The following is a 115343-nucleotide window of genomic DNA, read 5'->3' on the forward strand; positions in this document are numbered from 1 at the left end:
GGTGTTTAATTCAGACCACAATAAGATCATCGAAACTAATGCAATCATCGTTAGAATTGAGCGAACTAAACCAATAGATTGCGCACTGATAGCATCAAGGTCTATTTCTTGCGCTTCAATTTCAAGTCCTACTGTGCTCTCACCACTGCTTCCGACAATCGTATTTTCATCTTCACCTTTTGCACGCTGAGCCAGAATTTCTGCACGTTTTTGTTTAGCACGTTCAAAGGCTAATTTCCGGCGCTGAATAAGCATCCATCGCTGAATAATGTGATAAATAATCAGTAGAGCAAACCAAATGGCGACAGACATTTCTAAACGACCAAGTAATACTATCGATGTAGAAAGATAACCTAACACTGCGGCTAAACCTGCAATAACTGGAGCAAGCAGTAAGAACCACCATAAAATGGTGTTGATCAGGTTATCGCCAGATCCATGCTTATCAAGATAAAGCGGGACGTGAGCTTTTTTAAGGCTAGACGTAATAAAGCTTAGGGCGATACAGAGTAATAAGAAACAGAAGCGACCGACTGTCGGCGCAAATTCTCTATCGCTATAATATTCAAAGGTAATTAATGACATCATTAGTGGAACGATGACAAAGATAGAAAGCTGGTAAAAGCGCATTGCTTTTTTAACACGGCTCTCTTTCCATTTAAATTGAGCTATAAACAGACCGTTATGACGTGCAAAGGTTGCACTGATCATAAATAACCACAGTACTGGTGCCGCGGCTGTTACTCCATATCCAATAGCTCCTGCCATTGGGTAACGCCATTCAACACTTTGTAAGCCATAACCTACGGCAGACCATAACAGAGGTAATGGTAACGCAATTAAAATAGACCAAAAGACTGTGCGTATCGTTAGTGAAAAGTGATCTTGTGTGACTTTACCAATACGGTTACTGACTCTTTCAAGAAATGCGTTGTAGTGTTTTCGAGTACGCAGGCTAAAACCCACAATTGATAAAGTGACAAATAGGAATAGGAACGTATCCTGATTTTTAAGCATGCTAACAGCAGCATGACCTAATTGTGAAAAGGTATCTAGCGAAAGCAGTCGAGTGATATCTTTGACTAATAAAACCGGATAATTAAATTTGATAGGGCTGATATCAGCAACCCAGAACATATAACGATTTGTTGCATCTTTTGTTTCTTTTAAAGCATCCGCTAATTGCGTTGTGGCAACTTTTAGTTTTGTTAATTCAAGAATTTGAGAATCATAACCAGATAGTAACGAATTCAATAATTCATGACGTGCTTGGATAAGAGAATCAAAAATATATTGCTGAGCTTCAGGCAATTTAGAGCCATCGGTAGTTTCTGGTGGCTGGATCTTACTTAAGTTTTCCAGCATATCCTCATAACCTAAACGCTCGACACGCAACTGAATAATATCTCTATCAAGCTCTTGTGAACGAGGCATTTCAGGCAAGCGGGAAAGTTGTGTTCTTAATGCTTCGCCTAATGCAGTAGAGCCACTTAACCACTGTGCTTGTTCTCGAATAGTGGTGAGTGTTTGACGAACTTGTTGTGTCTGCTGTGTGGTAATGCGCTGTTTTTCTGATAGCTCGCTCATTTCCTGAGTTTGTTTATTCAAGATCTGAGAGAGTTCACGGTTAGTTTGGATCTGCTTTGTTAGAAACTCAGGAAGCTCGCCACCTTTCTCCGCTAACATTTCTGTTTTTTCTAATGCGAGATCAGCGACTTCTTGGCGCTTTATATTTAATAAGCTGCGCAATTGTTGTAATTGTACATCAAGACGCTGATAGCGTTTTTTAAACAATTCTAAGCGAAGGCGAGCGATTTCTTGGCGGTTATTAGCTGAAAGCTGTGCCATTTCAAGCTCATTAACCATCGCTTTACGTGCGGTGACTTCTGCTTGTGTGAGCTTATTTTGTGCTTCTGTTAACGGTGTTGTTGATGCACTGGCAGCCGCGAGTCTTGCCGTTGCATCACTGAGTAAACGGCGTGCTTCAGAAAGCTGTTGGGGTAATAAATTTAAAGATTCGCTAATTTCGCGGCTTTTATCTTGTTCTTGTTGTTGAAGCCTTGCTTGTTCCATTAATTGGCTGCTGATTTGAATAATTTTCTGTTCTAAATCAGGAATGCTAATTTTTTCAGGAATAGTGGGAACAGCGTGGCTTTCCTCAAGAAGTTTGGTTCTTAGCTCTTGCGTAATTTGAGGGTAATCATCAATGGTTTTTTGATAGCTGTCTGCGTTTGTTTGCGCCTTTTCACCATCATTAATCCAGTTGATAGTCCCTTGTAGCGCCTGAACTGCCTCAATATCTTGAGGATTGGTGCTTCCTTCAAGTTGTTTAATATCTTGACGTAATTTCTCCACATCCGCTGATATTGCGGATGCGCTTAATGAAAACGTCAAAAAGAGCGAGAAGAAAAGACTGATTATCAGGCGCACAAAGTTACTCCGAATTACGTGTTATTCACTGATGGCATTATTGTCATTACCAGCGACATTGATGATGGAACCCAGTTGTTCCCCCATTAATGTAACGGAGCCATTCATAAGATCTTTATTCAATTGAACAGTATTTGCTGGGAAAAGGTTGATGACTGTTGAGCCTAACTTAAATCTGCCCATTTCTTCACCTTTTTTCAAGAATATCGCTCCTGCTTTATCCGCTTGAGGATATGTCCAACGTTTGATAATACCTTCACGAGGTGGTGTTACCATGCCACACCAAACTGTTTCAATACTACCAACAATCGTTGCACCAACTAGAATTTGTATCATTGGACCAAATTGAGTTTCAAAGAGGCAGATAATACGCTCATTACGTGCAAATAGATTAGGGACATTAGCCGCCGTTAATGGATTAACAGAGAAGAGATCGCCCGGAACATAAATCATCTCTTTTAATAAGCCATCGCAAGGCATATGAACACGGTGGTAATCACGAGGTGAAAGATATGTCGTAATAAACTGACCATTACGGAACTTATCTGCCAACATAAAATTACCAGCCAGTAATGCTTCAAGGGTGTAGTGATGCCCTTTGGCTTGCAAAATTTGGTCATCTTGAATTAGACCAAGTTGGCTTACTGCACCATCAGCAGGTAATGCAAGTGTGTCATCACCTTCAACGATAGGGCGAGCACCGTCTTTTAAAGTACGAATAAAAAAGTCATTGAATGTAGAATAAGCTTGGAATTGGCTGTCTTTCGCTTCATTCATATCAACTTTATAAGCTTTCGCAAAAGTTTTAATAACAAACTGGGTGATGGCACCCGCTTTTTTATTTGCGAACCAACCTGCTAACTGTGTTAGCCATAATTTAGGCAATAAATACTGTAGTTTAATTTTTAGCTTGTCCAAAATGGCAACCTCTGGGATTAAACGATAAAAAATAGACAAAAGGGGTCTATTGTACCCACCCTTAATAGGGTTGTCAGTGAATCAATTATTAAGAGTCTAAATTAATGTTCTTACGAACTTTCACCTGACTCATACTTTCTAAAATTCGATGGTAGTTTTCAAATCGCGTTTCTGCGATTTCGTTGTTTCTCACCGCTTCACTAATTAAGCAACCCGGATCGTCTAAGTGCTTACAATCACGGAATTTACAACCACCAAGGTATGGTCTGAATTCAACAAAACCTTTGGTGACTTGTTCTGGTGTTAAGTGCCATAAACCAAACTCACGCACACCCGGAGAGTCAATCACATCTCCGCCTTGTGGGAAATGGTAAAGCCGTGATGCGGTTGTGGTATGTTGACCTAAACCAGAGTTATCAGAGACCTGATTAACAACAATGCTTTCTTCCATTGGGGGTAACAGCGTGTTAAGTAAACTCGATTTACCAACACCAGATTGTCCAGCAAAAATAGAGATACGACCGATAAGCTCTTGAGTTAGTGCTTCTAACCCTTCTTTGGTATAGCTAGAAACTTCAAGGACGCGATAACCGATATCTTTATAAGTCTGCATCCATTCACTAACTGTCTTACGGCTTTCTTCATCTAACATATCGATTTTATTGAGCACAATGAGAGGCTCAACATTTAAGGTTTCACATGCTACAAGGTAACGATCGATAATATTTAAAGAAAGTTCAGGCAAAATAGCCGAAACGATAATAATTTGATCAATATTAGCGGCAATAGGCTTAATGCCATCATAATAGTCAGGACGAGTAAGCACAGAAGTTCGTTCGTGCACAGCTTCGACAATACCATTTACGCGGACATTTTCTTGTGTTTGTAGCGCAGGACGCCAAACAACTTTATCACCTGTTACCAGTGATGAAATTGTGCGTCGAATATTGCATCGTGTAATAGTGCCGTCAGCAGCTTCGATATCGGCATGTTGACCAAAACGGCTGATCACTAAACCTTCGGTCGCTTCGCCTAATTGCGTATCGTCTAATTCAACGTGGTTTTTTTTCTCTTTGCTCTGCAAACGCTTTTTATGATTTTCTTGTACTCGGCGTTGCTGGCCTTTAGATAATTTACGTTTTGTCACCGATCCTCACTTGTATTATTCGGTTAGATGTTCTTCTGTCGTGCTTATTGAGTAAACGCGCTATGATAAACGCTAAAATATCATGTCTCACACTTAGAAACAGCTAGGATATATTATGTCAAAAAGCGAGAATAATCTGATCTGGATAGATCTGGAAATGACCGGTCTTGATCCTGAATGTGACCGTATCATCGAAATTGCCACTATCGTGACAGATCCTCAACTTAATATTTTAGCCGAAGGCCCAGTAATTGCAGTACATCAATCAGATGAACAATTAAGTTTAATGGATGAATGGAATACACGCACCCACACAGGCAGTGGCTTAGTTGAGCGCGTAAAAGCCAGTTCATATGATGATAATTCAGCACAAAAAGCGACAATTGAATTCCTAGAAAAATGGGTACCAAAAGGTGTATCGCCTATCTGTGGTAATAGTGTGGGGCAAGATAGACGTTTTCTATACCGTTATATGCCAGAGCTAGAGCAATATTTTCACTACCGTTATCTTGATGTGAGCACATTAAAAGAATTAGCACGTCGTTGGAAACCTGAAATTTTAGAAGGTTTTGAGAAAAAGAATACGCATCAGGCATTGGATGATATTCGTGAATCTATTGCGGAGCTTGCTTATTATCGTAAAACCTTTATTAAAGAGTAAAAAGCGTGCATTGATGATTGATATTGCATCATTGTGATGATTTTATCGACATGTAATCAAAAAAACGTATTTTTTTGTTGATAAGGGCTTGCGGTTAAGCATTTTTCTCGTATAATGCGCTTCCCGTACCGATGAAGAATTTTGTTTGTACGGGTGTAAGAAAGACGCGGGAATAGCTCAGTTGGTAGAGCACAACCTTGCCAAGGTTGGGGTCGCGAGTTCGAGTCTCGTTTCCCGCTCCAATCTTTCTTAGACAGTTATAAGTAGTGTTATGCGACGCGGGAATAGCTCAGTTGGTAGAGCACAACCTTGCCAAGGTTGGGGTCGCGAGTTCGAGTCTCGTTTCCCGCTCCAAATCTTTCACTTATAATTGTCAAAACTTACCAAATGCGGGAATAGCTCAGTTGGTAGAGCACAACCTTGCCAAGGTTGGGGTCGCGAGTTCGAGTCTCGTTTCCCGCTCCAAGTTTTTTCTCTTCTGCTTTATCAAATCTCATTTTTTAATCCCCATAAAGAAAATTTTAAATTTTTTCTCTCGCTTTTTTAAATATCGACTACACTGTTTTAGGGTGCAAGTTAAGGGGTTTTACTTAATACGCGCAAAGAGAGTGTGTGGGATTTTTTACTCAAAAAAGAAAATGTCATTACTGCATGTAAGATCAAGCTATTTTTTTGTGATCTATCTTTGATCTTTGCTTGCATTTCTATTTTGACAGCACTAGAATGTGCGCCTTTCCTCATTTAGAGGGGAAACGAGAGGCAAGATCATTTTTTAGGTTTTAGGCCTTTATTCTGTTAAACATGCATTGAATAGTATTTTAGAAAAAGAAAAGGGTTTTTCAGGCTTTTCTTTAAAAAAACGTGATATATATTCTACTATTCTTAAAATCTTCCCAAATCGATTTATCCACAGTGAGATGCTAATAACCACCGCATCTAAGCACTATTTATTTTTTTACTGCACAGAGTTATCCACAAGCACGTATCATTAAGTGATAAGGATATTATTCTCTTCAATAAATTGATTGGATTTTATATCTAATTGATAACTAAGTTTATTTTAATTTTTTTAAATTTTGGGTCTTAGTTCGCTTGAATTTTTTGTTCATGTTGATAGGCAAGGGGTTTTTATTTTATTCACAGAGGAAATTAATGGTTACTCGTAATGCGTTTATTCTGTTAAAAATTAAGCGTCACGAGGTAAGCCTTTAGTTATCGCCCTTACTAAGCGTTTTTGTTGTGAAGTCTGTATTTTTACTTCTTTTTCATTTCTCTTTGCTGTCTGTTGTGCAATCGCCCAGTTTAAATGTTCATCTAAAACATCACTCAATCCAAAGCGTTCTTGCAAGGCAAGTATAATTTTATCTTGATAAGGTGCATTTCCTAACGCCACACTAATATTTCTAAGCCAACGTAAATAGCCAATACGACGGATCGGTGATCCCTCTGTAATACGCAGAAATTTATCTTCATTCCATTGAAAAAGATCGAGTAATTCTGGGGTATGAAGTGCTCTTCTCGGAGAGAAATCTTCTTCGTCAGTCAGTGATGAAAAACGATTCCAAGGGCAGATAAGCTGGCAATCATCACAGCCATAAATGCGATTACCCATTAGAGGGCGAAATTCTTCAGGAATAGCACCATCGAGCTCGATAGTGAGATAAGAAATGCAGCGACGGGCATCAATAGTATAAGGTTCAACAATGGCACCTGTCGGGCAGGTTGTCATACAGGCGACACATTTACCACATTGCTCTTCAACTGGGCTATCCGTAGGTAATGGCAAATCAATCAGAAGTTCACCAAGGAAAAACCAAGAGCCAGCTTGATTATTAATAACAAGTGAGTGTTTACCAACCCAACCAAGTCCTGCCTTAACGGCTAATGGTCTCTCCATAATAGGTGCGGAATCAACGAAAGGACGAAAGTTGACTACCCCTTGATATTCGAATTGCTGACAATATTGTGAAATTCTTTCGCCGAGTTTTTTAAGACGTTGTCTTAATACTTTGTGATAATCCCGACCAAGCGCATAACGGCTGATATAGCCTTGCTCTGGATTATTTAAAGTTCGTGCAAAAGCTGCATCCGTAGGGAGATAATTCATTCTCACACTGATAACACGTAATGTACCCGGAACCAGTTCATGAGGTCTGGCTCGTGTCATTCCATACTTTTCCATCCATGCCATTTCACCGTGATATTGCTTATCTAGCCACGCTTGCAGGCGAGGTTCTTCAAGTGATAAGTCAGTATCACATATTCCTGTTTGTTGAAAACCTAGCTCAGAACCCCATAATTTAATGTTTTGAGCGAGAAGATTAAGATCGAGTGATGACATGAATAAACCGAATCAATAGGTAAGAGGTGAGTCCTAAGAGCGCGCAGTGTATCATAGTGAGGCAGTAGGAAAAATCCTCGTAATAAATAGATTTATGGTATGGTTATTTGATAGTGATTCCGATAACTATTTGCCTTAAGAAAACATATAAAGCTTAGTATTGGATGTTCTCCAACGATCTCTCTTTATTAAGCCGTTATAACTTAACAATAGATTATATTAAATATGAAAGAATGGGTTGTTACATTAGAAGATGAAGCGGCGACAGTTAAACTCGGGCGTACTGTTGCAATGGCGACTAATCATAGCGGATTGATCATTTATTTATATGGCGATCTTGGTGCTGGAAAAACAACCTTTAGCCGAGGCTTTTTGCAAGCGCTTGGTCATCAAGGGCATGTTAAAAGCCCAACATATACATTAGTTGAGCCCTATATGCTTTCGCCAAATCCTGTTTATCATTTTGATCTTTATCGTTTAGCTTCTGCTGAAGAGCTAGAATTTATGGGAATACGCGACTATTTTGAGCAAGACGCGTTATGCCTTATTGAATGGCCATCGCAAGGCGAAGGTTTTTTACCTAACGCGGATTTAGAACTTCATTTAAGCTACGAAGATGAAGGTCGAAAAGCGCGTTTTGTTGCCCTTTCACAAAGAGGGAATACTGTTTTATCCCGTATTCAGTCTGCATAAAGGAATATTGATTATGTCGAGTCTCATCACTATTGTGAGTCAAAGTCAGCGCTATGTTGTTGCCTTTCTGTTGGTTGTTTTGTCTTTATTTTTTGTGCAAATAGCACAAGCCGCTACTGTGACAGAAGTAAAAGCAGAAAACGGTATTTCAGCAACAACTCTCACATTCACTTTTAGTGATGGGAAGCCGAGTTATCGATATTACTCATTAAAAAGTCCTGATCGTTTGGTGATGGATTTTAAACAGAGCACAAAAATCACGGGATTACCGGCAACATTAGGCAATGGACAGTTAGTCCATAAAATTCGATCAACGCAATCAAAAGATAGCCAATACCAAAGTATGGTCGTTGAGCTTGCTCAGCCTGTTGTGGTAACTGAGAGTTTGATGAATGCAAGTGGTGGCTATAAGTTAGTGCTTACTATCAAAGCTATAAATAGTCGACAAAATAGCAATGCTCAATCGACAGTAAGTGTTGTTGCGTTATCACCGGCAGCAACTACGACTACATCAACTGCAAATACAAATTCAAACACAAATAGGGAAATGGCACCTTTAATTACCAAGCCGACACCTGAGGTTGCGCCCGTTATTCCTATTGTAAAACCACGCACCACACCTTCAAAACCACAAGCGGGTTCTCGCCAAATTATAATTGCGATAGACGCGGGTCATGGTGGGCAAGATCCGGGAGCGATTGGTCAGAAAGGTAATCGTGAAAAAGACGTAACGCTAAGTGTGGCAAGGAAGTTGGAAGCACGCTTACGTAATGATCCTATGTTTAAACCTGTTCTGACACGTAGTGGCGATTATTTTATCTCAGTTGCTGGGCGCTCTGAAGTTGCCCGTAAGCAAAGTGCGAATATGTTAGTGTCTATTCATGCAGACTCAGCACCAAATCGTAGTGCTAGAGGCGCGTCTGTGTGGGTGCTTTCTAATCGTCGTGCAAACAGTGAATTAGGTAAGTGGCTTGAACAAAGCGAGAAGCAATCTGAATTACTTGGTGGTGCAGGTGATGCTTTATCTGATGGCGCTGATCCTTATTTAAGTCAAACAGTACTTGATTTGCAGTTTGGCAACTCACAGCGAGTAGGTTATGACGTTGCTGTTGCTGTATTGTCTGAACTAAGAAAAGTGGGTTCACTACATAAGAAAACACCAGAGCATGCGAGTTTAGGTGTTTTACGTTCACCAGATATCCCTTCAATTTTAATTGAAACAGGCTTTATCAGCCACGCGTCAGAAGAGCAATTACTGATTTCTGATGCTTATCAAGAGAAACTTGCGGCATCTATTCACGCGGGTTTAAGAAATTATTTTCTGGCTCATCCTTTACAAAACGCGCCTAATTGATTGAGTAAAATGGAATAAAGGTAATGGCGATAAATTTATTACCTCCTCAGCTTGCAAACCAAATTGCCGCAGGGGAAGTTGTTGAAAGACCAGCCTCTGTCGTTAAAGAGTTGCTGGAAAATAGTTTAGACGCAGGCGCGACCTCAATTGATATTGATATCGATAAAGGTGGTGCCAAGCTTATTCGCATTCGTGATAATGGATGTGGTATCAATCGTGATGATTTGAAGTTAGCACTTGCTCGCCATGCAACTAGCAAAATATCAAGTCTTGACGATCTCGAAGCCATAATGAGTATGGGTTTTCGTGGTGAAGCCTTAGCGAGTATTAGCTCAGTTTCCCGTTTAACACTGACATCGCGTACTCAAGATCAAGAAGAAGCGTGGCAAGCTTACGCCGAAGGTAGAGATATGGCGGTGACTGTTAAACCTGCCGCTCATCCTGTCGGAAGTACAGTTGAAGTACTCGATCTCTTTTATAACACGCCAGCAAGACGTAAATTCTTACGTACTGAAAAAACAGAATTTGCACATATTGATGAAGTGGTACGTCGCATTGCGTTATCACGTTTTGATATCTCTATAAATCTTACCCATAACGGTAAACGAGTTCGACAATATCGTGCAGTGAAAGATGAAAGTCAGCAAAATCGCCGTTTGAGTGCGATTTGTGGTAATAATTTTGTCAATCAATCAATGCATTTATCGTGGGAACATGGTGATTTAGCAATAAAAGGTTGGGTAGAACATCCTTTATCACCAGTGCAAAGTAGTGAACTTCAGTATTGCTATGTGAATGGACGAATGATGCGTGATAGGTTGATTAATCATGCTATTCGCCAAGCTTATGAAGGATATTTGCAAGGAGAGCAGCAACCTTCTTATATCTTGTATTTAAGCGTTGATCCTCACCAAGTCGATGTAAACGTGCATCCTGCGAAACATGAAGTTCGTTTTCATGAATCTCGTTTGGTTCACGATTTTATTTACCAAGGCGTGTTGAGTGTTTTACGACAAGCAACGCAAGAGCCTTTATCATTGACTTCAGATGACGAAGAAGAACACGAAATAGCGTTAAATTTTCCTGAAAATCGTCAAGTTGCAGGTGAAAACGTATTTTCTCAGCCTTATCAAGCACCAATGGCTCAAACTCCGCCAAATACATCATCACACCACTCTAATGAACGAGAGCACAATAATAACTCTCATCAAAAACAGGCCTCTCAATTTGGAGGTAGTCGGCAGTTTGGTGAAAGTTATCAACGGACACAAGGTGCGCTTTATCAAAAAATGATGGAAGAAAGTGTATCTACATCAAAAGATAAAGAAAAAATACCCCTATTTCCTGACCGTGCCCCATTGAATTTAGGTGAAATCGTTCATACAACTAATAATATCGAAGAAGATGTTATTTCGGTGATGCCTCGTTCCGTCAATGCGAAAGATGGGCAAACTGATTATACTTTTGGGCGAGTATTGGCAATTTATCAGCAGAAATATGCGTTAATAGAATCTTCACAAGGTCTTGGGCTGTTATCATTGGAAGAAGCTGATTTTCTGTTAAAATGTGCGCAATTACTGCCTAAAGATGAAACATTGAAGCCACAACCTTTGTTAGTGCCTTTAAAATTGGCATTGAGCAAAGAAGAAATTAGTGTATTTAATCAGTTTCAAACGCTAATCAGTCATTTCGGGATCGTTATCGAAATTTCTCACGGTAAAGCAACAATACATGCGGTGTCGTTACCTTTGCGTCAGCAAAATTTACCTGTGTTACTGACCGCATTATTAGCCTATTTGTCAGCAGAACAATCTTGTACCGAGCAACAACTTGGACAATGGCTTGCAAGACAATTAAGGGCAGAGCCAGCGCAATGGTCGCAAGCTCAAGCAGTAGGATTATTGGCTGATATTGAAAGACTTTGCCCTCAATATGTCAGACAGCCAGCAAAAAACTTATTACAATTAATTGATTTACAACCGGTGGTAGTGGCATTAAATAATGAGCGATGTGAACACGCAAATAAAACCTAAAGCAATTTTTCTAATGGGACCTACAGCGTCAGGTAAAACAGCATTAGCAATTGCACTGAGACAAAAACTGCCTGTAGATATTATTAGCGTGGATTCAGCTCTTATCTATCGTGGTATGGATATCGGTACAGCGAAGCCGGATGCGAATGAGCAATCGCTTGCTCCACATCGATTAATTGATATTCTAGATCCCGCATTTCCCTATTCCGCTGCGGATTTTCGACGTGATGCATTAAATGCAATGGAAGAAATTACTGCGGCTGGGCGAATTCCACTATTAGTGGGTGGGACTATGCTATATTTTAAAGCGTTACTTGAAGGTCTATCGCCTTTACCCAGTGCCAATTCGGATGTTCGTGCTGAAATAGAAAAAAAAGCAGCAGAGCAAGGGTGGGAGGCAATACATAAAGAGTTAGCATTCGTTGATCCCGTTGCAGCACAACGGATCCACCCTAATGATCCTCAACGACTTTCTCGTGCGCTAGAAGTTTACCTGATTTCAGGTAAGACAATGACGGAATTGACAAAAATATCAGGCGAGTCTTTGCCCTATGATGTTTATCAGTTTGCGATTGCTCCGAAAGATAGAAATGTTCTTCACCAACGCATTGAAGCCCGTTTTAAACAGATGTTAACGTGTGGATTTGAAGATGAAGTAAAATCATTATATGAACGGGGCGATCTGCATGAAGATTTACCTTCTGTACGTTGTGTCGGTTATCGCCAGATGTGGTCATATTTATCAGGCGAAATAGATTATGATGAGATGGTTTATCGAGGGATCTGCGCTACCCGGCAATTAGCGAAGCGACAAATCACCTGGTTAAGAGGTTGGAATGACATTCACTGGCTTGATAGTGAAGATCCAAAACAATCTCTTGACACTGTTTTGCAGGTAGTTAGTGCATAGATGGTAGGTTTGTGTAAAATTGATAGTTGCTAAAGCGCAATTTTTGAGTAGTTCATTTTTCGAACCAATTGGGTTCTAATATAAAACAACAAAATAAGGAAAACATAGAATGGCTAAGGGGCAATCTTTGCAAGATCCTTTCCTGAACGCATTACGTCGTGAAAGGGTTCCCGTTTCTATCTATTTGGTAAACGGCATTAAATTGCAGGGTCAGATCGAATCTTTTGACCAATTTGTTATTTTGCTGAAAAACACAGTAAGTCAGATGGTATACAAACATGCTATCTCTACCGTGGTACCTTCGCGTCCTGTTTCTCATCATAGCAACACAGGCACGAACCAAACTGGTACAGGCTACAATGGTGGCGCTGCTCAGCAGGATGATGTTGCAGAATAATAATCCAATATTATTCTTGATATAAGAAAAACATAGGTAGGGAGACTTTACCTATGTTTTTTCCTGTTTTTATAAAGTCCAAGAGGTTTCGCCTTTGTTTGATCGTTATGAAGGTGGCGAATTAGCCGTTTTAGTGCACGTCTTCTTTTCTCAAGAAAAGAACGTTGATGATTTGCAAGAATTTGAATCTTTGGTGACATCTGCGGGTGTTAAACCAGTTCAGATTATTACAGGAAATCGTAAAGCGCCTCATCCTAAATATTATGTGGGTGAAGGTAAGGCAGAAGAAATTGCCGAAGCTGTAAAAGCAAGTGGTGCAGATGTTGTTTTATTTAATCATGCACTGACACCTGCACAAGAACGAAATCTGGAAAGACTTTGTGAATGCCGTGTGGTTGATCGCACGGGAGTTATCCTTGATATTTTTGCTCAAAGAGCGAGAACCCATGAAGGAAAGCTACAGGTAGAACTCGCCCAGTTACGTCACTTATCAACTCGTTTAGTCAGAGGGTGGACTCACCTTGAAAGACAAAAAGGGGGGATCGGGTTACGAGGACCAGGTGAAACTCAGCTAGAAACAGACCGCCGCTTACTCCGAGGTAAAATTAGTCAAATTCTAATGCGATTGGGTAGGGTTGAGCGTCAGCGCGAACAAGGACGGCAAGCGCGGAGTAAAGCTGATATTCCAACATTATCCCTTGTTGGTTACACAAATGCAGGGAAATCGAGTTTATTTAATCATATTACCTGTTCTGATGTGTATGCAGCAGATCAGCTCTTTGCAACATTAGATCCGACATTAAGACGTATTCAAGTCGATGATGTGGGAACCGTTGTATTAGCCGATACTGTTGGATTTATTCGACATTTACCTCATGATCTTGTTGCTGCTTTTAAAGCCACTTTGCAAGAAACACGAGAAGCTACCTTACTTCTTCATGTGATTGATGCAGCAGATAGCCGTTTTGAGGAAAATATTCATGCAGTTGAAAGCGTATTAGAAGAGATTGATGCTCAAGAAATACCAACACTGCATGTCATGAACAAAATTGATCTTCTTGAAGACTTCACTCCAAGAATTGATCGAAATGAAGAAAACTTACCCGTTAGGGTTTGGGTTTCTGCACAAACAGGCGAAGGTATTCCTCTGTTGTATCAGGCGTTGACAGAACGTCTTTCAGGTGAGATCGCACACTTTGAATTACGTTTACCGCCAGAGAATACAGGGCGCTTACGTAGTCGTTTTTATCAATTACAGTCAATAGAACGTGAATGGATTGAAAAAGACGGTAAAGTTGGGCTAATCATACGTATGCCTATGGTAGACTGGCGTCGCCTTTGCAAGCAGGAACCAAATTTATTGGATTACGTGGTCTGATATTCGGCCATAATAATGAACATTAACTGAGAGCTGGCGACGAAATCGGCTCTTAAGCCTGATAAATCTAATCATAATAATGGAGCTAGAACATGGCGTGGAATCAGCCCGGTAACAACGGACAAGACCGCGACCCGTGGGGTAACCGAAACAGCGGCAATAATAATGGCGATGGCAACGGTAACTCCAACGGTAATCAAGGAGGTCGGAATCGTGGAGCATCAGATCTCGATGATATGTTCCGTAAACTGAGTGAAAAACTTGGTGGTTTCGGCGGTAAAAAAGGTGGAAACTCCTCTTCTGGGCAAAATGGCGGTCCTCGTAGTAATGCTGGAAATCTTTTGATTTCTCTTGCATTAGGTGCGGTTGTCGTAGTTTGGGCTGCAAGTGGTTTTTATACCATCAAAGAGGCAGAACAAGGCGTTGTGACTCGTTTTGGTAAATTTTACCAAATCGTTGAACCTGGTCTGAACTGGAAACCGACTTTCATTGATGAAGTTCAGCCTGTTAACGTAAAAACTATCCGTGATTTAACTACGGGTGGCATGATGTTAACGTCAGATGAAAATATGGTTCAAGTCGAGATAAACGTGCAGTATGTTGTCTCTGATCCAGAAACATTCCTATTTAACCTGACAACACCAATTAACAGCTTAGGTCAGGCAACTGACAGTGCAGTGCGTGGCGTTATTGGTCGTTCAGAAATGGAAAAAATTCTGACTTCTAACCGTTCAGAAATTCGTGACCAAACACGTCAAGAATTAGAAGAGACTATCCGTCCTTATAACATGGGTATCTCGATTGTGGACGTCAACTTCCAAGTGGCTCGCCCACCAGAAGCGGTAAAAGCGGCATTCGATGACGTAATTGCTGCACGTGAAGAAGAACAAAAAACAATCCGTCAAGCTGAAGCTTATAAAAACGAAGTGCTACCGTTAGCAAAAGGTAACGCACAACGTATGATTGAAGAAGCAACTGCTTATAAAACCAGTGTGGTGATGAAAGCAGAAGGTGAGGTAGCAAGCTTTGCTAAAATCTTACCTGAATATCGTGCTGCTCCTGAAATTACTCGCGAGCGTCTTTATATTGAAACGATGGAAAAAGTGCTATCAAAAACACGTAAAATCATCGCTAATGATAAAGGTAATAGCATGTTAGTGCTGCCTTTAGAGCAAATGTTACGTCAGCAATCTCAATCTGCACCATCAAATACATTTGAGGCACCTGCTCGTATCAACACACCCGCTCCAACTGTAAATCCAGCACCGGCACAAAAACCAGCAACAACGACTTATGGTAATGGTGGATATGGTAGTAATAATGGCGGTTATGGTCAGCCTTACGGCAATAATCAAGGAGGACAATAATCATGCGTAAAGTTATCGCTGTTGTTGCAGTTATTATTTTAGCGTTGTTGTACTCTTCTGTGTTTGTCGTTCAACAATATGAGCGTGGCATTATTTTACGCTTTGCGAAAGTTGTACGTGATGCTGAAAATAAGCCCGTTGTTTATGAACCAGGTCTTCACTTTAAAATTCCATTTATTGAGAATGTGAAAAAACTGGATGCGCGTATTCAAACTATGAATATCCAGCAAGACCGTTTCTTATCAGGTGAGAATAAAGACTTATTAGTCGATTCTTATCTGAAATGGCGTATCAGTGATTTCAGTACCTACTATCTGGCAACGGGTGGTGGTAACACAACGCAAGCTGAAACTTTACTGCGTCGTAAGTTCAGTGACCGTTTACGCTCTGAGATTGGTCGTATGAGCGTTAACCAAATTATTACGGATTCTCGTGGTCGTTTAACCATTGATGTTCGTAATGCACTGAATGAAGGTACTCCTTCTCGTGATTCAAGCGCTGCTGATGATGCAATTGCTATTGCAGCTAAAAAAGTGGCTGAAGAAACTAAAGGCCAAGCTCCAGCTATCAACATGAACAGTATGGCGGCTTTAGGTATTGAAGTGATTGACGTTCGAATCAAACAAATCAACTTACCTATGGAAGTTTCTGAAGCGATTTACCAGCGTATGCGTGCAGAGCGTGAAGCCGTTGCTCGTCGTCACCGTTCACAAGGTCAAGAGCAAGCGGTGAAAATTCGTGCTGCTGCTGATAAGACTGTAACAGAGACATTGGCTGAATCTGAGCGTGAATCATTACGTCTTCGCGGTGAAGGTGATGCACAAGCAACTAAACTGTTTGCTGATGCATTCAACCAAGATCCAGACTTCTATGCGTTCATTCGTAGCTTACGTGCTTATGAGAAGAGCTTTAACCAAGACGGCAATGACGTCATGGTGTTAAGCCCAGATAGCGACTTCTTACGCTATATGAAAGCACCGACAAAAGCGCGAGCGATTGAAGAGTAATTTCTAAACGCGTTAAACCATTTGAGTAAATAATAAAATCCTCCACCTTAAAAAGTGGGGGATTTTTTTTGATATCAATAAGATAAAGCGAGTAATCAAGCTAAGAAATAAATAATTGTGCATAAAAAGATGAAAATTTACGCTTAATGGTTTCCAAAATGGTTTTAGCTGGGATAGTATAAAGTGAAAATTGCATTTCAAGATAAACCTTCGGCAATTCCGAAGCGTCTTCTTCGCCGTTTTCACTTTTATGTCACTCTGCTTCCTGTTTTTGCGATCAAAACTGTTGATAAAAGTCACAATACGTTTGTGATGCGGATTTTTTGGGCAAAAATATTGACAATGGCAAGATAATCTATTGCTTAAAAGCGGGGATGACATAATTAGATAAAATCTACTGTAACTCTTGAATTGAGATGGTAGAATCCTTTTTTAAGCAACCGAGTGTATTTTGAAATGAGTAATAACGTTGTCGTATTGGGCACCCAGTGGGGTGACGAAGGCAAAGGCAAGATAGTCGATTTGCTGACAGAACGCGCTAAATATGTTGTTCGCTACCAAGGTGGCCATAACGCAGGTCACACTCTAGTCATCGACGGTGAAAAAACCGTTCTTCATTTAATCCCATCAGGCATTCTCCGTGAAAATGTTGTTAGCATCATAGCAAACGGTGTCGTTTTATCACCGGAAGCGCTGATGAAGGAAATGACCCAACTTGAAGATCGTGGTATTCCTGTTCGTTCTCGTTTACTTCTGTCTGAAGCTTGCCCATTAATCCTTCCTTATCACATCGCATTAGACAATGCGCGTGAGAAAGCTCGTGGCGAAAAAGCTATCGGTACAACAGGCCGTGGTATCGGTCCTGCTTACGAAGATAAAGTTGCTCGTCGCGGTTTACGTGTTGGCGATCTGTTTGATAAAAAAGCGTTTGCACAAAAACTCAAAGAAATCATCGAATACCATAACTTCCAACTGGTGAACTACTACAAAGTTGAACCTGTTGATTACCAAAAAACCTTAGACGATATCATGGCAATCGCTGATATTCTGACAGGTATGGTTGTTGATGTTTCTGACTTACTGTACAAAGCAACACAAAACGGTGAGTTAGTGATGTTTGAAGGTGCACAAGGTACTTTATTAGACATCGACCACGGTACTTATCCGTATGTAACCTCTTCAAACACAACCGCTGGTGGTGTGGCAACCGGTTCAGGTTTAGGCCCTCGCTATGTTGGTTACGTATTAGGGATCATCAAAGCTTACTCTACTCGTGTAGGTGCAGGTCCATTCCCAACTGAATTGTTTGATGAAGTGGGTGACTTCTTACGTGAGAAAGGCCAAGAATTTGGTGCAACTACAGGCCGTAGTCGTCGTACTGGCTGGTTAGATATCATCGCTATTCGTCGTGCTGTTCAAATCAACTCACTGTCTGGTTTCTGCATGACTAAACTGGATGTGTTAGATGGTCTGAAAGAAGTGAAACTGTGTGTAGGCTATCGTTTACCAAACGGTGAAGTGATTGATACAACACCTTTAGCTGCTGATGATTGGGAAGGTATCGAGCCTATCTATGAATCAATGCCAGGCTGGAACGAAACGACGTTTGGTGTGAAAGATCACGCTCAACTGCCACAAGCAGCACTGAACTACATCAAGCGCGTAGAAGAGTTAACAGGCGTTCCTGTTGATATCGTTTCTACTGGCCCAGACCGTTCAGAAACCATCATTCTCCGTCATCCATTTGATGCATAATCTGCATTAAATTGGTTTGATGTGAAAATCGTCCCTGAAAATGACAGGGGCGATTTTTTCGTATCTGTTTGTTGGTTAAGTTGAGATGGAAATACGCGTTACACACATAAGATAAGACAGCTTTACACTCGGTTTTGCTTCTGTTTTATCAGTAACGCGTAAAAAACAATAAGACAATGTTATTGTTGTAGAGTCAGAAATAAAGAAAGCGATCTGTTGAAAATCGACAGTATCGCTTTTTCTTTGCCTGTGATGTCGCTATTATTTTGTTAATAGTCAAGTGAGAGACGGAAATAACTCACTTTTGAGCATATCTTTGCTAAATGTCCAAAAATTAAACATAATATTGCTTAATAAAATGATATTCTCATTAATAATTACTTATCCCTTAACGACTTTAATAGGGAAAACCACTTTTCAGAGGTCATTGTGCAATTAACCAGTTTTACAGATTATGGATTGCGGGCATTGATATATATGGCTTCATTGCCAGAAGGCAAAATGACAAGTATCACTGAAGTGACACAAGTCTATGGCGTTTCGCGTAACCATATGGTGAAAATTATTAATCAACTTAGCCATTTAGGTTTTGTTGAGGCTATTCGCGGTAAAAATGGAGGGATCCGTTTAGGCAAGCCTGCAACAAATATCATTGTGGGTGAGGTTGTTCGTGCTTTAGAGCCACTTTCATTAGTAAACTGTAGTGCTGAGTTTTGCCACATTACCCCAGCTTGTCGACTGAAACTGGTGTTGAATCAGGCAATTGAGCAGTTTTTGAAAGAGTTAGACCGTCACACACTCGCAGAGCTAGTTGAAAATAATAGCTCCTTATATAAATTGTTATTAGAAGATGTTTGAGTCTACTATTTCATCAAATCTGATAGCTTGGAGGTCATAATGTCAAAAGATCCTTTTCAGGATAGAGAAGCAGAAAAATACGCCTCTCCAATTGCTAGTCGCGAATATATTTTAGAAGAAATGAAAAAGCGCACGGCACCAATGAGCCGTGAAGATTTAGCACAGGCGTTAAAAATTTCAGGTGAAGAAGACTTAGAAGCGTTACGTCGCCGTTTAAGAGCGATGGAGCGTGATGGTCAATTAGTTTTTACCCGTCGCCAATGCTACGCATTACCTGAACGCCTTGATTTATGGAAAGGCAAGGTAATCGGTCACCGCGATGGATATGGTTTTTTACGTGCAGAAGGTCAAAAAGATGACCTCTATCTTTCACAAGATGAAATGAAAAAAACCATGCATGGCGATGTTATCCTTGCCCAACCTTTAGGTATGGATAGAAAAGGTCGTCGTGAAGGTCGTGTTGTTCGTGTTGTTGAACCAAGAAATAACCAAATTGTAGGTCGCTATTTTATTGAGTCAGGTATGGGATTTGTTGTACCTGATGATAGCCGTTTAAGCTTTGATATTCTTATTCCTAAAGAGGATATCATGGGCGCGCGTATGGGAAATGTGGTGGTGGTTGAGATCACGACAAGACCAACCCGACGCACGCAAGCAGTAGGTCGTATTGTTGAGATCTTAGGTGAAACAATGGGAACAGGTATTGCGGTAGAAATCGCATTACGTACTCATGAAATCCCTTATACATGGCCTGCAAAAGTGACAAAAGAAGTCGCTGATTTAAAAGAAGAAGTGCCTGAGTCTGCTAAAGAAGGACGAGTTGATTTACGTGACTTACCTTTAATTACTATTGACGGTGAAGATGCGCGAGACTTTGATGATGCTGTTTATTGTCAACGTAAAAAAGGTGGCGGCTGGCGTTTATGGGTTGCGATTGCTGATGTTAGCTATTATGTACGCCCACAAACAGCGCTAGATACAGAAGCACGTAGCCGAGGAAACTCTGTTTATTTCCCTTCCCAAGTCGTGCCGATGTTGCCAGAAGTCCTATCTAATGGATTGTGTTCATTAAACCCACAAGTTGACCGTTTATGCCTGGTCTGTGAGATGACTGTTTCTGAGCAAGGGCGTCTTTCTTCTTATCGATTCTATGAAGCGGTGATGAGTTCTCATGCTCGAATGACCTACACCAAAGTGTGGAAAATCATTCAAGGTGATGAAGAACTGCGTGAGCACTATAAGCCTATCGTTAAAGATATTGAGCATCTGTATGAGTTATACCAAGCATTAGATAAAGCGCGCGAACAGCGCGGTGCAATTGGTTTTGAATCAGAAGAAGCGAAGTTTATCTTTAATGCCGAGCGTCGTATTGAGCGTATCGAGCCTGTTGTTCGTAATGATGCACACAAATTGATTGAAGAGTGCATGATCCTGGCTAATATCGCAGCCGCTCGCTTTGTTGAGAAAAACGAAGAACCTGCACTTTACCGTATTCATGATAAACCAAAAGAAGACAGCGTCCTGAATTTACGCTCTGTCTTTAATGAATTAGGTTTAACGTTGCCAGGAGGCTTAACACCAGAGCCAGCAGATTATGCGCGTGTCATGAAAGAGGTTGAAGACAGACCTGATCGTGAAATGCTACAAACCATGATTTTGCGCTCCATGAAACAGGCTATTTACGATCCTGAAAATCGTGGGCACTTTGGTTTAGCATTAAAATCTTACGCACACTTTACCTCACCAATTCGTCGTTATCCTGATTTAGCCTTGCATCGTGCAATTAAATATCAGATTGCGAAGGAAGAAGGTCACGGTTCTCAACGTTGGACACCAACAGGTGGTTACCATAGTGATATGGACACCATGTTGCAATTAGGTGAGCACTGTTCTTTAACCGAGCGCCGCGCTGATGAAGCAACACGAGATGTTGCTGATTGGCTGAAATGTGACTTTATGCTGGATCAAATTGGTCAACAGTTTACCGGTATTATCACCAGCGTAACGGGCTTTGGTTTCTTTGTTCGCTTAAATGATCTGTTTATTGATGGTCTGGTGCATGTTTCTACATTAAATAATGACTACTATCAGTATGATAATGTAGGGCAACGCTTAATTGGTGAGTCTTCAGGACAAGTCTATCGCCTTGGTGACGAAGTAGAAGTAAAAGTTGAAGCAGTTAGTATGGATGAACGTACTATCGACTTCTCTTTAATTTCAACAACACGCACCGCGCGTAATCCGGGTAAAACAGCCCGTGTTCGTGGTTTAAAAGGTGAAAAAGACAAGAAAAACGCAAGTTCTAGTAAGTCTCGCCGTCGTGATTCAAGCAAAGATAAAAACTTTGAGCCAGATAGTGCCTTCAAAAAAGGTAAATCATCAGGTCGAGGCAATGCGAGCAAAGACAAAGCTGTAAAAGACCAAGTTGCGAAAGATAAAGCAAGTAGCAAACGTAAGAAAGCATCATCACAAACCAAAAAGATAGAAGCAAAACTTAAAGCTAAACGTGCAGCCAAACGCGATAACGCATAATCTTTTGTTCTTCTAGTTCTTTTTTAAAAGGCGGAGACCCCGCCTTTTATCTGTTTTGTGCCTTTTATTTTTTAATGAGTAAGCACCGCTATGAGCGAAGAAATTATTTATGGTATTCACGCAGTAACCGCATTACTTGAGCGTGATCCTGCACGTTTTAAAGAAGTTTATGTATTAAAAGGGCGTGAAGATCGCCGTTTAACACCTGTTATTCATGAATTAGAAGCACAAGGCATTCTGGTTCAGGTCGCTAATCGTCAATGGTTAGATAGTCAAACTGAAGGTGCTGTTCACCAAGGTATTATTGCTAAAGTAAAACCAGGTCGTCAGTATCAAGAACAAGATTTACCAGACTTGTTAGCTAAAGTCGGTACACCTTTCTTATTAGTGCTAGATGGCGTGACTGATCCCCACAATTTAGGGGCTTGTTTACGTAGCGCAGATGCAGCCGGTGTACACGCTGTTATCGTTCCGAAAGATCGCTCTGCACAATTAAATGCAACAGCCAAAAAAGTGGCTTGTGGTGCAGCAGAAAGTGTTCCTTTAATTAAAGTGACTAACCTTGCTCGTACACTGCGTTTCCTGCAAGAAGAGAACGTTTGGATTGTTGGCACAGCAGGTGAAGCAGACCACACTTTATATCAAAGCAAACTCACAGGCCCAATGGCATTAGTGATGGGCGCTGAAGGTGAAGGTATGCGTCGTTTAACACGTGAGCATTGTGATGAACTGATTAGTATCCCAATGGCGGGTACAGTCTCATCACTTAACGTCTCTGTGGCAACGGGTGTTTGCTTATTTGAAGCGATGCGCCAGCGTATTAATGTAAAATAATCGCTTAGTTTATTTTATTCTCTATACTCCCTTGAGTTTTATTGACCGCGGGGGTATAGTTACGCGTCAATTTTTTCAGTCACAACTTAAACAAGTTCCTTGCCTCCATGGGTGGTGACTGACCCTGACAGGAGGCTGATAAATCCGTAAGGAGCAATATCAAATGCGTCATTACGAAATCGTTTTTATGGTTCATCCTGACCAGAGCGAACAAGTTCCGGGCATGATCGAGCGTTATAAAACCGCTATCACTAATGCAAATGGTCAGATCCACCGTCTAGAAGACTGGGGTCGTCGTCAATTAGCTTATCCAATCAACAAACTGCACAAAGCACACTACGTTCTGATGAACGTTGAAGCTCCGCAGGAAGTGATTGATGAACTGGAAACTACTTTCCGTTTCAACGATGCCGTTCTCCGCAACATGATTATGCGTACTAAACACGCAGTAACTGAAGCTTCTCCAATGGTTAAAGCAAAAGACGAACGCCGTCGTGATATCGCTGATGACCTAGATGATGAAGATGAAGTTGATGATGTAGCAGAGGATTCTGAAGAGTAATTAGTGCTGTGACGGCTAATAATCATTTGGTGCTAACTGGCACAGTGTGCAAAGCATTAATTCGAAAAGTTAGCCCCGCTGGGGTCCCGCACTGTCAATTTGTTATTGAACATCGTTCAATACAAGAAGAGGCGGGATTAAAAAGACAATCATGGTGCCGAATGCCCATTATTGCTAGCGGGAAAGCGTTACAAGCAGTTACTCACAGTATAACGGTCGGCAGCCAAATCACCGTTTCTGGATTCATTAGTAGCCATCAGGCGCGAAATGGATTGTTTAAATTGGTGCTTCATGCCGAGCAGATTGAATTGATAGATTCTGGAGACTAGCCATATGGCACGTTATTTCCGTCGTCGTAAGTTCTGCCGTTTCACAGCAGAAGGCGTACAAGAGATCGATTATAAAGATATCGCTACGCTGAAAAACTATATCACTGAAAGTGGTAAAATTGTACCAAGTCGTATCACCGGTACTCGTGCAAAATACCAGCGTCAGCTGGCTCGTGCTATCAAGCGCGCACGCTACCTGTCTTTATTACCTTATACTGATCGTCATCAGTAATAGGTATATAGTCCATTAATGACTTGTAGAGGATAAGGTAATGCAAATTATTCTGCTTGATAAAGTAGCGAATCTGGGTAGCCTGGGTGATCAGGTTAACGTAAAATCGGGCTATGCTCGTAACTATTTAATCCCACAGGGTAAAGCTGTTTCTGCGACTAAGAAAAACATTGAGTTTTTCGAAGCGCGTCGTGCTGAGTTAGAAGCTAAATTAGCTGAAACTTTAGCAGCAGCTGAAGCTCGTGCAGCGAAGATCAATGCACTGGGTTCTGTCACTATCAGCTCTAAAGCGGGTGACGAAGGTAAACTGTTTGGTTCAATCGGTACTCGTGACATCGCTGATGCAGTAACTGCAGCTGGCGTTGAAATGTGTAAGAGCGAAGTTCGCCTGCCAAATGGCGTTCTGCGTACTACTGGTGACCACGAAGTTCACTTCCAAGTTCACAGTGACGTATTCGCTGAACTGAATGTTATCATCGTTGCTGAATAATCTCTGATTAAACAGTTAATGTTGATAAAGAAAAACGCCAGCTTAGCTGGCGTTTTTTTTTGGATAAATTAAATTGCTTCTTACTATGGTGTGCGGTAATAGCTTCCATCACTCAAACGCGTGTAAGTGATAACCGTACCTGCGCTATTTGTTACTTCCAGCATACTGATATCACCTTGTGGGTTACGCTGTAAACGAATAGCTTGCCCTGAGCGTAATTGGCTTAATGATTTCTGTTGATCTTCTGATTTCGCCATAGAGAATGCATCATTGACCGGAAGTTGATTGTCTCTAAACAGTTGCGCTAAGGTTTGCCCCTCTTTAATGGTATAAGTTTGCCATGTTTGCGCTGGTGTTGATTGAGTGTCTTGTTGTGGTGTTGTTTGAGTCACATTTCCCGCTGGATCATTTGCCGTTGGAGCCTCTATTGATGGAGAAGTTGCGGGATCTGCATTTAAGCTATCTTGCGCTTGAGGGATCGAGGTTTGATAAGTCGGATCATTTGTTGATACTGATGGTGAAATAGGCACAGGAAGATCATGTGTCGATGATGACGGTTGAGGTGGCTCACCATTATTTTCACTTGTTGGCCAAAAAAATACGACCAATAAAACAACAGCAATAACTAGTATTGCCCGACGATGTAAGCCAGGGAATTTGCCCATATTCACCTCATTATTGATCTGTGAATCAGTATTATGAATTGCTGTAACATCTTTTTTATTCCTTGTAGCCATACTAGCACGAACCATGATCCTAACCTGCTCCCTGAATTCTTTTCAGAATTATCTATTCGCTCTAACCGTTAATGTTCTTTATTCCCTTGATGGCTAACTAAAAATAGTTTCATGCGTTGATACACATTTTTATCCGTTTCTATGGTTAAAGCCTGTGTTAATTCACCATAAAGATCATGAGGCAATAATGTGTCAGACCATGTTGAAAGAACATTCAGCGCCATATTTCTATCACGCAATGTCGGACTACGTAATTGCCTTTTGATAAGTGACCAGCCGATACCGGGAAAACCACCAAGATCTTGCATAATATATTCAACGGCATGATGGGGCTGATATTCAGAGTAGGTAGTTATTAATGGATCATCTGTGCTATCTAATGCTGTTAATTCAATTTGTTGTTCTGCAAGTTTAACTACTCTTTCTATTTTGTGAGAAGCATCAGTTTGCATTAATTGGTACCACCAATCCGCATTGGGATTATCTTTTTGTAGTGAAAAGAGCAATTCCCAGATATCAAGGCGAAGAGATTTAGCGACAAGGCTTGCTTGGTAATTTTTTGAGCGAGATGGATTTTGTAATGCTTCAATAATGAGAGTTGACCATTCAGGTTTTTGGATAATATTTTGTGAAGCAGAGATAATTTGTTGTTGGCAATGATCGTTCCAGCCGAGAGACTCAAGTAATAACCAGTCTTCACCACTGTTTTGCACAAAGTCTGCGATTTCACAGACACAATAAAGGAGCTTTAATTCTTTTGGAGGCAAAGTATCGACTTGTGAAATAAAAGCGTTGCATGCTTGGGCACCTTCTACATAATCGTAAATATCTTTTGCGGGACCGCCATTAAGCAGTGCACGTAAAAGATCACTAGAACCAAGCAATAGCTCGTTATCTAAAGGATGCGTATTTAGCATCTCTAATAGTGCCCCTTTTGTGACACAGTCATAGGCGACATACTCTGTCATTACATTGTTTTTATATCCTTCAGTCAGCAGCCAATAGCGATTATTAACAGATAATGTTGAAGGTAGATGTTCGATAAACTGGATACGTCCCCAGCCCTTAGTTCGTTGACCTAGAGAGTGTAAAAAAGGCTCAAATTCTTCACAAGAAAGGCGCTGTTTTAGCGAACGAATAGCATAAAGTGTAAATTCAGGGTGTAGGGAAAACAATAAAAGTAAACGCTGAGAGGCGCTATCATTAAACGATCCTAATAGTCCTAAAGCTATTTTGATAGGATTCTTGTCAGGACTTAACTTTAAGATCCACAAGATCAATTGAAAATAGATCTCATGATTAATCAGTGCTTCATCTTGTTCTATTTTGTCTATCAGATGCGAAAGATAGGTAATAGGGGCGAGTTTATCTTGGCAGGCAATTGAGTAAAAAGAAGCAACATGCTCTTTATCAGGTAAAAGAACGACATGTTTTATTGCATGATAAAGTGACAGCGAAAATTCTTCACATGCCTTTTGAGAAGGCTGTTGTTCAATTGCTCGACCTATTCGTTGGTGCAAAATAATACCTTCCCGAGCACCGGCTGACCAACTAAAAGGTATCGAATCATCATCAGCTTTTGTTTTTAAGTGAGCGTCTGACAATAGATTTAATTCATCAAGCAAAGGTGTATCACCTATTTCATAAGGTGCTAACAGCGAAAGAATTGAAGGAACAGAAGAAGGATAAACGTTAGGAAAGTCTATTGTGAGGTCGATAGACAGAGGTGACTTACTGAAAAGCTTATCGCGCCAATTAGTCATAATAAATCCTATTTGTTTTGCCGTCTTAGTATAACTTTAGCGGAAAATAGGAAAGCTGGACAAAAAAAGCCAGAAAACCCACCTATATCACTTAAAAGAGACTTACCTCAAACACACTTCCCTTCTTGAGATAGAAAAACAAATCAAAAAAAACTGGTCAATAAAATTAAAAAGCGGTACATTAGCGCAATTCAATATTGTTATATTATAACATTGCAAATAAGGCGGGGTTTATTATGAAACTGGGTATTCATCCTCAATATCGAACAGTGATTTTCCATGACACTAGTGCAGATGCTTATTTTAAAGTGGGTTCGACCATCCAAACGGAAAAAACAATAGAGTATGAAGGGCAAACATATCCTTATGTAACACTAGATGTTTCCTCTCAATCACACCCATTTTATACCGGTAAACAAAAGACACATTCTCAAGAAGGTAATGTGGCACGCTTTAATAAACGTTTTGGTCAATTTATTAAGTAAGGAAGAAAGAATGCAGGTATTAAGTTCGTTGAAAAGCGCTAAACAACGCCATCCAGATTGCAAAGTGGTGCGTCGCCGTGGTCGTCTTTATGTAATTTGTAAGTCAAATCCACGTTTTAAAGCCGTTCAGGGGTAAGATTATGCAAAAACCAGTCCTTTCTTGTGTTTTAATTATGGGGCTATTGGGTAGTGCAATGTCAGTTTTAGCACATGGGCACCATCATGAAAAAGTACAAACACAAGCTCAACGAGATGCCGCTAATGGAATTTTTGAAGGTAAGGATGTTCTTGATCGCCAACTCAGTGATTGGGATGGTGTATGGCAATCTGTAGAGCCTTATCTTCTCAGCGGTGAATTAGATGAGGTGTTGCAAAAGAAAGCGGAAACAAAAAAAGATAAAACGGTTGAAGAGTACCGAGCTTACTATACACAAGGCTATAAAACTGATGTGGATATGATTGGTATTGAAAACAATATCATTGAGTTCCACCGTGGAGAGAAAGTCGATAGCTGTGAATATCACTATGATGGTTATCGTATTCTGTATTATGAGTCGGGTAAAAAAGGGGTACGTTATCTTTTCCGCTGTGATGATGCCAAAAGCCAAGCGCCCAAATTTATTCAATTTAGCGACCACATTATTGCACCAGAGAAAGCAGGGCACTTCCATTTATATATGGGCAATACATCGCAAGATGAATTACTTAAAGAATTAAGTAATTGGCCAACATATTACCCTTATTCGATGAAAGCAGATGATATTGTTCACGAAATGCTTTATCACTGATTTAAGTGGAATAAATAGAAAATAAAATAATAAAAATCTTTAGCAAAGGAGTGCTAGATTTTTTTTAATTAATTATTTGATATAAAAAGAACAATAAAATAATTCATGTGAAAGCCATTTGATTAGTAACTATACTTATGTTTATTTGGTGATAAAATAAATTATATCAAATTAAGTTTCTTCATTTTTATTATCTAATATATGTAATTAATTATTGATTAATTTTTTTAAAAGGAATTTTTATGGCATATCCTATTTATCTAACTTTAAAAGGAAAAGTCCAAGGGTTAATTTCTGTAGGTTGTTCATCTCTTGATTCGATAGGAAACCGTTACCAACTTAATCATGAGGATGAAATTCAAGTTATTAGTTTAAATAATAGTTCTGTTCGTGCACAAAATGCATCTTATCAACCAGTTATATTTACTAAGCCTATAGATAAATCATCACCATTACTTTCAACAGCTTTAGATAATAACGAAGTCTTAGAAGCAATATTCACTTTTTATAGAACAAGCCAACATGGGCAACTTGAAAAATATTATGAAATTAAATTGACTGAAGTTTCTCTAATTGAGGTTTCTGATATTTTTCCTGATTCAATAAATGATAATGAATCAATGCCATATCAACGTATTCAAATGAAATACACCTCAATATCCAGGGTTCATTTGGTTGCTAATACATCAAGTTATAGTATTAACAGTGATATGATTAAATAAGCTTTAGTTCATTATTAAAAGATATGTGCTATTTACACATATCTTTTGATATAACATATTCACTTGGTGCAAAAATTGATTGTTTATAACAAATATAATACCCCTTAGAGACTAAATCATATCTGACATAAAATGAAAAAAAGAAACTGAAAATAATACCTGCTATTGCCATAATTGCGAGGTAACCAGCTATTTTATTATTCATTTTTTGTGTTTTTTTCTTATATGCACAAATAAAAATCAAATAAGAAAAATATATTAATAGGGGAGAACCAAAACACAATAATGCTGTCTGGAAAGAGAATAATATACGTTCTTTCATTGAAAAATATTCAATGTAATATGATATTGAAAAATAAAAACAAAAAATAGATAATAAAAAAACAAATAAAGAAGTTAAAAATAATTTCAGTGGGCTTATTTTATCCACGGCTAAGTCTTCCCCATTGTGTGAAAAACTGATCAGGGTGATAAGGTGTTTCAGGTTTATTTTCTCGATAAGATTTTAGATTTTTAATTATGGTTTCACTGATCTTAAATTCATCATCTAATTTATATAGGGCAACTGCTATCACTAACCCCACAACAAATACACCTAAAGCAACGACTATAACACTTGTTCCTGCCGTTAATGCCGCTGTTACGATACTACCAGTTAGTAAAGTTGTCATTTGCATACTAATAGCCAATTTTGCCATATCCATAGTGATATTTACGAAAAAATTAGTTAGCTTAACAACAAGTGTGCTTTTATTTTTTATTATGTAACACTCTATTTTGATTATTTTTATTATTTACTTTAAGTAGATAGTATCCTTCACTATAAAAGAAGTTATTTTAATATTTTTTGATAATAAGAAAAAATAGTAAGGGAAAAAGCAGTAGCATCCATGCTGACTTACTTTTATAAGTTGGGTTAAAGGTTATTTATAATCCTTGGCAGAGATATTTCATCTCCATATAATCTTCAATACCGTGTTCAGAGCCCTCACGACCTAAACCTGATTGTTTAATACCACCAAATGGTGCAACTTCATTGGAAATTAAACCGGTGTTAATACCCACCATGCCGTATTCTAAATTTTCAGCAACACGCCAAATACGTTGTGGATTTTCACTATAAAAATAAGCGGCTAAGCCATAAATGGTATTATTAGCTAAATGCACCACTTCATCTTCATTTTCAAAAATAACTAAAGGTGCAACAGGGCCAAATATTTCTTCTTCAAGGATATGGCTATCAGCAGGAACATTGCCAACAACGGTAGGTTGGAAGAAGTTCTCACCCGCTTTGTCATTATCTCCGCCACAAAGCAGTGTTGCACCGCGTTTTAATGTATCAGCAAGCAATGATTGTGATTTTTCAACAGCTTTACGGTTAATGAGAGGTCCAATAGTGACACCTTCTTCAAAACCATTCCCCACTTTGAGTTTTTTAACGGCGGCAACAAAGCGTTCGCTAAATTGTTGATAAACATCTTTATGAATATAAAAACGGTTAGCGCAAACACAGGTTTGTCCTGCATTACGGAATTTTGCTCCCATAGCACCTTCAACTGCTTTATCAATATCGGCATCGTTAAACACGATAAATGGTGCATTGCCACCTAATTCCAAAGAGACTTTTTTTACACTATCTGAACACTGGCGCATTAATAAACGTCCAACACCCGTAGAGCCAGTGAAACTTAATTTGCGAACACGGCTATCAGAGGTAAAGACTTCGCCAATTTTAATGGCATCTCCGGTTACAATATTAATAACACCAGCGGGAATGCCTGCTTGAGCCGCTAATTCTGCTAAAGCCAGTGCAGTATAAGGTGTTTCATTGGCAGGTTTAATTACCATAGTACAACCCGCTGCTAATGCAGGAGCCGCTTTGCGGGTGATCATTGCAGCCGGGAAGTTCCAAGGTGTAATAGCAGCACAGACACCAATACCTTGTTTGATCACCATTAAGCGTTTATCAGCAGAAGGGGAGGGAATAATTTCACCGTTGGTTCTCTTACCTTGCTCTGCAAACCACTCAATAAAAGAAGCTGCATAAGTAATTTCACCTTCAGCTTCAGCAACGGGTTTACCTTGCTCAAATGTCATTAACTCAGCAAGTTTTCTTTTATTTTCAGTAATTAATCTAAACCAATTTTGCAATAATGCTCCACGCTGATGTGCTGTGAGTGCACGCCATTTTGGTAAGGCTTTTTGTGCTGCATCAACAGCCATTATTGCTTCTTGTGTTGCCATATTGGGGACTGTACCCAGTAAAGTACCCGTTGCAGGATCGACAACATCAACAGTTTCGTTATTTTTAGCATTACACCAAAGACCATCAATATAGCCTTGTTCGCGGAAATAGGGATTTGTCGTTATCTTCACTTAATACCTCTCTGAACACATATATATTGATATTTATAAGGCTAGGCAGTTTTGTGCCTGTTTATAATTATATGCCTGTGTTGCGATGTTGTGAAAATAAGTATGACAAATACCAATAAAAAACGTCAAAAACACGATAAATAGCGTCAATTACTCCTGTTTTTAATGAATAATTCCCATTACTCAAGACAGAAGGTTTACGCTGTACCTTACCACTGTTATTCTTGGATCTAACTTTCATAAAAAACAGGTATTTTTCATGTCAAAACCATCATTTGATTCTATCGAATCACAGGCAAGTTACGGTATTGGTCTGCAAGTCGGTCAACAACTGACTGAATCAGGTCTTCAAGGATTAGAGCCCGCAGCACTGTTAGCTGGCCTGACCGATGCATTAGAAGGTAATGCACCTTCTGTACCTGTTGAAACATTACACAATGCCTTACGTACTATGCACGAGCGTGCTGAAGCTGTTCGTCAAGAACGCCAAGCGGAGTTAGCTGATGCTGGTAAAATTTTCTTAGAAGAAAATGTGAAAAATGAAGGTGTTCAAGTTACAGAATCAGGCTTACAGTACAAAGTACTGACTGCGGGTGAAGGTGCAATTCCAGCGCGTACTGATCATGTTCGTGTTCACTACACTGGTCGTTTAATTGATGGCACTGTGTTTGATAGCTCAGTTCAACGTGGTCAACCTGCTGAATTCCCAGTAAATGGCGTTATCGCAGGCTGGATTGAAGCATTAACATTAATGCCAGTAGGTTCAAAATGGGAATTATATATTCCTTACCAATTAGCTTATGGCGAACGTGGAGCAGGTGCGGCTATTCCTCCATTCGCTACATTAGTATTTGAAGTAGAATTATTAGAAATTTTATAATTTCTTATTCTGCGGTAAATCAGAGTAAAAAATAGCCGGTTTTTGCCGGCTATTTTTGTCTCTGAACTAAAATAAAGAGACAGTAGGGTAATTAATTTTTATAAGAGAAGTTATCTGCTTATAGAAATAAGAGAGGTGCATTATGTTAGAACAAGTCAGCAAATTAGCTCGCCAAGCAGGTATGGCGATAATGCAAATCTATCAGCAATCAGAGCCTATCCAAGTACAGGAAAAAAGTGATAATTCACCTGTCACAGAAGCTGATTTGGCCGCTCACCAAGTTATCAAACAAGGACTTGCTTCTATTGCCCCAGATATACCTCAATTATCTGAAGAAGATCCCCCTGAATGGGAAGTACGTCGTCATTGGGATCGTTATTGGCTGATTGACCCTCTAGATGGAACTAAAGAATTTATCAGTAAGAATGGTGAGTTTACGGTAAATATTGCCTTAATTGAAAAGGGTATTCCTGTTTTAGGGGTTGTCTATGCGCCGGTTCAAAATGTGTTATATGCAGCGGCAAATAAACAGGCATGGAAAGAAGTGTGTGGACAGCGATTACCTATCCATGCAAGTCGTGCAGAGCCGCCAGTAATTGTGATTAGCCGTTCTCATCAAGATGATGAATTAAAAGAATACCTCTCACAACTTGGCGCACATCAAACCGTTGCTGTTGGTTCATCTTTGAAGTTTTGTTTAGTTGCTGAAGGTAAAGCACAGCTTTATCCTCGCTTTGGACCTACACATACTTGGGATACCGCGGCAGGTCATGCTGTTGCGATTGCTGCGGGCGCACACGTCACAGATTGGAAAGGGGTAACGCTAGATTATTCCCCAAAAGAGTCGCTGATAAATCCAGGATTTAGAGTTTCTATCTTTTAGTGACACTTTATGAAATCGGAGCCCTTTATTTAATAAGGGCTCTGACACAGAAATTATTCTTTAATTAAATCGTTGATAAGATTGATTGCAGTTGTGATTTCTGCACCACTTAATACACCTTCTTTGACGAAACGGACTTTGCCTTGTTTATCTAAAATAACAATAGCTGAACTCTCTTTTTCTAATCCCCAGCCTTTTAATGCTACACCATCAGCATCAACAATAAACTGTGACCAAGGAAACTCTTTTTTACTGTCTTCAACACTGCCGCGAACAAATGGGCCTGTACCAAACACCGCATCATCAGTATTAATAATTGTTGTAGTCTGATAACTGTTATGTGGGAATTTAGCCAGTTTTACGGCATCGATAAACGGTGCATTCATCTCCTTAGCTTTGCTACGTCCTGCTATATGCTGAACAGTACGTACTTTTCCACTAAGCAGACCACTATTCCAATTTTGGTAGCTAAACTTATCTTTGGTTGTGTCATAAAGTAGCTCACCTTTGTCATTGATTGTGACAGCGGGAAGTACTGTATTTTCAGTGATGTTATGTGCAAATGCCCATGTGGATGTGCTGAGTAAAAGTGCAGCTAAGGTTATTTTGTGCATAGCCATGATCCTATTATTGAAATCGACGTTAGATTCTATCTAAGCATAGAAGCTAGTGGAGAATAATACCTCATCGCTGATACATTTATTTAACATTGAGTGGGTAAAATAACGCACACGCTATCTTTATTTATATTCTTTACTGTCAATAAATGTAAAAACAGATAAGAAAATCAAATAAGTTGAACCTAGTACTTATAATTAGGTCTTTAAATTTGATATATAAAGATAAGTCTTTATGACTTATTAAACTCAACAACGAGCATGGGAGACTAACTGAAAGATGAAAATCTTCAATCGCTATAACCCTGAAAAAATTGCTCTCTACGTTAAGACATTATTTCGTGGACGGTTTTACATCAAAGGAATGGGTGCATTTGAATTCGATTACGGTAAAATTTTATTACCTAAAATAAGAGATAAGCTACATTTTAATGTCATGAGTGAAGTGAACCAGCAGGTCATTTTACTGAAAGCAGAAATGGGCTAACTTTTATCTGATAGATAACTGAGTCTTTCTCGTGAATATCTTCGATAAGACTCAGTTATTAATTTCGAATTGTTACTTGTTAGCTTACCGTTTTATTTTCATCTGTCTTGATATCGACTTCTGTTGTTGTCTGTATAACAGGAACATGTTCTTGTAAAATCGGCTTAACAGGTGGAATATCATCAACCTTTGTCACAAGTAATTGATCTATTTTGTAATTATCAATATCGACAACTTCAAATTTGTATCCTGAAAACTTCACATAATCAGTGCGTTTTGGAATTTTACGTAAGCGATACATCATAAAACCTGCGATGGTTTCATAGTTACTTGAATCTGGGAAATCGTCGATATCAAGTACACGCATTACATCATCAATTGGCGTACCGCCTTCAACTAACCATGAGTGCTCATCACGACTCACAATTTGCTCTTCTTGTCCCGGTCCAATTAAATCGCCCATTAAGGTTGTCATCACATCATTTAGTGTAATAACCCCCATCACCATCGCGTATTCATTGAGGATAATGGCAAAGTCTTCACCGGACGTTTTAAAGCTTTCCAACATATCTGAAAGCGTTAATGTATCAGGAATAATCAGAGCCTTACGGATATGAACACCATCATTGAGATTTAAGCTTTGCCCGTTAATAACGCGATTAAGCAGCTCTTTAGAATCAACATAACCAATAATATGGTCGATATCACCTTCACAAACGAGGAACTTAGAGTGAGGTTGAGTGGCAATTTTTTCTTTGATATCGCCTTCAGTTTCTTCACGATCAAAATAGACCACATCTTCTCGAGGTGTCATTGCCGACGGTACGGTACGTGACTCTAATTCAAAAACATTTTCTATCAGCTCATGCTCTTGTTTACGTAAAACTCCAGCAACAGCACCAGCTTCTACAATGGCAAAAATATCATCAGAAGTAATATCTTCATTTCTTACCATTGGGATTTTAAATAATTTGAAGATGAGATCTGCCATGCCATTAAATAACCAAACCAGAGGGCGGAAAAAGGCAAGGCAGAAACGCATTGGGTTCACAATTCTTAATGCGATAGCTTCTGGTTTTATCATACCAATGCGTTTTGGCGTTAAGTCAGCCAATAAAATAAACATGGATGTGACAATAATAAAGGAACAAATAGATCCAAGCTGTTGCGCTAATGGCTCTTCAAAAAATTGTAGGTAAAAGCTTTTTAACGAAGGGGAGAAAGCAGATTCGCCAACAATACCTGCTAGGATAGCGACGGCATTTAATCCAATTTGCACAACGGTAAAAAACATGCCTGGCATTTCTTGCATTTTTAATACACGTGCGGCGTTAATATTGCCCTCATCAACAAGTTGTTTGAGTTTAATTCGACGAGAAGCAGCAAGAGAGATTTCAGACAGCGAAAAAAAGGCGCTGATAGCACAAAGCAAAAGCACAATGAGTAAACTATTAAGCATATAAGGCTCACACCACCCCAAGTATTTAATCCAAAGGGTAATACTAGAGTGTTAAAAATAGAAGATAAATCAATATATTGTGATGAATTTATTCACAAAGATAGATAAGAGGGCGTAATTATATCATCGCCCTGCTATTTTCTGCTAGTTTTACTTTTCAGGGGGATAGCAGATGCCTATTCCACCTAATCCACAATAACCTTGTGGGTTTTTATGTAAATATTGCTGGTGGTAATCTTCAGCAAAATAGAAAGGGCCCACAGGCTGAATTTCAGTGGTGATTGCATCAGTAGTGCCTTGAGTATTCATTGCTTGTTGATAACGTTTTTTTGACTCAATAGCTTGAGCATATTGCTCTTCATTAACAGTGTAAATGGCAGAACGATATTGGCTGCCAATATCATTACCTTGGCGCATACCTTGTGATGGATTGTGATTTTCCCAAAAAAGAGCCAAAAGTTGTGAATAGCTAATTACTGAGGGATCAAAAACAACTCTCACCACTTCACTATGACCTGTTAAACCTTGGCAAACTTGTTGGTAAGTTGGATTTTCTGTTACACCACCGCTATAACCCGCACTTGTTGAGTAAACGCCCTGTTGTTGCCAAAATAGACGTTCAACACCCCAAAAACAGCCCATTGCAAAATAAGCAATGTTCATATTGGCTGGAATATCGTTAATAGAATGCCCATTTACAGCATGATTAGCAGATATTTCTAATGGTGTCGAAGTACCCCTTAAGGCATTCTCTGGTTGGTAAGCTTTATGTTGCAAGGTAGACTCCAATTTTTATATTTGTAAACGCTTTACTATGGTAAAGGCTTAATATTGTTATAAACTAAATCTACAATAAAGCTTAAAACAGTTTGTCGTCAATTTATCACATGGATTAAATAATATTGAGGAGAAAACGTGCCGAGATACTCCGTTATCTACGTTCTCTGTCTGTCTTTTATCGCGCCTGTTGCCTATGGGGCAAATTTGCGTTTAAAAGTAGAAGGTTTAGAAGGGCAGCTCGAAAAAAATGCGCGAGTCCAGCTATCAAACATTACAACAGAAGAAGTTGCACCTGACGGGCGTTTTCGTGCGCGTGTTGAAAAGGCAATTCAAGAAGGACTTCGCCCTTTAGGTTATTATCAACCCAAAGTGACATTTTCTTATGAAGAAAATACACCGCCTGCGCGATCTGTATTAACCGCTAAAGTTGAACCAGGTATCCCTATCTTATTGAAAGGCGTTGATGTGGTTCTCGAAGGTGGTGCTAAAACAGATAACCAATATGCGAAAGTCATTAAAGAGAATACACCTCCTCTTGATAGTGTTTTAAACCATGCAGATTACGAGAAACTCAAAGGTTCGTTAACTGGGCTTGCCATTCGCCGTGGCTATTTTGATGCGGAAATGCAAAAAAGTCAGTTAGGCGTCTCTTTAGATAATCATGCCTCATATTGGGATTTTGTTTTCGATAGTGGAGAACGCTATCGTTTTGGAAAAGTGAATTATACGGGCTCCCAAATCCGTGAAGACTATCTACAAAATATTGTCCCTTTTAAAGAGGGAGAATATTACGCCTCAGAAGATCTGGCTGAATTTAATCGCCGTTTAGCGGCAACAGGCTGGTTTAACTCTGCGGTTGTGACACCTGATATTGCTAAAGCACGCGCTGATAACTCTCACCTGTTACCGATGAGTGCAGTTGTAACACCTCGCTCTCGTAACTATGTTGAGCTTGGTGGTGGTTATGCTACCGATGTAGGTCCTCGCCTTAATATGCAGTGGGATAAGCCTTGGATGAACTCACGAGGTCATAGTTTAACCTCTAATATCAGTGTTTCTCAGCCTGAACAGTCTATTGGTGCCAATTATAAAATTCCACTTAAGGTCAATCCATTAGAGCAATACTATGGTGTTCAGGGTGGTTTTAAACGCACCGATTTAAATGACACCCGCTCTGATACTACAACGCTAAACGTGTCTCGTAACTGGGATATGTCGACAGGCTGGCAATACAGTGTGAATACACGTTGGAGCCTCAGCCACTTTACCCAAGGTGAAGTTACAAATACCACTATGCTGCTTTATCCGGGCGTTACCGCAAGTCGTGTACGTCAACGAGGCGGTATGATGCCTTCTTGGGGGGATAGCCAACGTTATACATTAGACTACTCCAATAAAATGTGGGGCTCTGATGTCGAATTTGCTGCATTCCAAGCGCAACACGTTTGGATACGTACTCCATGGGATGGACATCGCTTTGTGGTAAGAGGCAACTTTGGTTGGATTGAAACCAACGCGTTTGAGCAAGTACCGCCTGAATTACGTTTCTTTGCTGGTGGTGATAGAAGTGTTCGTGGTTTTAAATATCAAAGTATCTCACCTGAAGATGGAAAAGGTAATTTAACGGGGGCATCAAGAATGCTCGTGGGATCGTTAGAATATCAATATAACATTACGGGTAACTGGTGGAGTGCTGTCTTTATTGATAGCGGTGAAGCAGTTAATGATTTTACTCGTAGTGATTTTAAAACAGGTGCGGGTGCAGGCGTTCGTTGGGCATCACCAGTTGGTCCAATTAAATTTGATTTAGCTTTACCTGTGAGTGACGTTGATAAACGTAGACTCCAGTTCTACATCGGGTTAGGGGCAGAGTTATGATGAAAAAGTGGTTGAAATGGATTGCACTAACACTCCTTATCATTATTTTGCTTACATTCGGTGCTGTTGCTTGGATTTTGGGAACACAATCGGGTTTGCATTTTGCTATTAATAGTGCGGCTCGCTGGGTTCCTGGTTTAGTTATTAAAGATGTTAATGGTGGTTGGCAAGATCTGCGTTTAACAGGTGTTGAATATCAAATGCCTGGGGTTGATGTGAACGTGGGTGAGTTATCTCTAGGATTACGCTTAGCGTGTCTAACTGATAAACAAGTTTGTGTTGATACATTAGGTACACGAGATGTTGTTGTTAATGTTGATACTAGCGCCTTTCCTCCTTCTGAAGAAACACCTCCATCAGAGCCTCTAACAGAGCTTAATGCGCCATTACCTATCTATTTAAATTCACTCTCATTAGAAAATACGTATGTGAAGATTGACGATATGGCAATCTCGCTAGGCGAATTTAAAACTGGTGCGCAGTGGGAAGGCCGTCAAGTTACATTAAATCCAACACTCATTAATGATTTGCTGGTGGCATTACCAAAGACACCAGAAGAAGGGAGTGTTGAAGCAACGGCTGAAGATGTAAAAGAAATCGCAACTACAAAACCTCAAACTGAGCCTACAACACAAGAAGAAAAAGAACAGGCTTTAGCTGAGACAATTAAAGCGATTTTCGCGAAGCCATTATTAGCCGAATTACCTGAAGTTATTATTCCTGTTGATATCAATATCGAAGGAATTGAAGGTAAGCAATTACAGATTAGTGGTGATACGCCTATTACGATTAACCAATTATCGTTTGAAGCCAAGACGCAAGGTAAGCAGGTTAATCTCACTAAATTAAATATTGATGCCCCAGAAGGTGAAGTAAGTTTAAATGGGGGAATTACCCTAGATAAACAGTGGCCTGTTAATTTAGATGTGAATGCGACTATTCGTGATATTGCTGGGCTTGAAGATTTTAAAGATCAAAAAGCGACACTTTCTTTACAAGGCGCATTACTTGAAGAGCTTAAATTAGTACTCTCTTTAACAGGAACAGTGACAGCAACTTTAGATGCTCAAGCTGAACTGGCAAAACCACACCTTCCATTAAAACTGACGCTTGAAAGTCAGAAAGTTCGCTGGCCATTAACGGGGGACGTGCAGTATCAACTTAACGGTACTCGATTACGCTTAAATGGTCAGACAGATAACTATGATCTCTCATTACGCTCTGATATTGAAGGTCAAGAGATCCCTCCAGCCAAATTAATGCTGGATGCAAAAGGGAATGAAGAGAAAATAGAGCTGACGCGTTTACGTTTAGCCGCTTTGCAAGGTCATGCTGATATCACAGGTGTCGCTGATTGGAGTAAAGCAATTAGCTGGAATGCATTGCTCACGATTTCAGGAATTAATACGGCAAAACAGTACCCTGATATGCCAGCAAAATTAGATGGGCGCATTGCAACAACAGGTAGTCTATATGGCGGAAGTTGGCAATTACGTGTTCCTGAAATCACCTTAGATGGCAATATCAAAAATAATCTTATCAAGGCGAGAGGTAATGCTTACGGTAATGATTCAGGGCAATGGAATATTCCTCAGTTAAAACTGATCCTAGGTAAAAATAACCTCGATATTGAAGGGCATTTAGGTGATAAATGGGCATTAGATGCCAATATTAATGCTCCGGGATTAAATGGTTTAGTACCTGGATTAGCGGGTGTTATTAAAGGTAAAGTTAATATTCGTGGCGATATTAATACACCTAAGATTATTGCTGATATCAACGCTCATGGTATTAAATGGCAAGATCAAGTCAGTGTTGAATCCATCACTATTAAAGGTGATGTTCAAGCGGATAAAGAAATTGGTGGCAAACTTGCGATTACTGCTCGTCAGTTAAAACAAGCCGATTTAGTTATTCGCAATTTAACGTTGGATGCTGCTGGTACAGAAAAACAGCATAAACTGACGCTAAAAATGGATGGTGAGCCTGTTTCTGGTGGACTGACATTAGCTGGCTCATTCGATAAAGAGAAACAGCAATGGAAAGGAACGCTAAATAATACGGCATTTGATACCCCTGTGGGCGAATGGCGTTTAAATAAAGCTATGGCGTTGAATTTGTTGGCAGAGAAACAAGAAGTCACCATTGGCTCTCATTGTTGGGTAAACCCAAATGCACAAGTTTGTGTTCCTAAAGCGATAACTGTGGGTGAAAGCGGATCTGCGGCAATTACATTGACGCGTTTTGATCTCGCTATGATCAAACCTTTCTTACCGCCAGAGACTTCCGTTCAAGGTGTATTTACTGGCGATGCCACCGCAACATGGAACTCAAAAGGTGGATTACCTAAAGCATCGGTAAATCTAAAAGGGCAAGGTGTTGCAGTAAAACAGAATATTGAAGGCACTATTTTACCGATTGATTTTGATGCTATTACCTTAAATGCGGGCGTTAACAACGGCAAAGCGACATTACAATGGCTGATTAGTATTGCAGGAAATGGTGATATTAAAGGTAATGTGCATGTTGCTGATCTTGAGAAGAAACGCCAGCTATCAGGTACGGTGGATATTGATAATCTGACATTAGATTTAATCAAACCATTCTTAGGTAAAGGTGAAATAGCTGAAGGTCGTGTTGGTGCGCAATTACGTTTAGGCGGAAATGCTCAATCGCCACTGCTATTTGGTCAATTTGGTATTAATCAATTAAAAGTGGTTGGGCATTGGATCCCGTTTGATATTACGAAAGGGAATGTTGATGTTCAATTCGATGGTGCGACGTCTGATTTAAGCGGTCGAATCGAAACCCCAGAAGGTTACTTAAATCTTACTGGTAACGCTGATTGGCGTAAATTAGACGCATGGCACGCAGTAATAGCCGCAAATGGCAATAAGCTACGTGTTTCATTGCCTCCGATGGTACGTATTGATGTTAATCCTGATTTAGTGTTTGAGGCTCGCCCTCATTTACTGAAACTAGATGGACGTATTGATATTCCTTGGGCACGCATCGTTGTTCAAGACTTACCAGAGTCAGCGGTATCCGCTTCTTCTGATGAAGTGATGCTGGATAAAAACTTACAGCCAATTGCACCAAAAGAGACATCGATTCCAATTCAAAGTAATTTAGCTATTAATATTGGCGATGATGTGACACTGGACGCATTTGGGCTTAAAGCTAGATTGACGGGAGCGCTTAAAGTCAATCAGAATAAACAAGGACTGGGTTTAAACGGTCAGATAGATATTCCAAAAGGCGAATTCAAAGCTTATGGGCAAGACCTGCAAGTTCGTAAGGGACAAATCTTGTTCTCAGGGCCAGTTGATCAACCTTACTTAAATATTGAAGCTATTCGTAATCCTGAAAATACGGCAAATAATGTGATTGCTGGTGTTAGGGTGACAGGGCTTGCAGATAAACCGAAAGTTGAAATTTTCTCTGAACCCGCTTTTACACAGCAAGAAGCGTTATCCTACTTGCTAAGAGGTGAAGGGTTAGATAAAAGTGGTGATGCGGATTCATCACAAATGACGGCAATGCTGATAGGATTAGGCGTTGGTCAAAGTGGTCAGCTTGTAGGGCGCATTGGTGAAACCTTTGGTGTTTCTGATTTAGCGCTTGATACACAGGGTGTGGGGGATAACTCACAAGTTGTGGTCAGCGGTAAGATCACAAACGATCTACAAGTGAAGTATGGAGTGGGTATATTTGATTCGCTAGCGACGTTAACCTTACGTTATCGCTTGATGCCCAGGTTGTATTTACAAGCAGTGTCTGGTATGAATCAGGCAATAGATCTGCTTTATCAATTTGAGTTTTAAATTATATGCGAATTATTGTTTATGGTAGTTTACGGCAAAACCAAGGTAACCATCACTGGATGACCTATGCGCAACTTTTAGGTGAGCATAAATTAGTGGGATATAAACTCTATGATTTAGGGTTTTATCCTGCGGTTATTGAAGGTGAAGGGGAAATAGAATGCGAAGTCTATCGGATAACGCCTTCTATCTTGACAGAGCTTGATGAATTGAAAAAGAACGATCAGGATTACAAGCGCCAACTGATTTCAACGCCTTATGGCAGTGCTTGGATCTACCTTTATCAAAAGCCTGTTGATGGTTTACGTGAAATCAAATGCGGTGACTGGCTAAAACGTCACGAAGAAGAGTAATCAGTAGCATCCTACTTTTGCTCCATGTTATATAAAAACGGCTCGATAGAAATATTGGGCCGTTTTTATTGCTATTAGAATAACCTTGATAAGTGGCATCTTGCTTGTCATGTGTTTGAGGAGAAGAGCCGTACCATCATAAAAAAAGCCCTTCAATAAAATGAAGAGCTTATTTATCAGTAAATTATTAAATAACAACTTACCTAGCTATTCTGAGAGCGTCAGAATTATTTTTTAGCGCGTTCGAAAGAAGACAGAATTTCAGCTTTAGCTGATTCTACGCCTTCCCAACCGTCAACTTTAACCCATTTGCCAGCTTCTAAATCTTTGTAGTGTTCAAAGAAATGTTTGATCTGTGCTTTTAACAGTTCTGGTAGATCGTTCACATCTTTGATGTGATCGTATTCTTTGCTCAGTTTAGTGTGTGGAACTGCAACCAGTTTCGCATCTTCACCTGATTCGTCGGTCATTTTCAGTACGCCAACAGGACGGCAACGAATAACAGAACCTGGTTGTAATGGGTATGGAGTTGGAACCAGAACGTCTACTGGGTCACCATCTAAAGATAACGTGTTGTTGATGTAACCGTAGTTGCATGGGTAGAACATTGCTGTTGACATAAAACGGTCAACGAACAGTGCGCCACTTTCTTTATCAACTTCGTATTTGATAGGATCAGCGTTTGCTGGGATTTCAATAACAACATAGATATCTTCTGGTAGTTCTTTACCAGCAGGAACATGATTCAGGCTCATAAAAAATTTCCTATAAAAAAATTAATTTTACGTGGCCTGTAGTATAGCGAAAAGTTTTTAACAATACCCGTTTTTTGCCGAACATGTTGCGTTCTGACGTAAAAATAAGCAGCAAATAAAAGAAAGTACTATTTTCAAAGATGAAAAAACCGGACGAATAAGAAGTCCGGTTTATCTATGTTAGTGCTAAACGAATGGATTATTCTTCGTCTGGATATTGCGCCATAAAGCTTTCAGCTTGTTCAACCATCGATTTAGTCCCTACGAAGAAAGGCATACGTTGGTGAAGTTCTTTTGGTTCGATATCGAGAATACGCTCTTTACCGTTACTTGCTTTACCGCCAGCTTGTTCGGCTAAGAACGCCATTGGATTGCATTCATAGAGTAAACGTAATTTACCAGTAGGGTGACTTGCAGTACTTGGATAAATATAAATCCCCCCTTTCAGTAAGTTACGGTGGAAATCAGCAACTAAAGAACCAATATAACGTGTGGTATAAGGGCGATTTGTTGCTGCGTCTTGTTCTTGGCAATACTTAATGTATTTTTTTACACCTAATGGGAATTTGATGTAGTTACCTTCGTTGATTGAGTACATATTTCCTGTTGGTGGGAAATGTACGCTTTCATGAGATAAACAGAATACGCCTAAAGATGGATCGTAAGTAAAGGCATGAACACCACAACCTGTTGTGTAAACTAACATAGTTGATGAACCATAAACGACATAGCCTGCTGCGACTTGACGATGACCTGGTTGTAAGAAGTCATCTAAAGTGACAGATTGACCAATTGGCGTAATACGGTGGTAAATAGAGAAAATTGTTCCGACGGAAACGTTTACATCAATATTCGACGAACCGTCTAAAGGGTCCATTAGTACAACATACTTAGCATTTTCAGCACGATCACCTTCAAAGATAACAATATCATCTTCTTCTTCTGATCCGATACCCGCAACTTCACCACGCGCTTTTAATGCAGCTTTTAGTTTCTCATTCGCGTAAAGATCCAGTTTCATCTGGGCTTCACCTTGAACATTAGAAACACCGTTAGTACCCAGAATATCGACTAACCCTGCTTTATTAATATCACGGTGGATAATTTTAGCCCCAAGCTTAATTGCTGAAAGTAATGCAGTAAGTTCACCAGTTGCATGGGGAAAATCTTGTTGTTTCTCGACGATAAATTCGCCTAATGTTTTCATGACGCAGGTCCTGAATGTGAGTGGGTAAAGTAAAAAAGGAGGAAAATCTCCTTGGTGGTGGCAAGTTTAGCCAAAGAATCGAATGATTCAAAGGTTAATCCGTTCCTTATCTGCTTTTTGATCGTTAGAATAGTGACCAACTTCATGCTATTGGACAGAAATTCATGCACATTCATATTCTTGGTATTTGTGGCACCTTTATGGGAAGTCTTGCCATTCTCGCTAGAGCAAAGGGACATAAAGTCACAGGCTCGGACGCTAATGTCTATCCACCCATGAGTACTTTATTAGAAAATCAGGGAATTGAACTGATTGAGGGATATGACCCAAAACAATTAGAACCTGCCCCTGACATGGTGATTATTGGTAATGCGATGACACGAGGAAATCCTTGTGTTGAAGCAGTGCTTGAAAAAGGTTTGCCTTATACCTCAGGCCCTCAGTGGCTACATGATTATATTTTACCTGAACGTTGGGTGTTAGCCGTTGCTGGAACTCATGGTAAAACAACAACAGCGGGTATGCTGGCTTGGGTTTTAGAAGACTGTGGTTATAAACCGGGATTTTTAATTGGCGGTGTACCGGGTAACTTCCAAGTATCCGCACAGTTAGGCGAAAGCCCTTTCTTTGTAATTGAAGCAGATGAATATGATAGTGCTTTCTTTGATAAGCGCTCTAAATTTGTTCATTACTCTCCACGCACACTGATTTTAAATAATCTTGAATTTGATCACGCCGATATTTTTGATGATTTAGCGGCAATTCAAAAACAATTCCATCATTTAGTTCGTATCGTCCCAGGCACCGGAAAAATCATCATGCCTGATAACGATATGAATTTAAAACAGACCATTGGAATGGGATGTTGGAGTGAACAAGAATTCACAGGTGAAACTGGAGATTGGCAAGCCAAAAAACTCAGTAATGACAGTAGCCATTTTGAGGTATTCCACAAAGGTGAGCGAGTCGGAGAGGTGTGTTGGGGACTTTCTGGTGAACACAACATGCAAAATGGCTTAATGGCGATTGTTGCAGCGCACCACGTTGGTGTTTTACCTGCGGATGCTTGTGAAGCATTAGATAAGTTTATTAATGCTCGTCGTCGCTTAGAGTTACGTGGTGAGGTTAATCAAGTCAGTGTTTATGATGACTTTGCACATCATCCCACAGCGATTTTAGCAACGCTTGAAGCGTTACGCAGTAAAGTCGGTGGAACGGCTCGTATTATTGCTGTGCTAGAGCCTCGTTCAAATACCATGAAAATGGGAATTAGTAAGGATGATATCGCGCCTGCATTGGGTCGTGCTGATGAAGTCTTTTTATTCCAGCCACCTAGTATTCAATGGTTAGTGAGTGATATTGCAGAGCATTGTGTACAACCTGCTCGCTGGAGTACAGATCTGGATACATTAGTCGATATGATTGCGAAAGAAGCTCAAGCGGGCGATCATATTTTGATTATGAGTAATGGCGGTTTTGGTGGTATTCATGAAAAACTGCTCGCAAAATTAGCGCAACCTAAAGATCCTGATAGCCAATATTAAAAATAAATAAGCCACTGAAAACTCAGTGGCTTATTTTTTGAAGCTGTAGAAAGGCTAATTATAATTCTTGATCAAAAAGATTCAGAATAGCATCTCGTAATTCTTCTGTAGAAAATCCCGGAGCCGGTGTTGAAAAAATAGTGTCATCACCCGCAATACTACCAAGGATACCTTCTGCTTTGCCTAATGAGTCTAATAAACGTGCAATAAGTTGTGCCGCACCCGGACTTGTTCTTATCACCACAACAGAATGGTTATGATCGATATCGAGTACCAGATTTTTTAATGGGCTGCTTGCTGTTGGTACGCCAAGCTCAGTAGGAAGGCAATAGACCATTTCCATTTTGGCGTTACGGGTTCTTACCGCACCAAATTTTGTTAGCATACGAGAGATTTTGGACTGATTAATATTATCAAATCCAGCCTCTTGTAATGCAGTCACAATCTCGCCTTGTGAACTGAATTTTTCTTCTTTCAGCAGGGCTTTAAACGCTTTAACCAAGTCTTCTTGCTTAGAAGGAACGCGCATAGTTCACCTTTAGTGAGTTATCAATAACCCGTGTATTATGCAGAGAAGTGAATTTTTATGCAACATAAGACGAAGAAAGGCGAGTGATAGCCTCCTCAAAATTGTAAAGTAGAATGTACTGCAAAAAAAATTTATTTACAGCGTGCAAATGTGATAATTTAAAGAAAGTAAAATATTTGTTAAATAAATGATAAGCTTAAATGATTATCATAAGGATGATGGTGTACTTAACACTTTGCCATATTTATTGAAATTATTTATCAAAAGGGTGTCCACTATCTCATTAACAGATAAGCAATTTGTTTAGAATAACCAAAGTATTATTTTTCACTGAAAATGCCTTATTATGCAATATTGCTGTTAAATAATTGTTTTTTAAAAGGTGAATTGCGTAATAGTGAGTATCTCGAAGGCGTTCCACTATCTCGTAAACTAAGGAGTATCAGAATGAAAGTAGCAGTTCTCGGTGCAGCAGGTGGTATTGGTCAGGCACTGGCACTTCTTCTTAAAAATCAGCTTCCAGCTGGTAGTGAACTCTCTTTATATGATATCGCTCCCGTCACACCGGGTGTCGCAGCTGACTTAAGCCATATCCCGACTCAAGTTACTGTAAAAGGTTTTGCGGGTGAAGATCCTTCTCCTGCGCTAAAAGGCGCTGATGTTGTTCTGATTTCTGCGGGCGTTGCTCGTAAACCAGGCATGGATCGTTCAGATCTTTTCAATGTTAACGCAGGTATCGTGCGTAACTTAATTGAAAAGGTTGCACAAAATTGCCCGAAAGCACTTATCGGTATCATTACTAACCCAGTGAATACAACTGTTGCTATTGCAGCAGAAGTGCTTAAGAAAGCAGGCGTTTACGATAAAAAACGTCTTTTCGGTATCACCACTCTCGATATTATTCGCGCGAATACCTTTGTTGCAGAACTAAAAGGTAAAGATCCACAAAAAACCAATGTTCCTGTGATCGGTGGACATTCTGGTGTGACTATTCTTCCTTTATTATCTCAAGTCGATGGCGTTTCATTTACTGATGACGAAGTTGCTGCACTGACTAAACGTATTCAAAACGCAGGTACTGAGGTTGTTGAAGCAAAAGCAGGTGGTGGATCAGCGACATTATCTATGGGTCAAGCAGCCGCTCGTTTTGGTCTTTCATTAATTCGCGCTCTAAATGGCGAGAAAAATGTTATTGAATGCACTTATACTGAAGGCGACGGAGAATATGCCCGTTTCTTTGCACAACCTATTCTTTTAGGTAAAAACGGTGTAGAGGAATATTTATCTATCGGTAAATTAAGTGATTTTGAAAAGCAATCTCTTAATGGCATGTTAGATGTATTGAAAAAAGATATAATTCTTGGTGAAGAATTTATTAATAAATAAAGAAATACTTTTTTTGCTATAAAAATAATGCAAATTTAAATAAAAACCGCTGATACTATATCAGCGGTTTTTTTTATTAATTATAATGTCTGTAATTATTAGTTAATTATTAGTTTTGGTACGAATCTTTCGTTCAAGTAATTCTCCTGTTTCAGGATGAAAATAACGACTAGGCCAAATTTCACTAGGAGCTACACCAAGATAATCAGCAATGATTTTCTCTCCTTTAGGCCAAGGGCGAGACAGCGCATTAGCGAGTGTTGAAGAGCTTAACCCTGCTTGGCGAGAGATGGCAGCAAGTGTTGTTCCTCGTTTTCTAAGTGCGGCAATAATATCGGCAGGATGCCAATCAGATTTCCTTGAAATCATTTTTAATCCTTTTTCTATAAAATTGATTGCTGTGTTAGTGGTATAAATAACAGTTTATTAGAAATGTCCTAAAGCATTTAAACTGATTATTTAGAAAATAAAATAACATTATTTTTCTAAAAAGATTTCTGATTTTTTTCTTAATAATTTCTTTTTTGAAGTTGATAACAATTTTAGAGAAACATAATGAAAAAAGAGTGGTATACGGCAAAGGAATTGACGGGTATAGGTGGATTACCTAAATCACCACAAGGTGTAAATTCAAAAGCGAGACGCGAGTCTTGGCAAAAACAGAATGTAAAAAATAAGCAAGGTAATGGTGTTGAATATCATTATTCTTGTTTACCAGAAAAAACTTTAATTGCTCTAGAACTTTATGAGCCATTAGCACATTACAAATTAAATAAAAAAGAGGAGCCACTCGTTATCTGGGTGAAAGCATTCCAACAACTAAATGATGGTGAACAAAAAACATTAACAGAGCTGATATTGCGGGATGGTATTAGAAGTTTTTTAGAAAAAGTCGTCAATGATTAAGCGATTTTAAAGAATCTATTATTGCGTTATCCGCAACAGATATCTATCTGACTAACCTCTTAGTTGAATGTGAGATGAGATCATGAAAAAAGAATGGTATACAGCGAAAGAATTAGTGGGGCTTGCGGGGTTACCTAACTCACCGCAGGGAGTTAACTTGATGGCGCGTCGTGAAGGATGGGAAAACCGTCGTAAACGTGGCGTGCAGGGAAAAGCTGTCGAGTATTCCATAAAAAGTCTACCTGATGAGGTGATTGGTGTGCTCGCTGCACATGAACCTCCGGCTGAGTATTTATCAAAACGTCAGGATGCCTTTTTAATTTGGGTTGAAGCTTATTATCAACTGACCAAATCAGAACGAGAAAAGATTGTGAAATTCGTGCTTCGCGAAGGGCTGGCAAAGCTCATTAGCTATATTGATGCGGATAATCAAGATGCTATTGAACGAGAAAACGAAGAAGTGCTCAATAAATTAAAAAGCCCACCAGAATCGACGTAGTCGCTCTGGCGGGCTTCTTTACATAACTAAGAGGATTTATACATCAAAGTTATGATTGACGTTGTACAGCGACGTGAGCAAGCCCAATAAGCGCATCTTTATACGGTGAGTCAGGTATAATTGATAAAGCTTCAATCGCTTTGTCTGCTTCTTCTTCTGCTTTTTGGCGGGTATATTCCAAAGAGCCACACTGTTTCATAGTATTTAAAACAGTATCCAATAAATGGCGACCATTACCTTGTTCAATGGCTTGGCGAATTAATTGGGATTCTTCTTCATTGCCATTATGCATAGCATGAAGTAATGGCAACGTTGGTTTACCTTCATCAAGATCATCACCAGTGTTTTTACCCAACTGGTTGTTATCTGCATCATAATCAAGCAAATCGTCAATGAGCTGGAAAGCAGTCCCAAGATAACGACCATAATCTTGGAATGCTTTTTCTTGCTCAGGCGTCGCACCAGAAAGAATGGCTGACGCATGAGAAGCCGCTTCAAACAGACGAGCTGTTTTGCTGTAGATAACTTGCATATAGTCATCTTCAGAAATGTCAGGATCGTTACAATTCATTAATTGTAAAACTTCACCTTCAGCGATCACATTGGTGGCGCTAGACATTAATTTTAATACACGCATCGAATCAAGATCCGTCATCATCTGAAAGGATCGTGTATAAATAAAGTCGCCAACAAGTACACTGGCAGCATTTCCAAAGACAGCATTTGCCGTTTGTTTTCCTCTGCGCATATCAGATTCATCAACAACATCATCATGTAACAACGTTGCAGTATGAATAAATTCGATAAGCGCTGCGACCGAGATATGTTTGTCACCTTGATAGTCCAATGCTCGTCCAGTGAGCACTGCGATCATTGGTCGGATCCTTTTACCACCACCACTAATGATGTAGTAACCAAGTTGGTTTATCAAAGAAACATCTGAATTAAGCTGGTAAAGGATTGCCTCATTTACCGCAGTCATATCAGCGGATGTTAGTTTTATAATAGATTCTAAATTCATGTTTTTTCGACTTTGGCTCGCCAATGAGCGCGTTATTATTAATAAAAAATGATCATGCCATAGATTTTACTCTCTTATAATTTAGATTGTACTTTAAAAATGGCTGAAATAAATATCGTGTAAAAAACTCTTTTTTTTAACGCTAGTTTGCGATCTGTACTTGTCATCGGCACTAAATTTGCGTAGAATTCGCGCCCTATGTGAATATTTTAATTGTGCACTCAAATTATACATATTGGGAGTGTGCGGAAAGCGGAGTTTATATGTACGCGGTTTTCCAAAGTGGTGGTAAACAACACCGAGTCAGCGAAGGTCAAACTATTCGTTTAGAGAAGCTGGAAGTAGCTACTGGCGAAACAATCGAGTTTGATACTGTAATGATGGTCGCTAATGGCGATGACATTCAAATTGGCGCTCCAATCCTTGCGGGCGTTAAAGTTAAAGCGGAAGTGGTTGCTCACGGTCGCGGCGATAAAGTTAAGATTGTTAAGTTCCGTCGTCGTAAACACAGCCGTAAACAACAGGGCCACCGTCAGTGGTTTACTGATGTTAAAATCACTGGTATCGCTTAAGGTTTAGGAGAGTAGTTCAATGGCACATAAAAAGGCTGGCGGCTCGACTCGTAACGGTCGTGATTCCGAAGCAAAACGTCTGGGTGTTAAACGTTTCGGTGGTGAAGCTGTATTAGCAGGTAGCATCATCGTTCGTCAACGTGGTACTAAGTTCCATGCAGGTACTAACGTTGGTTGTGGTCGTGACCACACCCTGTTTGCATTAGCTGACGGAAAAATTAAGTTCGAAGTTAAAGGTCCAAACAACCGTAAATTTATCAGCATCGAAGCTGAATAATTACTGGTCCTTTAAGCACCGAGTCAAAAGCCCTGCAAATATGTTGCGGGGCTTTTTATATTTAAAAAAGGCCATCTCTGGGTAATTTCGGCCATCCAGCACGTTAATGGCTACTATACGGAGTAAAATCATGAAATTTGTTGATGAGGCCAAGATCCTAATCGTCGCGGGCGATGGTGGTAACGGCTGTGTAAGCTTTCGTCGCGAAAAATATATCCCTAACGGGGGACCAGACGGTGGTGATGGTGGTGATGGTGGTGATGTCTACATGATTGCAGACGAAAACCTTAACACCTTAATTGATTACCGTTTTACAAAATCTTATCGCGCAGAACGTGGTGAAAATGGCCACAGCCGTGACTGTACTGGTAAGCGTGGTCAAGATATTACTATTAGTGTTCCTGTCGGAACACGTGTCCGTGATTTAGCAACAAATGAAGTCATTGCTGACTTAACTGCTCACGGCCAAAAGCAAATGGTTGCTAAAGGTGGCTTCCACGGTTTAGGTAATACTCGCTTTAAATCATCGGTTAACCGTGCTCCACGTCAACGTACAATGGGAACGCCGGGTGAATCTCGCGAAGTCCTATTAGAGCTAATGTTATTAGCTGATGTGGGTATGCTTGGTATGCCAAATGCGGGTAAATCCACATTTATTCGTGCAGTATCAGCAGCAAAACCTAAAGTTGCTGATTATCCATTTACAACGTTAGTACCAAGCTTAGGCGTGGTGCGTATGGATAATCACCAAAGCTTTGTGGTTGCAGATATTCCCGGATTAATCGAAGGCGCTGCTGATGGTGCAGGTCTTGGGATCCAATTCTTAAAACACTTAGAACGCTGCCGTGTGTTATTACACTTGATCGATATTGATCCTATTGATGGATCGGACCCTGTGGAAAATGCAAAAATCATTATCTCTGAACTAGAGAAATACAGCGAAAAATTAGCACAAAAACCACGCTGGTTAGTGTTTAACAAAGTTGATCTTCTCGATGCTGAAGAAGCAAAAGAGAAGGCAAAAGCAATTGTTGAAGCGCTGGGTTGGGATGAAAACTATTACATGATAGCGGCCATCAACCAAGAAGGTGTGAAAAAACTTTGTTGGAATATCATGGAATTCCTGAATGTTACTCCGCGTGAGCAAGATATTGTTGCAACAAAAGCAGAGCCAGGAAAAGTTGACTTTATGTGGGATGATTACCACAAAGAACAGCTTGAAAACCCTGATTTCGAAGAAGATGACGATGATGATTGGGATGAAGAAGATGATGATGGGATAGAGTTTATCTACCAACGTTAATTATCATTCTTATCATGAAAAAATAAAAAAAACGCCTGATTAATCAGGCGTTTTTCATATCTATTACTACTTGTAATTATCTAGTATGAATCTAGCGGTTGTTATATATATCTTTATACAGATTTGTTTCAAAACGCACTAAATAAGCGCGTCCAGCATTGCGATTCTGTGTAGGGGGTGAATATGCGGAAACGTACTGTACAAACGCCACTTTTTGTCCGTTTGCCGTGGTCATAAAGCCCGCAAGATTATAAACCCCTTTTAATGAACCGGTTTTGGCAGAAACTTTGCCATCAACACCTGCTTCATGAAAGCCGCCTCGATACTGCAATGTACCGTCATGTCCTGCAAGAGGAAGCATGGTAATAAAGTTTAATTCACTTTCATGTTGTCCAATATATTGAAGGATTTGCATCATGGTTGCAGGTGAAATGAGGTTATGACGAGAAAGACCTGAGCCATCAACCATAACGGTATTTCCTAAATCAATGCCGGCTTTTTGTTTTAAAATAGCACGGGTTGCTTCTGCGCCAGAGCGCCAAGTCCCCGCAACGCCATAATACTCACGACCAATAGTTCTAAATACGGTGTCTGCAATCATATTGTCAGACTCTTTTAGCATGGTAGTCAGTAAGTTATGCAACGGTTTTGATTGTGTCTGTGCCAGTACAGTCACTGGCGCTTTTAGTTGAGAGCGGCGTTTGATATATCCATCAAGCTCAATATTAGCGCGTTGTAACTCTTCTTTTAAAATGGTGCCTGCCCAGTGAGCACCATCTTGAATAGAGAACATTAAAGGGACTGCATCGTCACGTTTAGGAATACAACCTGTTATTACATAGGTATTTAAGTCACGAACAGTGACATCTAATTCACAAAAACGGGTACGAGTTGATCCTTTCTCATAAGTTTCAACTTCACTTAAAACGGTTACAGGATAGAAAGAAGCTTTACGTATTGTGGCAATATCACCTTCTTTGCTGCCACTTTGCAGTAAAACAGAAAAACAGTTCTTATCAACAATTGCGGCACTAGGAGGGGCGCTAAAGCATTGAGTTAGATCATTCCAAACCCAACCGGGTGCTTTGTCATGGCTTGAAAAAGCAGAAGTATCAATAAGCAAATCGCCGTGCACTTTTGTAACACCTGATTGTTTTAATACGGCAACCATTGCTCTTAATTGTTGGCGGGTTAATGTAGGATCGCCTGTAAAACGAAAGATCAAATCACCCATAAGCTGATTGTCTTTTATCTTACCTTCTGTTTCCATTGTTGTGGTGAATTGATAGTTTCCACCTAATTGAAGTAATGCCGCGAGTGCAGTCACCACTTTTTGAGTACTTGCTGGAAGTGCTAATTGATCGGCATGATAATTAAGATTAGGAGAAGCAGCGCCAACGGGTTGAGTTATTAAACCTACTTGAGTTCCTTCGGGAAGAAGGGATGTGTAGTTTTCAACAGGTATTGCTTGGGTTGAAAAACTGATGATACTTAATGTGTAGAGTATCCGTCGAAATGTTGATAGTAAGCGCATAATTTCTCTATCCGTGACTATAGCGTGTAACGTTACAGTATTGATTGCCAGAGGCTAATACTAAAGGGCAATGAGGGCAAAAGTAAACGGTAACAAGCAGGATTAGCTCATTATCGGAAAAAGTCTGTTTATCTCTTTATAAAGAGAGATAAGGCGTGAAGCAATGCGTCTGTTGTGTTAGATTTAGTTTTAAGTCTGGAAGGGTTAGTTTTCGTCCCAACAGCATGAGTTGGGAATATAATAGTGTCCCCTCATTCACCGAATATCCGTAGAGACAGGCCCAATTTAAGGCTGCCTGTGTCTTTTTTTGTCTTGAGAAGAGTAAATAGATCCTTTTCTCTGTGTTGTTAGTATAAAAAATCAGGATGATACCTATTTTTTATTAGGAATAGTATTGAGGTATTAACACATGAATCAGATCCCTATGACAGTTCTAGGTGCAGAAAAATTACGCGAAGAGCTGGAATATTTAAAAGGTGTTCGTCGTCCCGAGATTATTGCCGCTATCGCTGAAGCTCGTGAACACGGAGACTTAAAAGAAAACGCGGAATATCATGCTGCAAGAGAGCAACAAGGTTTCTGTGAAGGTCGTATACAAGAAATTGAAGCAAAATTATCAAATGCTCAAGTCATTGATATTACAAAGATGAATAACAATGGCCGTATTATTTTTGGTTCAACAGTGACATTGTTAAATGTTGAAACTGAAGAAGAGCAAACTTACCGCATTGTTGGTGATGATGAAGCGAACATTAAAGAAAACTTAATTTCTGTTAACTCACCGATTGCGCGTGGATTGATTGGTAAAGAGTTAGATGATGTCGTTGTTATCACAACACCGGGCGGACAAGTCGAGTACGAAGTTTTAAACGTAGAATATATTTAATTTATAATTTTACGTTTCTATAGAAAACTAGACTGCTATCCTGTGGTAATATAAAAAAGGCCTTAAAAGGCCTTTTTTGCCATAGAGTTAGTTATGGCATTTTTATATAAAGATACAAGTTTTATTTCGGTAAAATAATCTTACGTGCTTCTGAAGGACGATAAAGAACAAGAATTTTTCCGATAACTTGTACATTCTGTGCACCGCTTTCGCGTACAATCGCTGCCACGATCAAGTTTTTAACATCTCGATCTTCGCCTGCGATTTTGACTTTGATAAGCTCATGGTGCGCCAGAGCGAGTTCAATTTCTGCAAGAACGCCTTCAGTCAACCCGTTGTTACCAATCATAACGACTGGATTCAGGTGATGAGCGAGCCCTTTCAGGTGTTGAATTTGTTTTTTGTTAAGAGTCATCATTAATTTTTGCTTTGTTGGGATTGAAAACGATCTATTCTAACGCCATCTCTCACTTATCACCATAAAATGTCGTTAATACGGGGTTAAATGAGTGAAAGAGTAAAAATTTTGATAGCTAAGTGTATGATAGTTGGAAAACGCAATGGCCAATAAGAAACGTTCGGCAAGCTCTAGCCGCTGGTTACAAGAACATTTTAGTGATAAATATGTTCAGCAAGCACAGAAAAAAGGGTTTCGCTCTCGTGCTTGGTTTAAACTGGAAGAAATTCAGCAAAGTGACAATATCTTTAAACCAGGTATGACCGTTGTCGATTTAGGAGCAGCCCCTGGTGGGTGGTCTCAATACGTTGTACAGCAGTTAGGAAGTAAAGGTCGAATCATCGCATGTGACCTTTTACCTATGGATCCTATAGTCGGAGTCGATTTCCTTCAAGGCGATTTTCGTGATGAACTTGTGTTGAAGGCATTGCTTGATAGAGTAGGTGAAAACAAAGTCCAGGTTGTCATGTCTGACATGGCTCCAAACATGAGCGGTACACCCGCGGTCGATATCCCTCGATCCATGTATTTAGTAGAGTTAGCGCTTGATATGTGTCGTGATGTACTGGCTCCCGGGGGAAGTTTTATTGTCAAAGTGTTTCAGGGAGAAGGCTTTGATGAATACCTGGGGCAAATACGCTCCCTGTTTACGAAAGTGAAAGTTCGTAAACCAGACGCTTCGCGGTCTCGTTCTCGTGAGGTATATATTGTAGCCACAGGGCGTAAACTTTAGTACCCTAAAGCTATTTGTTAACACAGTTGTAATATGAGGTTAATCCCTTGAGTGACATGGCGAAAAACCTGATCCTCTGGCTAGTTATTGCAGTCGTTTTGATGTCATTATTCCAGAGCTTCGGACCCAGCGATTCGAATAGTCGTAAGGTGGATTACTCTACCTTTATCAATGAGTTAACTAATAACCAATTACGCGAGGTCAGCATAAGTGGTTATGATATTAATGTAACTAAAACAGATAACTCAAAGTACAGCACGTATATGCCTATGCGTGATGACAACCTGCTGACCACTTTAATGAACCGTAATGTAAAAGTAACGGGCGAACCACTTGAAGGCCAAAGTCTTCTGACTCAAATTTTTGTGTCTTGGTTCCCAATGCTATTACTGATTGGTCTTTGGATTTTCTTTATGCGCCAAATGCAAGGTGGTGGCGGTAAAGGTGCGATGTCTTTCGGTAAAAGCAAGGCACGCATGTTGACAGAAGACCAAATCAAAACAACCTTCGCTGATGTCGCGGGTTGTGATGAAGCGAAAGAAGAAGTAAGCGAATTAGTTGAGTATTTACGTGACCCAGGTCGTTTCCAGAAATTAGGGGGTAAAATCCCTAAAGGTATTCTGATGGTAGGACCTCCAGGTACAGGTAAAACATTATTAGCAAAAGCCATCGCGGGTGAAGCTAAAGTCCCATTCTTTACCATTTCAGGTTCTGATTTCGTTGAAATGTTCGTGGGTGTGGGTGCTTCTCGTGTTCGTGATATGTTTGAACAAGCTAAAAAAGCAGCACCTTGTATCATCTTTATCGATGAAATCGATGCGGTCGGTCGTCAACGTGGTGCAGGTTTAGGTGGTGGTCATGATGAACGTGAACAAACACTGAACCAAATGCTAGTTGAGATGGATGGTTTCGAAGGTAATGAAGGTATTATCGTTATCGCGGCGACTAACCGCCCTGACGTATTAGACCCAGCATTACTTCGTCCAGGTCGTTTTGACCGTCAAGTGGTTGTTGGTTTACCTGATGTACGTGGACGTGAGCAAATTCTTAAAGTCCATATGCGTCGTGTACCTTTATCACCAGATGTTGATCCCGCGATTTTAGCGCGTGGTACACCAGGCTTCTCTGGTGCTGATTTAGCTAACTTAGTTAACGAAGCGGCTTTATTCGCTGCACGTGGTAATAAACGTGTTGTCTCAATGGTCGAATTTGAGAAAGCGAAAGATAAGATAATGATGGGCGCAGAGCGCCGTTCAATGGTGATGACTGAAGAACAAAAAGCATCAACCGCTTATCATGAAGCTGGTCACGCAATTATTGGCCGTTTAGTACCTGAACATGATCCTGTGCATAAAGTGACGATTATTCCTCGTGGACGTGCATTAGGTGTGACTTTCTTCTTACCTGAAGGCGACCAAATCAGTGCAAGCCGTCAGAAATTAGAGAGCCAGATTTCAACACTTTACGGTGGTCGTTTAGCTGAAGAAATTATCTATGGTGTAGAGCATGTTTCTACAGGTGCTTCTAATGACATCAAAGTTGCAACCAATATTGCACGTAACATGGTGACACAGTGGGGCTTCTCTGAAAAATTAGGGCCATTACTGTATGCAGAAGAAGAAGGTGAAGTGTTCTTAGGTCGTTCTGTTGCTAAAGCGCAGCATATGTCTGATGAAACAGCTCGTACAATTGACGAAGAAATTAAAGCTATCGTTGATCGTAACTATGTTCGTGCTCGTCAGATCTTAATGGACAACCTTGATATTCTGCACTCAATGAAAGATGCACTGATGACTTATGAAACTATCGATGCGCCTCAAATTGATGATTTAATGAATCGTCGTGATGTTCGTCCACCTGCGGGTTGGGAAGGCAATAATGGCAATAGTGGTACAACGACTACTGCCCAGCCAGCACAAACGCATGTAGCGAGTGAGCCAAAAGATAAGCCTGAGTCAGAAAGTGATACACCTTCTGATAAAAATACTCACTAATCCTTATCGGGTTATGCATATTGAGTAAGCTATAAATATAAACCCCAGGCTTCTGGGGTTTTTTTATGAAGGTATCAATAAAATGAAATTAATGGCTAGAGGAACAGAACTTAATTTATCAACACCCCAAGTTATGGGGATTTTGAATGTCACTCCAGACTCTTTCTCAGATGGTGGCACTCATAATTCACTTAACGATGCGGTTAACCACGCAGCAAAATTAATCGCTGAAGGGGCTTCTATCATCGATATTGGTGGTGAGTCTACCAGACCCGGCGCAAGTGATGTCTCTATTGATGAAGAGTTGCAGCGTGTTGTTCCTGTTGTTGAGGCTATTCGTCAGCGTTTTGATGTTTGGATCTCTGTTGATACATCCAAAGCTCAAGTCATTACTGAATCTGCAAATGCAGGTGCTTCAATTATCAATGATATTCGCTCTTTACAAGAGCCGGGAGCACTTGAAGCGGCGGCTAAAACAGGTTTGCCAGTGTGTATTATGCATATGCAAGGCGACCCTAAAACTATGCAACAATCACCACATTATGAGAATGTGTTGATGGATGTTGATCGTTTTTTACAAGAAAATATTCAACGTTGTGTTGATGCTGGGATCGAAAAAAATCAAATTATTCTTGATCCAGGATTCGGCTTTGGTAAAAATTTAGCGCATAATTACCAATTATTAGCACACTTAAGTGAACTTCATCACTTTGGTCTACCCATACTTGCCGGAATGTCACGCAAATCAATGGTTGGACAACTATTGAATGTACCACCACAAGAGCGTGTTGCTGGTAGCGTGGCATGCGCTGTCATTGCAGCGATGCAAGGCGCACAAATTATTCGTGTACACGATGTTAAAGAGACTGTTGATGCGATGAAAGTCGTACAAGCGACTCTTTCTGCAAAGGAAAATAATGAATGAGCGAACGTAAATACTTTGGAACAGATGGTATCCGTGGAAAAGTAGGTGATAGTCCAATTACACCTGATTTTGTATTAAAACTAGGTTGGGCTGCGGGCAAAGTATTAGCACGTCATGGCTCTCGTAAAATCATTATTGGTAAAGATACACGTATTTCAGGCTATATGCTGGAATCTGCATTAGAGGCTGGTTTAGCTGCGGCTGGTTTATCTGCTTCATTTACAGGACCAATGCCAACACCTGCTGTTGCTTATTTAACGCGTACATTCCGCGCTGAAGCCGGGATTGTGATTTCAGCTTCTCATAACCCTTATTACGATAACGGGATCAAATTCTTCTCTATTGATGGCACAAAATTACCAGACGAAGTAGAAGAAGCGATTGAAGCTGAAATGGAAAAACCAATTACCTGTGTTGAATCAGCAGAGCTTGGTCGTGCAAATCGTATCGTGGATGCTGCGGGTCGTTACATTGAATTCTGTAAAGGGACTTTCCCAAATGAAAACAATCTTAACGGTCTAAAAGTCGTTGTCGATTGTGCTCATGGCGCAACATATCATATTGCACCAAATGTATTTCGTGAATTAGGTGCCGAAGTGATCACTATTGGTTGTGATCCTACTGGTATCAATATCAACGAAGAGTGTGGCGCAACAGATGTTCGTATGTTGCAAAAACGCGTATTAGAAGAAGGCGCTGATGTTGGTCTAGCTTTTGATGGTGACGGTGACCGTATCATCATGGTTGACCATCAAGGTCTAAAGGTTGATGGCGACCAAATTCTCTACATTATTGCGAGAGAAGCGTTACGCCAAGGTCAATTACGCGGTGGTGCAGTGGGTACTCTAATGAGCAATATGGGATTAGAGATAGCACTGAAACAACTGGGTATTCCTTTTGTAAGAGCAAAAGTGGGTGACCGCTATGTACTTGAAAAATTACAAGAGAAAGGCTGGCGCTTAGGTGCTGAAAACTCAGGTCACATTATTTTATTAGATAAAACGACTACAGGTGACGGTATTGTTGCGGGCTTACAAGTTTTAAGTGCAATGGTACGTAACCACATGAGTCTGCATGATTTATGCAGTGGCATGAAACTATTACCACAAATTTTAGTGAATGTTCGTTTTACAGGTAGCCACGATCCGCTACAAACACCTGAAGTTCAGAAAGTCGCTAAAGCGGTTGAAGAAGAACTGGCTGGTAAAGGTCGTGTATTACTGCGTAAATCAGGAACAGAACCCTTAATTCGTGTCATGGTTGAAGGTGAAAATGAAGAGCAAGTCACTGCGATGGCAAATCGTATTGCCGACGCTGTGAAGCACGTTGGTTAATTGATGCTTTTTTCTTCAATCAATCACTTTGGAGAAAAATAACCTTGCTTGTCAGTTCAGCTTTGGTTAGTATTCACACCCGCTTAGTAAGGTCTTGAACTAAAGCGGGTGAAGCAATCGAAGGTTATCGTTAAGACGATAAGTTCCATAGAAAAGGTAACGCAAATGTATACGGCACTCATTGTTATTCTTATCATTGTAGCAACAGGGCTAGTTGGTCTGATCCTGTTACAGCAGGGTAAAGGTGCTGATATGGGCGCTTCTTTTGGTGCAGGTGCTTCCGGTACAGTATTTGGTTCAAGCGGTTCAGCTAACTTTATGACCCGTATGACCGCTGTTTTAGCGACAGCTTTTATTGTACTTGCCCTTATTTTAGGTAATCTAAGTGCCAATAAAACTGTGCGTGAAGACAGCAAATGGATGTCTATCGAGCAGACTACAGAAGAAGCTAAAAAAGCTGAGCAGTTAGCAGCGCCTGTAGCGCCAGCAAATACAGATATTCCGCAGTAAACTAAGTAAAGATTTAAATGAGATTGTTAATTTTTACGCAGTAACAGTCTCATTAAGTGCCGAGGTGGTGAAATTGGTATACACGCTACCTTGAGGTGGTAGTGCCTATAAAACGGGCGTACGGGTTCAAGTCCCGTTCTCGGCACCATTATTCCAGATAGCTTGCGTTTTGCTTGTTATCAGCGTAAAATTTGCCACGTTTTTCGAACGCGGGGTGGAGCAGCTTGGTAGCTCGTCGGGCTCATAACCCGAAGGTCGTCGGTTCAAATCCGGCCCCCGCAACCACTTCTAACAATACAGCACTTTTCTCATTAATCATCTTGTTGAACCGATTATGATCCTGAGTGGAATGTGCCGTAAGAAGAGGTTATTCTCGAATGGCAAGTTACAGGGTCCAGTTGCATAAAGCCCCGAATTTCGGGGTTTTTTGTTATCAGAGAATAGAATACTGGGCTATAGGCCCTTTTTTTATGCCTTGGGGGTGGGTTTGTCCACATTAGAGCAAAAATTAACAGCGATGGTTTCAGCACCAGTAGAAGCATTAGGCTTTGAATTTGTCGGTCTTGAGTTTATTCGTGGCCGAGAATCAACATTGCGCATCTATATTGATAGTGAAGACGGTATCACTGTTGATGATTGTGCTGATGTTAGCCACCAGGTCAGTGCTGTGCTGGATGTTGAAGATCCAATTCAAACAGTTTATAACCTTGAGATCTCTTCTCCTGGTTTAGAACGACCTTTATTCACTGCAACGCATTATGAGCAATTTATCGGCGAAGAAGCCGCTATCGTATTACGAATTGCAATGCAAAACCGCCGTAAATGGCAGGGCATTATTAAGTCTGTCGCTGGCGAAATGATCACGGTTACTGTGGATGGTAAAGACGAAGTGTTCGCACTGAGCAACATCCAGAAAGCTAACCTGGTACCCCACTTTTAAGTTTTGAAGAGGCAACTAGGATGAACAAAGAGATTCTGGCTGTTGTGGAAGCGGTCTCTAACGAAAAATCTCTTCCTCGTGAAAAGATTTTTGAAGCACTGGAAACCGCACTAGCGACAGCAACTAAGAAAAAATACGAGCAAGAAATTGACGTTCGTGTCTGTATCGACCGTAAAACCGGTGACTTTGATACATTCCGTCGTTGGGTTGCCGTTGATGAAGTGACTCAACCAACTCGTGAAATCACACTTGAAGCTGCTCAATATGAAGATCCTAGTATCGAACTAGGTGGTTATATTGAAGATCAGATTGAATCTGTTACTTTCGACCGTATTACAACACAAACCGCTAAACAAGTTATCGTACAAAAAGTACGTGAAGCTGAAAGAGCAATGGTTGTTGATCAATTCCGCGAACAATTAGGCGAAATTATCACGGGTGTTGTGAAGAAAGTGAACCGTGAGAATATCACTTTAGATTTAGGCAATAACGCTGAAGCGGTTATTTTACGCGAAGATATGTTACCGCGTGAAAACTTCCGCCCAGGTGACCGTTTACGTGGTGTTTTATACGACGTGCGTACAGAAACTCGTGGTGCACAACTTTTCGTGACACGCTCTCGCCCTGAAATGCTGGTTGAACTTTTCCGTATTGAAGTACCAGAAATTGGCGAAGAAATCATTGAAATTAAAGCTGCAGCGCGTGATCCAGGTTCTCGTGCCAAAATCGCAGTAAAAACTAACGACAAGCGTATTGACCCAGTGGGTGCTTGTGTTGGTATGCGTGGTGCGCGTGTACAAGCCGTTTCCAGCGAATTGGGCGGCGAGCGAATTGATATTGTTCTGTGGGATGATAATCCTGCACAATTCGTCATTAATGCAATGGCTCCGGCAGATGTTGCTTCTATTGTTGTCGATGAAGACAAATGTACAATGGATGTTGCAGTTGAAAGCAGTAACCTTGCACAGGCGATCGGCCGTAATGGTCAAAACGTTCGTCTGGCAGCACAGTTACTGAAAAAACATCGTGGTGATGACAAGTGGGAATTAAACGTCATGACTGCTGATGAACTGAATGCAAAACATCAGGCAGAAGCAAACGCAGCCATTGAAATATTTACTAAGCATCTCGACATTGATGAAGACTTCGCAACTGTTTTAGTTGAAGAAGGTTTCTCTACCCTTGAAGAGTTAGTTTATGTGCCAATCAGTGAATTGCTGGCTATTGACGGACTGGATGAAGATACCGTTGAAGCTCTACGTGAAAGAGCTAAAGCTGCATTAACAACGATTGAATTGGCTCAAAAAGAAAGCCTAGGCGATAACCAACCAGCCGAGGACTTATTAGCTCTCGAAGGATTGGAGCGCTCTTTAGCATTTGATCTAGCTGCCCGTGGTATCTGCACACTGGAAGATCTTGCCGAACAGGGTATCGACGACCTAACTGATATTGAAGGTTTAAATAGTGAGCGCGCAGGCGAACTCATTATGGCCGCACGTAATATCTGCTGGTTTGGGAATGATGCGTAACAACTGAGCAGGAAGGAACAGAATGACAGATGAAACAGTAAAATCACTGGCAGAAGAGATTCAGACACCGGTTGAACGTTTGGTACAGCAATTTGCTGATGCCGGTATTAAGAAGACCGTCTCTGATTCTGTCTCCCAAAAAGAGAAAGAAACCTTACTGGCTTGGTTGAACCGTGATAAAGACGTATCAACCAACCAACCAGAAAAATTAACGTTGCAACGCAAAGTGCGTAGTACGTTAAGTGTTCCTGGTACAGGTGGCAAAAGTAAATCAGTAGCCATCGAAGTCCGCAAAAAACGCACTTATGTGAACCGTGACGCCGTTGAAAAAGCGCAAGCGGATGAGCAAGCTCAGCGTGAAGCGGAAGAAAAGGCGCATCGCGAAGCCGAAGAAAAAGCCCAGCGCGAAGCACAAGAGAAAGCACAGCGCGAAGCTGAAGAAAAAGCAAAACGTGAAGCTGAAAAGGCAAAGAAAGACGCCGAAGAAAAAGTGAAACGTGAAGCTGAAGAAGCAAAACGTGAAGCAGCGGAATTAGCTAAGCGCGAAGCAGCGGAAAAAGATAAAGTGAAACAAAACGATAAACCAAAAGCTGATAAAGCAGCAGATCAGGAAAAAGCACGTCGCAATGCTGAACAGGCTGAACTGAAGCGTAAAACGGAAGAAGCACAGCGCCGTAAAGCAGAAGATGAAGCAAAAGTTGCAGCAGAAAAAGCACGTCGCTTAGCTGAAGAAAATGCTGAAAAATGGACTGCTGAACCTAAAGCGCCAGAAACTGAAGGCTCAGACTATCATGTAACCACATCACGTTATGCTCGTGATGCAGAAGATGAAAGTGATGCTGAAGTTGAAGGTGGCCGCGGTCGTGGTCGCAACGCTAAGGCTCCTCGTCCTAAGAAAAACAACCGCCATTCTGAAAAAGCAGATCGTGAAGAAGCACGTGCTGCTGGTCGTACTAACAAGAAAGGTAAACGTAAAGGTAGCTCATTACAGCAAGGCTTCAATAAGCCAGCGGCTGTTGTAAACCGTGATGTTATTATCGGTGAGACTATTTCTGTTGCTGAACTTGCTAACAAAATGGCAGTAAAAGGGTCTGAAGTTATCAAAACTATGATGAAAATGGGTGCTATGGCGACCATTAATCAGGTTTTAGACCAAGAAACTGCACAGCTTGTTGCTGAAGAAATGGGTCACAAAGTTATCTTACGTCGTGAAAACGAGTTAGAAGAACAAGTCATGAGCGATCGTGATACTGGCGAAGAAAGCGCAGTATCTCGTGCACCAGTTGTAACTATCATGGGTCACGTTGACCACGGTAAAACATCATTACTGGACTACATTCGTTCAACGAAAGTAGCATCAGGTGAAGCGGGTGGTATCACCCAGCATATCGGTGCTTACCACGTTAAAACTGACAAAGGTGAAATCACCTTCCTAGATACTCCAGGTCACGCCGCGTTTACTTCAATGCGTGCTCGTGGTGCTCAGGTAACGGATATCGTTGTTCTGGTTGTTGCGGCAGATGATGGTGTAATGCCACAAACTATCGAAGCAATCCAACACGCAAAAGCAGCAAACGTACCTGTTGTTGTTGCAGTGAACAAAATTGATAAACACGAAGCTGATCCAGATCGCGTTAAAACTGAACTGTCTCAATATGGCATCCTGCCAGAAGAGTGGGGCGGTGAAACTCAGTTTATGCACGTATCTGCAAAACAAGGTTTAGGTATTGACGAACTGCTGGATGCTATTCTTTTACAAGCTGAAGTTCTTGAACTGAAAGCAGTTAAAGAAGGCATGGCAAGTGGTGTTGTTATCGAATCTTACCTTGATAAAGGTCGTGGTCCAGTTGCAACTATTCTTGTCCGTGAAGGTACACTGAATAAAGGTGACATCGTTCTGTGTGGTTTCGAATACGGTCGTATTCGTGCAATGCGTAACGAATTAGGTCAAGACGTTCAATCTGCTGGCCCATCAATGCCTGTTGAGATTTTAGGTCTGTCTAACGTTCCTTCTGCTGGTGATGAAGCAACAGTTGTTCGTGACGAGAAGAAAGCGCGTGAAGTTGCATTATACCGTCAAGGTAAATTCCGCGATGTTAAACTGGCTCGTCAGCAGAAGTCTAAACTGGAAAACATGTTTGCTAACATGGAAGAAGGTAAAACTTCTGAACTGAACATCGTTCTGAAAACAGACGTTCAAGGTACTTGTGAAGCGATTACTGATGCATTAGTTAAACTGTCTACTGATGAAGTTAAACTGAAAATCATCGGTTCAGGCGTAGGTGGTATCACCGAAACTGACGCAACATTAGCCGCGGCTTCTAACGCAATCATTCTTGGTTTCAACGTTCGTGCTGATGCATCTGCTCGCCGTATCATTGAACAAGAAAGCGTTGATTTACGTTACTACTCCGTTATCTATAGCCTAATTGATGAAATCAAGCTGGCAATGAGCGGTATGTTGGCACCTGAATATAAACAAGAAATCATGGGTCTTGCAGAAGTCCGTGATGTGTTTAAATCACCTAAATTCGGCGCAATTGCGGGCTGTATGGTGGTTGAAGGTAACATCAAACGTAATAACCCAATTCGTGTTCTGCGTGATAACGTGGTTATCTATGAAGGCGAACTTGAGTCACTGCGTCGCTTTAAAGATGACGTCAACGAAGTGCGTAACGGCATGGAATGTGGTATCGGTGTGAAAAACTACAACGATGTCCGTGCTGGCGACATGATTGAAGTCTTCCAAGTTATCGAAATCAAACGTTCTATTGATTAATTTAGTCCGTCTTGTTTTAAAAGGGAGCTTAATGGCTCCCTTCTTATTCCTTTCTTTGCTGTATTCCCCTTTTATTTCCTCTCCATTTTTCAACATAACCGAAATAGATTGCCTTTCAGTAATTTATGAAAGTGAAATAACAGGGTAAAATAGCACCAAAGAAACATTTTATTTCTAAAGAAAGAAATCAGAGAAAGCGGTTGTTAAATACCACTTCATGTATACTCTTTAGATATCATTGATTTTAGATTTGAATTAACAATGACAATCAGGGCGATACCCTATTGTCAGGGAGAGATAAAATGGCAAGAGATTTTAGCCGCAGTCAGCGTGTTTCTCAGGAAATGCAAAAAGAAATCGCCATCATTTTACAACGCGAAGTCAAAGATCCACGTATTGGAATGGCGACGGTATCTGGCGTTGAGATTTCTCGTGATTTGGCTTATGCCAAAGTATTTGTCACCTTTTTGAACTTATCAGGTGGTGAAAAAAGCGAAGAAGAGATGGTTGCAGAGGGTTTAACTGCACTTAATGAAGCCGCTGGTTTTATTCGTTCTTTATTAGGCAAAGCGATGCGCTTACGTATTGTGCCTGAACTGACATTTGCTTATGACAACTCATTAGTTGAAGGTATGCGTATGTCTAATTTAGTTTCTAACGTCGTTAAAAGCGATGAAGAGCGTCGTCATAAAGAGGATAAATAATGGGGCGTCGTCGTAAGGGGCGTGAGATTAACGGCGTATTGCTACTCGATAAACCCCAAGATATTTCCTCTAACGATGCACTCCAAAAAGTCCGCCGTATGTTTAATGCCAGCAAGGCAGGGCATACAGGGGCGTTGGATCCTTTAGCAACAGGTATGCTCCCTATTTGTTTAGGTGAAGCAACGAAATTTTCACAGTTTCTATTGGATTCAGATAAGCGTTATCGCGTTATTGTACGTTTAGGGCAACGAACAGATACCTCTGATGCACATGGTGAGGTTATTCAAGAGCGCCCAGTACAATTTACACAGCAAGCTTTAGATGATGCCTTGGATAGCTTTCGCGGTGAAACATTGCAAGTCCCTTCAATGTACTCCGCTTTAAAACATCAAGGTAAACCGCTTTACGAATATGCTCGACAAGGTATTGAAGTAGAGCGTGAAGCAAGACCTATCACCGTTTATGAACTCCAGTTTATTCGCTGGGAAGGTGATGAGTTAGAGCTGGAAATTCATTGTTCTAAAGGCACTTACATTCGAACAATTATTGATGATCTTGGTGAGAAATTACAATGTGGTGCTCACGTCATTTTCTTACGTCGATTAGAAGTCGCAGATTATCCTAAAGAGCGAATGGTAACGTTAGAGCAATTAAGAGCGATGATAGAAAATGCACAAACTGCGCAAGAAGATCCTTTCTTGGCACTTGATGCACTGTTATTGCCTATGGATACCGCTGTTGCACATTTTCCGGTTGTGAATTTAACCACGATTATTGCGGGTTATTTCAAGCTGGGACAGCCTGTTCGGGTTAATCATGACATTAATGAAGGCGAATGGGTGAGAGTAACTGAAGGCGATGAAAAAAAATTCATCGGCCTTGCTATCATTAAAGATGGCCTCGTTGCTCCGAAAAGAGTTGTTGTAGACTATAGCGCACAAGATAACACTTAATAGCAATCTTGCGCTAAAAGTGTTTGAAGCGTAGAATAATGCGGCTATCTGTTTGGGTGGCTGAGTTGGATAGCTGAATTAGAGATTGGCTATCTGAAAATTTTACTTAATTTGGAGTTTATTATGTCTCTAAGTACTGAAGCGAAAGCACAAATCGTTGCTGAATTTGGTCGTTGCGCTAACGATACTGGCTCAAGCGAAGTTCAGATTGCACTGCTGACTGCAGAAATCAACCACCTGCAAGGTCACTTTTCAGAGCATAAAAAAGATCACCACAGCCGTCGTGGTCTGCTGCGTAAAGTTTCCAGCCGTCGTAATCTGCTGGACTACCTGAAGCGTAAAGATGTTGCTCGTTACTCTGCACTGATTGAACGCTTAGGTCTGCGTCGCTAATCAAACGAGTTTCAGTGGAAAGGGGCCTGTTGGCCCCTTTTCTACTAGAAAGTGCTATTTTTAATACTAGTCGTTATGTTTTAATGTGGTGATTGTTATTTAGTCTCTCTAGTTACGACAATTCGCGCGGCTAATGAAAGTATTTATCGCTAAATGGTTAATATTTTCATTAGTCGCGAGGGGACGTAGCGGAGAAAAGATCATTCATCGTCGCTAAACATCTGGCGACAATAAGATAAAGGATATTATTTTGCTGAATCCTACAGTTCGTAAATTTCAATACGGTCAACATACTGTTTCATTAGAAACTGGTATGATGGCTCGTCAAGCAACAGCTGCTGTTATGGTTGACATGGACGGCACCGCTGTTTTTGTTACCGTTGTTGCAAAGAAAAAAGTTAAAGCTGGACAAGATTTCTTCCCATTAACTGTTAACTACCAAGAGCGTTCATACGCTGCTGGTCGTATTCCTGGTAGCTTCTTCCGTCGTGAAGGCCGCCCTGGTGAAGGCGAAACGTTAATTGCACGTTTAATTGACCGCCCTTTACGTCCATTATTCCCAGAAGGTTTCTTAAACGAAATTCAAATCGTTGCTACCGTTGTTTCTGTTAACCCACAAGTTAACCCAGATATCGTTGCAATGATTGGTGCTTCTGCGGTATTAGCGCTGTCAGGTGTTCCATTCAATGGCCCTATCGGTGGTGCTCGTGTTGGTTTTATCGATGGACAATATGTTCTAAACCCAACAGTTGATGAGCTGAAAGTTAGTAAATTAGACTTAGTGGTTGCAGGTACTGCAGGCGCGGTACTGATGGTAGAATCAGAAGCTGATTTATTATCAGAAGAAGAAATGTTAGGTGCAGTTGTATTTGGTCATGATCAACAACAAGTTGTGATCGAAAACATCAATGCATTAGTGGCAGAAGTTGGTAAAGAGAAATGGGATTGGGCGCCAGAAGCTATCAACCAAACTTTACACGACCGTATTGCACAATTAGCGCAAGCTCGTATTGGTGATGCTTACCGTATCACTGAAAAACAAGAGCGTTATGAACAAATTGAAGCTATCCGCGATGAAGTTATCGCGACATTAGTTGCTGAAGATGAAACTTTAGATGAAGCTGAAATCAGCGATATCTTCTCAGGTCTTGAGAAAAATATCGTTCGTGCTCGCGTATTAGCTGGCGAACCACGTATCGATGGCCGTGAAAAAGACATGGTACGTGCATTAGACATTCGTACTGGCTTATTACCACGTACTCACGGTTCAGCACTGTTTACTCGTGGTGAAACTCAGGCACTGGTTACTGCAACATTAGGTACTGCACGTGATGCTCAAACTATTGATGACATCATGGGTGAGCACACTGATACTTTCTTACTGCACTATAACTTCCCTCCATACTCTGTTGGTGAAACAGGTATGATGGGTTCACCAAAACGTCGCGAAATCGGTCATGGCCGTTTAGCAAAACGTGGTGTGTTAGCAGTAATGCCAACAATTGAAGAATTCCCATATACCGTTCGTGTGGTTTCTGAAATCACTGAATCAAATGGTTCATCTTCAATGGCGTCTGTTTGTGGTGCTTCTTTAGCACTGATGGATGCTGGTGTACCAATTAAAGAATCTGTTGCAGGTATTGCAATGGGTCTAGTGAAAGAAGGCGACAACTTTGTTGTTCTTTCCGATATTCTGGGTGATGAAGACCATTTAGGCGATATGGACTTTAAAGTTGCGGGTAGCCGTAACGGTGTCAGCGCATTACAAATGGATATCAAAATCGAAGGTATCACTCGCGAAATCATGCAAGTTGCATTAAACCAAGCGAAAAGCGCACGTCTACATATTTTAGGCGTAATGGAAGATGCAATTAGCCAACCTCGTGCTGATATTTCTGAATTCGCACCGCGCATTCATACTATCAAAATTAATCCAGACAAGATCAAAGACGTTATCGGTAAAGGTGGTTCTGTTATCCGTGCATTAACGGAAGAAACAGGCACAACTATCGAAATCGAAGATGATGGTACAGTGAAGATTGCTGCGACAAGTGGCGACCAAGCAAAACAAGCTATCGCTCGTATCGAAGAAATCACGGCTGAAGTTGAAGTGGGTCGTATCTACAACGGTAAAGTAACTCGTATTGTAGATTTCGGTGCATTCGTTGCTATCGGTGGCGGCAAAGAAGGTCTGGTTCATATTTCTCAAATCGCAGACAAACGCGTTGAGAAAGTGAGTGACTACTTGGAAATGGGTCAAGAAGTTCCAGTTAAAGTACTGGAAATTGACCGTCAAGGCCGTATTCGCTTAAGCATGAAAGAAGCTCAAGCTAATCAGCAGGAAGCAACAGAAACTTCTTCTGAAGATTCTGCGAATTAATGATATTCTACTACCGATATCTAGACATAGGTATCGGTAGAGACTTATTATGATTGACAAGTAGGACGTCTAGAACGCTTTTTGTTGAAAGGTCTGACTTTGGGAGTGAGAAATGAAAACATTTCTGCGCAGTTGTTCTATTGCTGTTTTCATCTTTATTTCCGGATGCAGCACTAGTCCAGAATGGCGTAAGAATGCGATTTTTGCCACACCATTGCAGCCTTCTTTACAACAAGAAGTGATATTGGCTCGTATAGAACAAATCCTAGCGAGCCGCTCATTAACCGAAGATGAATACGCACAGCTTTTATATGAGCGTGGTGTGCTGTATGATAGCCTCGGTTTACGAGCTTTAGCGCGTAATGATTTTTCAATGGCGCTATCAATACGACCAGATATGCTAGAAATTTTTAATTTTCTAGGTATCTATTTTACGCAGGCAGCAAATTACGATGCTGCTTATGAAGCGTTTGATTCTGTTTTAGAGCTTGATCCAACTTACAATAATGCGCGTTTTAATCGTGGTATCGCTTCGTACTACGGTGGCCGATTGAAATTGGCGCAGGATGATCTGCAGGCGTTTTATCAGGTCGATCCAAATGATCCCATTCGTTCGCTTTGGTTATATCTTGTAGAAAAAGAGATAAACACTGATTTGGCTAAACAACAGCTAAAACAGCGATACCAGCAGGCGGATAAAACGGGGCAATGGGGATGGAATATAGTTGAGTTTTATTTAGGCGACATTAATGAGAAAACATTAATGTTGAAATTAAATGAGGCTTCAACCGATAACACTTCGCTCGCTGAGCATCTTAGTGAAACTAACTTCTATTTAGGTAAGTATTACCTAAGTCTGGGGGACATGGATAGCGCAGAAGCGTTATTCAAGCTGACGGTTGCCAACAACGCACATAACTTTGTTGAGCACCGCTACGCATTGTTGGAATTAGCACTGTTAGGCCAACAAGAAGACCTAGCGGAATCGGACCAGCAATAGCTGACGAACATTTCTCTGATCAGTTTGAAAGCCATCATCTACATAGGATGAGGGCTTGTTTGTTCGTTTAATAATATAATTTGAGCCAGTTCACATTTTAGATGATAAAGACCGACAAACCATGCGGTATGTTATGTCAACTGGCTGCCATAATGAATGAGGCACAGTGACATGACTACTGAAACCGATATGACTTTTGCTGATCTAGGTTTATCAGCACCTATTTTGACTGCACTGAATGACTTAGGCTACGAGAAGCCTTCTCCAATTCAGCAACAATGTATTCCTTTCCTTTTAAACGGCAATGATGTTTTAGGTATGGCACAGACAGGTAGTGGTAAAACTGCCGCATTTAGCCTGCCATTATTACACAATCTTGATGAATCATTAAAAGCACCACAAATTTTAGTTTTAGCACCGACTCGTGAACTTGCGGTTCAGGTTGCTGAAGCAATTGAAGATTTCTCTAAGCATTTACCAAAAGTAAATGTTGTTGCACTGTATGGTGGTCAGCGTTACGACGTTCAATTACGTGCGTTACGCCAAGGACCACAAGTTGTTGTGGGTACACCGGGTCGTTTATTAGACCATTTAAACCGTGGCACATTAGATTTATCTAAACTGAAAGGTTTAGTATTAGATGAAGCTGATGAAATGTTACGTATGGGCTTTATTGAAGATGTTGAAAACATTTTAAGTAAGATCCCAGCAGAACACCAAACTGCACTGTTCTCTGCAACAATGCCAGAAGCTATTCGTCGTATTACTCGTCGTTTCATGAATGATCCGAAAGAAGTACGCATTCAAAGTAGCGTAACAACACGTCCAGACATTAGCCAAAGCTATTGGATGACATTCGGCGCACGTAAAAACGAAGCATTAATTCGTTTCTTAGAAGCTGAAGATTTTGATGCGGCGATTATTTTCGTTCGTACTAAAAACGCAACATTAGAAGTTGCTGAAGCTTTAGAACGTAATGGTTATAACAGTGCGGCGTTAAATGGTGATATGAACCAATCACTGCGTGAGCAAACATTAGAGCGTCTGAAAAATGGTCGTTTAGACATTTTAATCGCGACTGACGTTGCAGCTCGTGGTCTTGACGTTGACCGTATCAGCCTTGTTGTGAACTATGATATCCCAATGGATTCAGAGTCTTATGTTCACCGTATTGGCCGTACAGGTCGTGCGGGTCGTGCGGGTCGTGCAATTTTATTCGTTGATAACCGTGAGCGTCGTTTACTGCGCAATATCGAACGTACAATGAAGATGACTATTCCTGAAGTAGAACTGCCAAATGCAGAACTTATCAGCCAACGTCGTCAGGAAAAATTTGCACAGCAAATCGCGCAACAATTAGAAACTAGCAACCTTGATCAGTATCGTGCACTGTTACCTAAATTAGCTCCACAAGGTGAAGAAGCACTGGATATGGAAACACTGGCTGCGGTATTACTGAAAATGGCTCAAGGTGAGCGTGCGCTTATCCTGCCACCAGATCCAGTTCGTCGTCCTCGTCGTGAATTTAACGATCGTGACGATCGTCGTGGTGATGATCGCCGTCGCGGTGATAATGATCGTGAGCGTTCTCCTCGTCGTGAACGTCGTGATGCTGGCGAAATGGATTTATACCGTATCGAAGTGGGTCGTGATGATGGTGTTGAAGTTCGTCATATCGTTGGTGCGATTGCTAACGAAGGCGATATCAGCAGCCGTTACATTGGTAATATCAAACTGTATGGTTCTCACTCAACCATCGAATTACCAAAAGGTATGCCAACAGACTTATTAAGCCATTTCACACGTACACGTATTATGAACAAACCACTGAATATGCAATTAGTGGGTGATGCTCAATCTCAACCTTTCCGTGAGCGTCGTAATAACAGCCGTCGTGATGGTCAGCCACAAGGTGGTCGTCGTTTTAACAATGGTGATCAACCACAACGTCGTGGTAATAATGACCGCGGTGGTGAGCGTAGTAACAGTAACGATCGTGGTGGCGAGCGCGGTAACTTCCGTAGCCGTAACAACGAAGGTACTCCTCGTCGTCGTAGCAGCTCTCATAACCAATAAGAGCTTGCATTTACTCAATATTAAATTGAGTTGATGATAAAAAATTGAAACCAGTCAACGAAAGTTGGCTGGTTTTTTTATGCTTATTTTAATGATATAAAATCTATCACGACTCATTTCTATCAATAATAGGAAAGCTTATGCAAGCCAATCAATTAGAACAATATTTATAACTCTTTAAATACTCATTTATTTTATTATTAACTTAAGCCAATCGCCTCTTTTAACGGTTTAAGATAGCGGCGGCTAACAGGAATTTGGCTGTTATTATGTAATATCAGTTCAGCTTGTCCATTATCACCAAAAATAATCTCATTAACATAATCCATATTCACTAAATATTGACGATGGCAACGTACTAATTGTGTTCGTGTTTCTAACGTCCGTAACGTCAATTCTGTAAAGCCTTCTTGGCCTTGATTATTTGTCACATAGACACCACTGAGCCTTGATGTTGCAAATACAGCCTCATCAATTGGCATTAACCAAATACGGCTATGCCCTGTACATGGAATACACTTTAAACGCTCTTCAGGAGGTGTTAAGAGATCGATATTTTGCTTATTACCTTGGCGTAGACGATTTAATGTTTTTGTTAAACGCTCTTGCTCTAATGGCTTAAGTAAATAATCAAAAGCATGTTCTTCAAAAGCTTGGATCGCATACTCTTCAAATGCGGTTAAAAAGACGATATAAGGGCGATGTTCAGGATCAAGCATTGTGACCATTTCAAGGCCAGTAATGCGAGGCATCTGAATATCAAGAAATACAACATCAGGCTTTTTGCGATGTATTTCTCCTATTGCTTCAATCGCATTACTACATTCACCAACAATATGAATATCCTTTTCAACTTCAAGTAAACAACGTAAGTTTTCACGAGCCAGTGGCTCATCATCAACGATTAATATATTCATTGTTATGTAACGTTATCCATGCTTTTTTCTAGAGGTAAGCAAATTTTCACCTTTGTATATTCATCGGCTTGGCATTCAACTAAAACACCATAAAGCTCGCCATAGCGTAATTTTAATCGCTTATCCACTAGTCTCATGCCTAAACCTAATTGATGCGATGGGCATTGAGGATGGTAAAGTCCAGCATTATCACAAATTTCGATAATGATTAAATGATGCTCTTGATGTGCTCTAATTGTAATCTTTCCTGTGTCTAATAACTGTGACGTTCCATGTTTAATTGCATTCTCGACCATCGGTTGAAGAGAAAAAGCCGGTAAGCGTGCATTCGCTAAGCTTTCAGGAATTTGAATATCAATCTGCAAGCGTTCCTGAAAACGCGCTTTCTCGATTTGTAGATAGGCGTTTACATGTTCGATTTCGTCACTTAATGTCACCACCGCTTCTGGTCTTTTTAAATTCTTACGAAAGAAAGCAGAGAGAAATTGCACGAGTTGCTTTGCTTGCTCGCTATCACGTCGAATAACCGCTTGCAGTGTATTTAGTGCATTAAAAAGAAAGTGAGGATTAACCTGAGCATGTAAGAGTTTAATCTCTGATTCTAAAAGCGATTGCTTATTTCGTTCATATTGCCCAGCTAGAATTTGTGCAGATAATAGACTTGCGATACCTTCACCTAAGGTACGATTAATCGAACTAAATAGGCGATTTTTAGCCTCATAAAGTTTTATTGTTCCAATAACTTGATTATTTTCACCTCTTAACGGAATAACTAAGGTTGAACCTAGTTTGCAATGAGGGGAAAGCGTGCAACGATAGGGCGTTTCATTACCATCAGCATAGACAACTTCATTATTATTAATGGCTTGTTTAGATTGATCTGATGAAATAGGTGTACCCGGTAAATGGTGATCCGCGCCAATGCCAATAAAGGCGAGTAGCTTTTCTCTATCTGTAATGGCAACCGCACTGACTCTTAATTCCTGATAAATCACTTTTGCTACACGGGTGCTATTATCTTGGTTAAATCCTTTACGTAAAATACCTTCAGTACAGACAGCGATTTTTAATGCTTGTGTCGAGAATGCACTGGTATATTTTTCAAATATAGCGCGTCTATCTTGTAATATTCGAATAAACATCGCAGCACCAACGGTATTTGCTACGATCATAGGAGCGGCGATATCTTTAACTAAAGCAAGTGCTTCATTGAACGGACGTGCCAATAATAAGATGATGCTCATCTGTATTATTTCAGCAAAGAAAGTCACCGCAGCGGCTGTCCATGGGTTAAATATTCGATGCATCTGCCCATGTTTTACGTAATAACGGTGAACTAATCCACCAATTAGTCCCTCTGCGATAGTGGAAACCATACAACTTAGTGCTGTCATGCCTCCGAGAGAATAACGATGTAATCCCCCTGTAAAGCCAACAAGAAAGCCGACATAAGGGCCTCCTAACAATCCGCCTAAAACAGAGCCAATGGCACGTGTATTGGCAATAGAATCATTAATATGTAGCCCAAAATAGGTACCCATAATGCAGAAAATAGAGAATATGACGTAGCACATCAACTTATGTGGTAGTTTTATCGTGACCTGTAAAAGTGGCGTAAATAGCGGTGTTTTGCTTAAAAACCAAGCAATAATTAAATAAACGCACATTTGCTGTAATAACAGCAAAATAAGATCAAATTCATACATAAGTATTGAGTACCGTTCTCTTTTCTATCTGATAAACATAAAAAGTTCAGATAAAACGGGGATATTAATTAGGCGATAAAGTTTGATATAAGAATAACTTAATCGCACTATCAAAGAAAATATTCCTTTGCATCAGTGATCTGGCGCACAAAATTCTTAAAGAAATTCTGAGTTATTGTGTAATATAACTCTGTCAGTGAGTGTTCTACTTCACTATTAAGGTCTAATCGTTATATGAAAAAAAGAGCCATTTATCTTATTTTATTAATGCTAATACTAATTGCATTAGCCGTACTTTTCCGCGCGCATAATCAATATTTATTATTGCAAGGAGAAGTCGATGCTCCAGAAGTCATTGTCGCCTCTAAAGCCAAAGGTCGTGTTATTGAACGCCATATAGAGCGAGGTGATGATGTCAAAAAAGGGCAATTAATGATCACATTAGAAAGCCCTGAACTCAATGCGCAAGTTGCTGCACTTGAGGCAGCCAAAGCACAAGCTCAAGCTCAATTAGATTTGTCATTACATGGCACAAGAGAAGAGAGCATTCGTAATCTAGAAGCAGTTTTATCTCAAGCTAAAGTAGAAGCTGCAAATGCGGCAAGAGATTATCAGCGTATCAGCGCGGTAGCTAATCAAGGCTATGTATCAGCAACAGAGCTGGATAATGCACGCCGTAGCCGTGATGTTGCATCACAAAGAGTAAGAGCCGCTCAAGCAGAATTGGATGAAGCCAAAAATGGCGATCGTATTGAATTACGCCATAAATACACCGCCGCGGTGCAACAGGCAGAACAACAACTTATTGAGTTGAAGATCCAACAAAACGACTTACAAGTTAAAGCACCAGTAGATGGAGAAGTGGGACCTATTCCTGCGGAGATAGGTGAGCTCTTTAATGCCAATAGCCCACTTGCTACCCTTATTCGTATTCCTGATGCTTATTTTGTTTATAACCTTCGTGAAGACATTTTAGCGGATATTCGTAAAGGTGATCGTATTACTATCACGGTTCCTGCATTAGGTAATAAAGAGGTAGAAGCTGAAATTCGCTATATCGCTCCAATGGGTGACTACGCAACAAAAAGAGCGACAAGAGCAACGGGTGATTTCGATTTAAAAACGTTTGAGATCCGATTGTATCCTGTGACGCCAATTGAAGGGCTTCGCCCCGGTATGAGTGCATTATGGCGTTGGGATAAATAAGGACAAACAATGAGAGTAAAGGCAGCTTGGCGTGGCTTTAGTAGCGCATTCTCACGAGAAACTCATATGGCAGTTCGTAGCCCCGTTTTTCACTGGCTAAGCTGGCTATTTCCATTGATGTTGTTCACGTTAATTAGTGCTAACTTTTCTGAAGGTACACTGCTGAATTTGCCAGTTTCGGTGATCAATAACGATAATAGTCCATTATCGAGAACACTGATCAGAGACTTAAATGCAGGCTCTCATGCGCAATTAAATACGCTAGATGGTAATCCTCGCACAGCAATGGAACGGCTTGGTAGCGCAAAAGATTACGCGATACTCACCATTCCTCGACACTTTGAAAGTAAGGTCTTAGCGGGAAAACAACCCACTACACGTATGTATTACAACGGGTTGTATTATGCGGCTGGGAGCTACGCAATACAGGATTTTAGTGGATTAATTGCAGAGCTTAATGCGCAATACCGTACTGTTTTAGCTCAAGAGATGAATAAACCTGTTCCTCCATTGGCAAAAGTGACGCTCTCATATGACAGTTTGTTTAATGCCAGTGGCAGTTATATCTATTATCAGCAATTTGCAGCTACTATTCATATGCTCCAACTCTTTGTCGTGACCTGTACGATTTATTCGTTATCACGCGGTAATATGCTACTGAATATTAAGCCTTTTACATTTGCCCTTATTGGTAAACTCACCCCTTACACCTTGTTTTTCTTAACCTTGTTAATTGTTGAATTAGCGGCATTAGTGCATTTTTCGGGGGCGAAGGTAAACGGTAATCCGCTATATATGGTGCTCGTGGGATTCTTCTATATTATTGCGGCTCAAAGTGTGGGGTTGCTGCTCTTTGCGTTTACCAATAGTGCGATAACGGCATACAGTATGATAGGTATGTTGGTGAGTATTGCATTGGCATTTTCAGGTATGGCTGTACCTGAGCTGTCGATGATCTTACCTGCACAGATTATTTCTAATTTAGAGCCATTAACTCACGCCTTAAATGCCATGTTTGATATCTTCTTAAGAGAAGTATCACTACAAGGTATTTTATATGTTTGTTCGCTCTTGCTGATTTATCCTTTTGCTATCGCCTTCTTAGTTCGCAAACGTATTTTTAAACGATTGGAATTACAGGTAGGTGTTGCATGATGCAGATGTATTTCCAAACTTTTAAGCGCGTTCTGCTGGGTATGTTAGAAAAACCGATGTGGATGCTACTTATCGTTTCCCTATGTATTATGAGTTTGGTGTATGCCAAACCAGTATTATGGGATTTACCTGTGGCAGTGATTAATCAAGATCATAGCCCCGCAAGCTATTCACTTATTCGGGCATTAAACTCGACACCTAAATTAAGTATTAATAACTACGATAATTTAGATGAAGCTCGTCACGATATGATTATGCGTGAGCTCTTTGCCATCATTATTATTCCAACTGATTTTGAGAAGAAATTACTGAATGGTAAAGATGTCACTGTTCCGGTTTTTGGTGATGCTACAAACCGTCTTGCCAGTGGACAAATTCAGCAAGAATTGATGTTGGCTTATCAACAGTTATTAGATTCTTATAATGGGCGTATTTTACAAAATGCGGGCTTTAGTGTTGAGCAATCGAGAATTCTATTAAAGCCAATCCAAGGCGAAACCATAGCAATGTATAACCCAGGGGTAAGTTTTGCTGCAATTATTTTCCCGGGCTTATTAGTCATGTTATTACAACACTCGCTCTTAATTGCTTGTGTCCGTGTCAGTATTGCAGTGAGAAGTACGCCAAAAGGAAAGCCACCGTTAGCGGTTTATTTAGGGGCATTATCTGCACTTATTCCTATTTGGTTATTTTTATCTGCCGTGTTTTTTGCACTATGGCCTTGGGTATTAGGCTATCGCCAAGAGGCTCCGCTTTACCAAGTATGGATGCTTACTTTCCCATTCCTATTGGCTGTATTAGGTCTTGGTAAATTGATTACAGAGTGCTTACGCAGTGTTGAGATGATTTATCTGACATTGGCGTTTGTAACAACACCCGTATTCTATATTTCCGGCACGATTTGGCCATTACAAGCGATGCCTGACTGGGTATTTGCAATCTCATCCGCACTACCTTCTACATGGGCAGTAAACGCCATGGCTGGTATTAACCAAATGGGATTATCATTCCAAAGCATATTGGGTGATATTGTGATGATGTTGGTTTTAGGCGTGATTTACACCGTGTTAGGTGTGCTGGTGGGTATGTTACGTAATGGCGAATTAAGGCATATTACGCACCAATTTAAGCATTGGTTACATCATCGCGGTTCTAAATAGAAAGCCCCTAAGGGCTTTTTATTTATCCAATTATTTATCAATATGGTAGATCTTATCTTTACTAATAATAGTTACTATATGATGGCAAAAATCCATTGATAATTTTCTTGGCTCCCATCTCGAAATATTTATCAATGAAAGGCCATAATAACTCCAAGGAATAACACCTTTTGTACCAGATCCATAATGAGTTAGAGTATCTATAAATATTTTTCTTATTGTGTCATATATTCTTACTTCACCAATCTTAGTCATTCCTGAAACCCATAATGACCCACCGCATAATGTTTGCAAATTATCGCAAATAAGATATTCATGTTTTATTAATAGTTTTTTATAAATATGGCGAGCAATACCTATTGCTCTATAGTCTTCAAGGAGAGTAATTCCTTTAATCTGCTTTCCTATTTTTATTGTTAAATTATCAACAAAAGAGAAATTGTTATAAACCATTCGCCCTATAAGGAAATCTTCTTTTTCATCATGCATTTCTAATTCAAGTAATATATTAATTATTTCTGAGTCAGAATAACCTAGTGCTCGTAAATCTAATGAATAATTAGAATAAAAATCTTCTGTACTACAACCCATTAATATAATGTCAGAATAGTAATGATACTCGCTACCTATTAAAGTAAATTCAGTGATTTTTAATAAGTCTCCTTCATTTGTTAGATAAAAAAAGATTTCAATAATTTCTTCTTTTATACATTCAGGTTTTTTACTGAGATCTTTAATGTAGTTATTGGTAAAGTTTGGAGACATTCCATTCTCACTATACTAATGAATTGATAGATTTTGGTATTTAGACATATAACAAAAAATAGAAGATTTAATTTTTTGAAGAAGATGAATAATGTTTCCATTTAATTCAGGGTACTGGTTATAGGGATCAACAATAATATTTATTTTTTCTTTTCGATAAGATAATTCAGTAAAAGGGACAATATAAAAGTCATCACTTTTATTGTCATCTTGAATAATGACAATAAATAATTGTTTATTATGATCTTTTCGTACTATCAGACGATGAATTGATAAATGAATGTTAGTCACATCATCAATAAATGTATTAATAACTTCAGTTGAGTGGCTAATAGTCTGTATAGAACGAATATGTTCTGTTTTCATATAGCCTTCTTAAAGTATTAGTTTATTGATAATTGAGGACTTACTCGTTAATCGTACAAAATATCTTCGTTTTAGAATAGGTGAACTCTACACTAACTTCAATAGCGTAACGGGTAATAAAAGGGTAATAAATTCCTTTTATCCACTTCACAAAATAGATATGAAGTGGATTTATCATTGAATTCTTACTCCACCAATTCCAATCCTGCCAATTTACGCCAATAGCCATTACAGTCATGGTGATGAATTGTTGTCAGTGGTTGTTGACCTTGTTCATTTTGGCGAAATTGTTGCAAGGTATCAAAAATAGCATCAGATTCGGGAGATAAACGGATAATATCCACTAAGCCTGTCATTGATGTTTGATCGTTACCCAAGTTATAACAATAGCCGCTTTGTGTTTGGATACCATTAAGAACAAATACTTGCTGATTTTCTTGTGAGCGTACTTCACGACCTTGAGGGTATTTTTGACAGCAGGTTTCACAATCATCTTTAGAGCGATTTTCAGAACGAGCAGTAAAACAGCGCGCTGAATAAGCCAAAGGAAGGTGCCCATAAGCCAGTACTTCAACCTCAAACTTATCTCTAATACCTAATGTTTCACATTGGGTTAGAAGGTTACTCAACCATTCGCGAGAAAGCTCAACAGGCATACACCAACGCATCATTCCTTGTTTATGTAACAAACGTAACGCATAAGCGTTGTAGCAATTAAGCCCGTGACCAGCCACAAAAGGAAGATGTCGTTCGTAAAGCATATTGATCACACCAAAATCATGCGCTTCAACTAAAAACTCACCGTTATCAACTAACTTCGCAATTTCTTTTAATTCAGAAGGTGCTTGTAATAATGCTAAGGTAGAAAGCACCACTTGCTTACCGCTTTTAGCGACTTCTTTGGCGAGATTTATCCAATCTTGAGGCTTGGTTTCTCGGCGTTTACTACAAACCGTTTCACCTAAATAAATAATATCAGCATCACTATGTTTTGCTTTTTCATAGAAGGCTTCAAGTGCTTCTTTTTGCCAATAATAAAGTACAGAGCCTAATGCATATTTCATTTTCTTATCCTTATTATTGCCATTTGCGGTGATAAGCACCCAATGTCGTTTGTGTTCCTTCTGAAATTTTTCCTAATGCGTTCATCCAACGAGGGTTAGTACTAAAGCCTTGAGGATCTTTTTTGCATTGATCGATAGCTGCACGCCAAACTCTTGCGACTTCAGTAACATAAGCAGGACTACGTTGACGACCCTCAATTTTGACGGATGCGATATTCATCGCCATTAACTCTGGTAATAGTGAAAGCGTATTGAGGCTCGTAGGCTCTTCTAATGCGTGATAACAGTGGTCATCAACAAAATAACGCCCTTTGCATAATGTTGGATAACCAGCATTCTCGTCGGGTGAATAGCGGTCGATAAGTACGTCATTAAGGCGAGACTCCATTCCTTGTGGTGTCTGTTGCCAACGTACAAAACGAGCCGGAGAGCAAGCACCTACGGTATTAGGGGATTCACCAGTTAAATAAGAAGAGAGATAGCATCGACCTTCAGCCATAATACATAAGCTACCAAAGGCAAAAACTTCTAAAGGTACTGGGCTAGTTTGTGCTAACTGTTTTACTTGATGAATAGATAGAACTCGAGGAAGAACAATACGAGCCACATCGAAGTTACGCTGATAAAATTCAATCGCTTGTGTATTGGTTGCAGAAGCTTGCACTGAAACATGGCGCTCAATATGAGGATAACGCTCTGCGGCGTACTCTAACATGGCGATATCCGCCAAAATAAGCGCATCAGCACCTAAAGATGCCGCCATATCAACCGCTTTTTGCCAGCGTTCAAATCCATCAGGGTGAGCAAAGGTGTTTATTGCAATATGCAATTTTCGCTGGTGGCGATGAACATAATTAACCGCTTCTTGTAACTTTTTTTCTGTGAAATTTAAACCCGCAAAATGTCTTGCATTCGTATCATCTTTTAAACCGATATAAACGGCATCCGCACCATTATCTATGGCTGCTTTTAAGGCAGGTAAATTACCCGCAGGGCACAGCAATTCCATCTTCACTTCCCTTTAGAAATTAAGAATGATCAGAAATTGTAATGAGCAAGATAAAAAAAGGTTTTGATTTAGGGCAGAGAACTCTGTTTTTTGCTTAAGTAAAATCAAAGAACTCAAAATGTGAACAACGGATTAACCGAATATTGATATAGGATCGCAGAATATCTGTCTATATCTGGCACAATAGCCCATAATTTTATTTATAGGAGTCCGAACGTGTTTAACAAAATTCGTACCCATTTGGTTAAAGAGGGTCCTCGTTTTTTACGTTACCCTTTACAGGTTACCCCATTTGCTCTGCAACGCGATATCTTAGAACAGTTTTTAAGTTGGCAGTTTCGTGAGTCGTTAGCTGAAGGTGATTTACACTTTTTAGAAGATAAGTGGCTAAAAGTTGAGATAAGAGACTTACATTTACAGTGGTTTATCAGTGTTCGTGATGATAAATTAGTGGTCAGTCGCTTAGAAAAAGAAGATGTCAGCTTTAGCGGAAATGCTAATGATCTTATTTTAATTGCTGCTCGCAAAGAAGATCCTGACACCTTATTTTTCCAACGTCGTCTACAAATTGAGGGTGATACAGAACTCGGGTTATATGTTAAGAACCTGATGGATGCAATTGAATTAGACTCAATGCCATCTGTGTTGCGTTTTGGTTTATTACAACTGGCTGAGTTTGTAAAAAGTGGACTTCAAGAAGAAAAAGAAGACACTCTGCACAGCCATGAACTGAGCTCAACTTCATGCTAATACGTGTTGAAATTCCCGTTGATATTCCTGCAATTGATAACCTTTTACGCCAAGCGTTTCCGACAGGTAGTGAAGCTGATTTAGTCGGGCATTTACGAGAAGAAGGGTTATTAACATTAGGCATGGTGGCAATTAACGATGAAGGCCAATTAATTGGCTATATCGGTTTTACACCTGTTGATATTGATGGAGAAGATTGCCAGTGGGTAGGACTTGCACCACTTGCTGTTGCGCCTGATTTCCAAAACCAAGGTATTGGACGTCAACTGATTAATGAAGGGCTAGATAGCCTAAATGAATTTGGTTACGGTGCAGTTGTGGTGTTGGGAGAGCCTGAGTACTATCAAAAATCAGGTTTTATTCCAGCTAAGTCACAAGGCTTACATTGCAAATGGCCTGATACAGAAGAGGCTTTTCAGCTTTATGCGTTAGAAAATGGTAATGTTGATGATATTCATGGTTTAGTCAACTATTCACCATTGTTCGATCAATTTAGCTAAATTTATGTATCCTGTATTAAATACAATGCAATGTCTGAAGGCTGGTCAATGATCAGCTTTTCTTTTTGCGTTTTTTTCAATTGTTTTAATTGGTATTCAAGTTGAGAAGCACGCTGTCTATCGCCAACCTGACAATGAAACTCAAGTAATAAAGGGCCTTTTCCTTTCAGCGCCTTAGCACCAGTTCCATTTTGATGTTGTTGAAAACGCCTCTCAATATTTGTCGTGATCCCTGTATAAAGAGAACCAAGACGATTTCTAACAATATAGAGTGACCACATTGTCTCCGTCATCATTTTTTCCTTTTCGTGCTACTTTCTCTTTTGATAAATAATACTTCTTAATTTTTTAAGTGAGTAATTTATCGTTTTATCAAAATGAAATCTATTAGATATATCAATATGTTGTGAAATATTTGTGACAGTAAGTTCTATCATTTAAAAAATAACATTCAATTTTTTTGAAAATGAACAGCAATTATTGCTAATTTTAAAGTTAAACTAAAGCGCATAATATGATCCACATCACAGAGAGACACTCCGCGATACCTAACAAAATTAGAATTTATTTGGAGTTTATTATGAAAAAATCTACATTAATCGCTGCTGCATTAGCTTTAAGTGCTATTTCATTCGGTTCAATCGCATCTGATAGCGTATCAAAAAGTCCTTCAGTGAATGGTGAGTATATCACAATCACAGGTAGCGATACTTTAGATGGTTTAACAACTAAAATCGCCCAAATCGCAAAAGATGAAGGTGCAAAAGGCTTTAAAGTTGTAGGCGCAACAGGTGATGATTACCTCACTGTAAATGCTGAAATTTATCGTTAATTTTAACTATTCCCGATAAATAACCTGTAATAAGAGACACGCGGTAAGACGCTCGTTTTGGTGATATAATTATCAACTAAACAGCGTCTCTTTTTGTATCTATACAGGTATATTATGTCTTCTCTAGACTCGATCAAAATAATTAAACAATATATTCGTGATAACCATGTGTTTACCTTATGTACAACACGTTCATTGGGGGATATTTGGTGTGCTAATTGTTTTTATTGGTTTGATGAAAGTCAGATGAGGCTGATTTTTCTTTCTGAGAAGAAAACGCGTCATGCTCAAATGATGCAAGAAAACTTATTAGTTGCAGGAAGTATCAGCACACAAGAAATTACCGTATCAGATTTACAGGGAATTCAATTCACGGGGGCTGTTTCTTTACTGACTGGTAAGGACGACATCAACGCAAGAAAACATTATTGTTTACGCTTTCCTGTCGCATTAGCCGCCATCCATGTGCCTTTATGGGAGCTACAATTGCAAGAAATTAAGATGGTGAATAATCAATTAGGTTTTGGTACTAAGCTCTATTGGCAACGTGATTAAACTTCTTTCTTAACTTTCTGTTATTCCCAAAAATAATGATTTTTTTGTTCCCATCCTTTTAAAGACATACAAGAGATATAGAAGGTTTTTCTGTCTTCTTGGTTAATGTCTTCAACATAGCTTTCTGTCATTGGTACACGTTCAGTGTAGGTTTTTTTATCACCGCAGTGATCTTTGTCATCTTTACGACACGTCTTTTGCACATCACGATAAACAGTACGTTGTAGCACTTCTTTGCGGATAGGGTAACGAGTATTGGCATCAAACTCACAGAGCATTTTCGCTTCCTGCAATGTGTAATCTGATGAACCTTTGGGTTCCCAAGTACTGCTACAACCAGAAAGTAAGATTATTGAAAATAAAGGGAAAAGTGCTAATTTCATATCAAATATCATCATAAAAAGAATAGTTAAGAGCGCTAATAATAAAACAAAACTAATCACTTTGACTATCATTTTTGAAAATGATTCGCATTTGATAACGGAGGTGATTAAATGAGAATGATGAAAGAAAAAAGCCCACTATAAAAATGGGCTTCTAGATATTATCTCAATTTATGTATTACCTGATTACTACTACCACGCCATAGTAATGCGGGATCATAAAGTTCTTGTACAAACTTTCCATCAATTAGCACGTTAATATAGCTAACAACTTCTTGTTGCTCTGGGGTCAAGTCTGCCAGTAAATAGCCTGTCCAAACCCAAATATCTTTTTCAGGGCATTCGGCTTTGACTCGTTTTACCAAGTGCAAAATTGTAGATAAATTTTGCGGATGTAAAGGATCACCCCCTGAAAGCGATAATCCTTGTCGTTTAATTCGACTGTCTTGAAGATCCGCAATAATCTGATCTTCCATCTCTTGTGTAAATGGCTTGCCTGACGTTAATGACCACGTTGATTTGTTATAACAGCCTCGGCATTGGTGTATGCACCCTGCAACAAACAGGGTGCAACGAGTGCCAGGACCATTGACAACATCAACAGGGTAATATTGATGGTAATTCACACTCTTAACCTAATTGACCATTTGCCAGATGTTTCACACGACGCTTAACTTCTTCTTGCTTACCCGCATTAAATGGGCGTGAATCTGGGCTACCTAAATATCCACATACACGGCGGATCACTGAAACTCTTGCAGGGTTGTGATTACCACAACGTGGGCAAGTAAAGCCTTTGCTAGTGCAAGAGAACTCACCGGTATAACCACAGTCATAACATTCATCAATCGGAGTATTCGTTCCGTAATAAGGAACGCGGGTATAGCTGTAATCCCACACATCCTCTAATGCTTTAAGGTTATGCTGTAAGTTTGGATATTCGCCGTAACAAATGAAACCGCCATTTGCTAATGGAGGATAAGGTGCTTCAAAATCCAGTTTGTCGTATGGGTTTACTTTTTTCTCAACATCTAAGTGGAAGCTATTGGTGTAATAACCTTTATCTGTCACACCTGGTAAAATACCGAATTCAGCAGCATCTAAGCGGCAGAAGCGATCACATAAGTTTTCACTTGGTGTGCTGTAAAGGCTAAAGCCATAACCTGTTTCTGCTTTCCACTGATCTGTTGCTTCACGCAGACGATTAATAATCGCCACTGCTTTTTCTCTTAAGGTTTCATCATCAAAAACGTGTTTTTCAGTACCAAACAGTGCATTAATGGTTTCATGAACACCGATATAACCTAATGAGATTGATGCTCTGCCATTTTTAAAGATTTCAGAGACATTATCATCTGCTTTTAAGCGAACACCACAAGCACCTTCCATATAAAGGATAGGGGCAACACGCGCTTTGACGTTTTCTAAACGAGCAATACGAGTCATCAGTGCTTTTTTCGCTAGTTCGAGGCGATCATCAAGTAGTGACCAGAACGTTGCTTCATCACCTTGAGCTTCAATCGCAATACGCGGTAAGTTCAGGCTGATAACACCGAGGTTATTACGGCCTTCATGGATCATCTCGCCATTTTCTTCGTAAACACCTAAGAAGCTACGGCAACCCATTGGCGTTTTAAATGAACCTGTTACTTTAACGACTTGATCGTAATTTAATATATCGGGATACATGCGTTTACTTGCACATTCGAGAGCAAGTTGTTTGATATCGTAATTAGGATCACCAAATTTATGGTTTAAGCCATCTTTAATGGCAAAAACAAGTTTAGGGAAAACAGCCGTTTTACGGTTTTTGCCTAAGCCAGCCATGCGATTTTCAAGAATAGATCGTTGAATTAAACGCGCTTCTTTCGACGTACCAAGGCCAAAACCAAAAGTGACAAATGGGGTTTGTCCATTAGCAGTATGTAGTGTATTAACTTCATACTCTAAAGATTGGAATGCGTCGTAACACTCTTTTTCAGTACGCGCATTAGCATAAGCTTCTTTATCAGCAATTTGCCACTCTTGCGCTACTTTATAGTGTTTGTCATAGCTTGATTTTACAAACGGCGCTAATACTTCATCGATACGATTTATCGTTGTACCACCATAAATATGGCTTGCTACTTGTGCGATAATTTGTGCAGTTACTGCTGTTGCTGTTGAAATAGATTTAGGGGGTTCTATTTCCGCATTTCCCATTTTAAAACCGTTGTTTAACATGCCTTTAAGGTCAATTAGCATACAGTTAAACATTGGGAAAAACGGTGAGTAATCGAGATCATGATAATGAATTTCACCACGCTCATGAGCGAGTACCACATCTCTTGGCAGGATATGCAATTTTGCGTAATGTTTAGCCACAATACCCGCAAGTAAATCACGCTGGGTAGGGATAACCTTACTGTCTTTATTCGCATTTTCATGAAGAATAGAGACATCACTTTGTTCGATAAGACCTCGGATTTCCTGAGTTAGTCTTCCACGTTGCTCACGAGCAACATCTCGGTCATGACGGTATTCAATATAGGCTCTGGCAACATCTTTATGTTCGCCAGCCATCAGCTGATTTTCTACGGCGTCTTGGATCTCACGGATATCGACATTCGAACGTCCTGCGAGAGATTGTGAAACGGATTGCGCGACAGAATCGCAATAATCATCATCAGTGATCTCACAAGCTACGGCGGCTCTTTTGATAGCATCGCTGATGCGGGTTTGGTCAAAAGAGACTTTACATCCGTCTCGTTTTATCACAATGGTTTTCACAATCTTGCTCCTTAACTATTTATCCACAGGCTCAAATCCCATAAAAACAGGTGATGGCACAGCATTCAGGCTTATTGTGGATAAGATGTGTATAATTACTATATGTTGTAGGTCGGTATGTATTAAAGCACAATATATAGTAATTGAAAGGGAAATAATCTTCATTAAAACTGATCTACATCAAGGTATTTTTGCTACATCAGGCATCAAGAGGGATTGGCTGAATTGTAAATATGTGCCAAAAACAGAAGTGATAAATTATTCATCGAAAAGTGAGAACATAAAAAAAGCAAAGTGCTCATAAAGAGACCTTTGCTTTTTTATGGCTTGCTGTTGAGACGAAATTAACGGATAGCGATAACTTCGATTTCTACTTTTGCATCTTTTGGTAAACGTGCAACTTCAACACAAGAGCGAGCAGGGAATGCAGCGTTATGCTCTTTGAAGAATGCTTCATAAGCAGCATTGATCGTACCGAAATCATTTAAATCTTTTACGAAAACAGTTGTTTTGATGATATTAGCAACAGTTAAACCCGCTTTTTCAATGATTGCTTTTACGTTTTCTAAAGATTGACGAGCTTGTTCTGCTGCATTATCAGAAACAAATTCACCGGTTGCAGGATCAACAGGTAATTGACCTGAAGTGATCACTAAATTACCTAAATCAACGCCTTGTACATAAGGGCCAATCGCAGCTGGGGCTTTATCGGTATTAATTTCGTAAGACATGTAGAACTCCTGTTTTTATAAGATTAACGCTAACATTCGATTAGTGCGACGCTATTATAGCCAGCGCTTCAGGTTAGCAATATGACAGATGTCAGGCTTTATCATAAAGTCTGCAATTATAAAAAGAAAATGAACTCATGTAATAACTTCACTTTGATGTGTATTTTCCCCTGAATAAAGGGGCTTTTTATAGAAAAATTTTTTATAAAAATCATTTTTTATATAAGTTTATTTTTCAAAAATATCCCATTTATGCTTTTAGGGTGGAATTATTCTATAATGAAGAAACATCGTGCTTTTTATAACAACTTTTATCGAAGTATTGTTTGATGCAAGATTTAGAATAATAGTAGGTGGCTATGGCGCAATTCAATTCACTTTCTGGTATCACCGCTTTTGTTGCAACGGCTCAAACAGGTAGCTTTACTGAAGCTGCATCTCGTTTAGGAATAACTAAATCAGCCGTTGGGAAAAGTGTGACTCGGTTAGAAGAGCATTTAGGTATTAATCTACTATTAAGAACAACACGACGTTTAACGTTGACCTCTGAAGGTGAGTATTATTTACAGCAGTGCCAAATAGCACTTTCTATTCTTGAACAAGCTAATAATCAAGTTCAAGAAAACCAGTCGGTATTAACAGGAAAAATTCGTCTGGATTTACCGTCTGCTTTTGGTCGTAAATGTATTATGCCTGTTTTAATGACATTAATGGATAAGCAGCCCCAGCTTAAAATGAGTGTTTCATTTAGTGAGCGCTATATTGATATGCATGAGGAGAGCGTGGATTTAGTCGTTCGTATCGGGCATTTACCTGATAGTAGCAATGTTGTTGCACGACAACTGACAACACAAAAACTGGTTCTCTGTGCTTCACCGATTTATTTGCAAAAATATGGCATACCTAAAGAAATCGAAGCGTTATCAGACCATCGTTGTATTGTGGGATTTCGGCAAGATGCCCCTTTTTATTGGATGCTAAAAGAGGAAGGAACCTTCCACCAATATATTCCAACTCCTTTCTATGAACTTGCTGATGGTGATGCAATGCTTGACGCAGTGATCCATGGCTATGGTATTGCTCAACTTCCGTTATGGATGATTGGGGATAAGCTTAAAGAAGGGCAATTACAGCGCATCTTGATCAAAACAGAAGGGTATCAATCTCCTATCAATATGATGTGGCATAAAGGGCAAAAACTACCACCTAAAACACGTTATATAGCAGATGCATTGCTTCAGGTGGCAAAAGAAGGCGGATTTGATGAGTAAATATTTATTGCTGATAAGCTATTTCACAATTTGGTGATTGCAATCGTACTCGTAACCAAATGGTACCCAATGCGAGTAGTGAAAAAAGTATACCTACCCAAATTATCATTTGTAATTCAATGTGTTGAATAACCCACGCGCCAACCATAGAACCCACCGTTATCCCTAAATTAGAAAAAGCGATATAAAAGGCTATTTGCAAATTCAGGTGCTGCTTTTGCATCTCTCATTAACCATGTTTGAGAAATAATTAATCCTGATGTGTGTAACATGCCCCAAAGAATGATCAGTGGGATCATGGCAAGCGCCTGAGAACCGCTTAACCAGATAAATAAGTAGATAAAACAAGATTGGATAAGTTATTGTTGTTTTAACGACATTTCGCTGTAAATAGTGACTAAAAATAAAATTACCAAAATAACCACTCACACCAAATACAATCAGTAATGTACTGGTCATATTGTTTGAAAACCCTGTGATATTCACTAAAAAATCAGCAATATAGCTAAATCCAGCAAACATGGCTGAAAAAATAAGTGTCACGGTAGCAATACTTAACCAAACTGTTGGTTTTGTTAATACTTTTAGTTGATCACTAATCTTAAGCGGTGCTGTGACTTTAATTGAAGGCACAAAAAACACAATACCAATAAAAGCGATAACACTGGTGATAGCGCCAAACCAAAATGCCATACTTAATGACCAAGTTTCAGCAATAAAAGCACTAAGTGGCATACCTAAAACCATTCCCACCGCAACACCAGAAAAAACAATAGCAACGCCATGAGTGGATTTTTCTACTGGTACTGAATTTGCTGCCACCATTAGCGCTATTGCGAAAAATAGCGCATGGGTAAATGCTGGTAGAATACGAAATAGTAAAATAACGTGATATTGATGTGTTAATGCATAAACAGTATTGGAAATAATAAATAGGGCCATTATGACCAACAGTACCGTTTTGCGATTAAATCGCCCAAATAAAAGTGTAATAGTTGGACCTGTTATTGCGACAACAATCGCGTAGATACTGACCAAAAAGCCCACTTGTGGCGCAGTGATATTCATTTGTTCTACAAGTTGTGGTAGCAATCCAATCACCGCAACTTCGGTTGTGATCACACCAAAAACAGCCAGTGACAGTGTTAAAAGTAATAAGCGAGTTTTTGTTTGCATAAGTCTATCCGCAGAAGGCGAAAATTCGTCTCTGTTAAAGTAATTAAGTAAGTGATTTAGCGGATATATCCAGTCTTTATGGTGACAAAAAGTGAGAGAAAACAGAAGATCTACTTTGGCGATTCTAAGTAGAGAAAATATCTACAATAAATACAAATTAGTATTTTATTAATAATTAGAGTAAGCATTTATTAATAATAATGAGTTTTAAATAATTAGTCTTAAAACAAAATACATTTTGTAAACTCACTGGAATTTTTCTTACTTTTATTTATATTTGTATTGATTTTATTCCTCTGGTTCCGATTAAGGTTTATATATTATCAAATATAATTATTCAAGTTTAAATTAATATAAGGATTTTATAATGATTAGGATAAATATTAATTCTTTTTCTAATTGGAGAATTGTATATATAAATGGTAAGGTGAAGAAAATAGATATGAATCACTACTCAAAGGCGTTTAAAGGGGCTGGATTATTAATGAAGTCATTTTGTAAGACAAAATCAGTGGAATAGCAAAAGTAGGGTAGTTATTATGGATGATTATAATATAAAATATAATGATATATTTGAAAAGTTAGTTATTAATATTAATCAAAATGATACTCAATCTTTTTTTTCAGGAATGCTTGCATATTCTATGTATAAGCAAGAGAAACATGAATGGGCTGAATCATATAGAAAAATGCATAATACTAATAATATCCCATTGAGTGATTTGAATAATTTTTTATTAATATATAGTGATGAATATTTATTACGTCTAAAAAATAGTGCTGAATTATCCTTGATAAGATTTGCTGAGTTATATACAGAAATAGCGATTGATCTTGCTAAAGATGAGATTAAAAATATTTCAATTATTAAAGAGATTAAACGCTATAGAGAAGGATGGTGGAAAGCAGGATTAAAAAGTGCTTTAGGTTCTATTATATTTACATTCTTCGCATTTTTTATCAGCGTTGTTATCTCGATTGCTAACCCTGATTCTAATTATAGTAAGTTAATTCACTTTATTATAGGTGGAAAAGAATTTGTTATTCAGCAGGTTAACTAATAAAAAACTATCTGCCCTTGCGAGCAGATAGTTAAAAGAATTAACGAATAACCGCGTGGCGTTCGAACTCTTTTTCACAGTACTTGCAGGTTAATACAACATCTGAGGCCAGTTTTTTGACACGGAAACTGCTTTGTACTGGCTCGTTATGGCTAATACAGTTGCTATTAGGACAAGGCACCACATCTTCAAGTAATTCTGGCAAGCTTAATGCCATTTTATTAACGACTTGATAATCATCGATGATATTTACAGTTGCTTGAGGCGCATACATCGCTAAACGGTTTGCTTGCTCAGAGGTTAAAAAGACATTTTCGATTTTAATTAAGTCTTTTTTACCTAAATTTTCTGAAGGTAAATTAAAACCTACTGTTATTCTTTCATCCGTTTCTGTTAAGCGAAATAGTGACAGAATTTTAAAGCCCACCTGCGCTGGAATATGATCAATAACAGTCCCACGTTTGATAGCTTCAACTTTTAGTTTGTGATCATGTGTCATGGTGTGCTCCTTATTAAAGAACTAAGTTTTTATTCAGAACTAAGGCAAGTAATGCCTGACGTGCGTAGATACCGTTGCCTGCTTGTTGGAAATAATAAGCGTAAGGTGTTTTATCTACATCTGTCGTGATTTCATCGATACGTGGCAGGGGGTGTAGGATCTTAAGGTTATCTTTCACATTCACAAGATCTGCACTGGTTAAGATAAATTGTGCTTTAACATTCGCGTATTCAGATGGGTCTAAACGCTCTTTTTGTACGCGAGTCATATACAGAATATCTAGCTCTGGCATCACTTCATCTACTGTTTCATGTTGGCTGTATTCAACACCATTTTCTTCCAGCAAGTGAAGAATATGCTCTGGCATGGCGAGTACTTTAGGGGCGATAAAATAGAGATGATTACCTTTAAATTTCGCCAATGCTTGTGCCAGTGAATGTACTGTTCTGCCATATTTTAAGTCACCGACCATCGCGATATTGAGGTTATCTAAACGGCCTTGTGTTTCTTGGATGGTAAACAAATCCAGCAAAGTCTGTGTTGGATGCTGATTTGCACCATCACCCGCATTGAGTACTGGAATATCGCCCGCAAACTCAGAGGCTAAACGTGCTGCACCTTCTTGAGGATGGCGAATAACAATGGCGTCAGCATAAGTGCGAAGAACCGAAATGGTATCCGCTAATGTTTCACCTTTTTTACCCAGTGAAGTGTTGCTTCCATCAGAAAAACCGACAACTGATGCACCTAGGCGGTGGATAGCGGTCTCAAATGATAAGCGAGTACGTGTTGATGCTTCAAAAAAGCAGCTCGCAATCACTTTGTCTTTCAACAATTCGTTATTAGGTTGCTGTTTGAGTTTATTAGCAACGTGAAGAACAGACTCCAAATCTTCCCTGTCCAGATCATTGATGGAGATAATATGCTTTTGGTAGAGCGGATTAGTCATTAGAGTTCTCCTTTGGCGATGAATTGTGCGGTAGATGGTTTTTTATAGGCCAAAAAAAACCCCTCAATAAGAGGGGCTTTAAAAAATTGGGCTATTGGAAAAAAGAGAATGCGCTTGCGACCAGTTAAGGTGCTTGTTTTTGTTACGAATTGGAATAGGCGCTGTTTCATCTTTCCTCCTGACAAATTGTGGCGCATTATACGCATCTTGGAGTTGCACGCAAGCGTTTGCTTTTATTTTTTGCAAAAAAAAATTTTTTAATTTAAAAATCAATAAGCTTGAGATAAAACAAAGAAAACACCTATTTTTTCATAAATAAAAAATAGGTGTTTTGCATGATTATGTATTTTAGAAAGGATTTGCAAGGGTAGCGACCATCACCGCTTTTATGGTGTGAAGACGATTCTCTGCTTCATCAAACACAATGCTGTGTTTTGATTCAAAAACCTCATCAGTAACTTCAAAGCCACCATAGAGATTAAATTCTTCAGCTAATGCTTTACCCATCGTTGTTTCTTCGTCATGAAAAGCGGGTAAACAGTGAAGGAATTTGACGTCTGGATTTCCGGTTAATTTTATAACATCCATATTGACCTGATAAGGCTTCAGTAACGCAATACGCTCTTTCCAAACCTCTTTTGGTTCGCCCATAGAAACCCACACATCAGTGTAAAGAAAATCAGCGTTTTTAACACCTTCAGCCACATTTTCAGTTAGCGTGATATTTCCGCCATTTTTCTTGGCAATTTCTTGGCATTGAGCAACTAAACTTGCTTCAGGCCAACATGCTTTAGGCGCAACTAAACGTAAATCCATACCTGTTAATGCAGCCGCTTCCAGCATAGTATTACCCATGTTGTTACGAGCATCACCAAGGTAAGCAAATACCGTTTCTGATAATGGTTTAGCTTGATGTTCAGTGATAGTCAGTAAATCGGCTAATAACTGTGTTGGGTGGAATTCATTGGTTAAACCATTCCAAACAGGTACACCTGAATATTGTGCAAGTGCATCTACTGTTTTTTGTCCATAGCCCCGATACTGAATACCATCGTACATACGACCTAATACACGAGCAGTATCTTTTATCGATTCTTTATGTCCAATTTGGCTTCCTCCCCCCAGATAAGTCACTCTTGCACCTTGATCAAATGCAGCGACTTCAAACGCACAACGGGTACGTGTTGAGTCTTTTTCAAAAATCAGTGCGATATTTTTTCCAGTAAGATACTGAGTTTCTTGACTGGATTTTTTGGCTTTTTTCAATTGTGCTGACAATGTAAGCAGTTGTTGAATTTCAGCAGGTGAAAAATCAAGTAAACGTAAGAATGATTTCTGATAAAAAGGGTTCATAGAGTGATATCCTGTCATTGAATTTATATTCAATTTATATCAATAAATATTCATCATCAACCCCTAAAGGAAAACTTTTAATTTAAACAGTATGCGATAAGGAGATCATATTAAGTATGGAGTGTTGATCCTGCCTGTGGGACAATGAACGAGATACCTTTTCAGACTATTGCGGAGCATGATTATGGCGGACAGCAAAGAGTTAGCAGAACAACGTGAAGAAACACGTCTTATTATTGAAGAATTACTGGAAGATGGCAGTGATCCAGATGCACTGTATGCCATTGAGCACCATATTTCTTGTGAAAATTTTGAAACACTAGAAAAAGCAGCCGTTGAAGTTTTTAAATTAGGTTACGAAGTGACTGAGCCTGAAGAAATTGAAGTCGAATCAGGTGAGATTTTAGTTTGCTTTGATGCAGTCAGTGAAAGTGGTTTGAATGCTGAACTTATTGATGCTCAAGTTGAGCAGTTAATGAATTTAGCTGAAAAAATGGGTGTCTATTACGATGGTTGGGGTACTTATTTTGAAGATCCTGACGCAGAGTATGATGATGAAGAGGGTGAAGACGAAGACGACGAAGAAGAGTCTGATAAGTCATCACGTTTACATTAATTTTTGCTAAATGTTGTCCTTTTGTACCTGATTTTTCAGTGCAATATAGCACCAGCCACAAAATTGTTGCTTTGTGACTGGTGTTATTGTTTTTAAGCTAATGTCATTAATCCATTACGCCAAACTTACCATTGTCATAATCATCAAAAGCTTGTTGTAGCTCTTCTTGCGTGTTCATCACAAAAGGTCCTTGCCCTGCAATAGGCTCATTAATTGGCTCACCGGTTAAAATTAAAACAATGGTGTCACCCATTGATTCTAATGTGAGCGTATCGCCATGATTATCTAACATCACCATATCGTGTTGACGTGCAATTTCACTATCATTGATATGTACGGCGCCTTTTACGACAAACAGCATTGCATTATGACCTTCAGGAATACTGTAATGTGAAACACCTGCGCGATTTAAACGTAGATCCCACACATTCAGCGGCGAGTAGGTCATTGCCACACCTTGTGTGTTGGCATAATTACCTGCAATCACTCTGACATAACCTTGGTTATTTGATAATTCAACATGAGGGATATCCTCTGCTTTCAGCGCCTGATAACGAGGCTGTGTCATTTTGTACGCTGTTGGCAGATTCACCCAAAGTTGCACCATTTCCAATACACCGCCTTCTTTGGTCATTTTTTCAGAGTGATACTCTTTATGCAAAATACCAGAAGCAGCGGTCATCCATTGCACATCACCTGCGGTAATCGTTCCTGCGTGACCTTTAGAGTCATGATGGGAAACTTCACCTTGATAGGCGATTGTTACGGTTTCAAATCCACGATGAGGATGCGCTCCTACACCACGGGCATTAGTAACAGGTTTAAACAGTGTTGGCTCAGCATAATCCATCAGCAGAAACGGGCTATGTTTCTCACCATTTTCCTGATAGGAAAATAAGGTGCTGACTGGAAAGCCATTACCTACCCAGTGTGAATTTGGCGCCGAATAAATATGATTAATCTGTCTGATAGTCATGATTGTTCTCCGAGTTAAGGAAAGAAACCGCAATAACCAAGACACAGAAGGAGGTAATACAGATTATTGCGATTTCTTAATGAGGCTGATCATAAAGTGTTCTCATGATGAACAAAATAGGGGGAATTTGTTGATGGTGTTCAAAAAAAATGAATGACTTTGAACAGTGAAAATGAAAGAACAAGAATGTAATAAAGAGAGTAGGAATAATAAAAGGGTTATATTTAAATAATTAATTAAATAGTTTTTGGTGTAATGGTTTTTATTTGATTCTATTTTTAAAAATGAAAACAAAAAACTACATCCTTTCTTAGCAACAATAAGTCAGAATGTAGTTTATTAATATATTTATTTCTTAAATCTTATTTGCTTGTGTCGCCACAACCGCCAATGATTTTAGAAATAGAAACTGCTGGGTGCAGTAAGTAGTCGTAGTTACAGTCTTTTTCTTTATTGTATACGCTACCAGTACAACCGGTCATTACGGTAATTACAGAAGCAATAAGTGCAATTTTAACAAAGTTTTTCATGAAAAAATTCCTTTTAAATTTTAGAGTTATAAAAGCCAATGCATGACTTTATCTGCATAAAGATATTAAATTAGCTATAAATAGCAATATAAAAAAATCTCTTTTTTAAAATATAAAATAAGATAAATAATATTTTATTTAAGAGGGATAATGTGATTATCTAGAGTGGAATGAAAAATAATTTAAACTTGTGGGTTTTAATAAAATTTAAGATAAGAATTTCATTAATAATATTTTGATAATAATTAATTAAGAAATTAATTGTGAAAATAAGCACATAAACATACTGTATTTATATCATTTTGATAAATAGGATTTGTGTTAATAGATGCTATTTATTGCTAATAAAAACCCGCATAAGAAATGCGGGTCAAGTAGAGCTTATTTTATTTATTGTATTACGTAGGGAACAGCAAGAACGCTTAAAGTGGCTTCACCATACGGATCTCACAATCACTATGTCCAGTGTTGCCTAAAGCTTCATCAATAAATTCGAATCCTAGTTTTTCGTATAAACCGACAGCCGCTTTTAAGATATCTGTGGTTTCTAAATAGCAACGGCTAAAGCCTTGCTCTTTACCAAACTCAAGAGATTGCAGAACGATTTTTTTCGCAATACCTTTGCCACGCAGTTTGGATGAAAGGTACATTTTTTGTAGTTCACATGTATTGCCATCACCACCAGCTAGTGGTGCGACACCACCCCCACCAACAACTTCTCCATCCATTTCAACAACCCAGTAAGCACTGCGTGGCTGATGATAAACTTCATAGAGGGTATCTAAAATTGGATCGGCAACCGCAAAGCCTTTATCGGCAGTTAAACCGTGCTCTGCTGAGACTTCACGAATAACGCGTGCAATACCTGCGTTATCTTTTTCTTCAATGGCTCGAATAACAATATTTGAGGTTATAGCTTGGGTTGCAGTCATAGTTGCACTCATCGTTTTCACTTATTAGTAGAATATTTTTTGATTATTTATTGAGAGAGCACCGGAAAGGAACTTCTTCATTGAAAGTAGCACTGATGGCTACAAAAACTATCTTAATTGATTAAGCGTGTTTGTAAACCGTTAACCCTTTCTCTTTGCTTAACTTCTCCCTTTATTACTAGCGTTATATTTTAGTGAGCGATTAAATTTAAGTGAAAATAGGGGATGAAACGGCGTATTGACGAGAATAGAACCGTGAATAATAAGAAATGAAGTGAAAAATGGTTTTATTTTTTGGCTGAAAGAGACTAAGTAAAAACCCGCGATATACGCGGGTTTTCATTATCAATCTCAGCGTCTTTAAAGCGATAGTGCTTATAAAGAGGCGATAGAGACTTTCTGTGCGATTAGCTTCTCTTTTGCACTTAAGCATGTCGCTAAGCGTTCACGCTCTTTAGCAACAACCGCTTCTGGCGCACGGCTAACAAAGCCATCGTTAGATAATTTGCTGTCTAAAGTTGTGATATCTTTTTCTACTTTTTCAAGCTCTTTATCTAAACGTGCAAGCTCTGCATCTTTATCGATAAAGCCTGCCATTGGGATCAGCAATTCTGCACCGTTAACCAGTTTGTTTACTGATAATGGCGCTTCTTCACCTTCTGCTAATGGACGGATATCGGCTAAACGACCCATTGCTTTTAAGAAACCAATATTGTCACTAACGCGACGTTTCGCATTGTCATCGGCACCACGTAAGATAACTTCAAGTGGTTTACCCGGAGCAATATTCATTTCAGCACGGATATTACGAACCGCAACGATAACTTCCTTGATCCACTCCAGATCGTTCAGTGCTTGTTCATCCACCAGTGAAGCATCGAATTCAGGGAAAGCTTGTAGCATGATGGTTTCACCTTCAATGCCTTTAACTTCCTTCACACGTTGCCAGATTGTCTCTGTGATAAATGGAATAATTGGATGAGCAAGACGCAGTAAGCCTTCTAACACTTCAATCAGTGTATGACGTGCTGCGCGTTTTTGTGCATCATTACCTTTGTGTACCGCAGGTTTTGATAGCTCAAGATACCAGTCACAGAATTGGTTCCAAGTGAACTCATATAAAATACCGGCAGCGATATCGAAACGATAGTTATCTAACGCTTCACGATAGGCTTTAACGGTATTGTTAAATTCAGCTAAGATCCAACGGTCAGCCAGTGAGAATGTCATCTCACCACCTTGGTAGCCACAATCTTGATCTTCAGTATTCATCAGAACAAAGCGGCTTGCGTTCCACAGCTTGTTACAGAAGTTACGGTAACCAGACAGGCGTTTCATATCCCAGTTAATATCGCGACCTGTTGAAGCTAATGCCGCTAAGGTAAAGCGCAGAGCATCTGTACCGTGTGCTTCAATACCTTCTGGGAACTCTTTGCTAGTACGTTTAGCAATTTTTTCAGCCATTTGTGGCTGCATCATATTACCAGTACGTTTTTCTAACAGGTTCTCTAATGAAATACCGTCAATCATATCCAGAGGATCAAGTACGTTACCTTTGGATTTTGACATTTTCTGGCCTTCTTCATCACGAATAAGACCTGTCATATAAACCGTATTAAATGGAACTTGCGGTTTACCGTCTTCATCTTTGATAAAGTGCATGGTCATCATGATCATGCGAGCGATCCAGAAGAAAATAATATCGAATCCACTGACTAATACATTCGTTGGATGGAATGTTTTTAGTGCTTCAGTGTTTTCAGGCCAGCCTAATGTTGAGAATGTCCACAGTGCAGATGAGAACCACGTATCCAGTACGTCATCATCTTGGCGTAATGCGACATCAGCGGCGATATTGTTTTCACGACGAACTTCTTCTTCATCACGACCAACATAAACGTTGCCTTGGTTGTCATACCAAGCAGGGATACGGTGACCCCACCACAGTTGACGAGAAATACACCAATCTTGGATATCATTCATCCATGAGAAGTACATGTTTTCGTACTGTTTTGGTACAAATTGGATCTCGCCATTTTTAACAGCTTCAACGGCTGGTTTCGCTAAAGGTGCTGCACGAACATACCATTGGTCTGTTAATAAAGGTTCGATAACCACGCCACCACGGTCGCCATAAGGTACGGTTAAATCGTGAGGCTTGATCTCTTCTAATAAACCTAGACGTTCAAATTCAGCGACCATTGCTTTACGAGCAGCAAAGCGTTCCATACCTTGGTAGGCTTCTGGAATTTCAGTGCTGTAAACGTCAGATTCAACACCATTGGTGTCTAATACTTCTGCGCTAACACGGATATTGCCATCAAAATCCATGATATTAATCATTGGTAATTGATGACGACGTCCAACTTCATAGTCATTAAAGTCGTGAGCAGGGGTGATTTTTACGCAACCCGTCCCTTTTTCCATATCTGCGTGTTCGTCCGCTAAAATAGGAATACGACGGTTAACGATTGGTAGAATAATTTCTTTACCAATTAAATCTTTATAGCGAGGATCTTCAGGGTTAACAGCAACACCGGTATCACCTAACATGGTTTCAGGACGTGTTGTTGCAACAATCAGGTAATCTTTACCTTCTGCTGTTTTTGCCCCATCCGCTAAAGGATAACGCAGATGCCACATAGATCCTTTAACTTCACGGTTTTCAACTTCAAGATCAGAAATCGCCGTGTGTAATTTAGGGTCCCAGTTTACAAGGCGTTTGCCACGGTAGATGAGATCTTCTTTATGTAAGCGAACAAAAGCTTCTTTAACGGCTTTAGATAAGCCCTCATCCATCGTGAAACGTTCACGTTCCCAATCAACAGAGTTACCTAAACGACGCATTTGGTTAGAAATGTTACCGCCTGATTCCGCTTTCCATTCCCAAATTTTGTCGATAAACGCATCACGACCGTAGTCATGACGGTTTTTACCTTCTTCAGCAGCAATTTTACGCTCAACGACCATTTGAGTCGCGATGCCCGCATGGTCAGTCCCTGACTGCCATAAGGTGTTTTTACCTTGCATGCGCTGGTAACGGATCATGGTATCCATAATGGTCTGCTGGAAAGCATGGCCCATATGCAGGCTACCTGTGACGTTTGGTGGTGGGATCACGATACAGAAGCTTTCTTTCGTTGTATCGCCATTGGCTTTAAAGTAGCCGTTTTTTTCCCAATGCTGATACAGAGGTTGTTCAATCTCTGCTGGATTATATGTTGTGTCGAGCGATGGCTCTTTCGGTGCGGATTTATTTTCCATATTCTTTACGTATTCAATAGGTTGGCGGCGTAGCCATTGTCAAAGTAAAGCCGACGCTACGATAAATTTTATATCGTTCACGCGCCAACTGTTTCAATTGTTTATCAATAGGTACAAAGTCTATCACTTCATGGAAAGCTGTGGCAAAGTCTACGAATTGCGATTGCAAATTAATCAAGAGATCACGAGGTGCATTACCACGTTTTCCAGGCCAACATAATTCAACAGGAGAGCCATAACGAGGGCCTTCACCTGCAAGATTATGAGGAACAAACTGATGAGGTTCTCTTGCCCATAATGCCTCATCAAGCAATTCAGCTTGAGCCTGAGACTCACAAACCAACAAAATGCGTTTGCCTAATCGCCAATGTTCAGCGGTAAGTTGACAGGCAAGCCACTCATGAGCCTGTAAATCATCGTGTATTGATGGGTGTTCCATTAAATAAAACGTGGCGTTTTTCATGATATCCCGATAACAGAAGGGTATTGCGTTGCAATACCCTTCTTGGAGTCTGCTCTATTTACCATAATAATAGGGTAATACCTTAACCCTGATAATTATGCGGTATTAATCGTCGCTATTCAAACCCGCGCGATTAAGTAAGAACTGAGACAATAAAGAAACAGGACGGCCTGTTGCGCCTTTTGCTTTGCCAGAACGCCATGCGGTACCTGCAATATCCAAGTGAGCCCAGTTATATTTAGTCGCAAAACGCGCTAAGAAACAACCGGCAGTAATTGCGCCACCTAAACGGCCACCTGTATTTGCTAAGTCAGCAAAATTAGATTCGATTTGTTCATAGAACTCATCGCCTAATGGTAAACGCCAAGCGCGATCACCTGCTTGCTCTGATGCATTCATTAATTCATGTGCTAACGGGTTATGATTAGACATTAATCCGCTGTAGTGATGCCCTAAAGCCACCATACAAGCACCTGTTAATGTGGCGATATCGACAACTAATTCAGGCTCAAAGCGCTCAACATAAGTTAACGTATCACACAGCACTAAACGACCTTCAGCATCAGTATTTAATACTTCAACAGTTTGGCCTGACATAGTTGTTAAAATATCACCAGGGCGATACGCTTTTCCACCCGGCATGTTTTCACAACCTGCAAGTACGCCAATAACGTTGATTGGCAACTGGAGTTCAGCCACAACACGCATCACACCATAAACGGTTGCTGCACCACACATGTCGTATTTCATCTCATCCATGCCATCAGCAGGTTTGATAGAAATACCGCCCGAGTCAAATGTCAGCCCTTTACCCACTAATACGATTGGGCGAGCTTCAGGATCTTTATTGCCTTTATATTCGATAATCGACATTAACGATTCATTTTGAGAGCCCTGACCTACCGCAAGGTAAGCATTCATATTGAGCTCTTTCATTTGCTCTTCGCCAATAACACGCGTAGAAACATTTGAAGATGAGTCAGCCAATTGACGAGCTTGAGACGCCAAATAAGCAGCATTACAGATATTTGGTGGCATGTTAGCTAAATCTTTACATGCTTTAATACCTGATGCGATAGCTAAGCCGTGTGCAATTGCGCGCTCACCACTTGGTAGTTCACGACGAGTAGGTACATTAAAGACCATCTTACGTAATGGACGACGTAATTCTGTCTTATTGCTTTTCAGTTGATCAAAGGTATAGAGGCAGTCTTTTGCAGTCTCAACCGCTTGACGCACTTTCCAGTAATTATTACGACCTTTAACATGTAACTCAGTCAGAAAGCATACGGCTTCCATCGAGCCAGTTTCGTTGAGTGTGTTAATGGTTTTTTGAATGATCTGTTTATACTGGCGTTCATCCAATTCACGCTCTTTACCGCAACCAATCAGTAAAACGCGCTCAGAGAGAACATTTGGTACATGATGTAACAGCAATGATTGTCCGACTTTGCCTTCCAGTTCACCTCTGCGTAACAGGGCGCTGATATAGCCATCACTGATTTTATCAAGTTGCTCCGCGATCGGAGATAAACGACGAGGCTCAAACACCCCCACGATAATACAAGCGCTGCGTTGTTTCTCTGGGCTGCCGCTTTTTACATTAAACTCCATGCGTTCTCCTGAATATTAAAGACAAAAACGGAAAGTATCGTTTAGAATAGTGATCCGCATTAATCTACCCCATAGAAAGTTTACTTTTTATGTTAAGCTAAATGCATTAATTGAACACAACTAATTTAGCTAACTTATAAGCTTGTTCTTATTGGGAACCTGTTTATAGCATGTTTTGATATCATTTGGGCTGCAAGAATGTCTAACTGAGATGCACAAATGATAGATATACAACGAAGTTAGCGATTTTCCTGCAAAAAGACAAGTTTTCACAGGCATAACTAGCGTGATTATAATTCGATATTTAGCTCGGGAAACCCTTAAAAGTCAGATAGCCATCTTATTTATTCTGATGCTTATCTTCTTTAGCCAGAAACTGGTTGAAATTTTAGGGGCTGCTGTTGAAGGTAACATTCCTACAAACCTCGTGATTTCTCTGCTGTGGCTGGGAATTCCTGAGATGGCACAGCTTATTCTTCCATTAAGCCTTTTTCTTGGGCTTCTGATGACTTACAGCAAACTTTATGTTGAAAGTGAGATAACCGTCATGAATGCGTGCGGAATAGGTAAGAAAGCATTAGTGCAAGCCGCACTGTTGCTCTCATTACTGACCAGCGCATTAGCCGCAGGAAATGTCATTTGGCTTATTCCTTGGTCTTCGGTGCATCAAGAGCAAGTCCTTGAGGATGCTAAAGCAAACCCAAGTTTAGCTGCATTGATGGAAGGGCAATTTAAAATGTCCAGTGACCGCAATATGGTGCTCTATCTTGGTAGTGTAAAAGGAAACCAATTCCAAGATGTGTTCCTTGCACAGTTGCGTCCAACACAAGATCAGCGTCCTTCTGTCGTGGTGGCAGATAAAGGTTATACCAAAGAATTACCTAACGGGAATCAGATAGTCGTATTAAGTGAGGGAACTCGCTATGAAGGTACGGCAGTATTGCGTGATTTTCGTATTACCGATTTTAATGACTACCAAGCCGTTATTGGGCACCGTGAATCTACCATTAGCAGTAATCGTGTAGAGCAAAAAACGATGACTGAGCTTTGGCATTCTAATGAAACAGAATCTATCGCTGAATTCCATTGGCGCTTAACCTTGATTTTTTCTGTCGTCATTATGGCTGTGATGGTCGTACCTTTAAGTGAGGTAAACCCACGCCAAGGTCGCGTATTAAGTATGCTGCCTGCCATGCTGCTTTATCTGGTGTTCTTCTTACTACAAAGTTCATTGCACTCTAATGGTGAAAAAGGAAAATTGGACCCTCTCATTGCAATGTGGAGTGTTAATGGTGTTTATCTTGCCTTGGCTATCTTATTGAATGTTTGGGATACCTTGCCTATGCGTAAATTCCGTGCTCGCTTTAAGAAAGGAGTTGCCTGATGTTTGGTGTATTAGATAGATATATCGGGCGTACTATTTTACAGTCAATTTTGATGACACTATTTTTGCTGGTTTCACTATCCGGCATTATCAAATTTGTCGATCAACTCCGTAAAGTAGGGCAAGGGGATTTCACCACACTGGATGCGGGTATTTATGCCATTTTAAATATCCTTAAAGATGTGCAGATTTTCTTTCCTATGGCCGCCTTATTGGGGGCGTTATTAGGATTAGGCGCATTAGCAACACGCAGTGAGCTGGTGGTGATGCAAGCGTCAGGATTCACCCGTTTGCAAATTGCAGGCTCTGTGATGAAAACCGCTATTCCATTAGTATTGTTAACAGTACTCATTGGTGAATGGGGCGCACCACAAGGTGAGCAATACGCACGTAACTATCGCGCTGAAAAAATCATGGGTAACTCTTTAGTTTCTACTAACCGTGGTATGTGGGCTAAAGATGGCAACCAATTTATTCATATCAACCGAATAAAGAGCCAAAATGAGATGCAAGGCATCACACTCTATGATTTTAATAATGATAGAAAACTAGAAACGGTACGCTATGCATCAAGTGCAACCTACGATGTGAATAAAAAAACGTGGATGTTAAAGCAAGTTGAGCAGTCAGATTTAACTAATCCACAAAAAATCACAGGTAAAAAACAGGTATCACTGGAGTGGCCAACGCGACTAACGCCAGAAAAACTAAGTGTTGTGGCGTTAGATCCGGATGCATTATCAATCAGTGGACTCTATCAATACGTTAAATATCTAAAACAGAGTGGGCAAGAATCAGCAAACTATGAGCTGAATTTCTGGAAAAAAATCTTTGCTCCAATCTCTGTTGCAGTAATGATGTTGATGGCGTTGTCATTTATTTTTGGCCCATTACGTACAGTACCAATGGGATTAAGAGTCTTAACGGGTATCTCTTTTGGCTTCTTATTCTATATCGTCAATGAGGTTTCAGGACGATTAAGCTTGGTTTATGGCATACCCGCAGTGATTGCAGCATTAGTGCCGGGAATGCTCTTCCTAACATTAAGTTTATGGTTATTGATGAAGCGTAATCGCTAAGTAATATCAGCCAAGAAAAACAAAAGCGCCTTATAAGGCGCTTTTTTTATCGCTATTGGATATGCGATCACTGATAAAAATCTTTTGCTAAAGCACGAACAAGCGCATTAGTACCCTGAGTCACTTCACTAAATTTAGTGCCGTTAGGTTTACGGGTGATCACCACAAATACACCGATATTCAATTCAGGAATGGTTGCCATATAAGTATTAAAGCCACCACCGCCCCCAGTTTTTTGGTAAATCGCTGGAATACCATTAGCGGGAGCCATATAAACCCATCCTAAACCTACGCCATCAGCACGACCTGCAACGTCCATTCCTTCTATTGAAGAGAGTCGATTACGAGGAAAGTAGACAGATTGCTCTTTACTTGCGGTTGCTTTTCGCATGGCATTATGAGAAGTCAAAAAGCCTTGCATCCAACGTTGCATATCTGCTGGTGTTGAGTACACACCGCCACTTCCAGCTGCTGCAATAGTGTCAGAACATGGGCTTGGTTTATATCCTACTAATAGCCGTTGGCATTGTTCTGGGGTCGGAGTCAATGTGGTATTAGTCATACCCGCAGGTCGAGTAACATATTGTTGTAAAAGTTGAGGATAACTTTTACCCGATGCTTTCACTAAGGCATCCGCTAATAGATCGTAAGCTAGATTTGAATAAGCGGCTTGATCCCCTGCGGTTGATGTCAGAGTTGCTTTTTTCAACCAGTTCCAGCGGTCGCCATGTGTTGGCCATATAAAAACAGGTCTTCCCCATTTTCCACCGGGTTGTTCTCGTGGAAAGCCACTAGTATGGCTTGCTAAATGATAAAGACGGATAGGGGATTGAGAGCTGACTAATGGGATATTTACGCCGTAGTAGCTGTATTTTTGCAGTGGATCGGTGACTAATAATTTTCCATCATCTTGTAACTTTAACATTACTTCACTGGTCATCAGCTTTGTGATAGAAGCGATACGGATCAGTGAGTTCATTGATGGTGCATTGCGACTTTCAGGTGTTGTCGTCCCAAAAGAACGGTTTAAGGTTTGAGAGTTATTGATCATGACAATAACCATACCTTGAGGATTACTCTTTTGATAAATCTGTGAAGCGTATTTATCAAACAACGCACTTGCATTACGTACATTAGGGCTTAATGCTGTAGGCCATTGCGTCAATTCAGGCACATTGTTCTGTTGATTTAACATAGACGGTTGTGTCGCTGGTGGTAATGACGAACGTTGGCTACACGCATTCAATGTCAGTAAAGCGACGGGGATCATAAGATACTTTAGAAAATGTTTTTTCATTTTTACTTTCAACAGAAGTCAGTGAGGTGAAAGGAATGCGATCAACATAAGATTGTTTATGTTTTAATTTGGTGCCTTTCTATCGCGCTATTTTTTCTTTATCATTTTTAATACGGCACCTAAGATAATACCAACAAATATGCCCGTTATAATCCAGCCAACAATGCCCATAAGACCGCCTTCTAATCAGTTTTAAACCAAATTTTGATTATATTATCAGAAATAAGAATGTCTATCAGTGCAAGAGCCTGTTATCAAAAAGTTGGCATTAAATGTGTCAAATTGTCTCTAAGAAAAAGATAGTGAAGAAAAACTGCATCATAAAAAGACATTTCTCTCATATTTCTCCTCTAAAAATGAGGTAAGTATTAGCGTTAAGTTACAATCTCCCTCGGTTTATCTTAGTTTTTAACCCTATTATTAGCTTTTCTTTATTATTAAGTTAGGATATGTATATCAAGAAAATGTTAATTAATGGTATTATATCTTTCATAAATTAACATTATCAGTGTTTTAATTTAATAGGTGCTGCTTTTGGATGATTCTTTTAGTGTTTTATAAAGATAATATAAGAGTGTGTCATATTTTGTAATAATTTAGTGATTGTGGGATTGTGAAATTAAATTTATTATAGCTTCATCAAGTCGAGAGACTGAGAATATAAGCGTTACAGAGCAAAGATAACACAGCAATAATAGAGTGAAGTAATAAGAAGGCATATTATAAAATAGCCTCTTCAATAATAAATAATTTATATATTAGTAGTAATATTTCAACACCATTATATTAAATAGTAGTACCTTCGTTAAAGCAGTAAATAAATACCTTTATATTAGATAGCAGTACCTTCGTTAAAGTAGTAAATAAGTACCTTTATATTAGATAGCAGTACCTTCGTTAAAGTAGTAAATAAGTACCTTTATATTAGATAGTAGTACCTTCGTTAAAGCAGTAAATAAGTACCTTTGTGTTAAATAGTAATTTCCTATGTAGTAGTAAGAAGTACCTTGTTATAGTAGTAAATCCTTATATCAATAATATGTAGTATAGATAAACAAGTACATTATATTAATAAAACATAACTACCTTCTTCCTCACACCAGGGAAGAAAAGGGCAGTGACACTACAAAAATAACTTATAGTCATTAAAATAAAATTAAGCCCTCTATTAGCAGTACTGTCGGATCAAAACACTAACCCAAGTTTTGATCCTTTTTTTATTTATCGTTATATGATTTAAAATATAACGATTGATTAAATTAGTTTTAATAAACTTATATAATGATGATGTAATATTTAAAATAAAAAATAAGAGGTAAGAAAGTATAAATAAAATAATGACTAAATTTAAATACAAGAACGACGAGATAATTGATTTATCGATACAATATGATTAAAGCATTAACAATAGATACCTTGATGTCACCTATAAATCGTGTTTTATGATAGCAACAAACCTCAAATGCACTTTTTTTCGCCAATCAAACTGAAAACTAACAATAATTGTTGCGAGGGCTGTTCACGCAAGTATAATGGGCAGGTTTTCCAGACACACTTCAGTGCCGGAGTGGCGAAATTGGTAGACGCAGTTGATTCAAAATCAACCGCCTTCGGGTGTGCCGGTTCGAGTCCGGCCTTCGGCACCATAAGAACATCAATGGACGTCAACAGACGTCTTTTTTTGTATCTAAAATCCAGTGTTTGCAAGGCTTTCCCCGTATTTTCAGTCAATGCATGTCAATCTAACTCAACCCACATCAACCTCCGAGTGAGTATATAACTGAGTATATACGTCGCTTCGATAATGAATGTATACTCGTCATACTTCGAATTACATGGTTGTTGGCTTCGTTCCGCTATCCGAGTCACATAGCCATCTATGCTCCTCGGCTATCTTCACTTGCCGCCTACATGTAATCCGAATTATTTAGAGTATATGCTTGCTCAAAGGTGAGAGGATAAAGAATATGGCATTAACCGATACGAAAGTTCGAGCTGCTAAACCAGACGAGAAAGCTTATACACTGACAGACAGTGATGGCTTGTTTCTTTATGTTCACCCCAATGGTTCTAAATATTGGCGCTTCCGTTTTCGCTTTGGCGGTAAACAACATTTAATGGCTTTTGGTGTATACCCTGAAATCTCCTTAGCGGATGCAAGAGAAAGAAGGGATGCCGCTAGAAAGCAAGTTGCTTTAGGTATCGACCCACGTGAACTCAAGAAAGAATTAAAGGAAGAACAACAAAAAGAATTTAATACTTTTGAGAAGGTAGCTCGCGATTGGCACGCGACCAATAAAAAGTGGTCAGAAGGCCATAGCCATCGAGTTCTCAAAAGCCTTGAGGACAATATCTTTGTTGCTATTGGTAAGCGTAATATTGCTGAACTGAAAACTCGCGACCTCCTTGAACCGATTAAAGCCGTAGAGATGTCTGGACGTCTTGAGGTGGCGGCACGTCTACAACAACGTGTGACAGCCATAATGCGTTATGCCGTACAAAGCGGATTAATCGACTATAACCCAGCACAAGATATGGCAGGTGCTGTGGCTACAGGTAAACGAGTCCACAGAGCCGCTTTAGAACTCAAACGTCTACCCGAGTTCTTACAACGCATCGATGATTATAAGGGAAGACCTTTAACTAAACTTGCAGTCAAACTCACCTTATTAGTCTTTATTCGTTCCAGTGAACTGCGTTTCGCCCGTTGGGAAGAAATCGATTTTGATAATGCCATGTGGACGATCCCTGCTGAACGCGAAGCGATAGAAGGGGTTAAGCACTCCCATCGCGGATCAAAAATGCGTACCCCTCATTTAGTCCCATTAAGCCGACAAGCTATTGAGATCTTAAAGCAGATCTATCAATTTAGCGGTAATCACGATTTGATCTTTATCGGTGATCATAACCCCAGAAAACCCATGAGTGAAAACACGGTAAACAACGCATTACGTGTGATGGGCTATGATACTAAAACGGAAGTGTGTGGTCATGGTTTCAGAACAATGGCATGTAGCTCGCTGATTGAGTCAGGGCTATGGTCGAAGGATGCAGTAGAAAGGCAGATGAGCCACCAAGAACGTAACTCAGTAAGAGCTGCTTATATCCATAAAGCAGAGCATATTGAGGAAAGGAGATTGATGGTGCAGTGGTGGGCGGATTATTTGGATGCAAATAGGGAGAAGGAGATTTCGCCGTTTAGTTTTGCAAAATTAAACAATGAGAGAGTGTGATGTATGCAAATACAGTTTTACATACCTCGCTAAATGCTCATCAAAAGCTGGACAGTAAAGAAAGCGTAAATCAGGTTATTTAATTGCTTGAGTATGAGGGAAGACAAACAGGACATGATTTCTGCCCGAGATGGGGACTATCTTGCATGAGAAAGGTTTTAACTTAGCATGGGTTGAAACTCTGCTCACACATATCGATAAGAACGGCATGTATAACCATGTTCAGTATGTAGATAGGCACAGAGAAATGATGCAGCGGTATGCGGATTACATGGATGAGTTGGAGAGGGGGCTGGATAATGTGATTAGTGTGAATTTTTAGTGATAAATAGCCATCTTTACGTAAATGCGTATAGATGGCTTTGTAAGATAGATTATATTCGCTATTTCATGCATATTATATCGAAAATAAGTAAAGGGAAGCAGACTCTCTAAGCAGATGGCAATCCAAGTTTGTCAAAGAATGCACGATTACGCTCTCCAGCAGCTTTCACCAATTGATCAAAGCTAATCACTTCGATATAAGCATGGGAAGGGTCGTTATAACCGAAATAACCCATTCCATCAGATGTGATCCGCAAATTGCCCCGACGACAGCGTCGGTGCATAGATTCAGTGAGGTCACAAAGAACGTAACAATAGCCAGGTATATCATGATTACCTGGAATTGGTCGGCCATTCTTTGTAGTTACCTTTCCTTCACGTACTCGCTCTAAATAACTTAGTGCTTGATCAATAGGATCTTTATCTTCACCTTCTCGCATATCATTTCGCATTGGTCGTTTGATTTCGATAACAGTAATAGCAGCTAGTGGGAAGCTGCTCTGGTCGTTAACAAGAAACGGATTATCAAACACTCTAATTCCGAGTAAATCAGGTTCTTTCGCAGAGTTATTGCTAGTAATAGGCATTGAATTGAGAGTTTTATCAGAAGCTAAATAATTATGAAATGCCAAACGTTCATCGATTAACCAAAAATTGCAAGAATCAAGGAAAACTTCACTGGAATCTTTGCGCATAGGCATGATCAGCTCGTGAATCATATCTTCACGGGCGTACTTTCCATCTTCTAGCCGCTCTATAGATTTTTGTAGTAGATCGATAATTACTTTGCGGTGTGAAACGTAATTGGCAAGGTCTGATTTTTTAAGGTCTCCTGCTTTACGTAGGTACTCTCCTAATCTTTCCTTGTACTCTGTTACGTGTTCTTTACTTTGAGGCTGCATAATATCGTGGCCTTCGTTTACTAGCTGGCGCTCTACTTCATACCACTGAGCATGAAGGTGGAGCTCTAGCTCTTTATCTGATTTCTCTGGATCAACAATCAGTAAATCTTCTGCAACATAACTAGTAATAGGGCGATAGCGTGGTGCATGATTATCGATAAAATCATCCACTCGAGCTCGACCAGCCGATACATTTTTTGTCAGAACATCTTGCAAGTACTCTTTGGTTCGAGCCAATATAGCTTCTCGAATATCTTTGAAAGTCACTTCGTTGAGCATATCTTCAACATCTTCGGCTATATCAAACGAAGTACGTTCACTGCGAACATGTTGATTGAGATACTCGGAAGATACGTAGCAGGTATAGGTGAATTCACCAGAAGCATCTGAAATTTTCCCGTAGAGGCCCGGTAGTTTTCCCTGAATGGATTCTTCTTTAACAAGTCGATTCGCTGCACAAAGTGCTAGTTGATGTTTTTTATTAACGGATGCACGAAACTTGATATGGGTTAAGTCAAATTTGTAGTCCCGAATTGTAATAGTCTCGAGAAATGCGCTGGCATGCATATGCTCTTCGAGTAAATGATCAAGGTCAAAAACTTCGCCCGAGTCTTCTAGAAGTATCTGGGGAGCACTTCCTTGTCGTACAAAATACCAAAGTACATGTTCCAGCAACTGATTGGCAATAGACTGACCTTTTGAAGGAACTTGTTTTCGGAAGCTTTCATCAAAATTAATCAGCTTGATAAGGGTACCTGGTTTTTTAGATGTGACTTCAACAAGTTTCTCATCATGGATTCCTGATTTATCGTCAAAGCGGAATACGCGTTTTTTAAGTTCACCATCAAGATCGAAAAAGTGGCTTTCCACTTCAACTAAGCCAAATACTTTCAACCACATCAGACGGCCAACTCCTCGGCATCCTTTATCAATTTTATGGTCTGAATCGAGAGTTTTAAACGACTTAACGTTGGCTTCGTTAAAACCACAGCCATTATCAGTTATGCTGAAGCCGGTGATTGGTAGTTGGGATTTTACATCTAAATCTAAGATACCTTGAGTAGCGCGATTAATACGGAGAATGATCTTTCCATCGGGTAAATTATCCATCTCTTCAATAGAGTGAATGGAGTTTACCACTGCTTCAAACACAGGCATTAAGCCGTGATTTTTGGGCAACGAAGTGTTTCGTAAGCGGCCTTTTAAATTTGTTTGTAAACTCATGTTCAACCACTCCTTCTTAATCTCTATTGCTGAAAAGCTTGTATAGTGGCTTTAAGTGAGCAATATATCATCTACATGGTCTTGAATTATTCTAATCAACAAAATACAGTGAATATTATTAATTAGATTATGGTTTTTCATTGTAGCAATATTTTACTGTGATTAATGGTATTGATTGGACAGTTATGTTATTTAGCGAGCTCTGCTAAAACACAGTAATTATAAATAAACAAATTATTTAAAGAAACATTGCAATCTTAAATTTGCTCAAGGATATACTCCCCTCCATCAGCAGCTTGTTGCTGAACAAAATCCAATTTTGCAACAAATGGAGATATATCTATTTGCTGTAATGCAAAAAAAAGTTGTTGGTACCAAAATGCCCATTCTTTGCGCTTTAGAGTATCTGCCCTTGTAGGGGCAGCTTTTTCTCTTATTCTCCTTGCAAGATGAGCGGGGTCTCTTGGAGTGATTTCATCTTCTATAATAGCTTCCAGGGAACGAAATTTTCCTTCAACTCGGCTACAAATTTCGTATATATCATTCCATGTATTTAGCTTGTTTAGTATAGTTGTATCTTGCTCATTCCACTGAACTTTGATCGTAGGTTCAGGATCTAACAGATTATTGATTTCAATTCTAATAAAATCTTTAGCTTCCTCATTGTATGGATAGAATGCCATACGATCAGTTTCATTTGAATCTTCAAATAGGTCTTTTGCTTTTTTAGCGTCTTGATTGCAAACATCGCATAGCGGAATGAGATTATCAGGGTGTACAGCAAAAATAGGATACTTTGACTTGCATAACTGATGGTCGTAATCTGCACGCCACTGATCACCATCTGGCACACAAGCTCTGAATGAAGCCAATTCTCTCATACCACAAGCCTTGCATATGTTTCCGTTAATAGTTTGTTGCCTGTATTCATTGAAGTGTGCTGTGATATTCGTGTCTTCAGCTGCTTCAACAATAGAAGCCAAATCTTTGGTTGAGCAATATAAATGAGTACTCAATGATTTTAGGGCTTTGAAACATAGTTCGGGTAAAAAATCAAGCATACGCCTTTGAGGGGTATCAAAAAATGCCTGTAAATCCTGATTGTCCCTCATTATTTCAAATAATTGTTGTTTGGTATTCTGACCAGCTTCATTTAATGAATTGAAAAGTTTTTCAAACTTATCTCTGGTTAAATCATTCTTGGCTCTAGAATCATTTTCTTTTGCGTTATTCCAGCAAGCTTGTCCTACATGACTAGTAGTAAACAATGTTCTATTAAACGTATTTGTGCTTACAGCTTGCTCTAAAAAATATAGAAGTTCTGCATTCAGTAGCCTAAAAACCTCAAATCGCGGAGTATTGTCTGCTAATCGAAATAACATTACTGGCTTAACTTCCTTATTAAGTAGGCTTTTTCTGGTGACAATCCAAGATGTTGTTCAATCCAATTCTTGGCGTGTTCATCACCTTGTTTTAACTGCTTACGAATTTCGTCTATAACACCTTGCGATATAAGTGAGCGTAGCTCAAATAAATCTTTAATCAATACATCAAATGATGCGCCGTAAGTTTCATTTTGGACTACTCTCATGTCTATTAAGCCGTTATCGTTTCGACGAAACTGATAAACATTATTTCGTTTTAATGATGAAATCATAAAGGGGGAGTGGCTTGAAATAAATAACTGGTTTTTTTCATTATCAACACCTATCGTACTTTCAACAAATGAATGGAAATAGGTTCTCCAAGATGGATTTAAGTGTGTTTCAGGTTCATCAAGTAAAAATAGAGCTCTGCTATCTTTATATATCGAGACCATAGATAAAATTTGAATTAATTGTGCTTCACCATCAGACAAGTCATCAAATTCAATATACTTTTGTCCATCTGTTAGCTTAAGAGATAAAACATGAATAGGCGATTTCCATTTTTGTGGTCTTCT

Annotated in this window: 108 protein-coding genes, 6 tRNA genes and 1 pseudogene (2 of these 115 cut by a window edge); 69 read left to right on the plus strand and 46 right to left on the minus strand. The window is 39.7% G+C overall.

Annotated elements, in window-relative coordinates; all coding sequences use genetic code 11:
- The 3 genes from mscM to rsgA all read right to left on the minus strand — a co-directional run.
- Positions 1–2430 carry the 5' portion of a miniconductance mechanosensitive channel MscM gene (mscM, locus tag AB4J89_RS16660; RefSeq protein WP_088494012.1) on the minus strand. The gene continues 906 nt to the left of window position 1, outside the view, so only the first 2430 of its 3336 coding nucleotides appear in the window; the start codon lies at positions 2428–2430; its stop codon lies beyond the left edge, outside the window.
- A 21-nt stretch (positions 2431–2451) separates the two neighbouring features.
- Positions 2452–3348, minus strand: coding sequence for an archaetidylserine decarboxylase (asd, locus tag AB4J89_RS16665; RefSeq protein ID WP_088494011.1), 897 nt, complete (start codon positions 3346–3348; stop codon positions 2452–2454).
- Positions 3349–3436: 88 nt separating this feature from the next.
- Positions 3437–4495 carry a small ribosomal subunit biogenesis GTPase RsgA gene (gene rsgA, locus AB4J89_RS16670; RefSeq protein WP_349474626.1) on the minus strand — a complete coding sequence of 353 codons (1059 nt, stop codon included), beginning with the start codon at positions 4493–4495 and terminating at the stop codon, positions 3437–3439.
- Between the two features lie 115 nt (positions 4496–4610).
- On the opposite strand from rsgA, the gene orn reads away from it, so the two are divergent.
- The 4 genes from orn (at position 4611) to AB4J89_RS16690 (ending at position 5621) form a co-directional block, all read left to right on the plus strand.
- Positions 4611–5156, plus strand: a complete 546-nt coding sequence (orn, locus tag AB4J89_RS16675; RefSeq protein ID WP_006535770.1) for an oligoribonuclease — start codon at positions 4611–4613, stop codon at positions 5154–5156.
- 166 nt (positions 5157–5322) lie between these two features.
- Positions 5323–5398, plus strand: a tRNA-Gly gene (locus tag AB4J89_RS16680).
- A 36-nt stretch (positions 5399–5434) separates the two neighbouring features.
- Positions 5435–5510 (plus strand) — tRNA-Gly (locus AB4J89_RS16685).
- Between the two features lie 35 nt (positions 5511–5545).
- A tRNA-Gly gene (locus AB4J89_RS16690) sits at positions 5546–5621 on the plus strand.
- A gap of 721 nt (positions 5622–6342) precedes the next feature.
- Here AB4J89_RS16690 and queG read toward each other — a convergent pair.
- A complete protein-coding gene (gene queG, locus AB4J89_RS16695; RefSeq protein WP_109394723.1) occupies positions 6343–7497 on the minus strand; it encodes a tRNA epoxyqueuosine(34) reductase QueG in 1155 nt (384 codons plus the stop codon).
- Positions 7498–7722: 225 nt separating this feature from the next.
- On the opposite strand from queG, the gene tsaE reads away from it, so the two are divergent.
- The 16 genes from tsaE to rplI all read left to right on the plus strand — a co-directional run bounded on the left by tsaE (position 7723) and on the right by rplI (position 24228).
- The gene (gene tsaE, locus AB4J89_RS16700) at positions 7723–8190 is read left to right on the plus strand and encodes a tRNA (adenosine(37)-N6)-threonylcarbamoyltransferase complex ATPase subunit type 1 TsaE (RefSeq protein WP_088494008.1); all 468 of its coding nucleotides are present in this window, start codon (positions 7723–7725) and stop codon (positions 8188–8190) included.
- A 13-nt stretch (positions 8191–8203) separates the two neighbouring features.
- Positions 8204–9544, plus strand: coding sequence for an N-acetylmuramoyl-L-alanine amidase (locus AB4J89_RS16705; RefSeq protein ID WP_368469994.1), 1341 nt, complete (start codon positions 8204–8206; stop codon positions 9542–9544).
- Between the two features lie 23 nt (positions 9545–9567).
- Positions 9568–11577 carry a DNA mismatch repair endonuclease MutL gene (gene mutL, locus AB4J89_RS16710; RefSeq protein WP_368469996.1) on the plus strand — a complete coding sequence of 670 codons (2010 nt, stop codon included), beginning with the start codon at positions 9568–9570 and terminating at the stop codon, positions 11575–11577.
- Positions 11546–12487 carry a tRNA (adenosine(37)-N6)-dimethylallyltransferase MiaA gene (miaA, locus tag AB4J89_RS16715; RefSeq protein WP_311755570.1) on the plus strand — a complete coding sequence of 314 codons (942 nt, stop codon included), beginning with the start codon at positions 11546–11548 and terminating at the stop codon, positions 12485–12487. The genes mutL and miaA overlap by 32 nt, the downstream gene beginning before the upstream one ends.
- Before the next feature lie 109 nt (positions 12488–12596).
- Complete coding sequence (gene hfq, locus AB4J89_RS16720) at positions 12597–12884, plus strand: RNA chaperone Hfq (protein ID WP_075672788.1); 288 nt, start codon at positions 12597–12599, stop codon at positions 12882–12884.
- 94 nt (positions 12885–12978) lie between these two features.
- Positions 12979–14262, plus strand: a complete 1284-nt coding sequence (gene hflX / locus AB4J89_RS16725) for a ribosome rescue GTPase HflX (protein WP_088495974.1) — start codon at positions 12979–12981, stop codon at positions 14260–14262.
- A gap of 92 nt (positions 14263–14354) precedes the next feature.
- Positions 14355–15629 (plus strand): FtsH protease activity modulator HflK, encoded by a 1275-nt coding sequence (gene hflK / locus AB4J89_RS16730; protein ID WP_088494004.1) that lies wholly within the window; start codon positions 14355–14357, stop codon positions 15627–15629.
- 2 nt (positions 15630–15631) lie between these two features.
- Positions 15632–16636 (plus strand): protease modulator HflC, encoded by a 1005-nt coding sequence (gene hflC / locus AB4J89_RS16735; RefSeq protein WP_075672791.1) that lies wholly within the window; start codon positions 15632–15634, stop codon positions 16634–16636.
- A 456-nt stretch (positions 16637–17092) separates the two neighbouring features.
- Entirely contained in the window at positions 17093–18391 is a 1299-nt protein-coding gene (locus AB4J89_RS16740) for an adenylosuccinate synthase (RefSeq protein ID WP_072069601.1), read from the plus strand.
- Positions 18392–18820: 429 nt separating this feature from the next.
- Complete coding sequence (nsrR, locus tag AB4J89_RS16745) at positions 18821–19249, plus strand: nitric oxide-sensing transcriptional repressor NsrR (RefSeq protein ID WP_109372704.1); 429 nt, start codon at positions 18821–18823, stop codon at positions 19247–19249.
- Positions 19250–19288: 39 nt separating this feature from the next.
- On the plus strand, positions 19289–21781 hold the full coding sequence (rnr, locus tag AB4J89_RS16750; protein ID WP_368470000.1) for a ribonuclease R: 2493 nt from the start codon (positions 19289–19291) through the stop codon (positions 21779–21781).
- Between the two features lie 102 nt (positions 21782–21883).
- Positions 21884–22615 (plus strand): 23S rRNA (guanosine(2251)-2'-O)-methyltransferase RlmB, encoded by a 732-nt coding sequence (gene rlmB / locus AB4J89_RS16755; RefSeq protein WP_165126424.1) that lies wholly within the window; start codon positions 21884–21886, stop codon positions 22613–22615.
- Between the two features lie 163 nt (positions 22616–22778).
- Entirely contained in the window at positions 22779–23177 is a 399-nt protein-coding gene (rpsF, locus tag AB4J89_RS16760; protein ID WP_023583607.1) for a 30S ribosomal protein S6, read from the plus strand.
- Between the two features lie 8 nt (positions 23178–23185).
- On the plus strand, positions 23186–23506 hold the full coding sequence (gene priB, locus AB4J89_RS16765; protein WP_088494001.1) for a primosomal replication protein N: 321 nt from the start codon (positions 23186–23188) through the stop codon (positions 23504–23506).
- A 4-nt stretch (positions 23507–23510) separates the two neighbouring features.
- The gene (gene rpsR / locus AB4J89_RS16770) at positions 23511–23738 is read left to right on the plus strand and encodes a 30S ribosomal protein S18 (RefSeq protein WP_000135199.1); all 228 of its coding nucleotides are present in this window, start codon (positions 23511–23513) and stop codon (positions 23736–23738) included.
- 40 nt (positions 23739–23778) lie between these two features.
- A complete protein-coding gene (gene rplI / locus AB4J89_RS16775) occupies positions 23779–24228 on the plus strand; it encodes a 50S ribosomal protein L9 (RefSeq protein WP_023583606.1) in 450 nt (149 codons plus the stop codon).
- 83 nt (positions 24229–24311) lie between these two features.
- Here the strand turns inward: rplI and AB4J89_RS16780 are convergent, their stop codons facing one another.
- Together AB4J89_RS16780 and AB4J89_RS16785 are read right to left on the minus strand one after the other, a co-directional pair.
- On the minus strand, positions 24312–24965 hold the full coding sequence (locus AB4J89_RS16780) for a LysM-like peptidoglycan-binding domain-containing protein (protein WP_311755572.1): 654 nt from the start codon (positions 24963–24965) through the stop codon (positions 24312–24314).
- Between the two features lie 68 nt (positions 24966–25033).
- Entirely contained in the window at positions 25034–26728 is a 1695-nt protein-coding gene (locus tag AB4J89_RS16785) for a hypothetical protein (protein WP_368470003.1), read from the minus strand.
- Between the two features lie 236 nt (positions 26729–26964).
- Between AB4J89_RS16785 and AB4J89_RS16790 the strand changes: the two genes are divergently transcribed.
- From AB4J89_RS16790 to AB4J89_RS16805, 4 genes are all read left to right on the plus strand, one after another.
- A complete protein-coding gene (locus tag AB4J89_RS16790; RefSeq protein WP_023583603.1) occupies positions 26965–27213 on the plus strand; it encodes a type B 50S ribosomal protein L31 in 249 nt (82 codons plus the stop codon).
- A 10-nt stretch (positions 27214–27223) separates the two neighbouring features.
- Positions 27224–27349: a type B 50S ribosomal protein L36 gene (gene ykgO / locus AB4J89_RS16795; RefSeq protein ID WP_006535739.1), complete on the plus strand. Its 126-nt coding sequence runs from the start codon at positions 27224–27226 to the stop codon at positions 27347–27349.
- A gap of 4 nt (positions 27350–27353) precedes the next feature.
- Positions 27354–28001 carry a metal-binding protein ZinT gene (gene zinT, locus AB4J89_RS16800; RefSeq protein WP_088493998.1) on the plus strand — a complete coding sequence of 216 codons (648 nt, stop codon included), beginning with the start codon at positions 27354–27356 and terminating at the stop codon, positions 27999–28001.
- Between the two features lie 242 nt (positions 28002–28243).
- Positions 28244–28723 (plus strand): Hcp family type VI secretion system effector, encoded by a 480-nt coding sequence (locus AB4J89_RS16805; RefSeq protein ID WP_088493997.1) that lies wholly within the window; start codon positions 28244–28246, stop codon positions 28721–28723.
- A 28-nt stretch (positions 28724–28751) separates the two neighbouring features.
- On the opposite strand, the gene AB4J89_RS16810 is transcribed toward AB4J89_RS16805, so the two are convergent.
- The 3 genes from AB4J89_RS16810 to AB4J89_RS16820 form a co-directional block, all read right to left on the minus strand.
- The gene (locus AB4J89_RS16810; RefSeq protein WP_088493996.1) at positions 28752–29153 is read right to left on the minus strand and encodes a DUF1240 domain-containing protein; all 402 of its coding nucleotides are present in this window, start codon (positions 29151–29153) and stop codon (positions 28752–28754) included.
- Positions 29146–29400, minus strand: coding sequence for a hypothetical protein (locus tag AB4J89_RS16815; protein ID WP_127913590.1), 255 nt, complete (start codon positions 29398–29400; stop codon positions 29146–29148). The genes AB4J89_RS16810 and AB4J89_RS16815 overlap by 8 nt, the downstream gene beginning before the upstream one ends.
- A 250-nt stretch (positions 29401–29650) precedes the next feature.
- On the minus strand, positions 29651–31099 hold the full coding sequence (locus AB4J89_RS16820) for an NAD-dependent succinate-semialdehyde dehydrogenase (RefSeq protein ID WP_368470007.1): 1449 nt from the start codon (positions 31097–31099) through the stop codon (positions 29651–29653).
- A 259-nt stretch (positions 31100–31358) separates the two neighbouring features.
- Between AB4J89_RS16820 and AB4J89_RS16825 the strand changes: the two genes are divergently transcribed.
- Both AB4J89_RS16825 and cysQ read left to right on the plus strand, forming a co-directional pair.
- Positions 31359–31979, plus strand: a complete 621-nt coding sequence (locus AB4J89_RS16825) for a peptidylprolyl isomerase (protein ID WP_036939421.1) — start codon at positions 31359–31361, stop codon at positions 31977–31979.
- Between the two features lie 142 nt (positions 31980–32121).
- A complete protein-coding gene (gene cysQ, locus AB4J89_RS16830) occupies positions 32122–32862 on the plus strand; it encodes a 3'(2'),5'-bisphosphate nucleotidase CysQ (RefSeq protein ID WP_088493993.1) in 741 nt (246 codons plus the stop codon).
- Between the two features lie 53 nt (positions 32863–32915).
- Here the strand turns inward: cysQ and AB4J89_RS16835 are convergent, their stop codons facing one another.
- Positions 32916–33476 (minus strand): YtfJ family protein, encoded by a 561-nt coding sequence (locus tag AB4J89_RS16835; protein WP_368470010.1) that lies wholly within the window; start codon positions 33474–33476, stop codon positions 32916–32918.
- Between the two features lie 283 nt (positions 33477–33759).
- On the opposite strand from AB4J89_RS16835, the gene AB4J89_RS16840 reads away from it, so the two are divergent.
- Positions 33760–33966: a DUF1107 domain-containing protein gene (locus tag AB4J89_RS16840; RefSeq protein ID WP_069369866.1), complete on the plus strand. Its 207-nt coding sequence runs from the start codon at positions 33760–33762 to the stop codon at positions 33964–33966.
- Between the two features lie 79 nt (positions 33967–34045).
- Here AB4J89_RS16840 and AB4J89_RS16845 read toward each other — a convergent pair whose 3' ends face one another.
- Both AB4J89_RS16845 and msrA read right to left on the minus strand, forming a co-directional pair.
- Positions 34046–35425 (minus strand): hemolysin family protein, encoded by a 1380-nt coding sequence (locus AB4J89_RS16845; RefSeq protein WP_102949425.1) that lies wholly within the window; start codon positions 35423–35425, stop codon positions 34046–34048.
- A gap of 150 nt (positions 35426–35575) precedes the next feature.
- Positions 35576–36202 carry a peptide-methionine (S)-S-oxide reductase MsrA gene (msrA, locus tag AB4J89_RS16850; RefSeq protein WP_193775136.1) on the minus strand — a complete coding sequence of 209 codons (627 nt, stop codon included), beginning with the start codon at positions 36200–36202 and terminating at the stop codon, positions 35576–35578.
- 138 nt (positions 36203–36340) lie between these two features.
- Between msrA and AB4J89_RS16855 the strand changes: the two genes are divergently transcribed.
- From AB4J89_RS16855 to AB4J89_RS16865, 3 genes are read left to right on the plus strand one after another with little or no spacing between them, the layout of a single operon-like run.
- Positions 36341–38083 carry an autotransporter assembly complex family protein gene (locus tag AB4J89_RS16855; protein ID WP_368470012.1) on the plus strand — a complete coding sequence of 581 codons (1743 nt, stop codon included), beginning with the start codon at positions 36341–36343 and terminating at the stop codon, positions 38081–38083.
- Positions 38083–41907 (plus strand): translocation/assembly module TamB domain-containing protein, encoded by a 3825-nt coding sequence (locus AB4J89_RS16860; RefSeq protein ID WP_368470130.1) that lies wholly within the window; start codon positions 38083–38085, stop codon positions 41905–41907. Before AB4J89_RS16855 ends, AB4J89_RS16860 begins: the two co-directional genes overlap by 1 nt.
- 5 nt (positions 41908–41912) lie before the next feature.
- Positions 41913–42260, plus strand: coding sequence for a gamma-glutamylcyclotransferase (locus tag AB4J89_RS16865; RefSeq protein ID WP_023583593.1), 348 nt, complete (start codon positions 41913–41915; stop codon positions 42258–42260).
- 227 nt (positions 42261–42487) lie between these two features.
- Here AB4J89_RS16865 and ppa read toward each other — a convergent pair whose 3' ends face one another.
- The gene (ppa, locus tag AB4J89_RS16870; protein ID WP_088493990.1) at positions 42488–43015 is read right to left on the minus strand and encodes an inorganic diphosphatase; all 528 of its coding nucleotides are present in this window, start codon (positions 43013–43015) and stop codon (positions 42488–42490) included.
- A gap of 199 nt (positions 43016–43214) precedes the next feature.
- Positions 43215–44222: a class 1 fructose-bisphosphatase gene (fbp, locus tag AB4J89_RS16875; RefSeq protein ID WP_023583589.1), complete on the minus strand. Its 1008-nt coding sequence runs from the start codon at positions 44220–44222 to the stop codon at positions 43215–43217.
- A 164-nt stretch (positions 44223–44386) separates the two neighbouring features.
- On the opposite strand from fbp, the gene mpl reads away from it, so the two are divergent.
- A complete protein-coding gene (mpl, locus tag AB4J89_RS16880) occupies positions 44387–45766 on the plus strand; it encodes a UDP-N-acetylmuramate:L-alanyl-gamma-D-glutamyl-meso-diaminopimelate ligase (protein WP_311755577.1) in 1380 nt (459 codons plus the stop codon).
- A gap of 58 nt (positions 45767–45824) precedes the next feature.
- Here the strand turns inward: mpl and argR are convergent, their stop codons facing one another.
- Complete coding sequence (argR, locus tag AB4J89_RS16885) at positions 45825–46295, minus strand: transcriptional regulator ArgR (protein ID WP_006535714.1); 471 nt, start codon at positions 46293–46295, stop codon at positions 45825–45827.
- A gap of 447 nt (positions 46296–46742) precedes the next feature.
- On the opposite strand from argR, the gene mdh reads away from it, so the two are divergent.
- Complete coding sequence (gene mdh, locus AB4J89_RS16890) at positions 46743–47681, plus strand: malate dehydrogenase (protein ID WP_088493988.1); 939 nt, start codon at positions 46743–46745, stop codon at positions 47679–47681.
- 102 nt (positions 47682–47783) lie between these two features.
- On the opposite strand, the gene AB4J89_RS16895 is transcribed toward mdh, so the two are convergent.
- On the minus strand, positions 47784–48050 hold the full coding sequence (locus AB4J89_RS16895) for a helix-turn-helix transcriptional regulator (RefSeq protein WP_075672811.1): 267 nt from the start codon (positions 48048–48050) through the stop codon (positions 47784–47786).
- A 186-nt stretch (positions 48051–48236) separates the two neighbouring features.
- Here AB4J89_RS16895 and AB4J89_RS16900 point away from each other — a divergent pair, with 186 nt between their 5' ends.
- Positions 48237–48587 (plus strand): DNA-binding protein, encoded by a 351-nt coding sequence (locus tag AB4J89_RS16900; RefSeq protein WP_075672812.1) that lies wholly within the window; start codon positions 48237–48239, stop codon positions 48585–48587.
- Between the two features lie 82 nt (positions 48588–48669).
- Positions 48670–49086: a DNA-binding protein gene (locus tag AB4J89_RS16905; RefSeq protein ID WP_088493987.1), complete on the plus strand. Its 417-nt coding sequence runs from the start codon at positions 48670–48672 to the stop codon at positions 49084–49086.
- A 49-nt stretch (positions 49087–49135) separates the two neighbouring features.
- Here the strand turns inward: AB4J89_RS16905 and ispB are convergent, their stop codons facing one another.
- Positions 49136–50107: an octaprenyl diphosphate synthase gene (gene ispB / locus AB4J89_RS16910; RefSeq protein ID WP_088493986.1), complete on the minus strand. Its 972-nt coding sequence runs from the start codon at positions 50105–50107 to the stop codon at positions 49136–49138.
- Positions 50108–50370: 263 nt separating this feature from the next.
- Between ispB and rplU the strand changes: the two genes are divergently transcribed.
- The 3 genes from rplU (at position 50371) to cgtA (ending at position 52259) form a co-directional block, all read left to right on the plus strand.
- Positions 50371–50679 carry a 50S ribosomal protein L21 gene (rplU, locus tag AB4J89_RS16915; protein WP_006535707.1) on the plus strand — a complete coding sequence of 103 codons (309 nt, stop codon included), beginning with the start codon at positions 50371–50373 and terminating at the stop codon, positions 50677–50679.
- 19 nt (positions 50680–50698) lie between these two features.
- Complete coding sequence (gene rpmA, locus AB4J89_RS16920) at positions 50699–50956, plus strand: 50S ribosomal protein L27 (RefSeq protein WP_006535706.1); 258 nt, start codon at positions 50699–50701, stop codon at positions 50954–50956.
- 130 nt (positions 50957–51086) lie between these two features.
- The gene (gene cgtA / locus AB4J89_RS16925; protein WP_036914694.1) at positions 51087–52259 is read left to right on the plus strand and encodes an Obg family GTPase CgtA; all 1173 of its coding nucleotides are present in this window, start codon (positions 51087–51089) and stop codon (positions 52257–52259) included.
- 91 nt (positions 52260–52350) lie between these two features.
- Here the strand turns inward: cgtA and dacB are convergent, their stop codons facing one another.
- Entirely contained in the window at positions 52351–53793 is a 1443-nt protein-coding gene (dacB, locus tag AB4J89_RS16930; RefSeq protein ID WP_088493985.1) for a serine-type D-Ala-D-Ala carboxypeptidase, read from the minus strand.
- 409 nt (positions 53794–54202) lie between these two features.
- On the opposite strand from dacB, the gene greA reads away from it, so the two are divergent.
- Positions 54203–54679, plus strand: coding sequence for a transcription elongation factor GreA (greA, locus tag AB4J89_RS16935; RefSeq protein WP_088493984.1), 477 nt, complete (start codon positions 54203–54205; stop codon positions 54677–54679).
- A gap of 121 nt (positions 54680–54800) precedes the next feature.
- Here greA and yhbY read toward each other — a convergent pair whose 3' ends face one another.
- Positions 54801–55094, minus strand: a complete 294-nt coding sequence (gene yhbY / locus AB4J89_RS16940) for a ribosome assembly RNA-binding protein YhbY (RefSeq protein WP_036914752.1) — start codon at positions 55092–55094, stop codon at positions 54801–54803.
- Between the two features lie 145 nt (positions 55095–55239).
- Here yhbY and rlmE point away from each other — a divergent pair, with 145 nt between their 5' ends.
- The 16 genes from rlmE (at position 55240) to AB4J89_RS17020 (ending at position 73386) form a co-directional block, all read left to right on the plus strand.
- Positions 55240–55869, plus strand: a complete 630-nt coding sequence (gene rlmE, locus AB4J89_RS16945) for a 23S rRNA (uridine(2552)-2'-O)-methyltransferase RlmE (protein WP_023583577.1) — start codon at positions 55240–55242, stop codon at positions 55867–55869.
- A 47-nt stretch (positions 55870–55916) separates the two neighbouring features.
- Positions 55917–57863, plus strand: coding sequence for an ATP-dependent zinc metalloprotease FtsH (gene ftsH / locus AB4J89_RS16950; RefSeq protein ID WP_075673624.1), 1947 nt, complete (start codon positions 55917–55919; stop codon positions 57861–57863).
- A gap of 82 nt (positions 57864–57945) precedes the next feature.
- Positions 57946–58788 carry a dihydropteroate synthase gene (folP, locus tag AB4J89_RS16955; protein ID WP_088493983.1) on the plus strand — a complete coding sequence of 281 codons (843 nt, stop codon included), beginning with the start codon at positions 57946–57948 and terminating at the stop codon, positions 58786–58788.
- Positions 58785–60122, plus strand: coding sequence for a phosphoglucosamine mutase (gene glmM, locus AB4J89_RS16960; protein WP_088493982.1), 1338 nt, complete (start codon positions 58785–58787; stop codon positions 60120–60122). The genes folP and glmM overlap by 4 nt, the downstream gene beginning before the upstream one ends.
- Positions 60123–60287: 165 nt before the next feature.
- Positions 60288–60632, plus strand: a complete 345-nt coding sequence (secG, locus tag AB4J89_RS16965; protein WP_036914692.1) for a preprotein translocase subunit SecG — start codon at positions 60288–60290, stop codon at positions 60630–60632.
- A gap of 58 nt (positions 60633–60690) precedes the next feature.
- Positions 60691–60780: transfer RNA gene (locus tag AB4J89_RS16970), tRNA-Leu, on the plus strand.
- 60 nt (positions 60781–60840) lie between these two features.
- Positions 60841–60917: transfer RNA gene (locus AB4J89_RS16975), tRNA-Met, on the plus strand.
- A 202-nt stretch (positions 60918–61119) separates the two neighbouring features.
- Positions 61120–61572 (plus strand): ribosome maturation factor RimP, encoded by a 453-nt coding sequence (rimP, locus tag AB4J89_RS16980; RefSeq protein WP_036914691.1) that lies wholly within the window; start codon positions 61120–61122, stop codon positions 61570–61572.
- A gap of 20 nt (positions 61573–61592) precedes the next feature.
- A complete protein-coding gene (gene nusA, locus AB4J89_RS16985; protein WP_006535691.1) occupies positions 61593–63101 on the plus strand; it encodes a transcription termination factor NusA in 1509 nt (502 codons plus the stop codon).
- Positions 63102–63123: 22 nt separating this feature from the next.
- Positions 63124–65880 carry a translation initiation factor IF-2 gene (gene infB, locus AB4J89_RS16990; RefSeq protein WP_088493981.1) on the plus strand — a complete coding sequence of 919 codons (2757 nt, stop codon included), beginning with the start codon at positions 63124–63126 and terminating at the stop codon, positions 65878–65880.
- Positions 65881–66182: 302 nt separating this feature from the next.
- Positions 66183–66584, plus strand: coding sequence for a 30S ribosome-binding factor RbfA (rbfA, locus tag AB4J89_RS16995; protein WP_006535687.1), 402 nt, complete (start codon positions 66183–66185; stop codon positions 66582–66584).
- Positions 66584–67537 carry a tRNA pseudouridine(55) synthase TruB gene (gene truB / locus AB4J89_RS17000; protein WP_368470025.1) on the plus strand — a complete coding sequence of 318 codons (954 nt, stop codon included), beginning with the start codon at positions 66584–66586 and terminating at the stop codon, positions 67535–67537. The genes rbfA and truB overlap by 1 nt, the downstream gene beginning before the upstream one ends.
- Positions 67538–67660: 123 nt before the next feature.
- Complete coding sequence (gene rpsO, locus AB4J89_RS17005; RefSeq protein WP_088493979.1) at positions 67661–67930, plus strand: 30S ribosomal protein S15; 270 nt, start codon at positions 67661–67663, stop codon at positions 67928–67930.
- Positions 67931–68180: 250 nt separating this feature from the next.
- Positions 68181–70310, plus strand: coding sequence for a polyribonucleotide nucleotidyltransferase (gene pnp / locus AB4J89_RS17010; RefSeq protein WP_102949423.1), 2130 nt, complete (start codon positions 68181–68183; stop codon positions 70308–70310).
- 112 nt (positions 70311–70422) lie between these two features.
- On the plus strand, positions 70423–71310 hold the full coding sequence (gene nlpI / locus AB4J89_RS17015) for a lipoprotein NlpI (RefSeq protein WP_311755578.1): 888 nt from the start codon (positions 70423–70425) through the stop codon (positions 71308–71310).
- A gap of 171 nt (positions 71311–71481) precedes the next feature.
- Positions 71482–73386, plus strand: a complete 1905-nt coding sequence (locus AB4J89_RS17020; protein ID WP_088493976.1) for a DEAD/DEAH family ATP-dependent RNA helicase — start codon at positions 71482–71484, stop codon at positions 73384–73386.
- A 200-nt stretch (positions 73387–73586) separates the two neighbouring features.
- On the opposite strand, the gene btsR is transcribed toward AB4J89_RS17020, so the two are convergent.
- Positions 73587–74303 (minus strand): two-component system response regulator BtsR, encoded by a 717-nt coding sequence (gene btsR / locus AB4J89_RS17025; RefSeq protein ID WP_023583566.1) that lies wholly within the window; start codon positions 74301–74303, stop codon positions 73587–73589.
- A gap of 2 nt (positions 74304–74305) precedes the next feature.
- Positions 74306–76009, minus strand: a complete 1704-nt coding sequence (locus tag AB4J89_RS17030) for a sensor histidine kinase (RefSeq protein ID WP_088493975.1) — start codon at positions 76007–76009, stop codon at positions 74306–74308.
- A gap of 234 nt (positions 76010–76243) precedes the next feature.
- On the opposite strand from AB4J89_RS17030, the gene AB4J89_RS17035 reads away from it, so the two are divergent.
- Genes AB4J89_RS17035 through AB4J89_RS17045 form a run of 3 tightly spaced genes read left to right on the plus strand, consistent with a single transcriptional unit; the run spans position 76244 to position 79530 of the window.
- Positions 76244–77215 (plus strand): HlyD family secretion protein, encoded by a 972-nt coding sequence (locus AB4J89_RS17035; protein WP_088493974.1) that lies wholly within the window; start codon positions 76244–76246, stop codon positions 77213–77215.
- 9 nt (positions 77216–77224) lie between these two features.
- Entirely contained in the window at positions 77225–78370 is a 1146-nt protein-coding gene (locus AB4J89_RS17040) for an ABC transporter permease (RefSeq protein ID WP_088493973.1), read from the plus strand.
- Positions 78370–79530, plus strand: a complete 1161-nt coding sequence (locus AB4J89_RS17045; protein WP_088493972.1) for an ABC transporter permease — start codon at positions 78370–78372, stop codon at positions 79528–79530. Before AB4J89_RS17040 ends, AB4J89_RS17045 begins: the two co-directional genes overlap by 1 nt.
- A gap of 30 nt (positions 79531–79560) precedes the next feature.
- Here AB4J89_RS17045 and AB4J89_RS17050 read toward each other — a convergent pair whose 3' ends face one another.
- The 4 genes from AB4J89_RS17050 to AB4J89_RS17065 form a co-directional block, all read right to left on the minus strand.
- Positions 79561–80295: a hypothetical protein gene (locus AB4J89_RS17050; RefSeq protein ID WP_368470030.1), complete on the minus strand. Its 735-nt coding sequence runs from the start codon at positions 80293–80295 to the stop codon at positions 79561–79563.
- A 15-nt stretch (positions 80296–80310) separates the two neighbouring features.
- Positions 80311–80661, minus strand: coding sequence for a hypothetical protein (locus tag AB4J89_RS17055; RefSeq protein WP_102949422.1), 351 nt, complete (start codon positions 80659–80661; stop codon positions 80311–80313).
- A 185-nt stretch (positions 80662–80846) separates the two neighbouring features.
- On the minus strand, positions 80847–81725 hold the full coding sequence (locus AB4J89_RS17060; protein ID WP_088493969.1) for a U32 family peptidase: 879 nt from the start codon (positions 81723–81725) through the stop codon (positions 80847–80849).
- A gap of 13 nt (positions 81726–81738) precedes the next feature.
- Entirely contained in the window at positions 81739–82734 is a 996-nt protein-coding gene (locus tag AB4J89_RS17065) for a peptidase U32 family protein (RefSeq protein ID WP_088493968.1), read from the minus strand.
- Between the two features lie 216 nt (positions 82735–82950).
- On the opposite strand from AB4J89_RS17065, the gene AB4J89_RS17070 reads away from it, so the two are divergent.
- Together AB4J89_RS17070 and AB4J89_RS17075 are read left to right on the plus strand one after the other, a co-directional pair.
- Entirely contained in the window at positions 82951–83484 is a 534-nt protein-coding gene (locus AB4J89_RS17070; RefSeq protein WP_006535669.1) for an SCP2 domain-containing protein, read from the plus strand.
- A complete protein-coding gene (locus AB4J89_RS17075; protein ID WP_368470033.1) occupies positions 83478–83984 on the plus strand; it encodes a GNAT family N-acetyltransferase in 507 nt (168 codons plus the stop codon). Before AB4J89_RS17070 ends, AB4J89_RS17075 begins: the two co-directional genes overlap by 7 nt.
- Before the next feature lie 2 nt (positions 83985–83986).
- On the opposite strand, the gene AB4J89_RS17080 is transcribed toward AB4J89_RS17075, so the two are convergent.
- Positions 83987–84277, minus strand: coding sequence for a GIY-YIG nuclease family protein (locus AB4J89_RS17080; RefSeq protein WP_368470036.1), 291 nt, complete (start codon positions 84275–84277; stop codon positions 83987–83989).
- 287 nt (positions 84278–84564) lie between these two features.
- Between AB4J89_RS17080 and AB4J89_RS17085 the strand changes: the two genes are divergently transcribed.
- Complete coding sequence (locus AB4J89_RS17085; protein WP_088493965.1) at positions 84565–84816, plus strand: YdgH/BhsA/McbA-like domain containing protein; 252 nt, start codon at positions 84565–84567, stop codon at positions 84814–84816.
- Between the two features lie 114 nt (positions 84817–84930).
- Positions 84931–85371, plus strand: a complete 441-nt coding sequence (locus tag AB4J89_RS17090) for a YhbP family protein (protein ID WP_311755581.1) — start codon at positions 84931–84933, stop codon at positions 85369–85371.
- A gap of 20 nt (positions 85372–85391) precedes the next feature.
- Here the strand turns inward: AB4J89_RS17090 and AB4J89_RS17095 are convergent, their stop codons facing one another.
- From AB4J89_RS17095 to AB4J89_RS17110, 4 genes are all read right to left on the minus strand, one after another.
- Positions 85392–85754, minus strand: coding sequence for a hypothetical protein (locus tag AB4J89_RS17095; RefSeq protein ID WP_311755582.1), 363 nt, complete (start codon positions 85752–85754; stop codon positions 85392–85394).
- A gap of 161 nt (positions 85755–85915) precedes the next feature.
- Complete coding sequence (nrdG, locus tag AB4J89_RS17100; RefSeq protein WP_088493963.1) at positions 85916–86380, minus strand: anaerobic ribonucleoside-triphosphate reductase-activating protein; 465 nt, start codon at positions 86378–86380, stop codon at positions 85916–85918.
- Positions 86381–86384: 4 nt separating this feature from the next.
- On the minus strand, positions 86385–88523 hold the full coding sequence (gene nrdD / locus AB4J89_RS17105) for an anaerobic ribonucleoside-triphosphate reductase (RefSeq protein ID WP_088493962.1): 2139 nt from the start codon (positions 88521–88523) through the stop codon (positions 86385–86387).
- 344 nt (positions 88524–88867) lie between these two features.
- On the minus strand, positions 88868–89254 hold the full coding sequence (locus AB4J89_RS17110; RefSeq protein WP_006535650.1) for a RidA family protein: 387 nt from the start codon (positions 89252–89254) through the stop codon (positions 88868–88870).
- Positions 89255–89613: 359 nt separating this feature from the next.
- Here AB4J89_RS17110 and AB4J89_RS17115 point away from each other — a divergent pair, with 359 nt between their 5' ends.
- Entirely contained in the window at positions 89614–90525 is a 912-nt protein-coding gene (locus tag AB4J89_RS17115) for a LysR substrate-binding domain-containing protein (RefSeq protein ID WP_088493960.1), read from the plus strand.
- 4 nt (positions 90526–90529) lie between these two features.
- Here the strand turns inward: AB4J89_RS17115 and AB4J89_RS17120 are convergent, their stop codons facing one another.
- Both AB4J89_RS17120 and AB4J89_RS17125 read right to left on the minus strand, forming a co-directional pair.
- Positions 90530–90748, minus strand: coding sequence for a hypothetical protein (locus tag AB4J89_RS17120; RefSeq protein WP_368470041.1), 219 nt, complete (start codon positions 90746–90748; stop codon positions 90530–90532).
- Positions 90730–91701 carry an MFS transporter gene (locus AB4J89_RS17125; RefSeq protein WP_368470043.1) on the minus strand — a complete coding sequence of 324 codons (972 nt, stop codon included), beginning with the start codon at positions 91699–91701 and terminating at the stop codon, positions 90730–90732. The genes AB4J89_RS17120 and AB4J89_RS17125 overlap by 19 nt, the downstream gene beginning before the upstream one ends.
- A 539-nt stretch (positions 91702–92240) precedes the next feature.
- Between AB4J89_RS17125 and AB4J89_RS17130 the strand changes: the two genes are divergently transcribed.
- Positions 92241–92762, plus strand: coding sequence for a hypothetical protein (locus tag AB4J89_RS17130; protein ID WP_368470045.1), 522 nt, complete (start codon positions 92241–92243; stop codon positions 92760–92762).
- Positions 92763–92802: 40 nt separating this feature from the next.
- Here AB4J89_RS17130 and pyrI read toward each other — a convergent pair whose 3' ends face one another.
- The 4 genes from pyrI to argF form a co-directional block, all read right to left on the minus strand.
- Entirely contained in the window at positions 92803–93261 is a 459-nt protein-coding gene (gene pyrI / locus AB4J89_RS17135; RefSeq protein WP_006535648.1) for an aspartate carbamoyltransferase regulatory subunit, read from the minus strand.
- Between the two features lie 13 nt (positions 93262–93274).
- Complete coding sequence (pyrB, locus tag AB4J89_RS17140) at positions 93275–94210, minus strand: aspartate carbamoyltransferase (protein WP_088493958.1); 936 nt, start codon at positions 94208–94210, stop codon at positions 93275–93277.
- Positions 94210–94380, minus strand: a complete 171-nt coding sequence (locus AB4J89_RS17145; protein ID WP_368470048.1) for a hypothetical protein — start codon at positions 94378–94380, stop codon at positions 94210–94212. The genes pyrB and AB4J89_RS17145 overlap by 1 nt, the downstream gene beginning before the upstream one ends.
- A gap of 178 nt (positions 94381–94558) precedes the next feature.
- On the minus strand, positions 94559–95563 hold the full coding sequence (argF, locus tag AB4J89_RS17150; protein ID WP_368470050.1) for an ornithine carbamoyltransferase: 1005 nt from the start codon (positions 95561–95563) through the stop codon (positions 94559–94561).
- 184 nt (positions 95564–95747) lie between these two features.
- Here argF and rraB point away from each other — a divergent pair, with 184 nt between their 5' ends.
- Positions 95748–96179, plus strand: coding sequence for a ribonuclease E inhibitor RraB (rraB, locus tag AB4J89_RS17155; RefSeq protein WP_151434047.1), 432 nt, complete (start codon positions 95748–95750; stop codon positions 96177–96179).
- Between the two features lie 106 nt (positions 96180–96285).
- On the opposite strand, the gene AB4J89_RS17160 is transcribed toward rraB, so the two are convergent.
- The 6 genes from AB4J89_RS17160 to pepA form a co-directional block, all read right to left on the minus strand.
- Positions 96286–97155, minus strand: coding sequence for a pirin family protein (locus AB4J89_RS17160; protein ID WP_088493955.1), 870 nt, complete (start codon positions 97153–97155; stop codon positions 96286–96288).
- Between the two features lie 362 nt (positions 97156–97517).
- Positions 97518–97685 (minus strand): YhfL family protein, encoded by a 168-nt coding sequence (locus tag AB4J89_RS17165; RefSeq protein WP_036914671.1) that lies wholly within the window; start codon positions 97683–97685, stop codon positions 97518–97520.
- Between the two features lie 422 nt (positions 97686–98107).
- Positions 98108–98617 (minus strand): GNAT family N-acetyltransferase, encoded by a 510-nt coding sequence (locus AB4J89_RS17170; protein ID WP_109394761.1) that lies wholly within the window; start codon positions 98615–98617, stop codon positions 98108–98110.
- A 375-nt stretch (positions 98618–98992) separates the two neighbouring features.
- Positions 98993–101881 carry a valine--tRNA ligase gene (locus AB4J89_RS17175; RefSeq protein ID WP_088493954.1) on the minus strand — a complete coding sequence of 963 codons (2889 nt, stop codon included), beginning with the start codon at positions 101879–101881 and terminating at the stop codon, positions 98993–98995.
- 13 nt (positions 101882–101894) lie between these two features.
- Entirely contained in the window at positions 101895–102344 is a 450-nt protein-coding gene (locus tag AB4J89_RS17180) for a DNA polymerase III subunit chi (protein WP_368470053.1), read from the minus strand.
- A 105-nt stretch (positions 102345–102449) separates the two neighbouring features.
- Entirely contained in the window at positions 102450–103958 is a 1509-nt protein-coding gene (gene pepA, locus AB4J89_RS17185) for a leucyl aminopeptidase (protein WP_088493953.1), read from the minus strand.
- 286 nt (positions 103959–104244) lie between these two features.
- On the opposite strand from pepA, the gene lptF reads away from it, so the two are divergent.
- Positions 104245–105342, plus strand: a complete 1098-nt coding sequence (lptF, locus tag AB4J89_RS17190; protein WP_088493952.1) for an LPS export ABC transporter permease LptF — start codon at positions 104245–104247, stop codon at positions 105340–105342.
- Complete coding sequence (gene lptG, locus AB4J89_RS17195) at positions 105342–106421, plus strand: LPS export ABC transporter permease LptG (protein WP_088493951.1); 1080 nt, start codon at positions 105342–105344, stop codon at positions 106419–106421. Before lptF ends, lptG begins: the two co-directional genes overlap by 1 nt.
- Positions 106422–106488: 67 nt before the next feature.
- On the opposite strand, the gene ampH is transcribed toward lptG, so the two are convergent.
- The gene (gene ampH / locus AB4J89_RS17200; RefSeq protein ID WP_368470056.1) at positions 106489–107718 is read right to left on the minus strand and encodes a D-alanyl-D-alanine-carboxypeptidase/endopeptidase AmpH; all 1230 of its coding nucleotides are present in this window, start codon (positions 107716–107718) and stop codon (positions 106489–106491) included.
- 1561 nt (positions 107719–109279) lie between these two features.
- Here ampH and AB4J89_RS17205 point away from each other — a divergent pair.
- The 3 genes and pseudogenes from AB4J89_RS17205 to AB4J89_RS17215 all read left to right on the plus strand — a co-directional run.
- Positions 109280–109364: transfer RNA gene (locus AB4J89_RS17205), tRNA-Leu, on the plus strand.
- A gap of 321 nt (positions 109365–109685) precedes the next feature.
- A complete protein-coding gene (locus tag AB4J89_RS17210; protein WP_368470058.1) occupies positions 109686–110951 on the plus strand; it encodes a tyrosine-type recombinase/integrase in 1266 nt (421 codons plus the stop codon).
- 53 nt (positions 110952–111004) lie between these two features.
- A pseudogene (locus tag AB4J89_RS17215) lies at positions 111005–111273 on the plus strand (integrase); the annotation flags it as partial.
- A gap of 109 nt (positions 111274–111382) precedes the next feature.
- Here the strand turns inward: AB4J89_RS17215 and AB4J89_RS17220 are convergent.
- The 3 genes from AB4J89_RS17220 to AB4J89_RS17230 form a co-directional block, all read right to left on the minus strand.
- Positions 111383–113401 (minus strand): ATP-binding protein, encoded by a 2019-nt coding sequence (locus tag AB4J89_RS17220; protein ID WP_131680038.1) that lies wholly within the window; start codon positions 113399–113401, stop codon positions 111383–111385.
- Between the two features lie 257 nt (positions 113402–113658).
- Positions 113659–114783 carry a hypothetical protein gene (locus tag AB4J89_RS17225; RefSeq protein WP_131680039.1) on the minus strand — a complete coding sequence of 375 codons (1125 nt, stop codon included), beginning with the start codon at positions 114781–114783 and terminating at the stop codon, positions 113659–113661.
- Positions 114783–115343: the 3' portion of an AAA family ATPase gene (locus AB4J89_RS17230; RefSeq protein ID WP_131680040.1), read on the minus strand. It continues 1155 nt past the right edge of the window; the window shows 561 of its 1716 coding nt (coding positions 1156–1716); its start codon lies beyond the right edge, outside the window; its stop codon occupies positions 114783–114785. The genes AB4J89_RS17225 and AB4J89_RS17230 overlap by 1 nt, the downstream gene beginning before the upstream one ends.

Origin of the sequence: Proteus sp. STS61-E (assembly GCF_040932335.1) — a bacterium.
Lineage (GTDB): Bacteria > Pseudomonadota > Gammaproteobacteria > Enterobacterales > Enterobacteriaceae > Proteus > Proteus mirabilis_B.

Excerpts from the sequence above, each read along its gene's own strand:
- mdh (WP_088493988.1), top strand. The coding sequence starts at position 46,743 with ATGAAAGTAGCAGTTCTCGGTGCAGCAGGTGGTATTGGTCAGGCACTG.
- AB4J89_RS16815 (WP_127913590.1), bottom strand. The coding sequence starts at position 29,400 with ATGCAAATGACAACTTTACTAACTGGTAGTATCGTAACAGCGGCATTA.
- AB4J89_RS16740 (WP_072069601.1), top strand. The coding sequence starts at position 17,093 with ATGAGTAATAACGTTGTCGTATTGGGCACCCAGTGGGGTGACGAAGGC.
- rpsR (WP_000135199.1), top strand. The coding sequence starts at position 23,511 with ATGGCACGTTATTTCCGTCGTCGTAAGTTCTGCCGTTTCACAGCAGAA.
- cysQ (WP_088493993.1), top strand. The coding sequence starts at position 32,122 with ATGTTAGAACAAGTCAGCAAATTAGCTCGCCAAGCAGGTATGGCGATA.
- nlpI (WP_311755578.1), top strand. The coding sequence starts at position 70,423 with ATGAAAACATTTCTGCGCAGTTGTTCTATTGCTGTTTTCATCTTTATT.
- ykgO (WP_006535739.1), top strand. The coding sequence starts at position 27,224 with ATGCAGGTATTAAGTTCGTTGAAAAGCGCTAAACAACGCCATCCAGAT.
- yhbY (WP_036914752.1), bottom strand. The coding sequence starts at position 55,094 with ATGACTCTTAACAAAAAACAAATTCAACACCTGAAAGGGCTCGCTCAT.
- AB4J89_RS17160 (WP_088493955.1), bottom strand. The coding sequence starts at position 97,155 with ATGACTATCAGACAGATTAATCATATTTATTCGGCGCCAAATTCACAC.
- AB4J89_RS16905 (WP_088493987.1), top strand. The coding sequence starts at position 48,670 with ATGAAAAAAGAATGGTATACAGCGAAAGAATTAGTGGGGCTTGCGGGG.
- rpmA (WP_006535706.1), top strand. The coding sequence starts at position 50,699 with ATGGCACATAAAAAGGCTGGCGGCTCGACTCGTAACGGTCGTGATTCC.
- miaA (WP_311755570.1), top strand. The coding sequence starts at position 11,546 with ATGAGCGATGTGAACACGCAAATAAAACCTAAAGCAATTTTTCTAATG.
- AB4J89_RS16860 (WP_368470130.1), top strand. The coding sequence starts at position 38,083 with ATGAAAAAGTGGTTGAAATGGATTGCACTAACACTCCTTATCATTATT.
- AB4J89_RS17065 (WP_088493968.1), bottom strand. The coding sequence starts at position 82,734 with ATGGAATTGCTGTGCCCTGCGGGTAATTTACCTGCCTTAAAAGCAGCC.
- pyrI (WP_006535648.1), bottom strand. The coding sequence starts at position 93,261 with ATGACACATGATCACAAACTAAAAGTTGAAGCTATCAAACGTGGGACT.
- hfq (WP_075672788.1), top strand. The coding sequence starts at position 12,597 with ATGGCTAAGGGGCAATCTTTGCAAGATCCTTTCCTGAACGCATTACGT.
- argR (WP_006535714.1), bottom strand. The coding sequence starts at position 46,295 with ATGCGCGTTCCTTCTAAGCAAGAAGACTTGGTTAAAGCGTTTAAAGCC.
- rplU (WP_006535707.1), top strand. The coding sequence starts at position 50,371 with ATGTACGCGGTTTTCCAAAGTGGTGGTAAACAACACCGAGTCAGCGAA.
- AB4J89_RS16895 (WP_075672811.1), bottom strand. The coding sequence starts at position 48,050 with ATGATTTCAAGGAAATCTGATTGGCATCCTGCCGATATTATTGCCGCA.
- mutL (WP_368469996.1), top strand. The coding sequence starts at position 9,568 with ATGGCGATAAATTTATTACCTCCTCAGCTTGCAAACCAAATTGCCGCA.
- AB4J89_RS17045 (WP_088493972.1), top strand. The coding sequence starts at position 78,370 with ATGCAGATGTATTTCCAAACTTTTAAGCGCGTTCTGCTGGGTATGTTA.
- nusA (WP_006535691.1), top strand. The coding sequence starts at position 61,593 with ATGAACAAAGAGATTCTGGCTGTTGTGGAAGCGGTCTCTAACGAAAAA.
- AB4J89_RS17050 (WP_368470030.1), bottom strand. The coding sequence starts at position 80,295 with ATGTCTCCAAACTTTACCAATAACTACATTAAAGATCTCAGTAAAAAA.
- hflK (WP_088494004.1), top strand. The coding sequence starts at position 14,355 with ATGGCGTGGAATCAGCCCGGTAACAACGGACAAGACCGCGACCCGTGG.
- AB4J89_RS17040 (WP_088493973.1), top strand. The coding sequence starts at position 77,225 with ATGAGAGTAAAGGCAGCTTGGCGTGGCTTTAGTAGCGCATTCTCACGA.
- zinT (WP_088493998.1), top strand. The coding sequence starts at position 27,354 with ATGCAAAAACCAGTCCTTTCTTGTGTTTTAATTATGGGGCTATTGGGT.
- rpsO (WP_088493979.1), top strand. The coding sequence starts at position 67,661 with ATGTCTCTAAGTACTGAAGCGAAAGCACAAATCGTTGCTGAATTTGGT.
- dacB (WP_088493985.1), bottom strand. The coding sequence starts at position 53,793 with ATGCGCTTACTATCAACATTTCGACGGATACTCTACACATTAAGTATC.
- rraB (WP_151434047.1), top strand. The coding sequence starts at position 95,748 with ATGGCGGACAGCAAAGAGTTAGCAGAACAACGTGAAGAAACACGTCTT.
- mpl (WP_311755577.1), top strand. The coding sequence starts at position 44,387 with ATGCACATTCATATTCTTGGTATTTGTGGCACCTTTATGGGAAGTCTT.
- AB4J89_RS17220 (WP_131680038.1), bottom strand. The coding sequence starts at position 113,401 with ATGAGTTTACAAACAAATTTAAAAGGCCGCTTACGAAACACTTCGTTG.
- secG (WP_036914692.1), top strand. The coding sequence starts at position 60,288 with ATGTATACGGCACTCATTGTTATTCTTATCATTGTAGCAACAGGGCTA.
- rlmE (WP_023583577.1), top strand. The coding sequence starts at position 55,240 with ATGGCCAATAAGAAACGTTCGGCAAGCTCTAGCCGCTGGTTACAAGAA.
- glmM (WP_088493982.1), top strand. The coding sequence starts at position 58,785 with ATGAGCGAACGTAAATACTTTGGAACAGATGGTATCCGTGGAAAAGTA.
- AB4J89_RS17055 (WP_102949422.1), bottom strand. The coding sequence starts at position 80,661 with ATGAAAACAGAACATATTCGTTCTATACAGACTATTAGCCACTCAACT.
- AB4J89_RS17225 (WP_131680039.1), bottom strand. The coding sequence starts at position 114,783 with ATGTTATTTCGATTAGCAGACAATACTCCGCGATTTGAGGTTTTTAGG.
- AB4J89_RS17130 (WP_368470045.1), top strand. The coding sequence starts at position 92,241 with ATGGATGATTATAATATAAAATATAATGATATATTTGAAAAGTTAGTT.
- AB4J89_RS17090 (WP_311755581.1), top strand. The coding sequence starts at position 84,931 with ATGTCTTCTCTAGACTCGATCAAAATAATTAAACAATATATTCGTGAT.
- AB4J89_RS16780 (WP_311755572.1), bottom strand. The coding sequence starts at position 24,965 with ATGGCTACAAGGAATAAAAAAGATGTTACAGCAATTCATAATACTGAT.
- AB4J89_RS16790 (WP_023583603.1), top strand. The coding sequence starts at position 26,965 with ATGAAACTGGGTATTCATCCTCAATATCGAACAGTGATTTTCCATGAC.
- pyrB (WP_088493958.1), bottom strand. The coding sequence starts at position 94,210 with ATGACTAATCCGCTCTACCAAAAGCATATTATCTCCATCAATGATCTG.
- folP (WP_088493983.1), top strand. The coding sequence starts at position 57,946 with ATGAAATTAATGGCTAGAGGAACAGAACTTAATTTATCAACACCCCAA.
- AB4J89_RS17085 (WP_088493965.1), top strand. The coding sequence starts at position 84,565 with ATGAAAAAATCTACATTAATCGCTGCTGCATTAGCTTTAAGTGCTATT.
- AB4J89_RS16705 (WP_368469994.1), top strand. The coding sequence starts at position 8,204 with ATGTCGAGTCTCATCACTATTGTGAGTCAAAGTCAGCGCTATGTTGTT.
- AB4J89_RS17060 (WP_088493969.1), bottom strand. The coding sequence starts at position 81,725 with ATGAAATATGCATTAGGCTCTGTACTTTATTATTGGCAAAAAGAAGCA.
- argF (WP_368470050.1), bottom strand. The coding sequence starts at position 95,563 with ATGAACCCTTTTTATCAGAAATCATTCTTACGTTTACTTGATTTTTCA.
- rplI (WP_023583606.1), top strand. The coding sequence starts at position 23,779 with ATGCAAATTATTCTGCTTGATAAAGTAGCGAATCTGGGTAGCCTGGGT.
- fbp (WP_023583589.1), bottom strand. The coding sequence starts at position 44,222 with ATGAAAACATTAGGCGAATTTATCGTCGAGAAACAACAAGATTTTCCC.
- rpsF (WP_023583607.1), top strand. The coding sequence starts at position 22,779 with ATGCGTCATTACGAAATCGTTTTTATGGTTCATCCTGACCAGAGCGAA.
- AB4J89_RS17110 (WP_006535650.1), bottom strand. The coding sequence starts at position 89,254 with ATGTCTTACGAAATTAATACCGATAAAGCCCCAGCTGCGATTGGCCCT.
- ampH (WP_368470056.1), bottom strand. The coding sequence starts at position 107,718 with ATGAAAAAACATTTTCTAAAGTATCTTATGATCCCCGTCGCTTTACTG.
- greA (WP_088493984.1), top strand. The coding sequence starts at position 54,203 with ATGAATCAGATCCCTATGACAGTTCTAGGTGCAGAAAAATTACGCGAA.
- AB4J89_RS17075 (WP_368470033.1), top strand. The coding sequence starts at position 83,478 with ATGCTAATACGTGTTGAAATTCCCGTTGATATTCCTGCAATTGATAAC.
- cgtA (WP_036914694.1), top strand. The coding sequence starts at position 51,087 with ATGAAATTTGTTGATGAGGCCAAGATCCTAATCGTCGCGGGCGATGGT.
- AB4J89_RS17030 (WP_088493975.1), bottom strand. The coding sequence starts at position 76,009 with ATGTATGAATTTGATCTTATTTTGCTGTTATTACAGCAAATGTGCGTT.
- infB (WP_088493981.1), top strand. The coding sequence starts at position 63,124 with ATGACAGATGAAACAGTAAAATCACTGGCAGAAGAGATTCAGACACCG.
- rbfA (WP_006535687.1), top strand. The coding sequence starts at position 66,183 with ATGGCAAGAGATTTTAGCCGCAGTCAGCGTGTTTCTCAGGAAATGCAA.
- AB4J89_RS17115 (WP_088493960.1), top strand. The coding sequence starts at position 89,614 with ATGGCGCAATTCAATTCACTTTCTGGTATCACCGCTTTTGTTGCAACG.
- AB4J89_RS16825 (WP_036939421.1), top strand. The coding sequence starts at position 31,359 with ATGTCAAAACCATCATTTGATTCTATCGAATCACAGGCAAGTTACGGT.
- AB4J89_RS17175 (WP_088493954.1), bottom strand. The coding sequence starts at position 101,881 with ATGGAAAATAAATCCGCACCGAAAGAGCCATCGCTCGACACAACATAT.
- AB4J89_RS17145 (WP_368470048.1), bottom strand. The coding sequence starts at position 94,380 with ATGAAACAGCGCCTATTCCAATTCGTAACAAAAACAAGCACCTTAACT.
- orn (WP_006535770.1), top strand. The coding sequence starts at position 4,611 with ATGTCAAAAAGCGAGAATAATCTGATCTGGATAGATCTGGAAATGACC.
- hflC (WP_075672791.1), top strand. The coding sequence starts at position 15,632 with ATGCGTAAAGTTATCGCTGTTGTTGCAGTTATTATTTTAGCGTTGTTG.
- AB4J89_RS17180 (WP_368470053.1), bottom strand. The coding sequence starts at position 102,344 with ATGAAAAACGCCACGTTTTATTTAATGGAACACCCATCAATACACGAT.
- AB4J89_RS16835 (WP_368470010.1), bottom strand. The coding sequence starts at position 33,476 with ATGCACAAAATAACCTTAGCTGCACTTTTACTCAGCACATCCACATGG.
- rnr (WP_368470000.1), top strand. The coding sequence starts at position 19,289 with ATGTCAAAAGATCCTTTTCAGGATAGAGAAGCAGAAAAATACGCCTCT.
- AB4J89_RS16845 (WP_102949425.1), bottom strand. The coding sequence starts at position 35,425 with ATGCTTAATAGTTTACTCATTGTGCTTTTGCTTTGTGCTATCAGCGCC.
- AB4J89_RS16840 (WP_069369866.1), top strand. The coding sequence starts at position 33,760 with ATGAAAATCTTCAATCGCTATAACCCTGAAAAAATTGCTCTCTACGTT.
- AB4J89_RS16785 (WP_368470003.1), bottom strand. The coding sequence starts at position 26,728 with ATGACTAATTGGCGCGATAAGCTTTTCAGTAAGTCACCTCTGTCTATC.
- ispB (WP_088493986.1), bottom strand. The coding sequence starts at position 50,107 with ATGAATTTAGAATCTATTATAAAACTAACATCCGCTGATATGACTGCG.
- AB4J89_RS17080 (WP_368470036.1), bottom strand. The coding sequence starts at position 84,277 with ATGACGGAGACAATGTGGTCACTCTATATTGTTAGAAATCGTCTTGGT.
- AB4J89_RS16865 (WP_023583593.1), top strand. The coding sequence starts at position 41,913 with ATGCGAATTATTGTTTATGGTAGTTTACGGCAAAACCAAGGTAACCAT.
- AB4J89_RS16900 (WP_075672812.1), top strand. The coding sequence starts at position 48,237 with ATGAAAAAAGAGTGGTATACGGCAAAGGAATTGACGGGTATAGGTGGA.
- AB4J89_RS17125 (WP_368470043.1), bottom strand. The coding sequence starts at position 91,701 with ATGCAAACAAAAACTCGCTTATTACTTTTAACACTGTCACTGGCTGTT.
- queG (WP_109394723.1), bottom strand. The coding sequence starts at position 7,497 with ATGTCATCACTCGATCTTAATCTTCTCGCTCAAAACATTAAATTATGG.
- AB4J89_RS17210 (WP_368470058.1), top strand. The coding sequence starts at position 109,686 with ATGGCATTAACCGATACGAAAGTTCGAGCTGCTAAACCAGACGAGAAA.
- AB4J89_RS17035 (WP_088493974.1), top strand. The coding sequence starts at position 76,244 with ATGAAAAAAAGAGCCATTTATCTTATTTTATTAATGCTAATACTAATT.
- AB4J89_RS16805 (WP_088493997.1), top strand. The coding sequence starts at position 28,244 with ATGGCATATCCTATTTATCTAACTTTAAAAGGAAAAGTCCAAGGGTTA.
- pepA (WP_088493953.1), bottom strand. The coding sequence starts at position 103,958 with ATGGAGTTTAATGTAAAAAGCGGCAGCCCAGAGAAACAACGCAGCGCT.
- AB4J89_RS17095 (WP_311755582.1), bottom strand. The coding sequence starts at position 85,754 with ATGAAATTAGCACTTTTCCCTTTATTTTCAATAATCTTACTTTCTGGT.
- AB4J89_RS17165 (WP_036914671.1), bottom strand. The coding sequence starts at position 97,685 with ATGAAAAACTTTGTTAAAATTGCACTTATTGCTTCTGTAATTACCGTA.
- truB (WP_368470025.1), top strand. The coding sequence starts at position 66,584 with ATGGGGCGTCGTCGTAAGGGGCGTGAGATTAACGGCGTATTGCTACTC.
- AB4J89_RS17120 (WP_368470041.1), bottom strand. The coding sequence starts at position 90,748 with ATGCAAAAGCAGCACCTGAATTTGCAAATAGCCTTTTATATCGCTTTT.
- lptG (WP_088493951.1), top strand. The coding sequence starts at position 105,342 with ATGTTTGGTGTATTAGATAGATATATCGGGCGTACTATTTTACAGTCA.
- AB4J89_RS17170 (WP_109394761.1), bottom strand. The coding sequence starts at position 98,617 with ATGACTGCAACCCAAGCTATAACCTCAAATATTGTTATTCGAGCCATT.
- AB4J89_RS17020 (WP_088493976.1), top strand. The coding sequence starts at position 71,482 with ATGACTACTGAAACCGATATGACTTTTGCTGATCTAGGTTTATCAGCA.
- btsR (WP_023583566.1), bottom strand. The coding sequence starts at position 74,303 with ATGAATATATTAATCGTTGATGATGAGCCACTGGCTCGTGAAAACTTA.
- ppa (WP_088493990.1), bottom strand. The coding sequence starts at position 43,015 with ATGAGCCTGAATCATGTTCCTGCTGGTAAAGAACTACCAGAAGATATC.
- tsaE (WP_088494008.1), top strand. The coding sequence starts at position 7,723 with ATGAAAGAATGGGTTGTTACATTAGAAGATGAAGCGGCGACAGTTAAA.